Origin of the sequence: Pedobacter cryoconitis (genome assembly GCF_001590605.1) — a bacterium.
In the GTDB taxonomy this organism is placed as follows: domain Bacteria; phylum Bacteroidota; class Bacteroidia; order Sphingobacteriales; family Sphingobacteriaceae; genus Pedobacter; species Pedobacter cryoconitis_A.
Genome location: NZ_CP014504.1, coordinates 2,710,390 through 2,825,732 on the forward strand (window position 1 = coordinate 2,710,390; position 115,343 = coordinate 2,825,732).

At 39.3% G+C, this 115,343-nt stretch carries 99 protein-coding genes, 1 other RNA gene and 1 riboswitch (2 of these 101 only partly in view); of the genes, 37 read left to right on the forward strand and 63 right to left on the reverse strand.

The features are described from left to right. On the forward strand, positions 1-589 hold the 3' portion of the coding sequence (locus AY601_RS11195; protein ID WP_068400734.1) for a phospho-sugar mutase. Its footprint begins 1,145 nt before the window's first position; 589 of the gene's 1,734 nt are visible here — the last part of the coding sequence; its start codon lies off the left edge, out of view; it ends in the stop codon at positions 587-589. A gap of 51 nt (positions 590-640) precedes the next feature. On the opposite strand, the gene AY601_RS11200 is transcribed toward AY601_RS11195, so the two are convergent. Beyond that, entirely contained in the window at positions 641-1,654 is a 1,014-nt protein-coding gene (locus tag AY601_RS11200) for a LacI family DNA-binding transcriptional regulator (protein ID WP_068400738.1), read from the reverse strand. Between the two features lie 323 nt (positions 1,655-1,977). Between AY601_RS11200 and AY601_RS11205 the strand changes: the two genes are divergently transcribed. Continuing rightward, on the forward strand, positions 1,978-2,877 hold the full coding sequence (locus tag AY601_RS11205; RefSeq protein ID WP_068400742.1) for a DnaJ C-terminal domain-containing protein: 900 nt from the start codon (positions 1,978-1,980) through the stop codon (positions 2,875-2,877). Between the two features lie 19 nt (positions 2,878-2,896). Further along, entirely contained in the window at positions 2,897-3,190 is a 294-nt protein-coding gene (locus AY601_RS11210; RefSeq protein ID WP_068400746.1) for a chaperone modulator CbpM, read from the forward strand. Here the strand turns inward: AY601_RS11210 and AY601_RS11215 are convergent. The 8 genes from AY601_RS11215 to AY601_RS11250 all read right to left on the reverse strand — a co-directional run bounded on the left by AY601_RS11215 (position 3,187) and on the right by AY601_RS11250 (position 10,883). Continuing rightward, positions 3,187-4,164 (reverse strand): 2-hydroxyacid dehydrogenase, encoded by a 978-nt coding sequence (locus tag AY601_RS11215; protein WP_068400749.1) that lies wholly within the window; start codon positions 4,162-4,164, stop codon positions 3,187-3,189. The two genes, AY601_RS11210 and AY601_RS11215, sit on opposite strands and share 4 nt — an antisense overlap. Positions 4,165-4,169: 5 nt before the next feature. Beyond that, positions 4,170-5,894: a ubiquinone-dependent pyruvate dehydrogenase gene (poxB, locus tag AY601_RS11220; RefSeq protein WP_068400752.1), complete on the reverse strand. Its 1,725-nt coding sequence runs from the start codon at positions 5,892-5,894 to the stop codon at positions 4,170-4,172. Positions 5,895-5,947: 53 nt separating this feature from the next. Beyond that, on the reverse strand, positions 5,948-6,619 hold the full coding sequence (locus tag AY601_RS11225; protein ID WP_068400755.1) for a superoxide dismutase: 672 nt from the start codon (positions 6,617-6,619) through the stop codon (positions 5,948-5,950). 105 nt (positions 6,620-6,724) lie between these two features. Then, positions 6,725-8,302: a PepSY-associated TM helix domain-containing protein gene (locus AY601_RS11230; RefSeq protein ID WP_068400758.1), complete on the reverse strand. Its 1,578-nt coding sequence runs from the start codon at positions 8,300-8,302 to the stop codon at positions 6,725-6,727. A 1-nt stretch (position 8,303) separates the two neighbouring features. Beyond that, a complete protein-coding gene (locus tag AY601_RS11235) occupies positions 8,304-8,918 on the reverse strand; it encodes an SCO family protein (protein ID WP_068400761.1) in 615 nt (204 codons plus the stop codon). Next, a complete protein-coding gene (locus AY601_RS11240; RefSeq protein WP_068400764.1) occupies positions 8,918-9,352 on the reverse strand; it encodes a hypothetical protein in 435 nt (144 codons plus the stop codon). The genes AY601_RS11235 and AY601_RS11240 overlap by 1 nt, the downstream gene beginning before the upstream one ends. A gap of 148 nt (positions 9,353-9,500) precedes the next feature. After that, positions 9,501-9,875: a hypothetical protein gene (locus AY601_RS11245; RefSeq protein ID WP_068400767.1), complete on the reverse strand. Its 375-nt coding sequence runs from the start codon at positions 9,873-9,875 to the stop codon at positions 9,501-9,503. A 6-nt stretch (positions 9,876-9,881) separates the two neighbouring features. Then, a complete protein-coding gene (locus AY601_RS11250; protein ID WP_068400771.1) occupies positions 9,882-10,883 on the reverse strand; it encodes a beta-ketoacyl-ACP synthase III in 1,002 nt (333 codons plus the stop codon). 100 nt (positions 10,884-10,983) lie between these two features. Between AY601_RS11250 and AY601_RS11255 the strand changes: the two genes are divergently transcribed. The 6 genes from AY601_RS11255 to AY601_RS11280 all read left to right on the forward strand — a co-directional run bounded on the left by AY601_RS11255 (position 10,984) and on the right by AY601_RS11280 (position 15,286). Continuing rightward, complete coding sequence (locus AY601_RS11255) at positions 10,984-11,637, forward strand: SCO family protein (RefSeq protein WP_068400774.1); 654 nt, start codon at positions 10,984-10,986, stop codon at positions 11,635-11,637. Between the two features lie 2 nt (positions 11,638-11,639). After that, positions 11,640-12,059: a c-type cytochrome gene (locus AY601_RS11260; protein ID WP_068400778.1), complete on the forward strand. Its 420-nt coding sequence runs from the start codon at positions 11,640-11,642 to the stop codon at positions 12,057-12,059. 34 nt (positions 12,060-12,093) lie between these two features. Then, positions 12,094-12,483: RNase P RNA component class A (gene rnpB, locus AY601_RS11265), an RNA gene on the forward strand. Positions 12,484-12,549: 66 nt separating this feature from the next. Beyond that, positions 12,550-13,959, forward strand: coding sequence for a sigma-54-dependent transcriptional regulator (locus AY601_RS11270; protein WP_068400780.1), 1,410 nt, complete (start codon positions 12,550-12,552; stop codon positions 13,957-13,959). Between the two features lie 215 nt (positions 13,960-14,174). Next, a complete protein-coding gene (locus tag AY601_RS11275) occupies positions 14,175-14,393 on the forward strand; it encodes a hypothetical protein (RefSeq protein ID WP_068400783.1) in 219 nt (72 codons plus the stop codon). Positions 14,394-14,605: 212 nt separating this feature from the next. After that, complete coding sequence (locus tag AY601_RS11280) at positions 14,606-15,286, forward strand: hypothetical protein (protein ID WP_068400786.1); 681 nt, start codon at positions 14,606-14,608, stop codon at positions 15,284-15,286. A 64-nt stretch (positions 15,287-15,350) separates the two neighbouring features. Here AY601_RS11280 and AY601_RS11285 read toward each other — a convergent pair whose 3' ends face one another. Then, positions 15,351-16,847 (reverse strand): gluconokinase, encoded by a 1,497-nt coding sequence (locus tag AY601_RS11285; protein ID WP_068400789.1) that lies wholly within the window; start codon positions 16,845-16,847, stop codon positions 15,351-15,353. Between the two features lie 168 nt (positions 16,848-17,015). Continuing rightward, on the reverse strand, positions 17,016-18,248 hold the full coding sequence (locus AY601_RS11290; RefSeq protein WP_068400792.1) for an MFS transporter: 1,233 nt from the start codon (positions 18,246-18,248) through the stop codon (positions 17,016-17,018). 174 nt (positions 18,249-18,422) lie between these two features. Between AY601_RS11290 and AY601_RS11295 the strand changes: the two genes are divergently transcribed. From AY601_RS11295 to AY601_RS11305, 3 genes are all read left to right on the forward strand, one after another. After that, the gene (locus tag AY601_RS11295) at positions 18,423-20,165 is read left to right on the forward strand and encodes a diadenylate cyclase (protein ID WP_068400794.1); all 1,743 of its coding nucleotides are present in this window, start codon (positions 18,423-18,425) and stop codon (positions 20,163-20,165) included. Between the two features lie 74 nt (positions 20,166-20,239). Beyond that, positions 20,240-20,650, forward strand: a complete 411-nt coding sequence (locus AY601_RS11300) for a MerC domain-containing protein (protein WP_068400797.1) — start codon at positions 20,240-20,242, stop codon at positions 20,648-20,650. Positions 20,651-20,704: 54 nt separating this feature from the next. Then, positions 20,705-22,603, forward strand: coding sequence for a CocE/NonD family hydrolase (locus tag AY601_RS11305; protein WP_068400800.1), 1,899 nt, complete (start codon positions 20,705-20,707; stop codon positions 22,601-22,603). Here AY601_RS11305 and AY601_RS11310 read toward each other — a convergent pair. From AY601_RS11310 to AY601_RS11325, 4 genes are all read right to left on the reverse strand, one after another. Continuing rightward, positions 22,600-23,469 carry an aldose 1-epimerase family protein gene (locus AY601_RS11310; RefSeq protein ID WP_232324738.1) on the reverse strand — a complete coding sequence of 290 codons (870 nt, stop codon included), beginning with the start codon at positions 23,467-23,469 and terminating at the stop codon, positions 22,600-22,602. The genes AY601_RS11305 and AY601_RS11310 overlap by 4 nt on opposite strands. Before the next feature lie 36 nt (positions 23,470-23,505). Then, positions 23,506-23,868, reverse strand: a complete 363-nt coding sequence (locus tag AY601_RS11315) for a response regulator transcription factor (protein WP_068400803.1) — start codon at positions 23,866-23,868, stop codon at positions 23,506-23,508. An 81-nt stretch (positions 23,869-23,949) separates the two neighbouring features. Next, a complete protein-coding gene (locus AY601_RS11320; protein ID WP_068400806.1) occupies positions 23,950-26,550 on the reverse strand; it encodes an ABC transporter permease in 2,601 nt (866 codons plus the stop codon). Beyond that, positions 26,543-27,232 carry an ABC transporter ATP-binding protein gene (locus AY601_RS11325; RefSeq protein WP_068400809.1) on the reverse strand — a complete coding sequence of 230 codons (690 nt, stop codon included), beginning with the start codon at positions 27,230-27,232 and terminating at the stop codon, positions 26,543-26,545. The genes AY601_RS11320 and AY601_RS11325 overlap by 8 nt, the downstream gene beginning before the upstream one ends. A 94-nt stretch (positions 27,233-27,326) precedes the next feature. Between AY601_RS11325 and AY601_RS11330 the strand changes: the two genes are divergently transcribed. Beyond that, positions 27,327-28,031: an arylesterase gene (locus AY601_RS11330; RefSeq protein WP_068400812.1), complete on the forward strand. Its 705-nt coding sequence runs from the start codon at positions 27,327-27,329 to the stop codon at positions 28,029-28,031. 12 nt (positions 28,032-28,043) lie between these two features. After that, positions 28,044-29,408, forward strand: a complete 1,365-nt coding sequence (locus AY601_RS11335) for a serine hydrolase domain-containing protein (protein ID WP_068400816.1) — start codon at positions 28,044-28,046, stop codon at positions 29,406-29,408. 9 nt (positions 29,409-29,417) lie between these two features. Here AY601_RS11335 and AY601_RS11340 read toward each other — a convergent pair whose 3' ends face one another. Next, positions 29,418-30,422: a type IX secretion system membrane protein PorP/SprF gene (locus tag AY601_RS11340; RefSeq protein WP_068400819.1), complete on the reverse strand. Its 1,005-nt coding sequence runs from the start codon at positions 30,420-30,422 to the stop codon at positions 29,418-29,420. Further along, entirely contained in the window at positions 30,422-43,096 is a 12,675-nt protein-coding gene (locus AY601_RS11345; protein ID WP_157287865.1) for a DUF7507 domain-containing protein, read from the reverse strand. Before AY601_RS11345 ends, AY601_RS11340 begins: the two co-directional genes overlap by 1 nt. A 955-nt stretch (positions 43,097-44,051) precedes the next feature. Between AY601_RS11345 and AY601_RS11350 the strand changes: the two genes are divergently transcribed. Further along, entirely contained in the window at positions 44,052-44,249 is a 198-nt protein-coding gene (locus AY601_RS11350) for a hypothetical protein (RefSeq protein ID WP_068400825.1), read from the forward strand. A 109-nt stretch (positions 44,250-44,358) separates the two neighbouring features. On the opposite strand, the gene AY601_RS11355 is transcribed toward AY601_RS11350, so the two are convergent. Further along, positions 44,359-44,844 carry a YMGG-like glycine zipper-containing protein gene (locus AY601_RS11355; protein ID WP_068400829.1) on the reverse strand — a complete coding sequence of 162 codons (486 nt, stop codon included), beginning with the start codon at positions 44,842-44,844 and terminating at the stop codon, positions 44,359-44,361. A gap of 110 nt (positions 44,845-44,954) precedes the next feature. Beyond that, complete coding sequence (locus tag AY601_RS11360; RefSeq protein WP_068400832.1) at positions 44,955-45,212, reverse strand: hypothetical protein; 258 nt, start codon at positions 45,210-45,212, stop codon at positions 44,955-44,957. 144 nt (positions 45,213-45,356) lie between these two features. On the opposite strand from AY601_RS11360, the gene AY601_RS11365 reads away from it, so the two are divergent. The 4 genes from AY601_RS11365 (at position 45,357) to AY601_RS11380 (ending at position 49,671) form a co-directional block, all read left to right on the forward strand. Next, positions 45,357-45,563, forward strand: coding sequence for a cold-shock protein (locus tag AY601_RS11365; protein WP_037438206.1), 207 nt, complete (start codon positions 45,357-45,359; stop codon positions 45,561-45,563). Positions 45,564-45,667: 104 nt separating this feature from the next. After that, positions 45,668-46,495 carry an NAD(P)H-binding protein gene (locus AY601_RS11370; RefSeq protein ID WP_068400836.1) on the forward strand — a complete coding sequence of 276 codons (828 nt, stop codon included), beginning with the start codon at positions 45,668-45,670 and terminating at the stop codon, positions 46,493-46,495. Positions 46,496-46,729: 234 nt separating this feature from the next. Further along, a complete protein-coding gene (locus AY601_RS11375; RefSeq protein WP_068400838.1) occupies positions 46,730-48,115 on the forward strand; it encodes an MBL fold metallo-hydrolase in 1,386 nt (461 codons plus the stop codon). 221 nt (positions 48,116-48,336) lie between these two features. Further along, entirely contained in the window at positions 48,337-49,671 is a 1,335-nt protein-coding gene (locus AY601_RS11380) for an OmpA family protein (RefSeq protein WP_068400841.1), read from the forward strand. An 80-nt stretch (positions 49,672-49,751) separates the two neighbouring features. On the opposite strand, the gene AY601_RS11385 is transcribed toward AY601_RS11380, so the two are convergent. From AY601_RS11385 to AY601_RS11425, 9 genes are all read right to left on the reverse strand, one after another. After that, positions 49,752-50,102: a hypothetical protein gene (locus AY601_RS11385; protein WP_068400844.1), complete on the reverse strand. Its 351-nt coding sequence runs from the start codon at positions 50,100-50,102 to the stop codon at positions 49,752-49,754. Positions 50,103-50,109: 7 nt separating this feature from the next. After that, positions 50,110-51,210, reverse strand: a complete 1,101-nt coding sequence (locus AY601_RS11390) for an NADH:flavin oxidoreductase (protein WP_068400847.1) — start codon at positions 51,208-51,210, stop codon at positions 50,110-50,112. Between the two features lie 10 nt (positions 51,211-51,220). Then, positions 51,221-51,520, reverse strand: a complete 300-nt coding sequence (locus AY601_RS11395) for an ArsR/SmtB family transcription factor (RefSeq protein ID WP_068400850.1) — start codon at positions 51,518-51,520, stop codon at positions 51,221-51,223. Positions 51,521-51,683: 163 nt separating this feature from the next. Continuing rightward, a complete protein-coding gene (locus tag AY601_RS11400; protein WP_068407432.1) occupies positions 51,684-52,622 on the reverse strand; it encodes an L-histidine N(alpha)-methyltransferase in 939 nt (312 codons plus the stop codon). A gap of 4 nt (positions 52,623-52,626) precedes the next feature. Then, positions 52,627-53,775, reverse strand: coding sequence for an ergothioneine biosynthesis protein EgtB (gene egtB / locus AY601_RS11405; RefSeq protein ID WP_068400853.1), 1,149 nt, complete (start codon positions 53,773-53,775; stop codon positions 52,627-52,629). Between the two features lies 1 nt (position 53,776). Next, a complete protein-coding gene (locus tag AY601_RS11410; RefSeq protein ID WP_068400856.1) occupies positions 53,777-55,345 on the reverse strand; it encodes an ABC transporter permease/substrate-binding protein in 1,569 nt (522 codons plus the stop codon). 1 nt (position 55,346) lies between these two features. Beyond that, on the reverse strand, positions 55,347-56,234 hold the full coding sequence (locus AY601_RS11415) for an ABC transporter ATP-binding protein (protein ID WP_068400859.1): 888 nt from the start codon (positions 56,232-56,234) through the stop codon (positions 55,347-55,349). Next, positions 56,235-57,617, reverse strand: coding sequence for a dihydrolipoyl dehydrogenase (lpdA, locus tag AY601_RS11420; RefSeq protein ID WP_068400862.1), 1,383 nt, complete (start codon positions 57,615-57,617; stop codon positions 56,235-56,237). 14 nt (positions 57,618-57,631) lie between these two features. Beyond that, positions 57,632-58,801, reverse strand: a complete 1,170-nt coding sequence (locus tag AY601_RS11425; protein ID WP_068400865.1) for an aminotransferase class V-fold PLP-dependent enzyme — start codon at positions 58,799-58,801, stop codon at positions 57,632-57,634. Between the two features lie 156 nt (positions 58,802-58,957). On the opposite strand from AY601_RS11425, the gene AY601_RS11430 reads away from it, so the two are divergent. Further along, a complete protein-coding gene (locus AY601_RS11430; protein WP_068400868.1) occupies positions 58,958-60,247 on the forward strand; it encodes an acetyl-CoA hydrolase/transferase family protein in 1,290 nt (429 codons plus the stop codon). Between the two features lie 89 nt (positions 60,248-60,336). Here the strand turns inward: AY601_RS11430 and AY601_RS11435 are convergent, their stop codons facing one another. The 3 genes from AY601_RS11435 to AY601_RS11445 are packed head-to-tail and all read right to left on the reverse strand — an operon-like array spanning position 60,337 to position 63,405. Further along, the gene (locus AY601_RS11435) at positions 60,337-60,903 is read right to left on the reverse strand and encodes a helix-turn-helix domain-containing protein (RefSeq protein ID WP_068400871.1); all 567 of its coding nucleotides are present in this window, start codon (positions 60,901-60,903) and stop codon (positions 60,337-60,339) included. Position 60,904: 1 nt separating this feature from the next. Continuing rightward, positions 60,905-61,117, reverse strand: a complete 213-nt coding sequence (locus tag AY601_RS11440) for a heavy-metal-associated domain-containing protein (protein ID WP_068407435.1) — start codon at positions 61,115-61,117, stop codon at positions 60,905-60,907. A 53-nt stretch (positions 61,118-61,170) separates the two neighbouring features. Next, positions 61,171-63,405, reverse strand: coding sequence for a heavy metal translocating P-type ATPase (locus AY601_RS11445; protein ID WP_068400875.1), 2,235 nt, complete (start codon positions 63,403-63,405; stop codon positions 61,171-61,173). A gap of 314 nt (positions 63,406-63,719) precedes the next feature. On the opposite strand from AY601_RS11445, the gene AY601_RS11450 reads away from it, so the two are divergent. The 5 genes from AY601_RS11450 to AY601_RS11470 are packed head-to-tail and all read left to right on the forward strand — an operon-like array spanning position 63,720 to position 68,665. After that, a complete protein-coding gene (locus AY601_RS11450; protein WP_068400877.1) occupies positions 63,720-64,805 on the forward strand; it encodes a hypothetical protein in 1,086 nt (361 codons plus the stop codon). Between the two features lie 19 nt (positions 64,806-64,824). Further along, the gene (locus AY601_RS11455) at positions 64,825-65,397 is read left to right on the forward strand and encodes a DUF4833 domain-containing protein (protein WP_068400880.1); all 573 of its coding nucleotides are present in this window, start codon (positions 64,825-64,827) and stop codon (positions 65,395-65,397) included. A gap of 22 nt (positions 65,398-65,419) precedes the next feature. Then, positions 65,420-66,004 (forward strand): RNA polymerase sigma-70 factor, encoded by a 585-nt coding sequence (locus AY601_RS11460; protein ID WP_068400883.1) that lies wholly within the window; start codon positions 65,420-65,422, stop codon positions 66,002-66,004. Between the two features lies 1 nt (position 66,005). Then, a complete protein-coding gene (locus AY601_RS11465) occupies positions 66,006-66,974 on the forward strand; it encodes a FecR domain-containing protein (protein WP_068400886.1) in 969 nt (322 codons plus the stop codon). Next, positions 66,974-68,665, forward strand: a complete 1,692-nt coding sequence (locus AY601_RS11470; protein WP_068400890.1) for an STN and carboxypeptidase regulatory-like domain-containing protein — start codon at positions 66,974-66,976, stop codon at positions 68,663-68,665. Before AY601_RS11465 ends, AY601_RS11470 begins: the two co-directional genes overlap by 1 nt. Positions 68,666-68,724: 59 nt before the next feature. Here AY601_RS11470 and AY601_RS11475 read toward each other — a convergent pair whose 3' ends face one another. The 5 genes from AY601_RS11475 to AY601_RS11495 form a co-directional block, all read right to left on the reverse strand. Next, positions 68,725-70,059 (reverse strand): DUF5074 domain-containing protein, encoded by a 1,335-nt coding sequence (locus tag AY601_RS11475; protein WP_068400896.1) that lies wholly within the window; start codon positions 70,057-70,059, stop codon positions 68,725-68,727. Positions 70,060-70,074: 15 nt separating this feature from the next. Next, a complete protein-coding gene (locus AY601_RS11480) occupies positions 70,075-70,974 on the reverse strand; it encodes a hypothetical protein (RefSeq protein WP_068400900.1) in 900 nt (299 codons plus the stop codon). Positions 70,975-70,994: 20 nt separating this feature from the next. Beyond that, positions 70,995-72,131 (reverse strand): YncE family protein, encoded by a 1,137-nt coding sequence (locus AY601_RS11485; protein WP_068400903.1) that lies wholly within the window; start codon positions 72,129-72,131, stop codon positions 70,995-70,997. A 23-nt stretch (positions 72,132-72,154) separates the two neighbouring features. Beyond that, on the reverse strand, positions 72,155-74,194 hold the full coding sequence (locus AY601_RS11490) for a TonB-dependent receptor plug domain-containing protein (RefSeq protein WP_068400906.1): 2,040 nt from the start codon (positions 74,192-74,194) through the stop codon (positions 72,155-72,157). A 93-nt stretch (positions 74,195-74,287) separates the two neighbouring features. Further along, a riboswitch (cobalamin riboswitch) is annotated at positions 74,288-74,479 on the reverse strand. A gap of 41 nt (positions 74,480-74,520) precedes the next feature. Continuing rightward, positions 74,521-75,402 (reverse strand): polyphosphate kinase 2 family protein, encoded by an 882-nt coding sequence (locus tag AY601_RS11495; protein WP_068400909.1) that lies wholly within the window; start codon positions 75,400-75,402, stop codon positions 74,521-74,523. A gap of 257 nt (positions 75,403-75,659) precedes the next feature. Between AY601_RS11495 and AY601_RS11500 the strand changes: the two genes are divergently transcribed. After that, positions 75,660-78,122, forward strand: coding sequence for a penicillin-binding protein 1A (locus AY601_RS11500; RefSeq protein ID WP_068400912.1), 2,463 nt, complete (start codon positions 75,660-75,662; stop codon positions 78,120-78,122). 43 nt (positions 78,123-78,165) lie between these two features. On the opposite strand, the gene AY601_RS11505 is transcribed toward AY601_RS11500, so the two are convergent. Continuing rightward, the gene (locus AY601_RS11505) at positions 78,166-78,633 is read right to left on the reverse strand and encodes an ORF6N domain-containing protein (RefSeq protein ID WP_068400915.1); all 468 of its coding nucleotides are present in this window, start codon (positions 78,631-78,633) and stop codon (positions 78,166-78,168) included. Positions 78,634-78,813: 180 nt separating this feature from the next. Continuing rightward, the gene (locus AY601_RS11510; protein WP_068400917.1) at positions 78,814-79,164 is read right to left on the reverse strand and encodes a GIY-YIG nuclease family protein; all 351 of its coding nucleotides are present in this window, start codon (positions 79,162-79,164) and stop codon (positions 78,814-78,816) included. 134 nt (positions 79,165-79,298) lie between these two features. Between AY601_RS11510 and AY601_RS11515 the strand changes: the two genes are divergently transcribed. Continuing rightward, positions 79,299-80,075 (forward strand): XRE family transcriptional regulator, encoded by a 777-nt coding sequence (locus tag AY601_RS11515; RefSeq protein WP_068400920.1) that lies wholly within the window; start codon positions 79,299-79,301, stop codon positions 80,073-80,075. A gap of 55 nt (positions 80,076-80,130) precedes the next feature. Further along, entirely contained in the window at positions 80,131-80,541 is a 411-nt protein-coding gene (locus tag AY601_RS11520) for a hypothetical protein (protein ID WP_068400923.1), read from the forward strand. A 170-nt stretch (positions 80,542-80,711) separates the two neighbouring features. Here the strand turns inward: AY601_RS11520 and rplT are convergent, their stop codons facing one another. From rplT to AY601_RS11590, 14 genes are all read right to left on the reverse strand, one after another. Further along, positions 80,712-81,056, reverse strand: a complete 345-nt coding sequence (gene rplT / locus AY601_RS11525) for a 50S ribosomal protein L20 (RefSeq protein WP_068400926.1) — start codon at positions 81,054-81,056, stop codon at positions 80,712-80,714. A gap of 76 nt (positions 81,057-81,132) precedes the next feature. Then, entirely contained in the window at positions 81,133-81,333 is a 201-nt protein-coding gene (gene rpmI / locus AY601_RS11530) for a 50S ribosomal protein L35 (RefSeq protein WP_041887185.1), read from the reverse strand. Positions 81,334-81,359: 26 nt separating this feature from the next. Beyond that, positions 81,360-81,929 (reverse strand): translation initiation factor IF-3, encoded by a 570-nt coding sequence (gene infC / locus AY601_RS11535; RefSeq protein ID WP_051759761.1) that lies wholly within the window; start codon positions 81,927-81,929, stop codon positions 81,360-81,362. A 13-nt stretch (positions 81,930-81,942) separates the two neighbouring features. After that, positions 81,943-83,868 carry a threonine--tRNA ligase gene (gene thrS, locus AY601_RS11540; RefSeq protein ID WP_068400929.1) on the reverse strand — a complete coding sequence of 642 codons (1,926 nt, stop codon included), beginning with the start codon at positions 83,866-83,868 and terminating at the stop codon, positions 81,943-81,945. Between the two features lie 166 nt (positions 83,869-84,034). Beyond that, positions 84,035-84,970 carry a LysR family transcriptional regulator gene (locus AY601_RS11545; protein WP_068400932.1) on the reverse strand — a complete coding sequence of 312 codons (936 nt, stop codon included), beginning with the start codon at positions 84,968-84,970 and terminating at the stop codon, positions 84,035-84,037. Between the two features lie 268 nt (positions 84,971-85,238). Next, complete coding sequence (locus AY601_RS11550; RefSeq protein ID WP_068400936.1) at positions 85,239-85,787, reverse strand: GNAT family N-acetyltransferase; 549 nt, start codon at positions 85,785-85,787, stop codon at positions 85,239-85,241. Next, positions 85,774-86,469, reverse strand: coding sequence for a ribose-5-phosphate isomerase RpiA (gene rpiA, locus AY601_RS11555; protein ID WP_232324739.1), 696 nt, complete (start codon positions 86,467-86,469; stop codon positions 85,774-85,776). The genes AY601_RS11550 and rpiA overlap by 14 nt, the downstream gene beginning before the upstream one ends. Before the next feature lie 148 nt (positions 86,470-86,617). Next, complete coding sequence (locus AY601_RS11560) at positions 86,618-87,646, reverse strand: hemin-degrading factor (RefSeq protein WP_068400941.1); 1,029 nt, start codon at positions 87,644-87,646, stop codon at positions 86,618-86,620. An 11-nt stretch (positions 87,647-87,657) separates the two neighbouring features. Then, positions 87,658-88,440 carry a heme ABC transporter ATP-binding protein gene (locus AY601_RS11565; RefSeq protein ID WP_068400944.1) on the reverse strand — a complete coding sequence of 261 codons (783 nt, stop codon included), beginning with the start codon at positions 88,438-88,440 and terminating at the stop codon, positions 87,658-87,660. Between the two features lie 3 nt (positions 88,441-88,443). After that, positions 88,444-89,490 carry a FecCD family ABC transporter permease gene (locus AY601_RS11570; protein WP_068400947.1) on the reverse strand — a complete coding sequence of 349 codons (1,047 nt, stop codon included), beginning with the start codon at positions 89,488-89,490 and terminating at the stop codon, positions 88,444-88,446. After that, positions 89,487-90,335, reverse strand: a complete 849-nt coding sequence (locus AY601_RS11575; protein ID WP_084359218.1) for a heme/hemin ABC transporter substrate-binding protein — start codon at positions 90,333-90,335, stop codon at positions 89,487-89,489. Before AY601_RS11575 ends, AY601_RS11570 begins: the two co-directional genes overlap by 4 nt. A 94-nt stretch (positions 90,336-90,429) precedes the next feature. Next, entirely contained in the window at positions 90,430-91,482 is a 1,053-nt protein-coding gene (locus AY601_RS11580; protein WP_068400954.1) for an HmuY family protein, read from the reverse strand. A 23-nt stretch (positions 91,483-91,505) separates the two neighbouring features. Further along, positions 91,506-93,602, reverse strand: a complete 2,097-nt coding sequence (locus AY601_RS11585) for a TonB-dependent receptor plug domain-containing protein (protein WP_084359219.1) — start codon at positions 93,600-93,602, stop codon at positions 91,506-91,508. Between the two features lie 144 nt (positions 93,603-93,746). Next, positions 93,747-94,484 (reverse strand): LytR/AlgR family response regulator transcription factor, encoded by a 738-nt coding sequence (locus tag AY601_RS11590; RefSeq protein ID WP_068400957.1) that lies wholly within the window; start codon positions 94,482-94,484, stop codon positions 93,747-93,749. 275 nt (positions 94,485-94,759) lie between these two features. Here AY601_RS11590 and AY601_RS11595 point away from each other — a divergent pair, with 275 nt between their 5' ends. Further along, on the forward strand, positions 94,760-95,467 hold the full coding sequence (locus AY601_RS11595; RefSeq protein WP_198163673.1) for an HlyD family efflux transporter periplasmic adaptor subunit: 708 nt from the start codon (positions 94,760-94,762) through the stop codon (positions 95,465-95,467). Between the two features lie 2 nt (positions 95,468-95,469). Here AY601_RS11595 and AY601_RS11600 read toward each other — a convergent pair whose 3' ends face one another. The 5 genes from AY601_RS11600 to AY601_RS11620 all read right to left on the reverse strand — a co-directional run bounded on the left by AY601_RS11600 (position 95,470) and on the right by AY601_RS11620 (position 102,621). Continuing rightward, positions 95,470-96,114: a response regulator transcription factor gene (locus AY601_RS11600; RefSeq protein ID WP_068400964.1), complete on the reverse strand. Its 645-nt coding sequence runs from the start codon at positions 96,112-96,114 to the stop codon at positions 95,470-95,472. 50 nt (positions 96,115-96,164) lie between these two features. Beyond that, a complete protein-coding gene (locus tag AY601_RS11605) occupies positions 96,165-97,178 on the reverse strand; it encodes a chemotaxis protein CheB (protein WP_068400967.1) in 1,014 nt (337 codons plus the stop codon). A 20-nt stretch (positions 97,179-97,198) separates the two neighbouring features. Then, positions 97,199-98,824, reverse strand: a complete 1,626-nt coding sequence (locus AY601_RS11610; protein WP_068400971.1) for a PAS domain-containing sensor histidine kinase — start codon at positions 98,822-98,824, stop codon at positions 97,199-97,201. Further along, complete coding sequence (locus tag AY601_RS11615; protein ID WP_068400974.1) at positions 98,817-101,729, reverse strand: CheR family methyltransferase; 2,913 nt, start codon at positions 101,727-101,729, stop codon at positions 98,817-98,819. Before AY601_RS11615 ends, AY601_RS11610 begins: the two co-directional genes overlap by 8 nt. 205 nt (positions 101,730-101,934) lie before the next feature. Then, positions 101,935-102,621 carry a hypothetical protein gene (locus tag AY601_RS11620; RefSeq protein ID WP_068400977.1) on the reverse strand — a complete coding sequence of 229 codons (687 nt, stop codon included), beginning with the start codon at positions 102,619-102,621 and terminating at the stop codon, positions 101,935-101,937. 219 nt (positions 102,622-102,840) lie between these two features. Here AY601_RS11620 and AY601_RS11625 point away from each other — a divergent pair, with 219 nt between their 5' ends. Next, entirely contained in the window at positions 102,841-103,422 is a 582-nt protein-coding gene (locus AY601_RS11625; RefSeq protein ID WP_068400980.1) for a YceI family protein, read from the forward strand. A 95-nt stretch (positions 103,423-103,517) separates the two neighbouring features. On the opposite strand, the gene AY601_RS11630 is transcribed toward AY601_RS11625, so the two are convergent. After that, positions 103,518-105,560: a M13 family metallopeptidase gene (locus AY601_RS11630; RefSeq protein ID WP_068400984.1), complete on the reverse strand. Its 2,043-nt coding sequence runs from the start codon at positions 105,558-105,560 to the stop codon at positions 103,518-103,520. 171 nt (positions 105,561-105,731) lie between these two features. Here AY601_RS11630 and AY601_RS11635 point away from each other — a divergent pair, with 171 nt between their 5' ends. Then, positions 105,732-107,009 carry a nucleotide sugar dehydrogenase gene (locus tag AY601_RS11635; RefSeq protein ID WP_068400987.1) on the forward strand — a complete coding sequence of 426 codons (1,278 nt, stop codon included), beginning with the start codon at positions 105,732-105,734 and terminating at the stop codon, positions 107,007-107,009. Continuing rightward, positions 106,996-108,000, forward strand: a complete 1,005-nt coding sequence (locus tag AY601_RS11640; RefSeq protein WP_068400990.1) for an SDR family oxidoreductase — start codon at positions 106,996-106,998, stop codon at positions 107,998-108,000. The genes AY601_RS11635 and AY601_RS11640 overlap by 14 nt, the downstream gene beginning before the upstream one ends. Here the strand turns inward: AY601_RS11640 and AY601_RS11645 are convergent, their stop codons facing one another. Then, the gene (locus tag AY601_RS11645) at positions 108,001-108,726 is read right to left on the reverse strand and encodes a hypothetical protein (RefSeq protein WP_068400993.1); all 726 of its coding nucleotides are present in this window, start codon (positions 108,724-108,726) and stop codon (positions 108,001-108,003) included. It abuts the gene before it with no gap. 571 nt (positions 108,727-109,297) lie between these two features. Between AY601_RS11645 and AY601_RS11650 the strand changes: the two genes are divergently transcribed. Continuing rightward, positions 109,298-109,654, forward strand: a complete 357-nt coding sequence (locus tag AY601_RS11650; RefSeq protein WP_068400996.1) for a hypothetical protein — start codon at positions 109,298-109,300, stop codon at positions 109,652-109,654. A gap of 8 nt (positions 109,655-109,662) precedes the next feature. Here the strand turns inward: AY601_RS11650 and AY601_RS11655 are convergent, their stop codons facing one another. Continuing rightward, positions 109,663-110,178, reverse strand: coding sequence for a DUF892 family protein (locus tag AY601_RS11655; protein WP_068400999.1), 516 nt, complete (start codon positions 110,176-110,178; stop codon positions 109,663-109,665). Between the two features lie 129 nt (positions 110,179-110,307). Here AY601_RS11655 and AY601_RS11660 point away from each other — a divergent pair, with 129 nt between their 5' ends. After that, the gene (locus tag AY601_RS11660) at positions 110,308-110,559 is read left to right on the forward strand and encodes a hypothetical protein (protein WP_068401002.1); all 252 of its coding nucleotides are present in this window, start codon (positions 110,308-110,310) and stop codon (positions 110,557-110,559) included. 43 nt (positions 110,560-110,602) lie between these two features. Here the strand turns inward: AY601_RS11660 and AY601_RS11665 are convergent, their stop codons facing one another. Then, positions 110,603-111,292 carry an SOS response-associated peptidase gene (locus AY601_RS11665; protein ID WP_068401005.1) on the reverse strand — a complete coding sequence of 230 codons (690 nt, stop codon included), beginning with the start codon at positions 111,290-111,292 and terminating at the stop codon, positions 110,603-110,605. 17 nt (positions 111,293-111,309) lie between these two features. Between AY601_RS11665 and AY601_RS11670 the strand changes: the two genes are divergently transcribed. Continuing rightward, entirely contained in the window at positions 111,310-111,537 is a 228-nt protein-coding gene (locus AY601_RS11670) for a hypothetical protein (protein ID WP_068401008.1), read from the forward strand. Between the two features lie 7 nt (positions 111,538-111,544). Here AY601_RS11670 and AY601_RS11675 read toward each other — a convergent pair whose 3' ends face one another. Both AY601_RS11675 and AY601_RS11680 read right to left on the reverse strand, forming a co-directional pair. After that, positions 111,545-112,210 (reverse strand): HAD family hydrolase, encoded by a 666-nt coding sequence (locus AY601_RS11675; RefSeq protein WP_068401011.1) that lies wholly within the window; start codon positions 112,208-112,210, stop codon positions 111,545-111,547. An 8-nt stretch (positions 112,211-112,218) separates the two neighbouring features. After that, positions 112,219-113,544 (reverse strand): alpha/beta fold hydrolase, encoded by a 1,326-nt coding sequence (locus tag AY601_RS11680; RefSeq protein ID WP_068401014.1) that lies wholly within the window; start codon positions 113,542-113,544, stop codon positions 112,219-112,221. Between the two features lie 146 nt (positions 113,545-113,690). Between AY601_RS11680 and dapB the strand changes: the two genes are divergently transcribed. Together dapB and AY601_RS11690 are read left to right on the forward strand one after the other, a co-directional pair. After that, positions 113,691-114,512, forward strand: a complete 822-nt coding sequence (gene dapB / locus AY601_RS11685) for a 4-hydroxy-tetrahydrodipicolinate reductase (RefSeq protein WP_068401017.1) — start codon at positions 113,691-113,693, stop codon at positions 114,510-114,512. 188 nt (positions 114,513-114,700) lie between these two features. After that, positions 114,701-115,343, forward strand: partial view of an SPFH domain-containing protein gene (locus AY601_RS11690; protein WP_068401020.1) — the 5' portion only. Its footprint extends 212 nt past the window's final position; 643 of the gene's 855 nt are visible here — the first part of the coding sequence; the start codon lies at positions 114,701-114,703; its stop codon lies off the right edge, out of view.

Below are 115,343 nucleotides of genomic sequence, written 5' to 3' on the forward strand. Positions count from 1 at the left end.
TATTGGCCATCTGATCACCAGCCTGCAGGGTAAGAAAACCTTTATTGGCGGTGGTGAAGAAAGTTATGGCTACCTGATCGGTGAGCTGGTAAGAGATAAAGACGCGATTATTTCTTGTGCTTTCATTGCTGAGATGACTGCTTTCTATAAAGATAAAGGCAGTAGCTTATATGATGCAATGCTGGATATGTATGTAGAATATGGTTTGTATAAAGAGGAACTGGTTTCACTGACTAAAAAAGGAAAAACTGGTGCTGAAGAAATCAAGGCGATGATGGAGAAATTCAGAAATAACCCACCATTGGAACTTGGAGGTTCTAAAGTAAAAACTTTAAAAGACTATGAATTAGGTGTAGAAACTAATTTAGATACGAAAGAGAAAACGAAACTTGATTTCCCTGTGTCTGATGTACTGCAATTCATTACAGAAGATGGAAGTATTGTTTCTGCCCGTCCTTCAGGTACAGAGCCTAAAATAAAGTTCTATTGCAGCGTGAATGCGCCGCTTGCAGATAAAGCTCAGTTCAAAACGGTTGATGCAGCACTGGGTGCTAAAATAAAATCATTGATGGACGATTTACAAGCGTAAATATCCTTTTAAATAAAAAAAGCGGAAGATGATTCCGCTTTTTTTATTTATTTATCTTTCTATCAATCTGGATGATAACACCACGTTATTCAATTCCTTTTTCTCGAAAGAATCTACCGAAGCCAGCTCTTTTAAAACAAAGTTGATTACGTTTTCAGCAATTTCCTCTATCGGCTGATCTACCGCACTGATTGTTGGAGAATGCAGTTTAAAAATATCATGGTCATCATAAGCAATAACCTTAAATGAACCATTTAGTTTTTTATTCATCTCTCTGAAACTAAACAAGCCTCTTACCGCCAGATAATTTGTTGCAAAAAGTACAGCATCAATCTCTGGATTATCCGTAAAAAACTGAGTCAGTTCAGCAGTGGTCTCATCTGCAGTGTTATTAAAAGAAATAAGTTTGCAAAGTTTTGGATTTATCTCAATCTTATTGGCTTTCAGTGCCTGCTCATAACCTTTATAACGGTCCTTAATCTGTTCCACTTCAACATCAACAGTAACGAAAGCGATGTTTTTCATTCCTTTAACGATTAGGGAATCAGTAGCCATATAAGTTCCCTTAATATTGTCTACCAAAACACTGCTCACTTCCAATCCTGGTAAATGACGGTCAAATACGACTACCGGAGTACGGGCAGATAGCAACTCGCGAATATCTTCTTCCATACCCGCCATTGGTGCGATGATATAACCATCAACCTGCCTGGACTTAAACATCCTGATCAGGCCTTTTGCCTTGTCCAGATTATTTTCGGTGCTGGAATAGATAATCTTATAACCGTGTTTGTAAGCCTTATCCTCAATCAACCTTGCGATGGCAGCGAAAAACGGATTAGAAATATCTTCTACAATTAAACCAATTGTATTGGTATTTCCTGTACGCAGACTTCTCGCGACCTGGTTTGGCCGGAAGCCCACTTCCTTAATAATTGCCTCGACTTTTGTAATCATGTCCTGGCTAATACGCATTTTCTCTGCCTTACCATTTAATATGAAAGAGACAGTAGTAATAGATACGTTAGCCTTCTTTGCGATATCCTTTATAGAGAGGGGTTTCATTTTGTTTTTTTATTTAGAAAGCCAAGCTAGAAAAATAAAAACTATTAATGAAACAGTCTCAACTGTCTCCCCGATATTTTATTTCATCGCAACTAATTAAAACCTGATGCTCATGTTGTAAACCGTGTTTTTATCGTGATTAAATATGTTAAAATGGCAATTACTCACTCCAACTCCTCTGTATTGATTCACTTTGTTCAATACATAAGCCTTACTCGTAATAATCCCGTTATCATCTTGTGCATCGAACTAAATCTTATTCAAAATCAATTTAACGTTGTTAGCTATATAAAGCGTAAATTTGCACTACTGATATTTTTACTATGGCATACATTGATTATTACAAAGTCCTGGGTGTGGATAAAAAGGCAACTCAGGATGAGATAAAGAAAGCGTACAGGAAACTTGCACGTAAATATCATCCCGATTTAAATCCTAAAGACAAAGAAGCGAATAAGCTGTTTCAGCAGATCAATGAAGCGAATGAAGCCCTGAGTGATCCTGATAAACGCAAAAAATATGATGAGTACGGTGAAAACTGGAAACATGCAGATCAGGCCCAACAACAAGGTAACCCTTTTGGTGGAGGTGGCAGACGTGGTGGTTCAGGTGGATTTGGTGGCGGTTCAGACTTTGGCGGTGGCGATTTCTCAGATTTCTTTGAGTCGATGTTTGGAGGTGGCGGCAGACAGCAAAGAAATGCGGCAAAATTCAGAGGACAGGATTTACAGGCTTCTTTGCAAATTTCTTTCAGAGAAGCAGCAGAAACCCATAAACCTACGATTACAGTAAACGGCAAAAACTTAAGGATTTCTATTCCTGCTGGTATTGCTAATGGCCAGGTCATTAAACTGAAAGGTCAGGGCAGTCCGGGCGCAAACAGCGGACCTGCAGGAGACCTTTTTATTACGATAACAATTACTGACGACCCTATTTTCAAGAGATTAGGAGACGATCTTTACTTAACTAAGGAAATAGACCTGTATACTGCTTTACTGGGTGGAGAAGCTACGATTGACACCTTAAGTGGCAAAGTAAAGCTAAAAGTACCAGAGGGTACTCAAAATGGAACAAAAATAAGACTAAAAGGCAAAGGATTTCCTGTTTACAAGAAAGAAGGAGAATTTGGAAACCTTTTTATAACTTATACAGTTAATATACCAACAGACCTGACAGAGAGACAAAAAGAATTATTTAAAGAACTGCAGGAACTGTCGAAATAATGGAATAATTCAATATCCTATGGAAAACGAATTAATAACTATAAGAGATTACTGTGTTAATTATGCCATTGACCCTTCTTTTATTCAAGCACTGGAAGAGTCTGGATTAATCGTGCTCACCATAATTGACGGAAACAAATTCTTACATTTTGAACAATTAATGGAAATGGACCGTTATGTCCATTTCCATTATGATTTAGAAATCAACATCGAGGGTATCGATGCGATCATGAACCTGTTGCAAAAGGTGAAACATATGCAACATGAAATTGAGCACTTAAAAACTCATATCCATATCCACGAAGGGCATTAACCCTCCTTATAAACTTCAGGATTAACCAGAAAAGGAGGCTTCTCCCCTTTTGATACTGCAATAATGTTTTCCGCAGCTAACCTTGCCATGGCATTTCTTGTACCTTCAGTAGCCGAGCCAATATGAGGTAATACTGCTACATTAGGCATAAAAAGCAAACGGTTATCGGGATGCATCGGTTCTGGATTAGTTACATCCAATCCAGCTCCCCAAATCGTTTTACTTTCCAGTGCCTCCATTAAATCTGCCTCGTTATGAATCGATCCTCTTGCTGTATTGATAAAAATTGAACCCGGTTTCATTTGTTTAAAAGCTGTACGGTTAAACTTACCTTCGGTTTCCGCAGTTAATGCCGTATGTACAGTCAGCACGTCACTTTGTGCCAATAACTCTTCAAAAGAAACCAGTTCTGCATCGAGCAAATTTTCAGCCTCTTCATTTCTGCTGCGGTTATGGTAAATGATTTTCATGCCAAATGCTCCTGCACAACGTTTAGCCATTTCTGTCCCAATCTTTCCTAAACCGAAAACACCCAAAGTACAACCATTCAGTTCCTTTCCTAAATTAGCCGTTGGTTCAAAAAAGTCCCATTCCCCATTGATAATCTTACGGTTCATATAAAAAGCATTCCTTGCCGCTGCCATCATCAGCAGAAAAGCGGTATCGGCAGTTGCACCGCTTAAAACACCAGGAGTATTACCTACTGGTATTTTAAGCCGGGTTGCTGTTTCAATAGCTACATTATCATAGCCAACAGAATGCAATGCAATTACCTTTAAATGCGCACTTGCTTCCAGAAAGTCCCGGTCCAGCCGCTGCCCCGCACTCAGCAAAGCATCTGCCCACTGGCATTCTGCAATTAACTCCTCACGGGTCATATTCCTTTGCTGAGTCCATTGTTTGATTTTCAACCCTGCTGCTTCCAGCAAACGCAGACCTGATTCCGGAATTACTCTGGTTATAAATACATTCATAAGCGCTATTTACCTAAAAAATTTGAACTGATGGTATCCCACACTTCTTTTCCATCACCATTCAGTGTTTGTTTCAGCATATAAATCCCAAATCCTTTAGCCTGTTCAAAATCTATCTTAGGTGGCATTGACAGTTCTGCCTGATTCACTACAACATCCACTAATACTGGTCCCGGATGCGCTAATGCTGCAGCGATCGCTGCTTCTACTCCTTCAGCTTCTTCTACCCTGATTCCTCTGATCCCAATAGCTTGCGCCATTTTAGCGAAATCCGGGTTTTTAAGGTCTGTACCAAAAGGAGGCATACCGATTACCTTCATTTCCATCGCTACAAAACCAAGAGAACTGTTGTTATAAACGATGATTTTTACAGGCAGGTCATATTGATAGATTGTTAAAATATCTCCCATCAGCATGGCAAAACCACCGTCTCCAGATAGGGAAATCACTTGTCTTTCAGGAAATGCAACTTGCGCACCAATAGCCTGTGGCATCGCACTGGCCATTGATCCATGGTTAAAAGAACCAATCAGCTTTCTGCCTTTTTTCATATCTACATAACGCGCAGCCCATACTGTCGGTGTACCGACATCTGCTGTAAATATTGCATTATCAGCCGCTTGCTCACTCAGTATACGCGTTAAATATTCCGGATGAATAGCTTTACCTGAAACCATTTGTGCATGGCCCATCAGATTTTTCCTATTCTCTTGATAACGTTGCTGACATTTCTCTAAAAATGTAATATCCGTTACTTCTTCTACAAAAGGCAATAAAGATTTAATCGTTTCTTTGACATCTCCCGTTAAACCAAGATCCAGTTTGCACCTGCGTCCTAATCTTTCCGGCCTGATATCTATCTGTATAATTTTAGCTTTTGAAGGAAACCATTCTTTATAAGGAAAATCAGTACCCAGCATCAGCAGTAAGTCGCTTTCCTCTACGGCATGGTAGCCAGAAGAAATACCAATCAAACCGGTCATTCCTACATCGTAAGGATTATCGTACTGAACATGTTCTTTTCCTCTTAGCGCATGTACAATTGGTGACTTGATTTTACCTGCAAAAGCTAATAATTCATCATGTGCATCTCTGCAGCCCGCACCACATAATAAGGTGACTTTTTTAGCTTGATTGATAAATTGTGCCAGTTTTTGCAATTCTTCATCTGCAGGACGTATTGCCGGACGACTGACGAACAAAGGATGATCCAATTCCTCATTTTCCATTTTCTCCATGGCTACATCACCCGATAAACTGATGACCGCTACCCCATTCTGCCCAATTGCATGCTGCATTGCAATCTGTAAAACTCTTGGCATCTGCCTTGACGAAGCTATTGTTTCGCAATAATAACTGCATTCACGGAATAATGATTCAGGACGCGTCTCCTGAAAATAAGAAGTACCGACCTGCTCGCTTGGAATATGTGCCGCAATGGCCAGTACCGGTGCATTACTTTTATGCGCATCGTATAAACCATTGATCAGGTGCATATTTCCCGGACCGCAGCTTCCTGCACATACTGCTAATTTACCTGTTAACTGCGCTTCGGCGCCAGCAGCAAATGCCGCCGCTTCTTCATGCCGGTAATGAATCCATTCGATGTCTTTGGAATTGCGGATCTCATCTACAATTCCATTCAGAGAATCGCCGACTAAGCCATGCACACGCTTAACTCCTGCTTGAATAAGTATCTCTACTAATTTCGCTGCTACTGTTTTTGCCATTATATTTTTGATAAAATAAAAGCCGTCCTATTGGGACAGCTTTCATAGGGTGATTATTTTTTTACAACTTCGTTATATCTGCGCTCTACTTCGGGCCAGTTCACTACTGTCCACCATGCAGTAATGTAGTCTGCACGTTTATTTTGATATTTTAGGTAATAAGCATGCTCCCAAACATCCAATGCTAAAATTGGACGTCCTTTTTCAGCAACTGCATCCATTAATGGATTATCCTGGTTAGGAGTTGTGGTAATTTTCAACTTACCATTCTGCACAATCAACCAAGCCCAGCCTGAACCGAAACGTTTCGCAGCACTATCTGCAAAAGCGGCTTTAAATTTCTCCATAGTACCAAAATTTGCATCAATTTCCTTCAAAAACTCAGGAGATGCGGGTTTTGGTTTAGGAGCCATTATCTGCCAGAATAAGGAGTGGTTATAATGTCCGCCAGCATTGTTACGGATAGCAGCTGGGTAAGTAGAAGCAACAGCTAATATTTGCGCCAGTGTTTTACCTTCTGCTGCAGTACCTTTTATAGCAGCATTCAGATTGGTTACATAAGCCTGGTGATGTTTGGTGTAATGAATTTCCATGGTCTGCTTATCTATAGCAGGTTCCAATGCGTTGTAAGCGTAGGGTAATGGCGCAAGTTTAAATTGTGCGCTCAGGGTCTGTGTGCCTGCAAATAACAGAACAATAGGTAAAAAGCTCTTGAATAATTTCATCGTAATCAATAGGGTTATTTAAAAAAGCTGTTTAAACCAGGTAAATGATTACATAGGTTTAAACAGCTGTCTATTTAAAACGATTATTAAATTAATTTGTTTTCCCTATTTGGTTTTAATGAAGAGGATTAATCCTAAAACACTTACCACCAGGACACCAAATGCAGAAAAAGCAGTTAGAAAATCCCGGAAGTTTTTACCTGCAAAGTCTACCAGCAAAAATTTATGGAATACGGCAAAGCTCAAGCCTTCTCTTCTGTCTGAATCCTGAACTTTTGCAGCTAACCTGCCAGTAGCGGTTTCCAGATAATAAGTGAGGTGCTGTGGCGTACTTAAAGCTATTTTAACAACTGGTAAACGCTTATTGACAAAACCATAATCGTTATCAAATTTGGTCAGATAGTCTGAAGAGGAAATAATCAGCGGAGCCGATTCATCAGCTGCCGCATTGGCCATCATTTCACAACAAGCAGCTTCTCCATCAGCAGCTCCCTGAGCTACAAAATGTTTGACCAGACTATAACTATATTCCATAATCCCATCTGGCAAGAGTTGTCCGTTAGCAGCATCATAATAAGCAATGTCAGGTTTCGCCTTTTTAGCTTTCTCCCCAAACATGGTTTCAGCTTTTTCAACCTGCTGCTTTTTCCAGCTATCGTTTTCCTTTTTAACCAGATAAACCTGATAATAAGTTTTATCATTAAACCTGGCTAGTGAAATATTGCTGACTTGTTCCCAATTCAACGGCAAAGCAGTAGAAGGAATCACCAGATCACGCGCTTTTACTTCAGGCTCAAAAACATAATTAATCCGGTCATCAGGCGTAAATTTATGTGTTGCATGATAAAAACCTGAGCCCATAAAGGTCAGTGTAACCAGAGAAGTCAAGATACCGATGCTCCGGTGATATTTTCTCAGAAAACCTACCTTTTGCCCGGTAACCGGCTTTTTAAACTTCTTCCATAAAAAACCATAGATCAGCAGCCCGCTTAGAGTGGAAAAGATAACGATCGAAGCGAGTAAAAGAATCAGCACGTATCTCGCAGTATTATTCGTGATTTTAGCAATAAACTCATAGCTATGAAAATTACTGAATACCCATAAAAAAACCTTTCTGTTGGTATCATTGTAGTTAGCCAGTCTGCTTTGTGAAGTTTCCACGTAAACATCCATCTGATCTTTACGGTCGAAACTGACCTTCCATACCGGAAGCAGGCGGTTGATATACTTATACTCCTCAGTAAAATCAGTGATCTGCGTAACAGATGAAATCTTAGAAGTGCTATCGCCCAGAAAATACCGGCTCAGATATTCGGCATATAAACGTTCTCCATTCACCAGCTTTACCCCGTCGGCAGCAGAAAAATACTGGATCTGGTTCTTCCGGTCTTTCACCTGGTAAAAAGTCTTTCCTTGAAAATCGATTAACCTGAAATTCCGGAACAAATTGATTCCGTTTTTCTGTAAGACCTCATTAACAGACAGTTTAATCTGTTCGTTATGGATCGCTTTAGGTTTGATATATTCATGAGCAATCTGGAATTTGAACCAGTGGGCAATAATAGGATGACTTAAACCAGAGCATGTCCAGAAAATTACTGGAATGATGGTTATAATCCCAAGGATACGGTGCCAGGAATACATGTTCCTTTTCACTGTCCGGGTAAGATTTTCAGTACTCATCTTAGTGTTTATATTCTGCCAGCAGGATATCCATATCCTTCATTAGCTGTTCAACCTGTGCATCTACTGTTCCATCGTAAGCGCCTCTGATCCTTTTGTCCTTATCTACCAAAACAAGGTAACCCTGATGAATGAAACCACCCGGTGCAGCCTTATCCTGTCCTACAGAAACCAGATAATTACGTTCGGCCAAAGCATAAGTTTGCTCTTTCGTTCCCCATAAAAATTCCCATTGCGTACCTTTAATTCCTAGTTTAGTTGCATAAGCTTTCATTCTTGAAGGCGTATCATACTTTACATCAATCGTATGTGAAGCTAATTTCACCTCTGGATTGTTTAAGTACTTATGGTATACTTTCAATAGGTTGCGGTGCATGGTCGGGCAGATTGTAGGACAGGAAGTAAAGAAGAAATCAGCGACATAAATGGAGCCGTCAAAATCTTTATTGGTCACCACTGCACTATCCTGATTCAGAAACCTGAAAGCTGGAATAGTCCGGTAAGTGGTATCAGTTCCGGTTATATCCTGTTGCAAAAAAGGGAGCCTTTTAGCTTTATCTTTACATCCTGTTATAACTGCCAGCAGCAAAAACAGGTAAATTAATCTTCTTCCCATTATTTCTTGAATTGTTTCAGGTAAGCATCAGACGATTGAATTTCAGCTTTATACAAACTGTCGATTTTTCCGATTTTAATTCTTTCTGCTTTAAAATATTTAGTTGCATCTTCATTTGATTTCCCGGTTACATCTGGTTCAAATTTATGCATCCAGTCATTCATTAGTTCTTCAGCAACGTTTAACCTGTCCAGAGTAGCTTTCATCACTACTTTTTCTTTTAAAGTATCGGTAGAAGGAAACCTGGTTTTTAATGCTGGCATCTCTTTCAGCATAGAATCCAATCTCATCTGATTATTGACTAATAGACCATGATCTTCCATTACCACATCATGAAATTTCATGACTTCATCTCTTTCTGACTTATAATTTGGAGTTTGCGTACAGGCAACTGCTCCTGTAGCTAATACGAGTACGGCTAAAAATAATTTCATATTGTATTGTTTTAATGGTGATATATATACAATCCTGCAAAATCCGGAGCTGTAAAACAACCCTGATATGCTGCAAAAAACACATTACATCATTTGATTTCTGTTTATATATTTAAACAGATTTATAAAAAATTGAATTAAACGGGTATTAGCAGGCGAACTGCGGAGGATGGAAAATAGTGCTCAGACGAGCAACTGGTATTCCTGTCGTTAAGGGAATACGCAGGTTTATCGCAATAAAAGAATATTGTTTAAATACAAAAGGGATAGAAACTATAGCTTCCTGCAACTGGATTTTCTGGAACTGATGATCTTGCTTTTGCTCCTTCTCCTGCGCTTGTTTAAGCTTTTTCATCAGGTAACACTGCCCATTGCAATGCAATTGTGGCTTATCTTTATTCACGCAAAGCTCTTTCGCGATATACCCCTGGTTCATTTCGAAACCTGCAACGACAAAAAGTCCCGACAGGCTTACAGAAGCTGAACACAGTAAAAGTAATATAGCTATAAAGCGTGTGAACATGGATTGTTACCCCCTTAATTTACCCCATTTTAAATAAGTTGCACCCCAGGAGAATCCTGCGCCGAAAGCGGTGAGCAACAAGTTATCATTTTCTTTGAAATCGTTTTTAAATTCCCACATACACAATGGGATTGTTGCAGCAGTTGTATTACCGTAAAGCTGAATGTTAACCTTTACCTGGTCTTCTTTCAAGCCTAACTTATCTCCTACTGCCTGAATAATACGCAGGTTGGCCTGATGAGGAATCAACCAGTTGATATCTTTGATCTCCAGGTGATTTCTCTCCATGATCTCATTACAAGTCTGCGTCATGCCTTCAATTGCAGCTTTAAAAACTATCCTTCCATTTTGAGAAATGTAATTCTGTTTTTTATCAAGCGTATCCAGTGAAGATGGATTTAATGAACCACCGGCGGTAACAATCAAATGTTCTTTACCAAGACCATCGGTTTTGAATACATTATCTACCAAGCCTGTTTCTGCTTCGGTCTGCTCCAGCAAAACTGCGCCTGCACCATCACCAAAAAGAATACAGGTATTTCTGTCTTCATAATTTACTATAGAACTGTTTGCATCCGCACCAATAACAATTACATTCTTGTAGCGGTTACTCTCAATTAAGCTTGCACCCAGAGTCAGCGCGTAGAGAAAGCCACTACAGGCCGCATTGGAATCCACACCCCACGCATTTTTCAATCCTGCTTTTTCACAGACAATACTTGCGGTCGAAACCATAATATAGTCAGGAGTAGCCGTAGCTACAATTACGCATTCAATTTCATCCGGGTTAATGTGACTATCTTCCAACAGTCTTTTGACTGCCATGGTAGCTAAGTCGGAGGTTGCAAGTGAATCATCATTAAGGATTCTTCTCTCATGGATACCGGTTCTTGAAATAATCCAGTCACTATTTGTATCCACCATTTTCTCCAGATCATGATTGGTTAAAATGGTTTCCGGTACATATCCTCCCAAAGCTGTTATGGCAGCATTATATCTCTTTCTCATTAAGCATTACAATTCTTGGCGCAAAACTAATAAATATTTACAGCTGTGTTACACTTTATTTTTACAGTAGTGTACCTTTGCCGGATCAACAAATTATATTATGAGACATCAATACACACTTATCTGCGCTATTTTACTGACTGCCACAGTGTTTGCTTCTTCCTGCAAGAATGAAAGAAAACTTCCGATATATGGCTTAAGAGACACTAAAACAGTTAAAAACAGCGACGGAACGGCTGGTGTTGATACCATATACCAAACAATACCAGCATTTAAATTCCTGAATCAGGATAGTGTATATATTACAAACGACCATTTTAAAGATAAAATCTATATTGCAGATTTCTTTTTCACTTCTTGCACAAGTATCTGCCCTATTATGCATAGAAACTTGAAAATGATCTCAGAAAAGTTCAAAAATAATCCTGATGTCATGTTTTTATCACATACGATAGATTTTAAGTATGACACACCTTCAGTGCTTAAAAAGTATGCCCAAAAGCTTGGTGTAGATGGACCAAAATGGCAATTTGTATATGGTCCGAAAGACAGTGTATATACATTAGCAGAGAAAAGTTACCTGGTTGCTGTTAACGTAGACAGTACAAACAGAGACGGATACGTTCACCAGGGCTTTCTGGTCTTAATTGACAAAGACAGAAGGATCCGTGGCGCTTATGATGGAACAAATCCTGAACAGGTAGCACAATTAGAAAAAGATATTCCTGTTTTATTAGCGGAGGATAAAAAATAGAGATGAGGAAATTTATAGTAGTCAGTCTGGTTTTGCTTACGCTGATCAGCATGTTTTATTCTTGTCAGACAGCCGAAACTGTACAACAGGATGCGTATTATGTAAATGGAAGAGATCTTTATATTAAACATTGTCAGAATTGCCATGGTGCAAAAGGTGAAGGATTGGGTACTTTAACTCCCCCGCTTACTGATAGTGTTTTTATGAAAGCGAACAAAGAAAAACTTGCTTGTATTATTAAAAACGGAATTTCTACACCGGTTACGGTACATGGACAGGTTTACGAAGGCAAGATGCCGGAATTTAACCTGGCTAATATAGATATCGCACAATTAGTAGTTTACATCACCAATGGCTTCGGTCATCAACAAGGAATGTACAGTACTCAGCAGGTGGAAAATGAGCTAAAGAACTGCAAATAGCATTTTTTAAATCGGTTTCTGTACCTTTGCGCAAAATGCAAGCCGTTCTATCGCTGGAAGTAATGCTCAGGCATCTTAAAGAGGAAAGTCCGGGCAACACAGAGCATCTCGCTTCCTAACGGGAAGAGGTTTGGGATTGAAGACCTGAATTATGGAAAGTGCCGCAGAAAATATACCGCCGATGGCCTGCAAGGGCACAGGTAAGGTTGAAATCGTGAGGTAAGAGCTCACGAATTTTCCGGGTGACCGGAAGGGCTGGTAAACCCCGGGAGTTGAAAGACCAAATAGGCTGACGCATGTAGGGCTGCTCGTCCGATGTCAGTGGGTAGGTCGTTAGAGATAAATGGCGACGTTTATAGTAGATTAATGGTAGAAGCTTTGATTTATCAAGGTACAGAACCCGGCTTACAGGCTTGCATTTTTTTATTTTATCTGTATTATTTGATAATTAGTAAATATATTCGTATCCGATAAAAGACTAACAACCCCTATGGCTAAATTATTAATTATTGATGATGAACGTGCGATAAGAAGCACATTACGTGAGATCTTAGAGTACGAAAATTACGAGGTAGAGGATATTGATAATGGAGTTGACGGATTAGATCTGATCAAAAAAAAGAAATACGACCTGGTTTTATGTGATATAAAAATGAATAAAATGGATGGTATGGAGGTGCTTGAACAAGCATTGGCCCACAGTCCTGATTTACCATTTATTATGATCTCTGGCCACGGTACTGTAGAGACGGCCATTGAAGCAAGCAAAAAAGGCGCCTTTGACTTTATCTCTAAACCGCCTGATTTAAACCGTTTACTGATTACTGTCAGAAATGCATTGGACAGAGGTAACCTGGTTACTGAAACCAAAGTTTTAAAACGCAGAGTAAGTAAAACAAGAGATATTCTGGGTAGTTCAGAGAATATCAATAAAATCAAAGAAACCATTGAGCGTGTTGCCCCAACCGAAGCCCGTGTATTGATTACAGGTGCTAATGGTAGTGGTAAAGAATTAGTAGCCCGTTGGTTACATGAAAAATCACACCGCTCAGAGAATCCTTTAATTGAAGTGAACTGTGCTGCAATTCCATCTGAATTGATTGAGAGTGAACTTTTTGGTCATGAAAAGGGATCATTTACCTCGGCTGTTAAACAGCGTATTGGTAAATTCGAACTGGCAAACGGAGGTACTTTATTCCTGGATGAAATTGGGGATATGAGCCTTTCTGCACAAGCAAAAGTACTTCGCGCTTTACAAGAGCACAAAATCACACGTGTTGGTGGTGAAAAGGAATTAGAAGTTAATGTACGTGTGCTTGCTGCGACGAACAAAGACCTGATGAAAGAAATTGAAGATGGTAATTTCAGAATGGATTTATACCACCGTTTAAATGTCATCAACATTCATGTTCCTCATTTAACAGAGCGCCGCGAAGATATTCCTGAAATTGCCATGAGCTTTTTAGAAGATATCTGTAAAGATTACGGCATGCCAGTTAAAAAGATCAGTGAGGCCGGAATGGTTGCGTTGCAAAACTTACCCTGGACAGGAAACGTTCGTGAATTACACAATATGATTGAGCGTCTGATCATTCTAAGTGATAAAATAATCTCTGAACATGAGGTTACTGCATTTGCAAATCCAGGTGGTGGAACCAATATTGGTGCTGCTAACCATGGTTTTAGCGGTAACAGCAATGGTTCATCTTCAGGATCAACTAATTATGATAAATTCACAAATTTCCAGGATTATAAAGATCATGCTGAAAGAGAATTTATTAAGTTTAAACTGGAAAAAAACAATTGGAACGTTTCTAAAACTGCAGACGATATTGATATTCAACGCAGTCACCTTTACAGTAAGATTGAGAAATTCGGCTTAAAAAGAGTCACTGAATAATATTTTAATTCGCTGAAATAGCAAAAAGGGATTAGCAATGCTAATCCCTTTTTTATTGCATTCTAATTGCGTGGCAGAATTTATTTAGTCATGGTACGTTATTTGTATGTTCTGCCTCAAAGAAGCAAGAAATACGCCAGATTATAATTCGGCTGGATATACTAGCGAATCTGAAAAATGTTTTATAGCTTCATGTAAATTAAAAAAACCGCAATATGAAAAAGTTAATCGTTATGATGCTGTTGGCTGTAATGGCTTTTACAACCACGCAAACATTCGCTCAGACAAAAAAGGATGGGTCAAAAGATATGCGCTATAAAAAAAATAAACAGCCTTTGAAAAAAGATGGAACACCCGATAAGCGTTTTAAAACAAACAAAGAAGTAAAAAAAACTACAGTTAAGACGACAACACCTGTAAAAAAAGCAGCTTAAGCTTCCTGACTGAATCGTATAAAAAGAATGCCCTGGATAATTTTCAGGGCATTTTGCATATCTGAGCTGCCTATGACAACAATTAGTAAATAATTCACGTTATTTGAATCGAGATGAACCCCACATGATTAAAATAATTGTTAAGCTCGCAGAGCAATAATTATTTTAATCATCAAAGGCTCCATCTTAAAAAAAAACAATAGATAAAGAAGATGAAATTAATAAAATACATGAGTACCCTGGTGCTCTTCTCTTTACTTGCACTGGCCGCTTCAGCACAAGATGCTGTAGTGATTGACACTGGGAATTTTGTCCGGGGAACAATACAGGGGACTGATTTTCTGACTGTTGGTCTGAAAAAAGACGATGGAACAATGGCGCAGTATAGTGCTAAAGATATTAAGGAGTTTTTATGGAATGGGGAAACCTATGTCAGCAAACCTTTTATAGCAAATAAAAAGACTGGTTACCGTTTTTTTAAATTAGTAGAAGCTGGTAAACTGAACTTATATTCAATGGGGGGCAGCACAGGTGTTATTGAAAAGCCTAGAAGACGGGTGCGTTTCTCACCCTCTATCGGCCTGGGTATTGGAACCGGAGGCTATAGTGGTGTTGGGATTGGCGGTGGCGTAAGTTTTGGCGGTCGTGGAGATGACGATGACCGGCCAAGAAGAGAACGCCGGGCATTATATTATATAGAAAAGCCAGGTTCTGGTGATATGATGGAAATTACTCCGGATAACTCGGATACCAATACACAATACATTAAAAATATTTTAATAGAAAAAATGTCGGATGATCAGGATCTGACTGAGCGTATTAAAGGGATAGAATATTTTGATGTAAAATCTCTGACTTCTTTGGTTAAGAGTTATAACTCCGTACATCAATAAGACTCCTGATAAAAAGAAAAGCTGTTAAGCTGATCGTCAGCTTAACAGCTTTTCTTTTTTAAGGCTAATCGTTGTTCTGCAAATCATACATTTCGTGCATCACTCCTTTTAACTGCTCATATATCTTTTTATAAAAACCAAAACTGGTTTGATAATTCAAATGATTTTTTTCATCAGGCTCAATATAAGTGATATCCTGTTGATCGGGCAGAGGATAAGATTTTGACAGACCAAGCACTTTAAAAGCAAGATAGGCCGCCCCTACTGCCGAAGCATCTTCTACACTATAGCGTAAAAGCCTTTTACCTGTAATATCAGCCATAATTTGTAACCAAATGGCTGAAGTCACAAAACCTCCACTCACGTTTAACTGCTTTATTTCTTGCCCGGAAGCTGTTAATGCCAACAAAACATCGTTCAATGCGAAACAAATTCCTTCAATCACTGCACGGGTAAAATGAGCAGTCTGGTGATTCAGATGTACGCCGAAAAATGTACCACAGCTTTTAGAATCCCAGATCGGTGCACGTTCTCCTTGCAAATAGGGAAGAAAAATAAGTCCTTCAGCACCAGGTTTTACAGTCTCAATTTTATGGAGTATTTCATCGTAGTCACTTTCATTGAGTTCAGCTTTTTGAAGGACATTCTTCATATGCCACTTTAAAGCAATCCCACCATTATTTACAGGTCCTCCATTGATAAAAGTATCTTCATCCAAACGGTAACTGAAAGTCATTGCCTTTTCATTCAGTACGGCAGTATTACCTGCTACCCGCAGGGCACCACTTGTTCCTATAGTTAAAGCTGCAATTCCAGGTTTTACTGCCCCTGTACCTAAATTGGCCAGGCAACCATCTGTTGCTCCAATCACAAAAGGTGTATTTTTTTCCAAACCAGATAATGTTGCTGCAGCATCAAAATCTCTTCTTAAATAATGCGTGCTGACCAAATCAGAAAGCTGCTCCGGCTTAATTCCAGCAGCAGCCAATGCTTCCGGGTGCCAGATTAGTTGCTGAACATCCATTAACCCGGTACAGGAAGCGACAGCATGGTCTACTTCAAAACTGCGGAATAAACGATACCAGATATATTCTTTGATAGAAATGAACTTATGAACGTTTTTGAAAAACTCAGGCTGATTCTCCCTGATCCAGATGATTTTGCACAAAGGAGACATCGAATGAACTGGTGTACCTGTTGCTTTATATAAGGCTGCACCCAATGGAGTAGCTAATAAGGATGTGGCAACCGGTGTACTTCTGCTGTCTGCCCAGGTCATCATTGGTGCCAGTGCTTTACCCTTTTCATCTACAGCAATCAAACTGTGCATCGCACAACTTAAACTGATTGCCTGCGGACCAGACTTCAGCTTGGAAACCACAGTAGTTATACTTTGCTGAAAGGCTTGCCAGATCAGCTCAGGATCCTGCTCACTATAACCAGGTTGTGTAACCTCAGTTGGATAAAAATATTGACTGCTATCGAAAGCTTTGTGGTCAGCCCCTACGGCTACCGCTTTAGTACTTCCGGTTCCAATGTCTATTCCAAGGATATATTGCATGATGATCGATTAAGCTGCAATTTAAACTTTAACCTTTCTGCTGCAAAACTTTATTCCAAAAGATGGATTTGATATGTCATAATCAAAAAAGGTCTTGCTTTGATCTTTATGACCACAGCAAGACCAAATAAAAGACACCTTGATATCTTTATATATAGATAACAAGTATTAAAATTCTTCTACATAATCCAGATCCTTAGAGAAAGTCTCTTTCATCCTGCTTAAGGCATAAAATGCAACAGCAAAACTGATTATCGCAACGGTAATTCCAGAATGAATAATATTTCCGCCGAAAGCCCCTTTTAACAATTGAAAAAGTAAGGTCAATGGAACAACAGCGCCACGTACAAAGTTAGGGACAGTCGTAGTGACAGTTGCCCTGATATTCGTCCCAAACTGTTCGGTTGCAATAGTCATAAAGATGACCCAGTAACCAACAGTCAATCCTATACCACCACATAACCAGTAAAAATGCTGTAAACTAAGGTCATACAGCGTAAAATAGGCAGTAATACCAATAGTTGCCATCCCCAGAAAAATATAAACCACTTTAATCCTGCTCTTCATCCATTGGCTGATTAATCCACCAGCAATATCGCCAATCACAATCCCACCATAACACCACGCGACAGCTGCTCCTGCACTTACTTCTCCTTGCACACGCAGTACTTTACCGAATTCAGGAGATAATGTAATTAGGATCCCTACCACAAACCATAAAGGAATACCAATCAGGATACACCGGATATATTTAACAAACTGAACTTTATTTTTGAACAGGGCAAAGAAATCCCCCCGGTTACTCGCTTCTTTGGATTGACTGAACATACCCGATTCCGCTACCCCGATACGGAGTAAAAGCAGGAATAAACCTAATCCTCCTCCAATAAAAAAAGAAGTTCGCCAATCAAACATTTGTGCAATAAAATAAGCTACTACAGCACCACTAACTCCAACAGAGGCCACAATGGTAGTTGCATAACCTCTCTTTTCTTTAGGCATCAACTCAGCAACAAGCGTAATCCCGGCACCTAACTCCCCTGCAAGCCCAAGCCCTGCAATAAAGCGCCAGAACGCATAAGCATTGACAGAGTGTACCAGACCATTGGCGATATTAGCCAGAGAATAAAGAAATATAGAGCCAAAAAGCACTGATAAACGGCCTTTTTTATCCCCAAGCATCCCCCATAAAATTCCTCCGATCAGCATACCGATCATTTGGGTATTTAATAACATAATACCAGTATCGGTCAATTGTGTCCCGCTAAGTCCAAGAGACTTCAAACTCGGGATACGGACAATACTAAATAATAACAGGTCGTAAATATCAACAAAGTAGCCCAGAGAGGCTACTAAAATAGCTGCGCTTAAAGCAGCATTAGAGGCTTTGGTTGGTTGCATCAGGTAGCGTATTTTTTTGTAGAACTAATGTAGTAATTTATGCCTCACCTAATTAACTTTCTTTAACAATTGAGTTATAAAAAATCGAATATATTTGCTGGTAATCATTTATTATTCCATTTAAACTCAGATCTATTATAGCCAAAACTCTACTTTAAAAATACGACACTAAGTATGACAGGCGCGAATAACATGATTTGGGAACATCAGCAGCATTGCCAGATTTCATTGCAACTTGCAGCAGAAGAACTTTTTAATTCATTAGATGACAGGCTTTCTCCACGGATTTTCCTGATCGGTGTATTGCTTAAACCTGATATGCACCTTCCTTTTGTAAGGCTGGAATGTCCGGACGCCGAATATGAAATGAAAGATTTTGTGTCTTTAAAAGCACTGAGTATACAGCATAGTTTACTAGTTAAACAAGAGAACGAAGTGGAGAAACAGAGCCATACCGGTCCGCTTAATACTGCCTATACGACAGAGATGCAGCATATTTTAAGAACGCATGTAAATGGGAAAAACAATGCATATTTCTTTTCTGAGCCAGTTTACATCAATGGATATCTCGTTTATACGGTTCTGGAATTAAGCAGACAGCTACTGAGTACTTTTTATTACCTGACTAAAAATACACTTCCAAACGGCCAGCAAATTAGCCGCTCTTTCCTGGAGAGTATTATCAAAATATATCTGGATGCCGCAGCAGATGCGCTGAAATCAAAACCACAATCAGATTTTAATGTATTGGCCAAAAGCCGCGATGAACTCGTGAGTAAAGCTGGTCATGATTTTCTGACCACAATTTCTCTTGCCGGACAAAATTCCAGCGGGCTGCATGTGTTATTTGATGCCTGTAATACGATTTCCTCTTTAAAATATGAGGGTGAAGAAGGTTTTGGAAAAATGGTCATTGCAAAGCAAGAGCATCCTAATGTTAAAGTGACAATGTTGCTTGAAAACCCTATTCACATTAAAGATTTCCGCAGGATGAGAAAGTTTTTGGAACTGGCAGACAATAAACAAATGATGCTCTCAGATTCAGTCTGGATTTATGGTTTAGGCCAGTTAACAGGAAAATATAACTACCATGATGAGTCTTTGTTTATTGTTCATTTCACTAAACATTTTCACTGGGAAGTTTTACACCATGATCATATTATGATGTCTGTTTCGTTCAGAATGCCAGCATTGCATAACGAAAAAATCAATAAAGAAAAATTCTATTCCAGTTTGAAAAGAGTCTTCCAGGGAATTGATAAGTCAAGGTTAAATGCACTGTGGGAAGTCACAATGGAAGCAACCAAACAAAAACACGGAACTATTTTAGCTATTTCTTCAGAAGCAGATCAGGAAGCTATCCGGCTGAACAGCCAATGTTTTAAGATTAAACCGATGCGGATTAACAAGGATATCATTCACCAGATCACTTCTATTGATGGTGCAGTATTAATTGATATTGATTGTACTTGCCATGCAATAGGTGTCATTTTAGATGGTATAGCTACAGCAAATGGCGATTCTTCCAGAGGTGCGCGCTATAACTCTGCAGTCAGATATTATGAACATATGATCAATAAAGCACAAACCGTCTTGGTGGTGATCTCAGAAGATGGTCTGATTGATCTCATTCCTGACCTTAAAGCTCAGGTGAAACATTCAATTATTGTTGCGCACATCAGAGAATTGACTAAACTTAGTCAGTCTGATAAATATTTGAGAAGAAATTTCAATCGTTTGATGGAGTTTTTCCAGGAACATGATTTTTATTTATCTCCGAAAGAATGTGCAACAGTCAATAAATTACGCAGGACAATTGAAGTTAAATATAAAGATAGTGAGGACGGTGTAAGAATGATATGGAACAATTTAATACCCAATAGTGCAATGAATATTGGATATTACGTAAGGGAGTAAAAATGAAAATATGACTTGAGCCAGATCTAATGCAATAAAGTTGCTTCTATATTTGCAGTTCAATATTTTATGCTATGTCCCTTTCAAAAACTACACAACGTCTCGACCGGCTCGGAATGACTGCTTCTACTTTATGTGCGGTCCATTGTGCCTTAGTTCCCATATTTCTGACTACCCTTCCACTTTTAGGGCTTGAATTTTTAAGTAATGAGTGGGTGGAAATCTCTATGATCATCGTATCTGTAATACTGGGAACACTTTCTTTAAGTATGTCCTATCGGAAACAACACCATAAATTATTTCCTTTCCTTGTGCTATTCAGCGGCTTCGCATTGATCGCTACTGGTCATTTTTCTGGTATAGAAAGTCTCGAACCAATTTTAATTCCCTTAGGCGGGTTTACAGTGGCAGCAGCTCACCTGGTCAACTGGAGATTAAACAGGTCATGTACACATCATGAAATTAACGATTCAAGGCTCAAATGATAAAATTTGAAACGCTTTTTATAATTGTATAAACAATATGTCTATTTTGCCAGTATGAAATCTTTAGCTACGAAAACCTATATCTTATCAGCTGCAGTCTCTATGTTATCATTTGGGACAATGGCTCAAAGACCAGCTCAAAATCAGGATAATGCGATTTATATCACAACGCATTATACAAAGATTGAAAAGCTGGTACCAATGCGGGATGGTGTGAAGCTCTTTACGATCATTTATGTTCCAAAAGATAACTCAAAAGAATATCCTATACTTTACAACCGGACTCCTTATTCTGCAGGGCCATATGGAGCAGAGCTTTATAAAACGAGCTTAGGTCCATCAATGGTGTTTGCAAAAGATGGTTATATCTTCGTTTATCAGGATGTAAGAGGCAGATATATGTCTGAAGGGGAATTTGTAGCTAACCGCCCTTTTATTCCTGATAAAAAGACAAAGACAACAGTAGATGAAAGTTCTGACAGTTATGATACAATAGACTGGCTGGTTAAAAATGTAAAAGGAAACAATGGTAAAGTTGGGACCTGGGGGATTTCTGCTCCCGGTTTTTATACAACAATGACTACCATCGATGCACATCCTGCATTGAAAGCGGCTTCTCCTCAAGCTCCGGTAACAGATTGGTTTTTAGGAGATGACCGCCACCATAACGGTGCATTCTTTTTAATGGGCACGTTTTCATTTTTGGCCTATTACGGAACACCACGACCTGAGCCTACTCCAAATCATGCAGACAGATTTACCGCTTATGGTACACCAGATGCTTATGAGTTCTATAAAAATCTCGGGCCTTTAAAAAATGCAGATGAACGTTATTTTAAAGGAAAAAATCTGGTCTGGAATGAAATGATGGACAATGAGAACTATAATGATTTCTGGAAGTCGCGTACTCCGGTCCCACATCTCAAAAACATTAAACCAGCAGTGATGACAGTTGGCGGATGGTTTGATCAGGAAGATTTATACGGTCCTTTAAAGACATTTGCGGGTATAGAGCAGAACAAACCAGCCGCACCAAACTATTTAGTAATGGGCCCCTGGACACATGGAAGCTGGACAACGGGCAGCAATGCTTCACTTGGCAATGTTCGTTTTAATTCCGAAACCGGCCCTTATTACAGGGAACAGATTGAGCTTACTTTCTTTAACCACTATCTTAAAGGCACAGCAAACCCTGAACTACCAAAAGCCACCATCTTTGAAACAGGCTCTAATCAATGGAAAAAATATGCAGCATGGCCTCCAGCAGAAGCAAAAGAAGAGCGTCTTTACTTTCACGCTAGCGGAAAACTTTCTTTTGAAGCACCCTTAAAGGAAGCGAAAGAATATGATGAATTTATCAGTGATCCAGAAAATCCGGTTCCATATACCAATGAAATAAGAATTGACAGGGGTAGTGATTATATGTACGAAGATCAGCGTTTTGCGGCAAAAAGACCAGACGTATTGGTTTATCAGACTCCGATATTGGAAAATGATGTAGTGATTTCCGGACATCTTTTAGCCGACTTATTTGTTTCTACAACAGGTACAGATGCTGATTTCGTGGTAAAACTGATCGATGTATATCCTGGTGATGCACCTGATGACAGTCCGTTGCCGGGTACAAAAATGGGCGGTTTCCAGCAATTGGTTCGTGGTGAGGTAATGCGTTCTAAATTTAGAAATAGCTTTTCAGCACCAGAAGCAATGGTTCCCGGCGCAGTAACTGAAGTCAAATTCGATATGCAGGATGCGGCTCATTGCTTTAAGAAAGGTCATAAAATTATGGTGCAGGTTCAAAGCTCCTGGTTTCCTTTAGTAGACCGCAATCCGCAAACATTTGTGAATGTATATAAAGCAACGGAGACTGACTTCCAAAAAGCAACCCACCGTGTATATTTTAAAACCGGACAGGCATCAAGCCTGAAAGTTAGTGTGTTGAAGGCCGATTAAAAGACTTCAATTTCCCAGCTCCTTTTCCAGTCAAGCCCTGGCGATAAAGATTGTATCCCTTCTTTATCGCTAAGTTGCTGGTTATGATGGATGCCATCAGCAATTCCACACCAAGGTTCCAGGCACACAAAATCTGCATCCTTCGCTGACCAGATTCCAAAGAAAGGAAAATCTATGAAACGGAAATTAAGACCATGCTGATTTTTAGTGTTCTTTAATTGAATAGACTTACTGTTCAAATCTTTCATGACCAGTGCATCATTATAAAATAATTCATGCTGCAGGTTTAGCTTACGATCGCTGAGCTGTAAGATAGCAACCTGATCACCAATCAGGTTATCTTCAATCTGGTGAATATTCAACGATTCGTCCTGAGAAAATTCAAGATAATAATCTTCGTAAACCGTGTCTGCTGTTAATGGAACAGCAAAAGCCGGATGAGCACCTACAGAAAACAAAAGATCTTTTGTTCCTGGATTGTTCACTTCATAAGTACAGGAAACGGCCGGTCCGGAAATCCTGTATCTTAAACTGAATTTAAACTCAAAAGGATAAACCTCCGAAGTTTTCACTGTATTGGAAAGCGTAAATAAAGCTTCCTCCTCACTAATTTGCTGAGCCTCAAAGTCAAGGTCCCTTGCAAACCCATGACGGGGAAGCTGATAAGATTGATCACCAATACAATAGGTATTATTTTTAAGCGCCCCTACAATTGGAAAAAGTACCGGACTGAATTTGCCCCAAAAAGCAGGATCACCTTTCCATAAGTATTCCAGGTTATCTTTTTTGCTTTTGATACTTTGTAACTCCGCTCCTTTTGCCGAAATAGTTACTTTGATATTTTCGTTTTCCAGTAAAATCATCATTTTATAAATTTAGGCAAACAGGGGGCGTTTAATACCTTATTTAACCAATAGTCTTTCTATTCTTTTAACTACATAATCCAGGTCAAACGGTTTACTGATATAAGCATCGGCTTGTGCAGTAACACTTTTCTCCTTACTTTCAGGATTAGCTGACATCACAATCACAGGAATATGTTTAGTAAACATGTCAGTTTTTAAATCATCACAGATCTCAATTCCGTTTCCATCAGGCAACATCACATCGATGATAAACAAATCTGGCAATGCATCGTTCAATTTGCTTTTCAATTCCGCAAAAGTCGAGGATAATTGTAATTCATATCCTTCATCTTTTAATAAAAATTCAATAATATATCTGATATCCTGGTCGTCTTCTAAAACGTGTATTCTTTTCTTCATAATTTATTTTGGTGTGAATCTGAATTTTCCACACAATATGCAAACATTGTTCCGAATTTCCCGTTTTAAGAACATTTTCTCTTAACTATCTTTTCTTAAGACTTCTAAAGGTGGATGCTTCAATATTCCTCTGCTACTGCTCATTCCTGTGATCACTACAATCAAGGTCACTGCACTAAATAATAATACTATAGGTAAAGGCTCCGGTGTAAAAACTGCGTCGAAAATATAGGTTGCCAGCGCCCAGCTTCCTGCCAGGGCAATGACCATTCCTGCTGCGGCAGCAAGCACACCAAGAAATAGATATTCAATAGCTGTGATAGAAAGAATCTGTGTTCCTTTTGCACCAATAGTTCTTAAGAGTACAATTTCCCGAAGCCTTTGATTTTTACTGCTTCGTACAGCAGAGATCAATACAATCCAGCCTGTAATAATGCTGAATGAGGCCATGAAGCGAATTACAAAACTGATTTTACCTAATAAAGTGTCCAAAACTTGCAGTACCAGTCCGAGATCAATAACTGAAATATTTGGAAAACTCCGCACTACGGCAGCCTGGAATTTTGCAGAAGTTTGTGCATCAGGAATTTTAGTCATCAGCACATGGAATTTAGGGGCTTCTTCTAAAACACCAGCAGGAAATAGGACGCGAAAATTAGTTTGCACTTTCCCCCACTCCACTTTCCTGAGACTTCCGATAACTGTTGGAATCATCATTCCCTGAACATTAAAAAGCATCTTATCTCCTACTTTCACGCCAATTCTTTCTGCATAGCGTTCATCAAGTGAGATATAGACTATATCCTTCGGATAGTTAACGCTCCCAACCCACTTTCCTGCTGTGATTTTTTCTGCACTGGTTAGTTGTGTTTGAAAAGTAGCCCTGATCTCATTTTTAAAGGCAGACGACGAACTTTCCCGCTTTTGATTATCCCCATTTTCAGGTTCCTTCTTTTTCAAACTATCGGCCTCAGCCAATTGTGAAGCCGTTTTACCATTAATTTCTTCCAGGCGCATCGTTACGACTGCAACCTGGTTCATTAAAGGTAAATTATATTGCTTAGTGAGTGCATTTACACCCTCAACCTGATCGTCCTGAATATCGAAAAGAGCCATATTTGGCTGATCTTTCCCAGACGAGATCGTGACCTTATTAATGAGTATTCCCTGAACGAAATATAGCGTAGCAATCAATGTAGTCGATAAACCAATAGCTACAATGAGCATCAGCGTCAGGTTATTTGGCCGGTAAAGATTGGAGAATCCTTGTCTCCAGGTATAGGCTATACCTTTTGGTATCGTTTTTTTAACCAGCGCCAATAATAATACTGATAGTGCGTAAAATATCAATATAGTGACTAACAATGCACCTGAAAAGATAAGCGCCTGCAACCAGCTATTCATCTGGAGATAAGTAAACCCCAGTACAAATAAGAAAATGATTAGATAAACTATAATTTTCAGTGGATCTGCTTTGAGTTTAACCTGCTCAAAAGATAGTCTTATTGCATTAAGCGGAGATATCCGGCGAACCGATAAAAGAGAGGGTAAAGCAAAAAGTATCGCAATCACCACCCCCGTTATAATCCCCTGAAAAATCGCCCCCCAGGAAAGCTGCATGGTAAAATCTACCGGCAAAAAATCTTTCAGTACATAGGGTAATAAAAATTGCAGTCCGGAGCCAATTATTGCACCTGCCACAGCACCTGCAAACCCGATAAAAGTCAATTGAATGAGGTAAATAAAGAAAGCTTCCCAAGCACTTACTCCCAGGCAACGTAAAGTCGCAATCGCAGCCAGTTTCTCACTAATATATACGTGAATTGCACTTCCAACTCCAATACAACCTAATAATAAAGCGATAAACCCTGCCAGAGAAAGAAATTGACTCAGATCCTGAAAGGCACGTCCAGTACTTTGTTTTTTAGAAGCAATGGTCTCGTGGTCCATTCCCTCTTTATCTAAAACAGGCTTGATCTTTTTCAATAAAAGATGAATAGCCGCTGATTGATTGAATTTATAATAAAAAGAATAGTGAATCCGGCTGCCAAACTGCGCCAGTCCGGTCTGTTTCAGATATTTAAAAGGAATATAAACTATGGGTGAAATGGAAGCCATAATCCCTGATTGTCCTGGTGCCTGTTCTAAATAACCTGCAATCGCAAAGTTAACTTTACCAATTTGGACAGAGTCGCCGGGCTTCGCATTAAATTGCAACATTACAGTTTTGTCCACGAGTGCATTTCGTCCCTGGTCAAGTTGTTTAGCGGCTAATTTGGGTGCCGTTTCTATGGTTCCGTAAAAAGGATACTGACCTTGAAGCGCCTTAATTTGAACTAAACGGCTCCCCTGTCCTTTGATAAAATAAAGCATCGAAGGAAAGCTTTGTTCCTTTGCGCGCTGATCACCTAAAGTGTCCAGCATAGCCAATACTGGTTTGCTGATTTCTTTGCGGCTATCAATAATCAGATCTGCTCCGGTTAATGTTTTAGCTTGTTCATCAATATCCCGCTGCAAATTATCACTAAAAGAATAAACAGCTACCAAAGCTGCAATCCCTAAAATAATAGAAGAAGTAAAAAGAAATAGTCTGGACCGGTTTTTACGGCTATCCCGCCATGCCATCTTGAATAACCAGGAAACAGGGACATTTTTTCGGAAAACAGGTAGTTGATCAGGCATAAGTTTTTTGTTCGTCAGCTATGATTACTCCACTTTTCAACTTGATAATCCGATCAGTCCGCGATGCCAGTTCCAGATCATGGGTAACAATTACAAGGGTTGTTCCAGCTTCTTTATTTAAATCGAAAAGAAGACGAATTACCTTTTCACTGGTTTCTCCGTCCAGATTTCCCGTGGGTTCATCAGCAAATAAAATTGCAGGGGTATTAGAAAATGCTCTTGCTAAAGACACTCGTTGTTGTTCACCGCCAGAAAGTTGCACAGGATAATGATTCGCGCGATCTGTTAAACCCACTTTATCTAATAATTCCATTGCCCGTGGACGGATATTTTTTTCGCCTCTCAACTCAAGCGGTACCATGATATTTTCTATAGCAGTTAATGTAGGAAGCAATTGAAAGTTTTGAAAAATGAAGCCTACATAACGGTTACGGACTGCTGCTCTTTCGTCTTCTGAGAGCTGATCTAATACGACATGGTTTAATTCCACACTACCTGAAGTAGCCCGGTCTAACCCCGCACATAAACCTAAAAACGTAGTTTTTCCGCTACCTGAAGGTCCTGTAATTGATACAGTAGAGCCTCTCTGTATAGAGAAATTGATATGATCAAGTATAGTCAATGAGGAAGCTGCACTTTTATATTGTTTACTGACTTCTTTTATATTTAAGATGGTTTCCAAAGAAATAAGGTTAAATGATGATATTTATTGATATTTGACGCAACAGATGGTATTTTGTTACCGTTAACATATCAAAAACCAATCCTTTTATAAGATGAAGAGCATTAAGTTACGTTATAATTACATCGTTTTAATAATTGCAGCTGTGCTATTGTCCAGTTGTGGTGATATGGATAAAAAGACTGATCAGACAGCAACAACACCGGTAAAAGATTCTGTTGAAGTAGCGCATCCAAAAAAACAAGGTCCGGTTAAACATATTCTGTTTTTCGGAACTAGTTTAACGGCTGGTTTAGGTGTAAATCCAGAACAGGCTTTTCCTGCGCTGATCCAGCAGAAAATTGATTCTTTACATTTATCCTATAAAGTAATTAATGGTGGTTTGAGCGGAGAAACTTCTGCAGCAGGAAAAAGCCGTATCAACTGGTTACTGAAACAACCAATTGATATTTTTGTCCTGGAATTAGGTGCAAATGATGGTTTAAGAGGTGTTCCTGTAGAAGAAACAGCAGCAAACTTACAAGCTGTAGTAGATCAGGTAAAAAAGAAATATCCAAAAGCGAAGTTAATGCTAACCGGGATGCAGATGCCCCCAAGTATGGGCGAAAAATATACCAAAGCTTTTGCGGCGATCTTCCCTGCCCTTGCTAAAAAAAATAAGATGGAATTCCTGCCTTTCTTGCTGAAGAACGTTGGTGGTATTCCTCGTTTAAACCAAAAAGACGGAATTCATCCAACACCAGAAGGCCACAAAATAGTTGCAGAGAATGTATGGGCGAAACTAAAACCTGAGTTGTAATTCCCTTGCCATATGAATCCTGAACAAATGATCATCCAGCTGGCCGGATTTTATAACCATGATCAGTTTTCTGAAATCTATCTTTTGCATGCTGATGAATTTAAGCAGCATGTTGCTGAAAAGACGGTTATGGATTTTTACCATTACGATTTGAAACGAAGCCTTGGGGAAATTACTTCCTGGGAATTTATAAAGACTGAACAAGAGGTAGCTGAGTATCTTATAAATTTCAAATATGGGGAACTCTCTTTAAAGATAGCTTTAACAGCGGATGATTTGCTTGCTTTAGTAAATTGGGAACCAGTCCATCAGGAAGAGGAAATCTTAAATATCAGAGATCCACTGACCATTCTGTCTACTAATAGATTAACAACTCCACTGCAGTGCTTTATTGATCAGCAGGCTATTAAATATCTTCAGGACCCAAATAACAGGAGTCTGAGTATTGGTTTGATCCGGGGAACGCATACTGAAACGTTCTTTTATGGAGAGACACACCTGGATAATCATACTTTGCCAGACAGCCATTCTCTTTATGAGATTGGTTCAATTTCCAAAACTTTTACTGCTGTTATACTTACGTATGCGATCAATCAGGGCAAAATCAAATTAAATGATGATATCAGAAAATACTTATCAGGGGATTATCAAAATCTGCAATTTGAGGGAACACCTATAAGAATTATAGATCTTTGCAACCATACTTCAGGTTTACCGGGTCTTCCTGAGAATTTTGATTCGCATTCGGATTACAAAGAGAAAAATCCATATCTGAATTATTCGAAAGAAATGATTAATGAATATCTGAGCCGTTTTGTTGTGGAGGAACTTCCAGTAACAAGAGCCGAATATTCAAACCTTGGTTTTGCTATACTGGGGATGATATTGGAAGATCTTTATCAATTGCCACTAGAAAAATTGCTTCAGGAAGTGATTACTTTTCCACTAGGAATGAACAATACAACTTATGAAATTCCTTTAACAAATCACAATTTACTTACAGGTTATGACCATGAAAATGGTGAAGAGGCAGGTTATTGGGATTTAGCTGCTTTTAAAGCTGCTGGAGGATTAAAGTCTGACCTTGAAGATATGTTAGTTTATCTTCGCGCAAATATCAATGCGTACAGTAAAGATTTTTCGTTCCCCCATCATCAAACTGATATCCAGCCAGGCTATGGGAGGGGGCTCGCCTGGGTTACCCAATTCTTTAATGATGATACTATTATCTGGCATAATGGAGGGACCGGCGGTTTCAGAAGTTACTGTGGTTTTATAAAGGAAAAGCAAACTGGCCTTGTTGTGCTGAGTAATTCAAGCAAAGATGTGGACGATATGGCAATGGAAATATTACTATATAGCCTTCAGGATCAATAACAACCTGGTTTAGAATACTCTTGGGCAGATAGATGCTTTAGGTGCTTTTCCGAAAGCTATCCCTACAGTAATTTCATGTGTTCCAGATTGGTAACCATTGAGTTTAGAGAGTGCATAATCATAAGAATAACCTATTCTGAAGCGTTCATTCACATAAAACTGGGCAATTCCAATCAGTGCGGCCTGACTGGCCACATCAGTATTTTGATATTCTTTTTTAAAGGCTTTAACACTTGTGCGGTACCCTCCGCCAAGCCAGACTTTATCATTGAATATAGCCATGATATTAAAATCTGCATTGGTAGGACCTTTAAAATCTTCTCTGATCATCACGCTTGGCCTGAACCTCAAATCTGTAGAGGCATTGATCAATGCACCTGCCACAAAGTACATATGCCTGGTGCGGACAATGTTATCAGCAATATTTGTACTTCTTCTGTAATCATCAACAGATTTACTATTTGATAACAGGTTAAGGGCAGATATACCCGCATACCAATAGGGTGTAGTATAATATATACCTGCACGGAAATCCGGGGCAATTTTACTGGAACCTCCTGTTGGAACTGAGCCATCCCCTCCATCAACTGTAGTCAGCGCACTTCCATCTAAGCCGTATTGTGCTGCTCCTACCCCTAAACCGAAACTCAAGCGACGCGTATCTGCTCCATCAAGTTGTATCCGGAAGGCATAATTCAAGGTGATTGAATTGGAAGTTTGAGGGCCTAATTTATCGGAAGTGATTTGCACACCAACTCCATGTTTAGTGGTCTGCGGATCTAAAATCCCGTCAATAGAGATTTGTCCGGTTTTAGGTGCCCCTTGAATCCCTACCCATTGGTTACGCAACGCCATTTGAGCAAACCATTCTTCTTTGTATCCTGCGTATGCGGGATTTACACTCAGGGTATTGAATATATATTGGGAGAACTGAATATTTTGCTGCGCAGAAGCATGACCGGTTAATAAACCGATTGAGCAAATAAGCAGTAATATTTTATACAGTTTCTTCATTATCTTTTTATAAGTATCCAGCCATTTTTATTCACCTTACTTCCGGCTTTTTTCAAGGTGATGACATAATAGTAAGTTCCTTCTGTTAACCCGGAGCCATCCCATTCATCCAGGTAATTGTTATTTCTGTAAACTTCATTACCCCAGCGGTTGAACACCATCAGTTCAATGCCATCAAAACTTTCTCTTCCAATAATTTTGAAAGTATCATTTTTACCATCTCCGTTTGGAGTGATCGTATTTGGAATGAATAAGTCGATTGGAATAACAGTAATGGTTACAGTAGCTCTGTTACTTTTGTTTGGCGTCCCGGTTTTATAATCATAGATATAATAAGTGAATTCATCTTTCCCTGAATACCCCTTGTTTGGAGTATAAGTAACAGTTCCATCCGTATGCACGTCTAACCTTCCGTTTGATGGTTGTGTATTTTCTATACTTGCTTTATTCAGGCCATTTAGTGAGGCTATATCATTTCCTGCAATATGAATCACAATAGTCTGATTAATCTGAACTTCGGCTTTATCATCTAATGCCTGCGGTGCATCTACAATAATGTGAACGGTTGGCTCATCATTATTCGCTTGTGTGCCTGAAATATCAGAAACAGGATCACCAGATGGCGTATTTCCTTTAACAGTCGCAGTATTGACGACCCTTCCATCTCTTTTTTCTTCATCAGATATTTTATAAGTTGCGGTAACTGTGATCGATGCTCCTGCAGCAATTTCATTAGTTCCCAGGTTTATTTGTCCACCAATTTTGGTGTCCATCAGATTCAGGTTATAGAGTTTCACTCTTCCGTTATTCGTTATTTTGAAAGTGTAAATGATCGTAGAGAAGTCACTACGGATCACGCCTGTTTTAACCAGTACGATTGATCCGCTGGTTACAATATCAACTGTGGCAACCGCTATTAAAGGGGTTGATATTTCTGCTGTGGTCAAGCTTGCCGTGTTAATGATTTTACCCGATCTTGCATTTGGTTTCCCATTTTCATCGATGTCTGTTTGAGTAACACGGTAAGTTCCTGTATATACCCATGATTCATTAGCTTCCAGAATTCCATTTCCATTATCTCCGTAAACCGGGCCTCTTAATAAACCTCCTAAAAATGGATCTGTTACCTGAACATTAGTGTGGTTGGCTGTACCTGTATTTTTTACTGTGATAGTATATTGTATCTGGTCTCCTGTTGCTGAAACAACGTTTACATTTGCAGTTTTTGTAATAGTCAAACTGCTGCATACCGGTACATTAATAGTAACAGTAAAAGTTTTTCCAGGACAGCCTCCTGTAACTGAAGTTGGGGTAACGGTATAGATGATTTGCTGAGGGTTATGACTTGTATTAATTAAAGTTGCGCTGATGTTATTTCCTGAGCCATTATTCAATCCTCTAACGTTATTATTTGGGGCAACTGTCCATGTAAATGTTGCTGGAACTGAATTCCCTCCATTTGCAGTATTATTCACATTGTCTTGCAGATTGTACTGAATGCTGTTATTTGTGCAAGTCAAACTGCTAATGACGTCATTAAAGCCAATTGGATCAGGACTGATAATTATTGTTCCGCTAAGTTGCTGGGTTTGACATAAACCGGTAGTACTAACAATATAGTTGAATGTTCCTGATTGCGTTGGAACGCCGTTTATTTTAAGCTGATTGTTGTTGTATGACCACATTAATCCTGCTGGCAGGCCAGTTACTGTTGCATTTATCGCATTTGTAGTTTGATAGGTAATGGTTTGCAGATTATTACTATTTACACATAATGTTTGACTTGCGGTCTGAGATGAAGAGATTAATTGTAAGGTTGTATTTGGATTTACTTGAATTATACCACTAAGAGTTACTGATGCACAGCCTCCGGTAGTAGTTACAGTATAAGGAAAAGTTCCTGATATTGAAGGTGTACCTGTAATGATCAATTCTTTCGTATCAGGATTATAGGTTCCGTTTAGTCCTGCTGGAAGGGCTGATGTTGTTGCACCTGTAGCATTTGTTATTTTGTAAATTATCGGATTAACTGGCGTATTCAGACATAAGACTGGTTGATCACTTCCTGCTGGAGAAGTAAGTTCCATCATCGCATTTGGATATACCTTGAGCTGTGCTTGAAGTTCTTGAGTACCACAGTCTCCGGTAGCGGCTATTGTATAGAGGAATGTTCCTGATTGCGAAGGAATTCCGCTGATGGTCAATACGCCGTTTGCATAGTTTTGGATTAAGCCTGGTGGAAGGTTAGTTGCAATTGCGGTTCCATTGCTTACAGTGTAAGTAGCGTTTGAAATTGGTGTATTGATGCAGGTTGATTGGTTATTGCTGCCAGTGGTTAATACCAGTTCAACGTTTGGTTTGACTAAGATTTTCCCGGTTATGTTTGCTGATTTACAGTCTCCTGTTGCGGTGATTGTATAAGTGATCAGGCCGGCTGTGGATGGCGTTCCGGTGATGGTGAATTTGCCTGTTGCAGGATCGTAATTTGATGTCAGTCCTGCTGGTAAGCCTGTAATCGTAGCATTTTTACCATTAGTTGTTTGGTATTCGATTTGTACAATCGTTTTATTTACACACAATTCCTGACGGTCAGTGTTCACTGCTGAAGTTAAAGCAATCGTTACATCTGGTTTAACGATTAAATTACCTTCAACTACCGCAAGCTGGCAATCACCGGTAGCTGTGATTTTATAATTTAGTGTACCTACTGCAGTTGGTGCTCCGCTGATCGTGATCTTATTGCCAGCCTGAATCCAGTTTACTCCAGCTGGCAGGTTCATGACCGTAATGGCAGTTTCATTTGCTACCGTATAAACGATAGGCTCAATCGCTGTGTTGATACAAACTATCTGGTCTTTTGCTCCTGAAAGCAATACAAGAGAAACATCGGGTTTAACTGTTAAATCGCCTTCTGCAATAGCAGGCTGACAATCCCCTGTCGCTGTGATTTTATAATGTAATGCACCTGATACTGTTGGTGTACCACTGATCGTGATCTTTCCATTCTCACGCTTCCAGATTATTCCTGCCGGAAGGTTCTCAACTGTAGCCCCTGTTTCATTTGCCACCGTATAAACGACAGGCTCAATCGCCACATTAACACATACAATCTGGTCTTTAGCACCAGATAATAATGTTAATGAAACATCAGGTTTAACTGTTAAATCTCCTTCAGCAATAGCAGGCTGACAATCACCTGTCGCTGTGATTTTATAATGCAATGTACCTGAAACCGTTGGTGTACCACTGATTGTGATCTTGCCATTCTCACGCTTCCATATTATTCCTGCCGGAAGGTTCTCAACTGTAGCCCCTGTTTCATTTGTTACTGTATAAACGATAGGCTCAATTGCTGTGTTGATACAAATCGTCTGGTCTTTTGCTCCTGAAAGCAATACAAGAGAAACATCTGGTTTAACTGTTAAATCGCCTTCTGCAATAGCAGGCTGACAATCTCCTGTGGCAGTGATCTTATAATGTAATGCACCTGATAATGTTGGTGTACCGCTAATTATGATCTTGCCATTCTCACGCTTCCAGATTATTCCTGCCGAAAGGTTCTCAACTGTAGCCCCTGTTGCATTTGCTACTGTATAAATGATAGGCTCAATCGCTGTGTTGATACAGATCATCTGGTCTTTTGCTCCTGAAAGCAATACAAGAGAAACATCAGGTTTAACTGTTAAATCCCCTTCAGCAATAGCAGGCTGACATCCCCCTGTAGCTGTGATGTTATAATGTAATGTTCCAGATACCGTTGGTGTACCACTAATCGTAACCTTATTACCTGCCTGAATCCAGTTTACTCCAGCTGGAAGGTTCACAACCGTAATGGCAGTTTCATTTGCAACCGTATAAACGATAGGCTCAATCGCCACATTGATACACACGGCCTGGTCTTTAGCACCAGATAATAATGTTAATGAAACATCTGGTTTAACCGTTAAGTCCCCCTCAGCAATAGCAGGCTGACAATTCCCTGTAGCTGTGATTTTATAATGTAATGTTCCAGATACCGTTGGCGTACCATTAATCGTAACCTTATTACCTGCCTGAATCCAGTTTACTCCAGCTGGCAGGTTCACAACCGTAACGGCAGTTTCATTTGCAACCGTATAAACGATAGGTTCAATCGCCACATTGATACAGATCGTCTGGTCTTTAGCACCAGATAATAATGTTAATGAAACATCTGGTTTAACAGTTAAATCGCCTTCTGCAATAGCAGGCTGACAATCCCCTGTCGCTGTAATTTTATAATGTAATGTACCTGAAACCGTTGGTGTTCCACTGATTGTGATCTTCCCATTCTCACGCTTCCAGATTATTCCCGCAGGAAGGTTCTCAACTGTAGCACCTGTTTCGTTCGCAACCGTATAAACGATAGGCTCAATCGCTGTGTTGATACAAATCGTCTGATCTTTTGCTCCTGAAAATAACACAAGAGAAACATCCGGTTTAACTGTTAAATCTCCTTCAGCAATAGCTGACTGACAATCCCCTGTAGCTGTAATTTTATAATGTAATGCACCTGATACTGTTGGTGTACCGCTAATCGTGATCTTGCCATTCTCACGCTTCCAGATTATTCCTGCCGGAAGGTTCTCAACTGTAGCCCCTGTTGTTTCATTTGCTACAGTATAAATGATAGACTCAATCGCTGTGTTGATACAAATCGCCTGGTCTTTTGCTCCTGAAAGCAATACAAGAGAAACATTCGGTTTAACTGTTAAGTCCCCCTCAGCAATAGCAGGCTGACAATTCCCTGTCGCTGTGATCTTATAATGTAATGTTCCAGATACCGTTGGCGTACCGCTAATCGTGACCTTATTACCTGCCTGAATCCAGTTTACTCCAGCTGGAAGGTTCACAACCGTAACGACAGTTTCATTTGCTACAGTATAAACGATAGGCTCAATCGCTGTGTTGATACAGATCGTCTGGTCTTTTGCTCCTGAAAGTAACACAAGAGAAACATCTGGTTTAACAGTTAAGTCCCCCTCAGCAATAGCAGGCTGACAATTCCCAGTCGCTGTGATTTTATAATGTAATGTTCCAGATACCGTTGGCGTACCGCTAATCGTGACCTTATTACCTGCCTGAATCCAGTTTACTCCAGCTGGAAGGTTCACAACCGTAACGGCAGTTTCATTTGCAACCGTATAAACGATAGGCTCAATCGCTGTGTTGATACAAATCGTCTGATCTTTTGCTCCTGAAAGTAAAACAAGAGAAACATTCGGTTTAACCGTTAAGTCCCCCTCAGCAATAGCAGGCTGACAATTCCCAGTCGCTGTGATTTTATAATGTAATGTTCCAGATACCGTTGGCGTACCATTAATCGTAACCTTATTACCTGCCTGAATCCAGTTTACTCCAGCTGGAAGGTTCACAACCGTAACGGCAGTTTCATTTGTAACCGTATAAACGATAGGTTCAATCGCCACATTGATACACACGGCTTGGTCTTTAGCACCAGATAATAATGTTAATGAAACATCAGGTTTAACCGTTAAGTCCCCCTCAGCAATAGCAGGCTGACAATTCCCAGTCGCTGTGATTTTATAATGTAATGTTCCAGATACCGTTGGCGTACCGCTAATCGTCACCTTATTACCTGCCTGAATCCAGTTTACTCCAGCTGGAAGGTTCACAACCGTAACGGCAGTTTCATTTGCAACCGTATAAACGATAGGCTCAATCGCTGTGTTGATACAAATCGTCTGATCTTTTGCTCCTGAAAGTAAAACAAGAGAAACATTCGGTTTAACCGTTAAGTCCCCCTCAGCAATAGCAGGCTGACAATCCCCTGTCGCTGTGATCTTATAATGTAATGTACCTGAAACCGTTGGTGTACCACTAATCGTGACTTTATTACCTGCCTGAATCCAGTTTACTCCAGCTGGAAGGTTCACAACCGTAACGGCAGTTTCATTTGCTACCGTATAAACGATAGGCTCAATCGCTGTGTTGATACACACCGCCTGGTCTTTAGCACCAGATAATAATGTTAATGAAACATCTGGTTTAACCGTTAAGTCCCCCTCAGCAATAGCAGGCAGACAATTCCCTGTTGCTGTGATCTTATAATGTAATGTTCCAGATACCGTTGGCGTACCGCTAATCGTGACCTTATTACCTGCCTGAATCCAGTTTACTCCAGCTGGCAGGTTCACAACCGTAATGGCAGTTTCATTTGCAACCGTATAAACGATAGGCTCAATCGCCACATTGATACACACGGCCTGGTTTTTAGCACCAGATAATAATGTTAATGAAACATCCGGTTTAACAGTTAAATCCCCTTCAGCAATAGCAGGCTGACATCCCCCTGTAGCTGTGATTTTATAATGTAATGTTCCAGATACCGTTGGCGTACCGCTAATCGTAACCTTATTACCTGCCTGAATCCAGTTTACTCCAGCTGGCAGGTTCACAACCATAACGGCAGTTTCATTTGCAACCGTATAAACGATAGGTTCAATCGCCACATTAACACATACAATCTGGTCATTAGCACCAGATAATAATGTTAATGAAACATCAGGTTTAACAGTTAAATCGCCTTCTGCAATAGCAGGCTGACAATCCCCTGTCGCTGTAATTTTATAATGTAATGTACCTGGAACCGTTGGTGTTCCGCTGATTGTGATCTTTCCATTCTCACGCTTCCAGATTATTCCTGCCGGAAGGTTCTCAACTGTAGCACCTGTTTCGTTCGCAACCGTATAAACGATAGGCTCAATCGCTGTGTTGATACAAATCGTCTGATCTTTTGCTCCTGAAAGTAACACAAGAGAAACATCCGGTTTAACCGTTAAATCTCCTTCAGCAATAGCTGACTGACAATCCCCTGTCGCTGTGATCTTATAATGTAATGAACCTGTTGCAGTTGGTGTACCGCTAATCGTGATCTTGCCATTCTCACGCTTCCAGATTATTCCTGCCGAAAGGTTCTCAACTGTAGCCCCTGTTTCATTTGCAACCGTATAAACGATGGGCTCAATCGCTCTGTTGATACAAATCGTCTGATCTTTTGCTCCTGAAAGTAACACAAGAGAAACATCTGGTTTAACCGTTAAGTCCCCCTCAGCAATAGCAGGCAGACAATTCCCTGTTGCTGTGATCTTATAATGTAATGTTCCAGATACCGTTGGCGTACCGCTAATCGTGACCTTATTACTTGCCTGAATCCAGTTTACTCCAGCTGGAAGGTTCACAACCGTAACGGCAGTTTCATTTGCAACCGTATAAACGATAGGCTCAATCGCTGTGTTGATACACACGGCCTGGTTTTTAGCACCAGATAATAATGTTAATGAAACATCTGGTTTAACAGTTAAATCTCCTTCAGCAATAGCAGGCTGACAATTCCCTGTCGCTGTGATCTTATAATGTAATGTACCTGAAACCGTTGGCGTACCACTAATCGTAACCTTATTACCTGTCTGAATCCAGTTTACTCCAGCTGGCAGGCTCACAACCGTAACGGCAGTTTCATTTGCAACCGTATAAACGATAGGTTCAATTGCCACATTGATACAAATCGTCTGGTCTTTTGCTCCTGAAAGTAACACAAGAGAAACATCCGGTTTAACAGTTAAATCCCCTTCAGCAACAGCAGGCTGACATCCCCCTGTCGCTGTAATTTTATAATGTAATGTACCTGGAACCGTTGGTGTTCCGCTGATTGTGATCTTTCCATTCTCACGCTTCCAGATTATTCCTGCCGGAAGATTCTCAACTGTAGCACCTGTTTCATTTGCTACAGTATAAATGATAGGCTCAATCGCTGTGTTGATACAGATCGTCTGGTCTTTTGCTCCTGAAAGCAATACAAGAGAAACATCAGGTTTAACTGTTAAATCTCCCTCAGCAATAGCAGGCTGACAATTCCCTGTCGCTGTGATCTTATAATGTAATGAACCTGTTGCAGTTGGTCTACCGCTAATCGTGATCTTGCCATTCTCACGCTTCCAGATTATTCCTGCCGGAAGGTTCTCAACTGTAGCCCCTGTTTCATTTGCAACCGTATAAACGATGGGCTCAATCGCTGTGTTGATACAGATCGTCTGGTCTTTTGCTCCTGAAAGTAACACAAGAGAAACATCTGGTTTAACCGTTAAGTCCCCCTCAGCAATAGCAGGCAGACAATTCCCTGTTGCAGTGATCTTATAATGTAATGTACCTGAAACCGTTGGTGTACCACTAATCGTAACCTTATTACCTGCCTGAATCCAGTTTACTCCAGCTGGCAGGTTCACAACCGTAACGGCAGTTTCATTTGCAACCGTATAAACGATAGGTTCAATCACCACATTAATACATACAATCTGGTCTTTAGCACCAGATAATAATGTTAATGAAACATCAGGTTTAACCGTTAAGTCCCCCTCAGCAATAGCAGGCTGACAATTCCCAGTCGCTGTGATTTTATAATGTAATGTTCCAGATACCGTTGGCGTACCATTAATCGTAACCTTATTACCTGCCTGAATCCAGTTTACTCCAGCTGGCAGGTTCACAACCGTAACGGCAGTTTCATTTGCAACCGTATAAACGATAGGCTCAATCGCTGTGTTGATACACACGGCTTGGTCTTTAGCACCAGATAATAATGTTAATGAAACATCCGGTTTAACCGTTAAGTCCCCCTCAGCAATAGCAGGCTGACAATTCCCAGTCGCTGTGATTTTATAATGTAATGTTCCAGATACCGTTGGCGTACCGCTAATCGTCACCTTATTACCTGCCTGAATCCAGTTTACTCCAGCTGGAAGGTTCACAACCGTAACGGCAGTTTCATTTGCAACCGTATAAACGATAGGCTCAATCGCTGTGTTGATACAAATCGTCTGATCTTTTGCTCCTGAAAACAAAACAAGAGAAACATTCGGTTTAACCGTTAAGTCCCCCTCAGCAATAGCAGGCTGACAATTCCCTGTCGCTGTGATCTTATAATGTAATGTACCTGAAACCGTTGGTGTACCACTAATCGTGACTTTATTACCTGCATGAATCCAGTTTACTCCAGCTGGCAGGTTCACAACCGCAACGGCAGTTTCATTTGCTACCGTATAAACGATAGGTTCAATCGCCACATTGATACACACTGCCTGGTCTTTAGCACCAGATAATAATGTTAATGAAACATCCGGTTTAACAGTTAAATCCCCTTCAGCAATAGCTGGCTGACATCCCCCTGTAGCTGTGATTTTATAATGTAATGTTCCAGATACCGTTGGCGTACCACTAATCGTAACCTTATTACCTGCCTGAATCCAGTTTACTCCAGCTGGCAGGTTCACAACCGCAACGGCAGTTTCATTTGCAACCGTATAAACGATAGGCTCAATCGCTGTGTTGATACAAATCGTCTGATCTTTTGCTCCTGAAAACAAAACAAGAGAAACATTCGGTTTAACCGTTAAGTCCCCCTCAGCAATAGCAGGCTGACAATTCCCTGTCGCTGTGATCTTATAATGTAATGTACCTGAAACCGTTGGTGTACCACTAATCGTGACTTTATTACCTGCCTGAATCCAGTTTACTCCAGCTGGAAGGTTCACAACCGCAACGGCAGTTTCATTTGCTACCGTATAAACGATAGGCTCAATCGCCACATTGATACACACGGCCTGGTCTTTAGCACCAGATAATAATGTTAATGAAACATCCGGTTTAACAGTTAAATCCCCTTCAGCAATAGCAGGCTGACATCCCCCTGTAGCTGTGATTTTATAATGTAATGTTCCAGATACCGTTGGCGTACCACTAATCGTGACCTTATTACCTGTCTGAATCCAGTTTACTCCAGCTGGCAAGTTCACAACTGTAACGGCAGTTTCATTTGCAACCGTATAAACGATAGGCTCAATCGCTGTGTTGATACAAATCGTCTGGTCTTTTGCTCCTGAAAGCAACACAAGAGAAACATCTGGTTTAACTGTTAAATCTCCTTCAGCAATAGCAGGCTGACAATCCCCTGTCGCTGTGATCTTATAATGTAATGAACCTGTTGCAGTTGGTGTACCACTGATCGTGATCTTACCATTCTCACGCTTCCAGATTATTCCAGCTGGAAGGTTTTCAACTGTAGCACCCGTTTCATTCGCTACCGTATAAACGATTGGCGTGATTGCAACATTGATACACATTGTCTGGTCTTTCGCTCCTGAAAGCAATACAAGAGAAACATCCGGCTTCACATTGATTGTTCCTGTAATACTTGCCGGTTGACAATCTCCCGTCGCAGTGATCGTATAAGTAATCAAACCGGCTGTAGCTGGCGTGCCGCTGATCGTAAATTTACCAGTTACAGCATTGTAAACCCAAATCATTTCTGATGGTAAACCAACCACAGTAGCATTCTTACCATTAGTCACCTGATACTCAATCTGAGTAATTGAATTATTAATACAAACATTCTGCTGATCACTTTTCACTGCTGAAGTCAATGCGATTGTAGTATTCGGTAAAACATTGATCTCTCCTGAAATATTAGCTGTAGAACAACCACCAATTGTACTCACAGTAAAAGGAAATTTTCCTACTAAAGATGAAGTTCCGCTTATCGTTATTGTTTGTTTTACAGCATCATAAACAAACGTTATATCTGAATTAATTTTATTAAAACTTACAGTCGCTTCATCAGCGTCTTTAATCTGATAAACTATTGATTGCATAGGTATACCTACACATACATTTTGAATAGCAGAACCAGATAAAGGAGCCAATCCTACTGAAGCATTAGGTATAATAGTAAGTTTACTCCTTGATATAAGGTCATTGCTACAAGTTGAATTGGAAACCTTTACAATCTCATAAGTGAAGACCCCAGGTACATTAGTAGGATGATTTATTGTAGTACTATTATTAGAACCTGTTGTAGTAATAGTCTTAATCGCACTTTTAACTGTTCCGTCACTAATCGTATAATAGAAAGTATAAGGTCCTGTTCCATACTTTCCGCTGAATGTAACCGGAATATCAGGGCTATCCTGACATACATCTTGCTTTAAAGGTGAGATTGCTGCTGTAGGCAATTGGTTAACCGTTAGGTTTATGATATCAGAGATAACATTACATCCGCCTGGAGAACTAACCTGAACCCTATATTTATAGCCATTATAAGTAAATGGCACTCTGCTGATATTAAGCGTATTTGTCTTTGATCCTAATGATCCATCAGGATCTGCAACAACATTCCAGCCACCGCCAGTATTAACCTGCCATTGATAAGAAAGATCCGGCCCTGTTGCTGCTACGGTAGGTGTAAAACCAGAGTTTTCACAAATAGTGGAGCTTACCGGCTGTATCGTAATTATTGGTGAGTTAATATTAAATGTAGCCGTACCTACTGTTGATTTAGCTCCGTAAACATCCATAAAAGTAAACTTTATTGATGCAGAACTACCACTAAAACCGGGTTTAGGAGTATAAGTAAGCAGCCTGGTGTTCACATTATCAAATACAAAAGTACCTGCATCTGTTACTACTTGCCGATCAATCTCTGGAGTTAGCGGGTTAAGGTCTACATTATCCGGATTTGGTTCTCCTCCTGCATTTGGTTTTGTTGCCCCGGTCAATATATCCAAACTACCAGATGCACCCTGGCAAATATTCGTTAAAGGACTCGGAGCCTCAGGCTGGCTCAATACACTTTTATCGACCGTCAAAGTTAAACCTCTGATCTCATGATAATTCACATTATCTCCGGTTGAAGAAGCAATTCCATACTTCAAACCTTTCGCAGGAATAGGTGTAGTATAAGGATATTTAACAATTACCGGAGTAATCACACTACCATGTTTAACGCTCACACTAATTAATAATCCACCACCCGGCCTGGGTACCAAATTAATAAACACTTTGCGGTATTCCGGTTCTCCATCCTTTGCAGTTCGTGAACCTCCGGCAATATTAAATGGATCAGTTGCCAGTGTTGAAGTTTTAACTGTCGTAAGTAAAGGATAATTTGTAGGTATATAAGCAGACCCATCTCCCGCACCACGAAGAACTATGCTATTGGCAATCTGATCTTTATTGCCTTGTCTGCCCTCCCCATGATTTGAAAAGTTTCCAAATTCATCTAAACCAATACCTAAATATCCCTTGCTAACTCCTTTGTAATCTCTGCCATCCTTATTGAGTTGAGCATATCCCAGCGATCCGCCAAATCCACCAATATTAAAATCAGCATCGGTAACCGCCGCATCAAATAAGAAGAAACTAAGACCATCAGCACCATTAGTGCCACCTCCATAAGTAAAGTACTCAAACTCGATATTTAAACCATAAGTTCCGAGAAAAACATTATTAGAATAAACATAACCTTTTTGTTTAGTTTTATTATTTGTCAGCCGCAAATATCCTTCTCCCTGTGCATCTGTCACTGAGCCAGTAATTGGATAAAGCGCTGTAAGAAATGCAGTAGGCTCCCCTCCAAATTTTACATCCGGCTTATTGGTAGTTGAATTTCTAAAACTTTCATCGTAAGGAAACTGCGCATGCGAAGAAAAAGGATTTAGTGCAAATAGAATAAACAAACCTACACTCACTATGGTCAATAATCCTTCTCTTGCCGGAATCCCCCTGCGATTCATTTGCGTTGTTAACGGTTGAATCAGCGAAGTAAACTTTTTCAAGAGTTTAAAACGGAGAGATCTATTCATAGGAGGCGATAGCGTAGATAGTTGTCACAAATTGCCAATCACCAATTCAAAAATATATTTCAAAATTTAGAGTTCACAGGAGATAAACGCTGAAAGTTAAAATCCTAATCATCTAAGAATCAATATTTCACATTAGTTAATTATGCAATTTATACTCACAAAATAGGCACAATTAATACTATTATCCAAATTTTCACCCCACAAAAATCACCTTTTAATAATTTTTATGCCAAAAAATCAATTTAAAGGCATACACATAAAAATAAATACTCTTTTAAGGAATCATAATTGAAAATAATATAATTAAATCGTATTATAAGCCGATCAAAGGCTGATTAATAAATAATAGTTTTATACAAACAGAATCTTTAAATCAAAAAAAGTCACATTAAATAATTAACAACAAAACATTAAATGCGTAACAACTCCCCAATGTGGGCAATATAATTCACATACAATTATCAATATACAAACTATAAAAATTAACCTTGAAACGATAATTATAAACTAAATAATTATTAATTACCTAAAAACAACAATCAAAAGATTTAAAAGAATACGATTATCCTTATTATAACTGTACCCGGATTTCACATAAGTACATTAAAGAAATTTCATATAGAACTACTACTCCCCAATAGAATAATTCCCCATATTATACTAGTAAGATCAAAAGATTTTAATCAAACTGATCAATACATATTCAGCATCGGCTTTTGTAAATAAATTATTTTGTGTATATTTGCGTAGAACGGAGTATAAACTCAAACTCTCTTAATACTTATTTGCTAATCAATCCATTTGATTAGATTCAATTTCTCCTGGCTCCCCTACCGTTGTTGCCCGGGAATTTAAGTTTTATTCGGGCTAGATCGATCCAGTACTATATTGTTTATGGAACGCCTTAATAAGTAACAGAAGAGAAGAGTTATTTTTTAACTAAATACGGAAATTTATGGCTAAGTCTCAGGCGACCTTCATGAAGAAGCAACTAGAAAAAAACAGGCAGAAGAAAAAAGAAGATAAAGAGCAACGCAAAGAAGAACGCAAGCAAAATTCAACAGGTGGCGATTTGGAAAGTATGATGGCATACGTAAATGAATACGGTGAAATTGTATCTACACCTCCAGAAAAAGCACCTGAAAAGAAATAAATAAAAAAGCCTGATTTATTATATAATAAATCAGGCTTTTTTATTTTAATTACCCACCTTAAATTAGATTTAAGATGGGTAAATCAATGCTATATGACCAAACGGATACCTAATTCTTAGGTTGAACCCTGCCCGATTTTCTATCTTGTCCACGACCGATTAAATAACCGGCACCAGCACCTGCTACACCACCGATAATAGCACCTCTTCCTTTCTTTTTATCAATAAGTGCACCACCTAATCCACCTGCACCTGCACCAATAACAGTTCCTAAAGCTGCACTGCTCCAACCTTTCTTTTTAGTTGTTGTCGTTGTAGTTGTTTGATGATCTACAGAATGACTGCGCGGAGATGCCATGGTAGCAGCCGGAGCATTTTCAGCAGCTTTGGCAGAAGCTAGCATTAAAACCCGTTTCTCTTCCTGTATTTTGGCTGCCTGCTGTTTTTCAGCAGCATCTGCTCTTTTGAAGCTATCTAATCTCATGCTATCTTTAACAGCTTTGACCGTAGCTACTTTAATTTCTTCTTCCTTTTTGGCATTAGTACAAGCTGTAAAAGCAAGAGCTATACCTAATATTGCGAACGTATTTTTCATTTTGTGTTTTTTTAGTTGTCTGGATATTAAAGTCTATTAGCTATTTGCTAAAATGATGCCAAGATTAATATTCCTGTGACAATAACTGTTAAAACTTATTTGAACACGCCTTATTTATCCATCAAAGGGGAATAACCTGGAGATTCTCTTGTATCATGATTATCATCTTCTCCATCAGGATTATAAGAAATCCGGTCATTATCATTGTTATAATTAGCGCTTCCAGGATTCACAGAAGAACCATCCGCATCCAAACCTAAATTGTCTGCTTCCTGATACTTTTCAAAATCTTTGGCCTTATGCGCTGCTTTAACTTTATTTACCTCTTCAGTTTTAATTTTGTCTGCTTTTGATCCTGAATTTATCATAATCTTAATCTTTTATATTTCTAACAACAAAAACAATAAGGACTGGTTTTATTCAATTCATGTAAAATGAATACAATAAGCAATTAAGATTTTGGATATTAGTATTCAATTGATTATTTTCACAGCGAAATTTATAACATTAATATGCGTACAACAGGAAAAGTTAAATGGTTTAATTCTGCAAAAGGGTTTGGTTTTATAACTCCAGAAGATGGAGGAAAAGATATTTTCGTACATTTTTCTGCGATTGCAGGAGATTCATTCAGAGAATTGAATGAAGGTGACAATGTAGAATTCGAATTGAATGACGGTAAAAAAGGCCCTGAGGCTTCAAATGTAACTGTTCTTTAAGAAATTCGTTAAAATTTAAAAAGGGGTGATGCAATGCATCACCCCTTTTTTTATAAATCCCCTCTGGAGCAATACAAAACCTATAGAAACAAAAAACAGCACAAATGCATTCATCAAATAACAAAATCAGCATACTAGGCTGTGGTTGGTATGGACTCGGACTTGCCAAAGAATTAATAAAAAACGGCTATATCGTAAAAGGTTCAACCACTACCCCTGATAAATTAGCAGGTTTACAACAAACTGGAATCCTACCTTATCTTATAAATTTCACGGAAGAGGAAAATAGGGTTGATCGTGATTTTTTTGATTGTGATTTACTCATCATCAGTATTCCTCCAAAGAGAAATACAGCAGAACAACATACCTTTTTATCAAAGATTCAGAAAATATCAAAAGCCGCAGAGAAAGGCTGTATTAAGAATGTTATTTTTATCAGTGCAACCTCAGTATATGGGGATTATAACCAGGAAGTTAATGAACAAACTATTCCAAATCCTGAAACAGAATCCGGCAAAGCCATTTTAGCTGCCGAACAAACTTTAACAGCTAATCCTAATTTCATAACTACCATACTCAGATTTGGCGGGTTGATAGGCCCAGGCAGAGATCCAGGAAGATTCTTTGCTGGCAAATCAGCTATACCGAATGGAAACGCTCCTGTGAATCTGATTCATTTATCAGATTGTATTGGTATAACATTAAGCATTATAGAAAAACAAGCTTTTGGTTACCTATTTAATGCATGTGCTGAAGATCATCCAACCCGGTCCAGATTTTACACCGCCGCAGCAGCAAATTCAGGATTAGCATTACCGCAGTTTAAGGATGAACTACTTAACTGGAAATCGGTATATAGTATATATATAGGTGCAAAACTCAATTATGAATTTAAGGTTGGGCTAAATAGCTTTATTGGAACAAATATGTAACCTGACCTACAGTTCTCTAAATCAAACAATAAGGTATAATCAATGATAAAAACAAAAGACTCATTAAAAAATGAATTCCAAATCCTGCTGTTCTTTACCTTTTAAAATGATATCTTGCTGATCTTTTTATTCTTTTTAAGCTTAAAGGATCCGGGCTTTTGCAATTAAAATTGTTTATCTTCTATTATAGATGTTTTAAACAGGCCCTTAGATTGCGAAAAAATATATACAGACATGAAATTAACGATTTGGGGAGCAGCGAAACAAGTAACAGGCAGTATGCACCTGCTTCAATCACACAATTATAGTATACTCATAGATTGCGGACTTGATTATGAAAAAGAAACTTATCAAGAAGAAAATCAGTATTTCCCCTTTGATCCGGCTTCGATAGATGTCGTTATTTTAACACATGCGCACATTGACCATTCTGGAAATTTACCTACACTTTTAAGAATGGGCTTTAATGGTCAAATCTTATGCACACCACCAACGGCAGATTTAACTGAACTCCTGCTAATGGATTCCGTAAATATATTTTTAAGTAAACAGAACAAGAGAGCAAGAGGCAAAAGGGTAGCATCTGGTCCTAAACCTCTTTATCTGCACAAACATGTGATGGATACTGTAGACCGTTTTGTAACGGTTGCCTTCGATAAAGAATTCACTATAAAAGAAGGGATTACCCTTCGCTTTATTCCTGTAGGCCACTTGTTAGGTGCAGCAGCTGTTGTACTAAATATTTTGGAAGACGGGCAGGAAAAAAGAATTGCGTTTACCGGAGATATTGGCCGTAAAAACTATCCCGTATTAGTAGACCCGCAACCCATTCCGGAAGTTGACTATTTAGTATCTGAATCCACTTATGGTGGCAGGCTACATAGTAAAGACACTACAATCGAACAGAAACTGGTCGAAACAATCAATGAAACTTGTGTTAAATTTCCTGGACGTTTAATTATCCCGGCTTTTAGTATAGGCAGAACACAGGCACTGGTTTATTCACTCAATAAAATATTCAGTGAAGGCTTACTTCCACCTGTAAAAATATTTGTAGATAGCCCGCTGGCTGGTTTTGCGACAGATGTTTACCGCAAACACCATCATTTACTCAATGAAGAATCACAGGACTTTTATAAACGTAAAGGCGATGAGTTTGAATTCGAAGAACTTTCTTATGTACAAGATAAGAGAGAGAGTATTTCAATCTCTAATTACCACGAGCCCTGCATAATCATATCTTCGGCAGGAATGCTGGAAGGCGGGAGGATTCAGGATCATTTGTACCATAATATTCAAAATTACTATTGTACTATTTTGTTCATCGGCTATTGTGCTAAAGGAACTTTAGGAAACAGACTCTTAAGGGGCGACCCTATTGTCCGCTTACGTCACCGTGATTTAATGGTTTTTGCTACAATCAAACAAACAGACTTACTGAGCGGACATGGTGATCATGACGATTTGTTAAACACAGTGAAACAGCAAAGTCCCGAAAAACTCAAAAAAGTATTCCTTGTTCATGGTGAAAATAAAAGTCTGGACAGCCTTGCTGCTGCAATAGCCGACGCTGGATACACTGTAGCTATACCAGAAAAAGGTGAAGTATTTGAGCTATAATTTATCTAAAAGAATCTTTCTGTAGCAAATACTATACAGTTTATTGAACTTCAACAAAGAATAGTCAGTATTAACTTAGAAAACAAATTCCCGCATAATTTACTCATTATCAGTTTATTCTATATTTCTAATCTCAATTAAATCTCAATTGGCAGGATTATTACGCGTTGGCTAATTATTCAGTAGAGTACTGATGATTTAATATCTAACTATAAATAAAGATGAACTCAAGAATTACAAAATCAGCGTTGATACTATCCTTAGTAGGACTATCAACCTCGTTGTTCGCACAGGATGTAAATTCTGATACAACAAAACGCTTCGACAAAAAAGACTTCCGTACCTGGTCAATCGGGTTAAACGGTGGTATGTTAACGCATTACACTCCTTTCAATAATAGAGCTAATGGCGACTTTAGTACTCCACAAGAAAGCTGGGGTTACGGAGGTTACATTAAGAAACAAATTCTTCCAGGATTTGGTATTCAGGCTGACTTCCTTGCTGGTAAAGTAAAAGGTCTGAGAGCTAATAACCCAGACGGTACTACTCAAGCAGGTACTAGTTTTGAAACCCGTATTGACTGGTCTGCAGCTGTTAGTGGTAACTTTACTATTGCTAACATGAGCTTAAACCACAAACGTACTGTACTTTCACCTTACTTAACAGCTGGTGCTGGTTATATGTCTTCAAGTGCGAATACAAATGCAATTGGAACAGCTGCTGTACCTGCAGGAAACACAGGTTACGGTGAGCACTGGTTTATTCCAGTTGGAGCAGGTTTTAAAGTTGGATTATCAAAAGGTGTTAACCTTGATTTAGGTTACACAGTTAACTTCATGAAAACTAACAACTTTGACGGTGTACAAAGTGCAGCTAACGACAAATTCACTTATGCACACGCTGGTGTTGAGATCGCTCTTGGTAAAAGAGGAACTTCTCAATTACAAAACTTCAGTGCAGTTGCAGCAGTTCGTGAAGAAAGTGCAGCAGAAAGTGCTGAGTTAAGAAGAGCATTATCTACATCTGAGCAAAACAGACTGAGAGATCAGGAACAATATGCTAAAGATATGGGTGATGAAGATGGAGACGGTGTAGCTAACAAATTTGACAAGTGTCCTGGAACTCCAGCAAATACTACTGTTGATGGTGCTGGTTGTCCTTTAAAAACACCAAAACAAATTATTAAAGAAAAAGTAATCGTTACTGCTGAAGACCGTAGAGTTGTTGATGAAGCTATCAGAAACTTAGAGTTTGATTTAAGCAAAGCGACTATCCGTCCTACTTCTTACAACACTTTAAACAGAGTTGCAGCTTTATTAGTAGAGAAAAACTTTAGCTTGAAATTAGCTGGTCACACTGATAACACAGGTTCAATGGCTTTAAACTTACGTCTATCTAAAGACAGAGCTGAAGCGATCAAAACTTACTTAGTTTCACAAGGTGCTAATGCATCTCGTATTGAAGCAACAGGTTACGGTCCAAACCAACCAATTGCATCTAATAAAACTGCTGCTGGTCGTCAGAAAAACAGAAGAGTTGAATTCTCTTTATTTTAATCAGAACAGTTTAAATAAATAAAAAAAGCAGGTGTCTCCAATGGACACCTGCTTTTTTTCATACAGTAATTCTATAAATGTTAATCCGGATCGCGTTCCGGCCAATACTCCCCGGTTAATTCCAATTCTCCTGCCTTTTCATCCAGATGAATAGTTACAGTCATCTTTTCTTGTTGTAAGGTATCAATTGCACTACACGCACTAAACTCTTCTAATACATACCGAAGCTTTAATGTGGTAACCTCTGCATTATTAGAAATACTATCCGGAACAACTGTTATCCTGCTTACCTTTTCACGTGCATGATAAGCTTGAATCATATAAGCAACCTGATCTGCATGTGCTTGAATAGTTTGAAGGATCAAGGCAGAATCCACCTGAACCGGAACTTCCGGAACAGGTGAAATCTTTAATTTTATAGTGGATTGCATAGCTTATTTAAACCAGTTCAGCAAGCGCTGCAGCAGTAAACCCTTTTAACTCATCTTCCCGATGATCACGAATTTTTTGCACCCAGTTTGGATCAGCTAAAAGCGGTCTTCCAACAGCAACCAGGTCAAAATCACCTCTATCCAATCTTCTAACCAACTCTTCCAGAGAACTAGGTTGTGAAGACTCACCAGCAAAAGCATCAGTAAAAACGCCATTCAAACCTACCGACCCTACAGTAATTGTAGCAGCACCTGTAATTTTTTTAGCCCATCCTGCAAAGTTTAAGTCTGAACCTTCAAACTCAGGTTCCCAGAAACGACGTTGTGAGCAATGTAAAATATCAACACCAGCATCCACGATAGGATTTAACCAGCTATCCATTTCTGTCGGGTTAGTTGCAAGTTTGTAATTATAATCTTGTGGCTTCCATTGTGATAAACGAAGGATGACAGCGAAATCATTACCAACTTGTCTGCGTACTTCTTTAACTACTTCTACCGCAAAACGGCTTCTCTCAGCAATTGTTTTACCGCCATAATTATCGGTACGGTGGTTCAGCTGATCCCAGAAAAACTGGTCAATTAAATAACCATGTGCACCGTGTATTTCTACAGTATCGTAACCTAGTCTTTTAGCGTCAGCTGCCGCACGTCCGTAAGATAAAATCGCATCAGCAATATCACTTTCAGTCATTGCTTTACCTTTTTGCTGTCCAGGATTTACAAATCCTGATGGTCCTTCAAATTCTACCGAAGGCACCCAGCCAGATTTATGGTCAGCTTGTATACCCATATGCCAGATCTGAGGCCCCATATGACCACCTGCTGTATGCACATCTTTAATTACTTTGTCCCATCCTGCCAATGCTTTTTCTCCGTAAAAATGAGGGATGCTTGGATCGTTTGCCGAAGAAAGACGGTCAATCACCGTACCTTCAGACAAAATCAGTCCAACATCACCGGCTGCTCTTTTACGATAATAATCAGCTACATCTGCTGTTGGTATACCATTTGGTGAGAATGCCCGTGTCATTGGTGCCATCACCAATCTATTTTTCATATTTAATGTTTTCAGCTTAAAGGGCTGGAACAAACTTTCTGTATTCATAGCTATTTAATTATATTGAAGTTTCTATTAACTGTTTAAATTCAAGGCAAGCAGCCTCATTTCTTTTATAATAAGTCCATTGGCCTATCCGGGTCGATTCTATCAATCCACTTCTTTGCAGAATAGATAAATATTCTGAAATTGTAGATTGCGTCAGCTGCGCTTTACAATGTATCTGACCGACGCAAACACCAACCTCCTTCATATCCCGGTCTTGTGGTGGAAAATGTAATTCAGGCTCTTTCAGCCATTGCAAAATCATTAATCTTGTTTTGTTCGACAACGCTTTAAATACCTCTACCTGATCCATGCAACAAATGTATATCGGAAATTCCCGATATCCCTGTTAAATAATACAAAGTGACATAAGCCTGATTCTCAGACAAAAAATTGACAATAAAAAAGGCTTAACTACGCTATCATGAGTAATTAAGCCTTTGTAGCCTATTTGGAAAACTGATTTTATAACTAAATTATACGCACTGCCAAACAGTATCCACAAACCATTTTTTATGGTCAAAGAAATGTGTTACGGTTTTAAACCCTGATACTTTTGCGATGTTCTCAGTCTCCTGAACAGAATATTTTTGAGAAATCTCCATATAAATAACTTCATTTTCATGAAATTGAAAAGTTTGATCAGCAATATTCACTTTCTGGTTTTTCTTACTAACCAGATAACTTTTACAAGCACCAGTTATCGGATCATAGTTCGGATAATGTTGAAATTGAGACACCTTAAAATCACCTCCCAATTCATCATTTATGCGATGCAGCAGATTTAGGTTAAAATCACGCGTAAAACCTGCAGCATCATTATATGCTGCAAGAATAGTATGCGGATTCTTTTTCAGATCAAAACCGATTAATACCAAATCCCCTTCTTGCAGTGCAGCACGGATTTTACGACAAAACTCAATACCATTCTCTGGCGTTTCATTCCCAATATTTCCACCCAGCAGCATCACGACCTTCTTTCTGGAAGAGACACGATTCGCTTTTTCCAGCATATCGAAATATTCTCCATTTAAGCCCTGCACCTTAAGACCCTTGATTTTCTCTGGTAATGTCTGCTCTAAATGCGCAACCATTGTAGAAGAAATATCAATCGGCATATAAGTAAAGTCTACTTGTGTATCTACCAGCTCTTTGAGCAGATAACTCGACTTAGTGGCATCTCCTGCTCCCATTTCAACCAGATCGAAGGTGTTAAACCCATTTTTCAAAGTGATTGCCAAGTCTTTAAACCGCTCTCTGAAGATCTCCTTTTCACAGTTGGTGGGATAATATTCAGGACAATTCATAATCTCCTGAAAAAGTTTATCTCCTTTTCCGTCGTAAAAATACTTCGAATTTAAAGTTTTCTGTGGTTGACTAAGGTCATGTAGAACCTCTTTTAAAAATTGATTCATAGCATTATTTTGAAAGCCTGATACCACTGAACATCCAGCGCATATCAGGGTGAAAGAAGTTTCTATAGGTATTTCTGCTGTGATTTGCAGGGGTAGCAATTGATGCCCCACGCAATACTTTCTGATTCACCATAAATTTACCGTTGTATTCGCCCAATGCTCCGGCAGCTTTGGAGAAGCCAGGATATGGCAGGTAGGCACTCTCAGTCCATTCCCATAATTTACCCCATTCAAATAAAGAAGAAGCTACTTCCCATTCAAATTCTGTTGGCAAACGCATACCTTTCCATTGTGCATAAGCCGAGGCCTCATAGTAACTGATATTGGAAACAGGCGCGTCCATTTTTAAACTTTCCAGCCCGGATAAACTATAGCGGTGCCATTGTCCATCTATCTCATACCAATATAAGGGCGCATTGATTTGTTTTTCCTTTACCCAATCCCAGCCTTGCGCATGCCACAAACTAAAATCATGGTAGCCACCAGCTTTTATAAATTCCAGGTATTCTGCATTACTGACCAGACGCGTTGAAATGCTGAAGTTTTGAATATAAACTTTATGCCTGCCCTGCTCATTGTCAAAATGAAAAGCATCTCCCTGGTGTCCAACTTCATGAACACCTTCTTTGAAATCTACCCAGCCTTCTTTAGCAAGCGTTAACCCCTTTTCTATATTATCGGCAGCATAAGCCGGAAACAATGGATTATGTCCCAATATGTATTTAATATCATACCACAACAATTCCTGATGCTGCTGTTCATGATTCAGCCCCAATATCAGAAGTTCTTCTATCTCCTGATTGACTCCACATAAAAGGAATTTCTCCATGGCCTCATCTACATAAGCGCGGTAATGGAAAATTTCATCTACCGTTGGACGGCTCAGGTTACCTCTGTCTGTACGAATCACCCTGGCTCCTATACTTTCATAATAACTATTGAAAACATAGTTATAATCAGGATTGAACGGTTGATAAGCAACAGCATAAGGGATCAAAATAAAAGTCTCAAAAAACCAGGTGGTATGCCCAAGATGCCATTTAGGTGGACTAACTTCTTCTGCCGGCTGTACCACGTAGTCTTCTTTTTGCAGTTTATCACACACCATGACGCTATGCGACCTCACTGCGGAGTATTGCTCCAAAAGTGACATATTAATTTTGGTTTAGATGGTTGGTTAAGTTTGTTATACTTTTAATATGCAAACTTTGTGCCTGTTCTCTTCTCATCATCAGTGCATAGGCATTATTAAAGCCTATTGGCTTAAGCCACTTTAGGTTGAACTGATGTTTAAATTCATCACTGACATACTGATATACGCCATCTACATCTCCTGTCAGCTTATTTATAGTATTTGCGTCTGGTTTAAGCAGCACTAAAAAACCTGTTCCAGTATATTCAGGATAAAAATCGATCTGATTATTAGTCAGTGCATCAAAACATATTTTTGTTCCTCCCAGACCTGTCTTAGTAACAACTTCTAAATCGGTATTCCCTTTGATCAGTATTTTGTAGATCTGGGCCAGGATATATTGCTCACCAAATATTTTTGATCCTATTCTGATTGTCCCTTTTCCGGCAGCTCTGGCTGGCTTATATAGATGATGTGCTTTGGTAAAATCCAATGCTACCTTTTCAGGACTTTCTTTGAGTTGATCAACTTTATAATTCATCGCAATCATCGTTGAATCATTAATAAAGCCCGACAACTGATTCAAAACCCCTTCAAGCTCAGGATATTGATCCAGCACTTCCTGCCGCACTACCGGAGCAGCATAATAAGGAGGAAAGATATGCCGGTCATCTTCTAAAATAACCAGATCATAAGCCTTTAGCCTTCCATCGGTACTATAGCCACTAATTACATCTAATTTTTTCTCAAAAGCAGCTTTATACATTACAGCATCACTGATCACTACAGTTTCAATTCCCAATTTATAGATTCTTTTCAGTCCTAAATACCCATCCTCTCTCCCCATAAATTCAGGAGTAAAGCCACCTAACATCTTTCCCCCAATCTGAGTTGGTAATAAATAGAAAGAACTCAGTGTAATCAAAGCAAAAGGAAGAACAAGGTAAGAGACACGAATACTTTTCAGATTCAGTTTTTGAACGAGTGACAATAAAAAATCAAGTATAATAGCTAATAAAGCAGCGGGAATAGCCCCTGCAAGGATCATATTAGAATTATTTAAAGCGATACCGCCGAAGATAAACTCTCCTAAACCACCCGCAGCAATATAAGCCGCTAAAGTCGCAACCCCTACATTAATTACTGTAGCCGTCCGGATACCCGCCATGAGCACAGGAAAGGCTAATGGCAGTTCAACTTTCATCAGGATCTGCCATTTACTCATTCCCATTCCTTTAGCCGCCTCAACAACCGCAGGGTTTACTTCCATAATACCAGTGTAGGTATTTCTGATAATCGGCAGCAGCGCATAAAGAAATAGTGCAAGAATAGCTGGTTTCGGGCCAATGCCTAAAAAAGGGATCAGCACACCCAGCAAGGCAATACTTGGAATAGTTTGTAAGATACCAGCTACTCCTAATACAATACCAGATAGTTTTTGCTTCCTGGTGATCAGGATGCCTACTGGAACAGCAATCAGGATTGCAATCAGGAGTGAAATCAAAGTAAGCCCTATATGCGCCCAGGTCTGACTCCATAATTTATCAGACTGCTGTCCGACAAATTCCCAGAAATTTTGTGCCTGCTCCATATTATTGTTTTTTATAAGCTGAAAAAGCACGCATCAAATCTTCCATACCAATAGCATCCTCTTTGCTGTCTGTTTGAAGCAATTCCTCCATTCTTTCCCAAACTGTAATCTTTTCGTTTGAATAGCCAGGCAATAGTTCAGCGATCAAAACAGATTTCAGTTCCAGCTGTAAACGTTGCTCTTTAAAGAAATCAGCTACAAATTCATTTGCAGGATGAAAAAGCAAATCTTCAGGAGTTCCGATTTGTCTGATTTCACCTTTATCCATCAAACAAATCCGGTCGCCCATTTCAAAAGCTTCCTGTACATCATGCGTGACCATAACCACTGTCTTTTTAACCAGTTCATCCAAAGCTTTAAACTCTTTACGAATACTAATTCTTGTTAGATTATCTAATGCGCCAAAAGGCTCATCCATTAATAATACCGGTGGATTAACCATTAATGACCGGGCCAGACCTACCCTTTGTTGCTGTCCGCCGCTCAAAGCTGCCGGATATTTATCCGCTAAAACGGGATCAAGATTTAATTTTTGAAATAGTTCATCTGCTCTTTTACGGATATCCTCATTTTTCCATTTCAGCAATCTGGGTACAATAGCGATATTTTCAGCGACTGTATAATGCGGAAAAAGGCCATGATTTTGCAATACATACCCTATTCCACGCCTGAGCTCTTCTGGCTGCCGGGTACTGATATCAACCCCATCCAGAAAAATAGTTCCTGAATCAGGGGCAATCAGCCTGTTGATCATGCGCAGCGTGGTTGTTTTACCGCAGCCGCTTGTGCCTAATAAAATCAGGTTCTCCCCTTCTTTTACCTCAAAGCTGATATCATTAACAGCAATTGAATGGCCAAATTTCCTGATCAGATTTTCTGCTTTAATCATTTAAGCGATTGACATAAATAGGTTATTGAGGGATTCAGCGTATAGTGGATGTGCAAAAATGGCAAATCTTATTTCTTCATAAGTGATCTTTCCCATCATCGCCATTTGCAAAACAGACATAATCTCTCCTCCTTGTTCACCTATGATTGTTGCGCCGAGAATCTGTTTAGTTTTTTTATCAACTACAGCCTTCATGAAACCTCTGGTTTCAGCATTTTCAATCGCCCTGGCTACATTTCGCATTGGAATTTTAGCAACCAGATAATCGATTCCCTGCGCTGCAGCTTGCGTTTCTGTCAGACCAATACGGCCCAGTTGAGGATCAGTAAACATACAATAGGGTATCATACGGTCTTTAATACTCATTTTGGTTCCTTCCAAAAGATTTTTGGTGACTACAATATAATCATTATATGAAATATGTGTAAAGGCGGGACCACCTTTTACGTCTCCCAATGCGTATATATTTGGCGCTTTAGTTTCCAGGAACTCGTTCACTTTAACAAATCCATGCGGATCGCATTCTATAGTGGTATTTTCCAGTCCTAAAGCCGTTGTCTGAGGGTTTCTGCCCGATGCAAGCAATACATGGCTACAGGCAATAGTCTTTTTTTCGCCTTTTAAGTCCAGGGTAACCTTAATTTTATCATCAGCGATGGTTTCAAACTTAACAACTTTAGCTTCTGTTAAAATGTCCATGCCTTCCTCTTTGAAGAGCTCGCTCATGACTTCACAAACATCGTTATCTTCTTTTGGCATTAGCTGCACCCCTTGCTCCATTATTGTAATTTTGGAACCAAAACGCTTAAACATCTGACCAAATTCCAGCCCGATATAACCACCTCCAACGATAAGCAAATGTTCGGGAACTTCTTTAAGTTCAAGAATAGTAGTTGAAGTGAGGTATTTAATAGCTTTAACACCTTCTATATCCGGGATCCGGGGACTCGCACCAGTGTTAATAAAGATATGTTTAGCCGTATAATTCTCGAAATTACCGTCTCTTTCATTCACATATACCGTATGGTCATCCTGAAACTTAGCTTCCCCATAAATTAAAGTCAGGTTCTTCGTCTTTTCGACTCCTTTAATTGAACCTTCACGGAATTGAGTTACAATAGCTGATTTACGGGCCATAATTGCTTTGAAATTGATTTCATAAGCAGCTATATCAATCCCCAGGTCTTTGCTCCTGCCAGCCTGATAAGCTAGTCTGGCAGAGGCAACCATAGCTTTAGTTGGCGTACACCCATCATTGATACAGGTACCGCCAACCATTCTTTTCTCTATCAATGCAGTTTTCCAGCCTGCATCTGCTAATTTCTTAGCCAGGGGCACGCCAGCCTGACCTGCACCGATTACTATTGCGTCAAATTCCTTCATTAAACGAATAACAATTAAAAATCCAAAATGGCGACAACTTTTTCCAATTCTTCTGCAGTATTGAAATAATGAGGCGAAAGACGGATCGCACTTTCAATATTTTTCTTCGGAAAATCAATCATTGCAGATCCTGCAAATGCTATAGAAAAATAAACATCATGCGTACGCAGGTGCGCTGCAATTTCCTCAGTCGTATGATGATCCATCGTAAAAGTGAGGATATTACTGACCTTTGATCCCCAATCCTGCAAATTCAGCCCTTTCACTGTTTTTAGCTGATTCCTGAAATGAGACATCAAATCTGTATTGTATTTTTCAATATTTGCCATTCCTAACTGATTGGCATATTTCACAGCCTCTTTAAGTCCTAATCTGCCAGCAAGTGAAGACTCCCAGAATTCAAAGCGTTTAGCAGTAGGCTGTAAGGTATAATGATCAACCGAACTCCAGTCCCCGCCAATCATATCAATAACCAACGGAGCTAAACCAGCTTCAAGCGCACGGTCAGCTACAAAAAGAAACCCGGTACCACGTGGTCCGCGCAGGAATTTTCTTCCAGTAGCTGCCAGGAAATCACATCCTATTTCTTTTACATCCACCACAAGTTGCCCTACAGACTGGCAAGCATCAACCAGGTACCAGCAATTATATTTCCGGCAAATTGCTCCAACTTCTGCTGCTGCCTGTACCAGGCCCGAACTGGTTGGAATATGCGTAAGCGCAACTAATTTTGGCTGATGTTGCTTAACTAATTCTTCAAATGCGACTAAATCAAGGTCTCCATTTGCCAGGTTACCTGCTCTGATAATCTCAATTCCAAACCGCTTCTTCAGGGAAAGAAAGGATATTTGATTGGAAATATAATCATCATCTGTAGTTAAAATAACGTCTCCGGCTTTAAATTCAATGGACGAAATGGCCTTTGCATAGGCATCTGTAGCACTGTTCTGAAACGATATATTCTCAGGAGCGCAGTTGAGCAGTTTAGCTGTTTCTATGTAGAATTCATCTACCCCCTGCTGGTTTGCATAGGCAAGCGCATATCCGCCAATCTGTGCTTCTTCAGTAAGGATGTTTATCACTTGATCAAATACAGCGTCAGATACTAATGAAGAGCCTGCGCTGTTCAGGAAAATTTTATCTGTACAACCTCTGGTTTCTTTTCTGATTGTGTTTAAATCCATTCTTTTATGAAATTGATTGATAGCTGTTAACAATATTTTATATCGGTAAAAGGTAATAAAAAACCTTTAAACCTAACCTACATCATTCCGGATTTTGACCAGGATCACACATTATTCCAGCTTATTTGTTCTAATTGCAGTTTAATAGAACAGCTTATGAGCCAACCAAAATATACTAGTGCAGCAGATGCTGTGAAATACATCCAATCCGGACAGCGCGTCTTCCTTCACGGCAGTGCAGCAACACCGGTATTACTGATTAAAGCCCTTCAGCAGCGGCATGCTGAGCTTAAAAATGTAGAATTGGTTAGTATTTCAACCTTGGGTGATGTAGATTTCAACAATCCTGAATGGCGTGGAAGCTTCTTTTTCAATTCCTTATTTACCTCAGCGAATACCCGTTCTGTTGTGAATAGTGCCAACGGCGACTATGTTCCTGTCTTTTTAAGTCAGATCCCGAAGCTCTTTAAAGAAGGTTTTTTACCACTTGATGTGGCTATGGTACAAGTTTCGCCACCCGACGTACACGGTTATTGTTCGTTAGGAACTTCTGTAGACATTGCAAGGGCTGCTGTAGATACAGCGAAACATGTGATTGCTCAGGTTAACCCGAATATGCCGCGTACACACGGTGACGGTTATTTGCACAGCAGTAAAATAGACACCTTTGTATGGCATGAATCCTTGTTACCAGAGGTTGATTATTCAGCTAAAGTAAGCAGCGCTATGGTTACAATTGGTCAGCATATTGCCTCTTTAGTAGAAGATGGCGCGACCCTTCAACTTGGAATAGGTGGTATCCCTGACCAGGTTTTAAAGAATTTAGGCAACCATAAAAACCTGGGTTTGCATACAGAAATGTTGTCGGACGGTGTGATTCCGCTTATCCAAAATGGGGTCATCAACAACAGCATGAACAAGATTAACCGGGGTAAATCGATTACCTCATTTATGATAGGAACGCGTAAACTTTACGATTTTGTGAACGATAATCCGAGTATCAGGGTAATGGATATTTCCTATGCAAATGACACGAGCGTGATCCGTCAAAACCCAAAAGTTACCGCTATAAACTCTGCCATTGAACTTGATTTAACAGGTCAGATCTGCGCTGATTCGATGGGGACTTTTCAGTATTCAGGCATCGGCGGACAGATGGATTTTATCCATGGTGCGTCTCTGTCTCCAGGAGGAAAACCGATCATTGCCCTACCATCAATTACTTCAAAAGGGATTTCCAGAATTGTACCATTTTTAAAAGAAGGAGCAGGTGTAGTAACCACCCGCGGACATGTACATTGGGTGGTTACTGAGTACGGAAAAGTAAATCTTTTCGGGAAAAGTTTAAAGCAGCGTGCCCGGGCATTAATTGAGCTTGCACACCCGGATCACCGTGAAAACCTGGAAAGAAAATGCTTCGAAAGGTTCGAAACTTCTTTCGATTAGCAATAAACAAATAAAATAATACACTAATAACCAGACAACAACTCAAATCAACTAATCTAAAGATTAATGATAAACCAAAAATCCATCGCTTAGTTGATTTGATCTAAAGGTTTCCGGTTACCGCTTGGCTGAGCCTTATATTTACTCGGTGTAACCCCGGTTACAGCTTTGAATTGTGTAGACAAATGAGCGCTGCTACTGTAGCCCATCTGGTAAGCAATCTCATTGAGATTGAGCTCACCATACTCCAGCAATTCCTTAACTCTTGTCACCTTTTGCTGAATAATATATTTTTCAATTGTGATCCCTTCCACATCAGAAAACAGCCTGCTGAGGTAAACATATTCCTTATTTAATTTCTCTGCAATTACGCTCATCAGACTCTGCTTCAATTTAAATAGATCCGAGTAATGTACCAGCTCAATCACCTGCGTCTTTACCTGCTCCACGAGCTGATCTTTATCTTTGTCAATCAACTCAAAGCCCAATACCTGGAAAGCCGCTGAGATGTCCTGTAGTTTCGCCGGATCTGGCTCCGGCGAAACAGTCACTCTTCCCAATGAAATCTCATCCACACAGAAGCCAAGATTTTCCAGCTGCTGTCTGACGATCAGAATACACCGGTCGCAGACCATATTTTTAATGTGCAGCTGCATATCAGATTAACTCCCCCTGGAAGCCGGCTTTTTTTAAAGTCTCTTCTATTTCTTTCTGCAAGTGCTCAGCCTCACCAGTTACGGTCAGAACTTTATCAGCTACATCGGTATCCACCTTCCACTGCTCAAGACCATCTATTGCATTTAAATGAGGAGTTACCGTAGCAATACATCCACCGCATTTAATATTCGTTTTAAATTTCAGCGTTTCCATAATATTCATTTTTAATAATGTCCGTTCATTAATCAGGACAGCGTGTTTTAAAATTAGTTTAATTTAGTCAATTTCAACCTGAGGCTGTTTCCTACTACAGAAACTGAGCTTAAGGCCATAGCTGCCCCTGCGATCATCGGATTCAGCAGGAAACCGTTTAACGGATATAATATCCCCGCAGCCAAAGGAATCCCAATCAGGTTGTATATAAACGCCCAGAATAAATTCTGGCGTATTGTTCTTACTGTAGCTTTTGAGAGCTTCAGGGCCTTAGAAACCTGCCTTAAATCAGAAGAGATTAAAGTCAGCTTCGCTACATCAATGGCGATATCAGATCCCCTGCCCATTGCAATCGAAAGATCTGCCTGAGCCAGCGCCTGGCTATCATTAATTCCATCGCCTATCATCGCAACGATTTTGCCCTCCTGTTGCAGACTTTTGACAAAATCTGCTTTTTCTGACGGAAGTACGTCTGCCTTATAGTTTAATATACCGGCCTGTTTCGCAATCGCAGCCGCTGTAAAGGCATTATCTCCCGTCAGCATATAAACTGTTATCCCTTGCGCCTGCAGCTCTTCTACGGCCTGCTTTGAGCCCGTCTTAATTTGATCGGAAATTGCAATCACTGCAATCACTTTTTTAATACTGGTAAAAAAGATCACCGTCTTAGCTTCCTGCTGAAACTGATGAACGGTCTCTTTTATTTTTCCGGGCAATTCTCCATGGGCTTCAGTTAAAATCTTATGGCTTCCTGCAAAATAGGTTTCCCCCTTAAAAACAGCCTCTACTCCTTTTCCCGTCAAACTTTTAAAATCAGTAATCGAAGCGCCTTTAACACCTGTCCCTTTGATATAACTCACTACAGCTTCGGCCAGCGGATGTTCAGACTGCTGCTCCACTGCCAGGAAAACACTTAACATTTTACCCTGATCTGAAACCTCATTATCAACCCATTCAATGCCTGTAACTAAAGGCTTACCTTCAGTAATTGTACCAGTTTTATCTAAAATGACTGTATCGACTTTATAGCCCGATTCCAGTGCTTCTGCGTCTTTAATCAGTATCCCATGCTCAGCTCCCTTACCAATCCCGACCATAATTGCCGTCGGCGTAGCCAGTCCTAAAGCACAGGGACAAGCGATCACCAATACCGTAACCATAGCCATCAATCCCTGGCTCAATTTATATTCCCCACCAAACAGCAACCATACTCCTAAAGTACAAACCGCGATAAAAAGAACTATCGGCACAAATATACCAGCGATCTTATCCACTAATTTCTGAACTGGCGCTTTTGATCCCTGCGCATCCTGAACCAACTTAATGATCTGTGCTAATAAAGTTTCCGCACCAACTTTCTCCGCACGGAATTTAAAACTTCCTTTCTGATTGATCGTCCCTGCAAAAACCTGCGCACCCGCCTCCTTCAATACCGCTACAGGCTCTCCGCTGATCATACTTTCATCCACATACGAATGACCTTCATCCAGCACACCATCCACCGGAATTTTATCTCCAGGCTTTACCAATAACCGGTCGCCTGCCTTAACTGCCGACACCGCTATTTCCTGCTCCCCATCTTCAGTAACCAGCATCACCGTTTTTGGCTGTAACCCAATCAGCTTTTTAATTGCAGAAGAAGTGTTTGATTTTGCATTCTCTTCCAATAGCTTACCCAACATGATAAAAACAATCACTACAGCTGCCGCCTCATAATACACATGAGGATGAATCCCTTTAGCATGCCAGAAGTCGGCAAAGAAGGTATTAAACACACTAAAAAGGTAAGAAATACCCGTACTCAATGCAACCAGGCTATCCATATTTGCCCGGCCATGCTGTGCCTGTTTATAAGCATTGATAAAAAAATTCTTTCCAAACACAAACAAAACCGGAGTCGTTAAAGCGAGCATATAATAATTCGCATACGGGATATCCATTAAAAACATTCCGATAATCACTACCGGTAATGTCAGTAATCCAGCCAGAATAGTCTTTCTTTTCAAAGCACTGTAATTCTGCTGTTGCACCTCTTCCTGCTTTTCCTTACCATTCAGCGCATCCAGGATTAAATCGTACCCCACTGACTGTACTGCTGCCTGAAACTGTTCTGGCATAATTTTATCCGGCTCATAACTGACCTTTACCTGTTGTGTCGCATAATTTACCTCGGCACTTTGAACACCATCCTGAGCCTCAATCATAGACTGTACACTGGAAGCACAACCCGCACAGGTCATACCTATTACGGGGAGAGAAATGGTTTGTATGTTCTTTAAATCTGACATCGTTCTTATTTATGGTACAAAGATAGGTCCTACCCTACCCAAAGACTTACATCATTTTGTTATAAAATTTCATAATTCGGCATCCCCTGGCTTTGCCAATGATCTGTATATTCACATGAATAGCCCTTTCGCTGCTCAACACACACGACAACATCGTTACCTCCTGCTCAGTAAAACAAAAAGGCATGTAACGTATGCCTCCCCAATCAGAATTTGAGGTCACAAATTGTGACCTCAAGTTATTAATTAAAAAAAATCAAGTCCACGTAAGGGTAAACCTTAACCATGTTGTCTCTTCCTTAAACAACGACAAAATGAATATAAAACTTTACACACTCAACCTGCTAAAAACCATTACCCTAACCCTTTTAACAACTACACTATATGCGCAAACCAAACCATCAAGAACTCATATCGGATTGATTTATCCCTTAAGTAGTAATGGCAAACACGCCCCATTAGATAGCAACACCTTTTCTCTGAACCTCATTGCGGGCGTTTCCGCAGCAGAAGACGGCTTTACACTTGCCGGGGTAACCAACGTCATCCACCACAGCGCTAAAGGTGTCCAGATTGCAGGTTTCTCTAACCATATTGGCCAAAAAGCACAAGGCGTAAGAGTAGCCGGATTTATGAATCTCTCCGGAGAAAGCGAAGGTGCATCAGTTGCTGGTTTCCTCAACAAAGCAGACGACATGAAAAGCGCACAAGTAGCCGGCTTTATGAACCTTGCAAAAAAATCAGACGGATTCCAAGTTGCTGGGTTCGCAAACATTGCCCATGACATTAATGGGACGCAAATTGCAGGTTTTATGAATAAAGCGAAAAACACCTCTTCACAAATTGCAGGGTTCATGAACATTGCGAAAAAAGTCAAAGGCGTACAAGTAGCCGCCTTCCTGAACATAGCCGACAGCTCCGACTACCCAATCGGTTTCATTAACCTCATTAAAAACGGTGAAAAAAGTATCGCTGTAACTGTCGATGACAACCTCACCACCCTGATATCCTTCAGATCAGGAGGAAGAATACTTTACGGAATCCTTGGAATAGGCTATAATTTCAGAAACAAAAAAGAAATATATGCAGCCGAAGCGGGCATGGGCGCACACGTTTACACCTCTCAGGCCTTTCGCTTAAACCTGGAACTCACAGGCCTTACCCTGCAAAACTTCAAAGCTGGAGAATACTTTAAATCTTCCCTCAGAATTCTTCCTGCATTTAAAATCACTCCTCACCTGGAAATCTTTGGGGGGCCAACCTTCAACTATGTCAATACCAATACAGAAGAAGGAAGAAAATTAACAGAGAAATTTATCTCCAAATGGGAAAGTAAAAATGGCAACAGAATACAGGGAATCTATGCAGGCTATACCGCCGGTGTACAATACGTATTCTAAATATAACAAATTTCAACATATGGCCTCACTCCGCAAAGCCCTTAAAACTACTCAATTCCTATTACTGGTTCTGCTGGCGATGGTCAATCCCTTAAGTGCACAGCCAGCCGATGAAAAAAAGCATCCCCGAATAGAGAATCTATTATTCTTCGTCCAGAAAAACCCGGATGCCAATACGGTAATCTACGAATTGAACCTTAACAAAGACGGTACAATTTGCACACAGGCTCCGGTTAAAGTTTCCTGGATCAAATATGCTGAAGACGGAAAACGAGAAGAACTCAGCAACATAGAAAAGAAATACGTTTATGGTGTGCAAAGCCAAGACCTGGGAAATGATGAATATAAAATCCATTTAATGGCCTACACTAAATTACCTTTATACCTGAAGCGCTCTCAAACCGATAACAAGTACAAAATCTATATCAAAGATGAAGACACCCACTATTTACTAAAAAGAGCATTTATCAAACTCGACAGCTGCTCCTTCTGGTATCCAAAAGTACAATACATTGATTTGGTTGCCGTAGATACAGCAAATGGAAGGGAGATTTTACGAAGAATTAATATCAGATCAGAAGCAGAATTCTAATATATTTACAGAGACATAAAACGTGGATTTAACCTACCCTGTGAGCTATACCGCACCTATAATTTACGACGACGCAGCTTTTGAACAGCTGTTTAAAGCACACTACAAGGCATTACATGTCTATGTGAACACCATGATCCGTGATGAGGAAATGGCAGAAGAAATAGTACAGAACAGATTTATGAAATTCTGGGAAAAACGGGAACTGCTGGATATACAAACTTCTGTTAAAGCCTATTTATACAAATGCGTTCACAATGACACTTTGAATTTTCTGAAGCATGAAAAAGTAAAAATCCGCCATCAGAATTTCACGATGCATTCCACTGTCGAAAGTGAACCCGCCTCACACCGGGTAGAATTAAATGAACTAGCATCCAGGATACAAGGAGCTATGGAAGATTTACCCGAACAATGCCGGCTTATATTTCACATGAGCAGGTTTGAAGAGTTAAAATACAGAGAAATCGCAGACCAGCTGGGGCTCTCTATTAAAACCGTAGAAACCCAGATGGGCAAAGCATTAAGGATATTGCGTTTAAAACTGGTCGATTTTTTAGTTCTCCTTTTACTGGGAGTATTGTTTTACAAGGATTTTTTGAATTAAGATGAGCGATAGAGATGAACTTTTAATAAAACATTTATTAGACGAAGCTAGTACAGAAGAAAACACTGAAGTACTGCAATGGATAGCTGAAGATCCGGCTAATCAAGAATATTACAACCAATTTAAAAAGATTTGGGATACAAGTAAAGTACTGGAACCAAAAAGCACCATAGACGAAGAACAGGCCTGGAAGAATTTTAAAGCTAAAGTAGCCCCTCCAAATCAACAGGAAGCTAAAGTTGTTCCATTGCGTTATAAATATGGATGGCTTAAAATTGCAGCTATATTTCTCATAGCCGCAGGTCTGTGGAGTACCTACCGCATTTTTAGCGGTGCAGATTATATTTCGGTTGGTGCCGGAAAAGAAGTCTTGGTCAAAACACTTCCCGACGGATCAACCATCACGATGAATAGAAACTCTTTACTAAGTTTTGCCAGTAATTTCACCGATCACCGGGCAATTCGGATGCAAAAAGGAGAAATATTCTTCAAGGTGACACCAAATAAAGAGAAACCATTTATTATCGACGTAGAGAAAGTAAAAATAAAAGTGGTCGGCACTTCTTTCAATGTGAAATATCTGAACGAACAAACAGAAGTTATCGTAGAAACAGGAATCGTTAAGGTGAGCATCAGCGGTGCTGATGTTGAACTGCACAAAGGAGAGAAAGTGATTGTTAAAAACGGCACTACTGAATTGAAAAAAGAGATTAATACCGATCAGCTTTACACTTTCTACCGGAACAAAACGCTAATCCTGAACAATACGCCGCTGTCAAAAGTTATAGAAACATTAAATGACGCTTACCAGGTAAATATTGTTATTGAAGATCCGCAAATCAAAAACCTGCTATTGACCACTACTTTTCCAGAAGATTCACTAGACCATATTTTACAGACTATCTGTGAAACCTTTAATATTAAACAAGTACACAGCGAGGGCAAAATCCTGTTGGTAAACAAATCATAATGAACAGGAAATTACTTTTACTGTGCTTCTTATCGGTCATCACCTGTAAAATCTATGCACAGCAGGACGCTGAAAACTTATCCAGACGCGTCACCATCAAGGTGAAAAATCAAAAAATTGCCGAAGTACTCACTCAAATCAGTACTTCCGGCAATTTTTACTTTTCCTACCAGGGTAACTTATTCAACACCGATAGCCTTGTTAACCTTTCCGTCCAAAATACCCCGGTAAGAACCATTCTTGACCAGTTATTCAGAGGCAAAATAGATTATAAAGAAAACGGACAGCACATAATTCTGCGTTCAGCAAATTTCCATCTCACCATAGAACCTGACAATATCACTACTGCCGAACGTTTATACCTGATTAGTGGATATGTGATCGACACTAAAACAGGTGCCAAAGTTAAACAGGCCAGTGTCTACGAAAAAAGATTGCTTCAATCTACCTTAACCAATGACGATGGATATTTTAAACTCCGTTTCAAGGGTGATTACAATGAAGTGATCCTCACGGCAAGTAAAGAGGCCTACCGTGATACTACGCTGATCTTTCTCTCTAATATTACGATCAAACCCCAGGGTTATGAAGACACGTCTTCGGCACGTAAAAGCAGAGTCAGCAACCTGGTAGAAAACATGGGAATCGGAAGATTCTTCGTGTCTTCCAAACAAAGGTTCCAAAGTTTGAACCTCTCAGGTTTTCTGGCGAACAGTCCGTTTCAAGCCTCTCTTACGCCTGGCTTAAGTTCACATGGAATGATGAGTTCACAAGTCATCAATAAAGCCTCCTTCAATATTTTAGGAGGCTATTCAGCAGGACTGGATGGTATTGAAATGGCAGGTTTATTCAATATGGATAAAACAGATGTAAGTATGATACAAATTGCAGGTCTGTTTAATATTGTCGGCGGGTCTGTAAAAGGCGTACAAATGGCAGGAGCCGTAAACTCAGTTATCGGAAACGTTGATGCGATGCAAGTAGCAGGTCTGGTCAATTATGTCAGAGGAAATACTTCTGGTCTTCAAATGGCCGGTTTATCTAACCATACCCGCAAAGATTTTAATGGACTACAAATGGCCGGCGCAGGGAACATTAGTAACGGGACTTTGAAAGGTGTACAGATTGCCGGATTATTTAATTATGCCAAAACCGTGAAAGGCGTACAGTTTGGATTGGTAAATGTTGCTGACACCTCTTCAGGTTATAGCATCGGTTTGATCAACATCGTTAAAAAGAATGGCTATCACAAAATCAGTTTGTCCGGTAATGAACTCATTAATGCAAATTTAAGCCTTAAAACGGGAACTAAAAAACTCTATACAATCCTGATGGCCGGTAGAAATCTCTCAGATACTGCGAAAATTTCTTCTTTCGGTTTTGGGTTCGGACATGAAATACAGCTGAACCCAAAATTAGCCATTGGAGTTGAATATCTCTCTCAATTTATTTCTACAGGTAAATGGTCTGAGACTTCCAATCTTAATAAGCTACAGCTACACTTACAATATAAAATAGCGAATGGACTAGCTATTTTTGGTGGCCCCTCCTATTCTATTTATGGCACAGATTACCCACAAGGTTCTGGTGTAAAAGGCTTTAAACAGCAAGTACCGCCCAGTTATGCGCATGCATTCAATAACACAACCAGTGGCTGGTTAGGATGGAATATAGGAATTACCTTATTTTAAAAAACCCCCTTTACCATTATAGTAAAAGGGGTTACAACACACACACAAGATCTTATGAGCTATTGATGGGATACAATTACCGAAGGGAAATAATAACCACTATAAGAAACTGTCTTTTTAATTGCAGCCGTTATTGGATCATAGAAATATAAGTTGTTTACACTAAAGTTTTCTCCGAAACCTGATTGTACAGTATTGACCAATAACTGATCCAACTTTGCATTATAGCTTAACCCAGCACCATAAAGTATCTTACCTGTAGGCAACATCAAAAACGGAGCTTGCAGAGAAGCATCATTTCCAGGGATATATTTATAGAGCTTTGTACCACCACTAAAAGATTCATTTTTAGCAATAAAAACTGCGTTCTCTTTGGTAGAAGCCGTAATAGATCCAGGATGCCATGCACCCCATGAGCCAAAAACTGTAAAAGGAACTGTAATCGATTCAACATCAAGTGAAGCATTGATTTTAAACAGCTTAGTACCACCTGCAGCCCAGATATTCCCATCTATAGTGCGGGTAAAGCCCACAGAAACACCAGGAATCTTCTTCACTACTTTATTATCGGCTGCATTCAGGATCACTATGCCATCTGTTGAAGAAAGCACAAAAATATAACCACCTTGTTTGATCATATCGCCAACCTGACCGCCTATGCCGTCAATAGTACGGCCAATAGCCAATGTATTTAAATCAACCGGGAATACTCCCTTACCTGAGCTCAGCAGTCCTTTAGTTTCATTAATACCCACAAATGAACGCCAGTCATTACCACCCTGACTCGGTATACGGGCCAGTTCTTTCATATTGTATTCATTCGTAACCACCATAGGGCCTCCTACTTTAGAAACCAGGTAAAACTTGTTTTTAAAAACAACACCAGATTGCAAGGTAGAAGATACAGGGTTCAGATCTTTGGCCGGATTTTCTTTCACAAAGATGCTGTCTTCCATTTTATTGGTATTGTAACGGTAAAAACTTACTGTCCCTGTTCCATGCCCAAACCAGCCTTCATTTAAGATATAAAAACCATTTTCATATTTATCCCAAACATGGATCTGGTAATCAACAGTGATTTCACCACCAGCAGTAGCAGCTTTAAAGCTTATTTTAAAGTCTCCTTTATTCACCGCTTTAAAAGTATATACAGAATCAGATCCGGTACGTGCACCATTCACCGTCCAGCTGTAAATAGCATTTTTAGTATTGGCAAGCTTAGGATGCAATAACAATGTATCATTAACTGTAAGAGAATCCTTCCCATTATTCTTTAAAGATTCTGTAGTCTGCGGCTGTAGTAAAAGCGCTTTTTCATTATCTTTTTTACAAGAAGAAATAGTCAGGATGGATAGACTGGCAAACAAATAGGGTATTGATTTTTTAAAATTCATTGGTTTTAATAATTGTTAATTTAAATCTGCAGCGCCTCTTACCTCGGTAGAAATTTCGCCTAACATCGTATTGCCTTTTTCATTCTGTCCGGTATATACCTTTACGAAGTCGATTTTTGCTAAAGTAACAGGCTGACCAGCACTATTTACAGCCCATGAAAGATCAAATGAATTGTATTGGTTAGTTTCAAAATTGTCCCCGGTTGACCAGCTGTCTGTATAGCCATAGCTGAATGCGCGGTTCACATAAATATCTCCCTGCATACCCCAGGTAGACTTTAGCTTTGTTCCAGTAAAGGTTGTACTGGTTTGATTTGGCGCAAATAATGGGTAATAGTTATGTCTATGGAACTGATTAACTTGTACTTGTCCTGATCCGCCCTGGTTATCCGTCCAGTTTACATTCGCTGTAGCATTAGGATTGGTATAAGTAATCTGGTAATTTTTAATCGTACCCACAGCATTGTATTCACTACCCGCAAGCTCATACCATGCATCATCTGGTAAACCATTGCCATTTACATCCTGGCTAACCATCACTATTCCAGGCTCTGACCATTGCAACACTGGGCCTAATGGATTACCATAAATAGCCAGATCATAGCCTTGTTTGTTGAGAATAGAGTGGTCAAATCCGAAAACGATATAACCGCCATAGCCACCAAGGGAGATCATACCAGTCTGGCTTACATCACCAATGATACGCTGTGCACCAGCTAAACTACCCAGACTTTCATTAATAAACTGTCCTGGAGCAGGTAAATATTCAAATACTCTGGAGATGAATTTACTATTGACAGCAGTAGTTTCTTTTCCTGTTGTTAATGCATGAGTTTCGTTTACATCTTTTTTACATCCCGCAAATACAGCAGCACCTATCAGTGCGATTAAAAGGGGTTTTAAATTTGTGTTCATAGTTATATCTGGTTGATTGGTTAATAAACAAAAGCAAAATGTGCAGGAATATCACCTGTGGTTACTTGAAATTTCTTTATACCCGCAGAATTAAAGCAATATAAAGTACCAGGAGAAACATAATCCTTTGCGTCAGTCACAAATACATCCTTGGTAATCGGGTTAACCGCAATTCCATAAGGAATTGTTATTTCTTTATTTGTACCATCGGTAATGAAACTCTTGCTCAATGGAGTCTCTGTTTTCACATCAATCATTCCATAGGTAATTTTATTATCACCCGTTTCATAATTATATTCAGTACTATAGTAGTAAGCAAGATCATCATCTATTACAATTTCACTTACTCCTATATCAAATGATTTTTTCACCTTTTCAGTTTGGGTATCAATAACGAAAAGTTTAGAAGGTATATTCATGTAATCCCCTCTTGAACTCACATACAAATCACCATATTTATCTGCCTTCAGGCGATGAAGATTAATAGCCACATCAATTTTATTCGTTACCTGAAAGCTATTCAGATCAATCACAGAAACCGTTCTTTCATAATTTGTAGCACTGTAACCACCAGAATTGGCTACAAATAATTTACCTCTCACTACAGCCAGTTCTTCTGGCTGACGACCAACTTCAACACGTCTTTTTTCGGTAAGTGTTGCCGTATCGATCTCAATAACAACACCATTGCCAGCTGTAGGATCACCTAAAGTACCTAAATAGGCACTTGCATAACCCTTGCCTTTATAGAAAGTGATGTATCTGCAATTGGTGAAAGGAATCTGACCGATTTTTTTACCGGTTTTAGCATTTAAAACCTCTATTTTATTAGAGAGATTCACAACTACGTATACTTTAGAACCATATACACCTATATCATTCCCCACATCACCCAAGCCTTTAACGATTTCAGGATTGGCCTGGTTATAGATATTCCGGCTATAATAACCAGAAGAAAAATCTAAATAATCCAAGGAGGCTTTATTCATATTCATATTGCCTTCATTGAGTAAATAAAGGCCTTTTACAGGACCAGATGGTGTTGGTTCCAGTATTTCGACTTGTTCAGGAGCTGGCTGAGGGTCCTTCCTGCAAGAAAACAGGGATGCTGATACCATAATGGCCAGTGATAAACGATAAAGGAGCTGTTTTTTCATGTTTGATTATTTAAGGTTATATTTTAATAAGAGTAAGCTATGGTGAAACGATACGAACGGCCAGGCATCGGGAAATTGGCAATCACATCGTAATATTGATTCAGGAAGTTGTTTACTTCAGCAGAAAGACGAAAGCGATCGTGCTTCAACACTTTGGTATAATGAAAGGCAATATCATGCGTATACCAGGCAGGTACATAATTATATACATTATTGGCTCCCTGATTAAACCGCTGACCAACATAGATATAACTATAATTCATGGCCAGATTTTTCCAGTCAGCGCCCAAAATAAAGGAGCCGCTGTTTACTGGTGTATATACAATCTGATTTCTATAATTCAGGTTCTTATCAGTTACGTTTAGCGCCTGTTGATAGGTATAAGTTAACCCGGTAGTCAAGGAAAGATCCGTGGCGATATTCCATGCGGTCTGTACATTCACATCCAGCCCTTTGATTTCTACTCTGCCCAGGTTTTGCATGCTCCAGCGAAACAAGTTTGCACTGGGTACAGCAACAATTTTGTTTTTTACCTTATTGTAATAAGCATCAGTCTGAATTGATATTTGCTGTAATTTCTGTCCTTTAAAAGTCTTGATATAGGTCAGTCCCAGATCATATTGTTTGGTATATTCTGGTTTGAGCAATGTATTGCCAATAGAGGTATAATACAAATCGTTAAAAGTAGGCATCCGGAAAATACTCTTGTAAAAACTACGTATACGGAATTCCTTCAGGCTGTCAAATGGCTGCCACGAAACCATTACCGTAGGTGTGAGCTCATTTTTGTTTCCCGCAGAAAAAAACTGCTTTACTTTATCATTTACATAAGTGCTGAGTAAATTTGCCTGCACATCAATTCTTTCAAAATGAATTTGGGTAGCTAATGCTGTCAGGAAGGTATTCCTTGTGGGATAAGCAAAGTAGTCCAGATTTGCATCTAAAGTGTTATACTGATAATCACCCGATAAAACTACATCCCAGAATGAATTGATTTTATACCGGTTGGTCAATGATAAATAGAGTTCCCGTTGTTTGAATCTGTTATCCAGGAATCCATTGTCTTTCACAAAATCCGGATCCAGATAGCGCACATAATCCCTGGCGTATTTTGCTGAGGCCATCAGGTTATATCTACCCGCCTCTTTTTTATAACTGGATTGAACAAAAAAGTTCTCATTCCATAAACGCTGAGTGAAGTCATACCTGTTACTGACAATTGCACCAGGCAAACCCTGATGATCTTTATAGTAATACACTTTGGCTGCCCAAACACTACTATCTTGCAATTTGCCATTCAATCCTGCCTCTGCACGCATCGTTTCGATGTCTGCATTCTTTCTTACAAATGTGCTGTCATACACTCCGTTGGTATACCTGAACTTATAGCGTCCATTCGCATTTTTATATTCCGTACTCAAAGAAGCAGAAATGGCATCGCTGATTTTATGCTGCCATAACACGCTTGGATTAATCAGCCCAAATGAGCCTCCTTTAACAGCAGCTTTAACGTGATCGGTCTGCCCATTTTCAAATTCAGGTTGTTTGGCATTCAGGTATAGAGAACTTCCAGAGGCGAAACCTCTTGCGGATTGGAAAATAGTACTCTTCTGTCCATTATAAAGTTCTATTTCTTCGATATTGTCTAAGGAGAACTTGCCCAGATCGACTTGTCCATTTTGCGCATTCCCTAATTGTACACCATCATAAAATACGGCGGTGTGGTTAGTGCCCATACTTCTGACGTTAATCGTCTTTAAGCCCCCTATCCCTCCGTAATCTTTCAATTGTACACCAGAGAAAAACCGGATCGCATCTGCAACCGATAAACTATTTAATCTTTCGAGATCTTTGCCAGACAGGATTTGTAATGGGGAAGCGGAAAGCTGACGTTTGCCAAGTTTTATAGCACGAATAGAAACTTCTTTCAGCTCATTCGCCTTCTTTACGGAGTCGGTTTGTGCTGAAGAATTATAAGGCACAAAAATCCCAAGCCATAGTATAGCAGAAAAGCCGAAAAAAGAATTACAAATGCCATCAAAGGCAAATTTTCTTTTAGTCATTTTGTTGTGAGGGTTACCCACAGCAAACAGCAGATTAAGGAAATGATTACGTCAATAAAAGCACTCACCCCTAGCTTCAATCCCCGAAAGCTATGAAATTATAAGGCTAGAGGCAGGTCTTCTGACTTACTCCCGGAGATTCATGCCTTCCCCGTGTTTTTAACATGAGTGGCTGGATATGGATTCCGTTAAGGAGCTTACAGCTGCGGGACAGTTATGGATTTACACCATATTCCCTTTTAATCCTGACCAGCGAGATCAGGAACCAAAAGCGACGCAAAGTTATTAAAATAAGCGATATAGCATGACATGCTATTTAATTTTTTTTACTCCTCTCCCATTAAATTTTTCTTGTACCCTTCTAATTTTTCCATTTCCTCAGTGGGCAGTACAGGATATTTGAGTTTCATTCCTTTGAAAGTTTCTTCCAGGATCTGGCTAATGGTCAAACGGGCAAACCATTTTTTATCAGCTGGAATAATATACCAGGGTGCATTTTTAGTCGATGTTTCTGTAATCGCATCTTCGTAAGCTACCATATAATCTTTCCATAACGCTCTTTCAGCAATATCTGCGGAGGAGAACTTCCAGTTTTTTGCAGGATCATTTATTCGGTCCAGAAAACGCACTTTTTGTTCATCCTGCGAAACATAAAGAAAGAACTTAAGGATGATCGTTCCATTCTCAGTCAGTTGTTTCTCGAAATTACGAATACTTTCATAGCGCGCTTTCCAAAAGTTCTTATCTACTTTTTTAACGTCCTCATACCCCGGAATTCTTTCATTTAATATATATTCAGGGTGAACCTTACAAACAAGTACATTCTCGTAATGTGACCGGTTATGAATACCAATTCTACCTCTTTGAGGCAGCGCAAGATAGTGTCTCCATAAAAAGTCATGCGCATATTCATTGGAATTGGGTGTTTTAAAACTAAACACCTGGCAACCCTGAGGATTTAAGCCAGACATCACATGCGAAATTGCGCTATCCTTTCCTGCAGCATCCATCGCCTGAAAAATAATCAGTACTGAATGTGAATTTTCAGCATACAATGTTTCCTGATGATTGCTTAATTTTTCCTTAATAGAGGCGAGCGTTGCCTTACCAACTTTCTTACCGAGATCTCCATTATAATGGGTACTGTAGTCTTTTAACTTTATCTTTTGACCTGCGGGCGCTAAAAAGCGGTTGGTTTCTTTACTCATTGATCGTATCATTTAAATCGCATCTGAACAGACGGGATTTCAATTTACCAAAAATCAAGCCATATCAAATACTACCCGTACCTATTTCTTGTTTATAAAATTCTGAATTTGGTTTAAATTGTCTTTCTTTGCCTTCTAAATTGAGCTATATTTCCAGTATATATACTTAAGAATCCAACGATTTCGTTTAAAGGGTTTGATTTGGATATAGGCTCAGCAAAGCTTACACTGTTTTACTAATTTTTTGACCATACTATATGTTTAAAGAGATCCATAATAAATACCTGCGTTACTTCTCCGTATTTATTTTCTGTATCATCATTTTCTTCTGTGCACTTCAACTGAATTTTCTGTGGCTGTTCGGCTACTCTCCTTCCTATAAGGATATTAAACTACCTACGCAAAGTGTGGGTTCGGAACTTTACACTTCAGACGGGAAGTTAATAGGGCGATACTACAAAGAGAACCGTACCCCTGTTATTTTCAAACAGATTTCACCAAGTGTAATCAATGCATTGGTCGCAACAGAAGATGTCCGTTTCTACAAACATATGGGAATTGATTTCAGGTCATTATTATCAAGCGGTCTTTCAACAGCCACAGGCGATAAAAGAGGTGCAAGTACGATCACCCAACAGCTGGCAAAAAACATGTACCGCACAAGGTATAACAAGTCACAAGGCTTTATCAAGCATATTCCTGTCATCAGAACTATCGTTTCCAAGTTAAAAGAATGGATGACAGCTGTAAAACTGGAAGGCAATTATTCTAAAAATGAGATTATTACCATGTACCTGAATACAGTTTCATTCGGGAACAATGCTTACGGGATTAAAACAGCAGCGAGAGTTTATTTTGATAAACAAACTGATTCGCTGAGCGTACCTGAATCTGCTATGTTAGTGGGCATGCTGAAAGGCACGACTACTTATAACCCGATCAGAAATCCTGAAAGGGCTCTGGAAAGAAGAAACGTTTCCTTATCCCAAATGAATAAGTACGGCTATATTACTGCTGCTGAACTTACGCAATATAAAAATACACCAGTAAAACTTAAACAAGGCAGAGAAGATGAAGGCAGTGATGGCGATTCCTACCTGAGGGCCGCAGTAGCTAAATACCTGGAAGCCTGGTGTAATAAAAACGGATATGACCTTTACGAAGATGGCCTTAAAATATATACCACCATTGACTCTAAACTTCAAAAATATGCGGAGGAAGCTGTAGCAGAACAAATGAAAGTTGTTCAGCGCAGGTTTTACAGCGTCTGGGGAAAAGAAGACCCATGGCAGGATTCTGAAAAGAAGAAAGTAGATTATCCTGGCCGTGCAATGAAGAATCTTCCGATTTATGCCATGCTGGAGAAAAAATACCCAAACAATCCTGATTCAGTAACCTCTTATTTCAACAAGAAGAAAAAGATGAAAATATTCACCTACAAAGGTGACCGTGACACACTTTTCTCTACATTGGATTCTATCCGTTACTACGGCAAAATTATGAATACCGGGATGATGACTTTAGATCCTTTCAATGGTAAGATCAAAGTATGGGTAGGTGGTTTAGATCATAAGTTCTTTAAATATGACCACGTAAACCAATCTAAACGTCAGGCGGGTTCAACTTTCAAACCATTCGCTTACCTTGCTGCTTTTGAAAGCGGCATGAGCCCTTGTGATACTTTCATTGACAAGCCAGTTAAAATCAAATACGAAGAAAAAGGTAAAACCGAATATTGGGAACCTAGAAATGCCAGCTGGGATAACAGTTACCGTGAAACTTCACTGCGTGCGGCAATGGGTCGTTCAATTAATACGATTACTGCGCAGGTAACAGAAAAAGTAGGCTGGGAAAATGTAGTTAAATGGGCGCATGAGTGCGGTATTGACAGTCATCTGGAATCTGTGCCTTCTGTAAGTTTAGGCCCTAATGATGTTTCTGTATTTGAAATGGTGAGAGCTTATGGAACATTCCTGAATAAAGGAGTAAGAACAGACCCAATTTTAGTAGAAAGAATTACGGATCAGGATGGTAATTCACTGGAAGATTTCGTCGCTAAAACTAAAAGGGTAATTTCTGAAGAAATTGCCTGGCTAATGCTTTATATGTTCAGAGGCGGGATGGATGAACCAGGAGGAACGTCAAGAGCATTATGGGAATGGGACCTTTGGAAAGAAAATAACCAGATTGGTGGTAAAACAGGAACTTCTTCAGACTATGTAGATGCCTGGTATATGGGCATTACCAAAGACCTGGTAACAGGTGTGTGGGTAGGTTGTGATGAACGTTCAGCTCACTTTAAGAATGGTGAAACTGGTGAAGGATCACGTACCGCTCTACCTATTTTCGCTAAGTTTATGGAAAAGGTCTACCATGATAAGAGTACAGGTTACACTTACGGGCCATTCCCAAAAGCAACTGTACCCATTACAAGAAACTATAACTGCCCTACCCCGGTTTACGCAGTAGATACAGCTAAAACAGATAGCGTAGTTACAGATTCATTACACGTTGCTGTACCTGCAGAAGGAGAGAAACCTGCAGAAAAGCCCGATGAAGTAAAAAGCGAAACTCCTGAAGCTCCAGTAAAACAGCTGACACCAGCAACAGTACCACTGACCAGAAAAGAGCAACGCGAGCTCAGAAGAAAGAAACGTCAGGAAGAAAAGGATAAGAAAAAAGAAGAGGAAAAGAAAAAGGACGAAGAGAAAAAGAAATAACCCAAACAGGCCAGTAGGACATTCTCTCTCCTCACTGGCCTGTTTAAGTATCAGGCTCAGACTCAGCAGACCTCAGCAAACTATTTACACGGAGATGATTGGAACAATTTAAAAATTCAGGAAAGTCAGGTACTATTTGTCTGATCAGCGTGAAAATCCGAATGATCCTGATGTTTACCGCTATCGCCCGTTTACTATTAAGCAACCCGGCCAGCATCCCAAGCCCTTGCTCAGTAAAAGCAAGTGGAGTGAATCCAATTTGCGGTTTCAAGTTAAGCTCACTGTCCTGCCTTATCAGGCAAAGTTCATCTTCCTCACTCACCCTGAACATAAAATCCGCTGGAAAACGAGTTACATTCCGGCCAACAACCGCTCTTATTTTATGATTCCCCAGTCGTAATTGATAAAGCCTCGCTAAATCAAGATCAATCATCACTTTCTGTCCTCTGAGTACATAAATATGGTTCATGATCATTTCATCAGTGACCACATCCTCTTTTTTATACTGCATATTAATTACCAGATTTGTTTCACAAATATATCCCAACCCACACCCTAGCACCCCACAGCCCAACCCACACCCCCACTCCTAAAAACAAGTGCAGTGACTCCTAAAAACAAGTGCAGTGACTCCTAAAAACAAGTGCAGTGACCCCTAAAAACAAGTGCAGTGAACTCTGTTCATCTCTGTCTAAGACATTATAGTCAATGGTATTTTCACCTGCGTGGATAATGGTCTGCTCATCGTGATATGTTCAAAGTCAAGACCAATAGTCAGATCGATCCAGTCCGGGTTACAGGCACGGACCAAACGCTCCTTCTGCATCCTGGTGAATCTGCTGATCACTTTGAAACGGTTCAGCGCTTGTGATTCAGTTTTAAGTTCTTCAAAATAAACCAGGCGTGTAAGCTGCTGGCCACTGTCAAAGAACAGACTTGGCATTTTTTTATAAAAATCAAGCGTCTTAATTAAATCAGCGCTCATTCCAACATGTAAACTGGTACGGTTTCTATCGGTCACGATGTAGACAAATTTTCTCATTGCTTGTAGTTTAAATTATCACCACTAATTAAATTAGCATATATATTTGCAGAGCGAATAAATATTACTAACTTTATTGGTACAATAATACTAACAATTTTAGTAAAAACAAATTATTTTTAATCTTTTATTTTATGTCGAATATTTCCATAAACCTCAAATACTTAAGAAAGAAAAAAGGCCACACACAACAGCAATTTGCTGATTTGATGGGAATTAAAAGATCTTTGGTTGGCGCTTACGAAGAAGACCGTGCAGAACCAAAATATGATTTGCTAAAAAAAATAGCAGAACATTATGAATTGACCATGGATGAGTTTATTAACGAAATCATCAACGACAACTGGAAACCTAAATTAAAAAGCCAGGGATCAAATTTAAGGATACTGAGCATTTCTGTAGATCAGAGCGATAATGAGAACATCGAAATGGTTCCTGTAAAAGCAAGTGCAGGTTACCTGAATGGCTTCTCCGATCCTGAATATATCAAAGACCTTCCAAAATTTCAGCTGCCCCTGCCCGCTTTAAAGCAAGGCACTTTCAGAGCTTTTGAAATTGTTGGAGATTCTATGCTGCCTATTCAGCCGGGCAGTATCATTATTGGCGAATATATGGATAACTGGAATGATGTAAAAACCGGGGAAACGTATGTAATCGTTAGTAAAAATGAAGGCGTTGTCTATAAACGTGCAGGAAACCGCTTCAAAGAGAACAAGGAATTGAAACTGGTTTCAGATAACAAGCTGTACGACCCTTACAATGTTCCTGCTGAAGATATCCTGGAGATCTGGAAAGCAAAGGCTTATATCAGCTCTACGCTACCTGATGCAACCCCTGAGCCAACGATGGAGACCCTGACTAATATGATGTCCCAGATGCAAAAGTCGATCTCACAAATGAATAAAAACTAAATCGCTTTTAAACCCTTTCCCTGTTTTTCACTCTATGCTTTAAAACCACATACAAATGAAAAGAATCGTTTTAACATTAGCCATAGCATTCGCTGGATTAACTGCAAGTTATGCGCAAAGCACAGGAAAACAGAAAATGACCCCGGAACAAAGAGCAGAGAAAAGCACTGCTAAACTGGAAAAAGAATTGCACCTGACTGCCGATCAGAAACAAAAGGTTTATGCAGTAGAACTTGACAAGTACAAGCAAACTGAAGCATGGCATAAAGAAACAAGTGCAGACAGAAAAGCGAAGAGAGATCAGCATATGGCTTCTAAAAAAGAAACTGATACAAAGATTGACCAGGTGTTAACTGCTGATCAGAAGAAAAAACTGGATGATTTGCGCACAGCGAAGAAAGCCAGAATGCAAGACAAGAAGGACCATCACAAAGGACCTAAACCTGCGGATAAAGTACAAGAATAAAGTAGAAGAATAAGATATAGGATCACACCTGTATAAGCCTCCGGAAAGCAATCTGCTATCTGGGGGCTTTTTTTTGGAATAAACAGTGGATAATATATAATACTGGAAAATTAAAGGCAAAAAAAAGGGGTAGCAAATTGCTACCCCTTTTTCGTTGATGTTATATATTTCTATTTAACTGTATCAATTACTGCTTTGAAAGCTTCTGGATGATTCATAGCTAAGTCAGCTAAAACCTTACGGTTTAAACCAATATTTTTAGCCGCTAATTTACCAATGAATTGAGAGTAAGAAATTCCATATTGACGCGCACCAGCGTTAATACGTTGAATCCACAAACCGCGGAATTCTCTTTTCTTAACTTTACGGTCACGGTATGCATATTGCAAACCTTTCTCAACCGTATTTTTTGCTACAGTGAATACTTTACTTCTTGATCCCCAATAGCCTTTGGCCATATTAAGGACTTTTTTCCGTCTTCTTCTCGAAGCTACTGCGTTTACCGAACGTGGCATAGTGTTGTTGTTTTTTGATAAACGGTGTTGCGTATTTCAGCAAACTTACTACCGGGTACCTGGTTTAAAATTCTAATTATTTACCGATAGCAAGCATACGCTTAACGTTGCCCATATCAGCAGCTGACACCATTGAGGTGTGACCCAAATTACGCTTACGTTTAGTAGACATTTTTGTTAAAATGTGACTTTTGTATGCGTTTTTTCTTGCGATTTTACCGGTTCCAGTAAGCGAAAAACGCTTTTTAGCACTGGAATTGGTTTTCATTTTTGGCATAACCTGTTCTTATTTATGTAATTTATTTATTTTTTTGCAACTTTTGGAGCAAGGGTAAGGAACATACGTTTACCTTCTAACTTAGGTAAAAGTTCAACCTTTCCTATATCTTCCAAAGCTTGTGCGAACTTAAGCAATAAGATCTCTCCCTGCTCTTTGTAAACGATCGCTCTACCTTTGAAATGCACATATGCTCTAACTTTCTCTCCATTCTCAAGGAAACTAACTGCATGTTTCAGTTTGAACTGAAAATCATGATCATTGGTGTTAGGTCCGAAACGGATCTCCTTAATAATAGTTTGTTTAGCATTCGCCTTAATCTCTTTCTGCTTTTTCTTTTGTTCGTAAACAAACTTGCTGTAATCGATTATTCTACAAACCGGTGGAACTGCGTTTGGTGATATTTCTACCAGATCCAACTCCAGTTCATCGGCAAGGGCTAAAGCTTTTGCCAAAGGATAAATCCCCGGTTCAACATTATCGCCAGCTAATCTAACCTCCTGGGCTCTGATAAACTGATTAATATTATGTTCTGCTTCTTTTTTCTTAAAAGGAGGACGTGGTCCCCTATTAAATCCTGGTCTGCCTAATGCCAAATTTATATACTGTTTAAACTGTTATTTCTTTAATTAATAATTCGCTGAACGCCTGGATAGTCATTTCTCCTAAATCTCCTTCTCCGTGCTTCCTTACTGATAATTTTCCTTCTGCCATTTCCTTTTCCCCGATAATCAGCATATAAGGAGTTTTTTTCACCTCAGCGTCCCTGATTTTCCTTCCGATTTTCTCATCGCGAAAGTCAATCAAACCGCGAATATCGGAATTATTTAGTTCATCTGAAACTTTTTTGGCATATTCTTCATACTTTTCTGAAATAGGAAGGATTATAAATTGCTCAGGGGAAAGCCATAATGGGAAATTTCCTGCACAATGTTCAATCAGAACTGCTATAAAACGTTCCAGAGAACCGAATGGGGCACGATGGATCATTACCGGTCTGTGTTTCAGGTTGTCGCTGCCAGTGTATTCCAGTTCAAATCTTTCCGGTAAATTATAATCTACCTGGATTGTTCCCAACTGCCATTTTCTGCCTAAAGCATCTTTTACCATGAAATCCAGTTTCGGCCCGTAAAATGCCGCCTCACCATATTCGATTACTGTATTCAAACCTTTCTCTGCCGAAGCTTCGATAATTGCATCTTCAGCAAGTTTCCAGTTTTCATCAGTACCAATATATTTCGACTTATTTTCCGGATCTCTTAAGGAAATCTGCGCAGTGTAATTTTCAAATCCTAAAGATTTAAATACATACAATACCAGATCAATTACCTTCATGAATTCGTCTTTCACCTGGTCTGGACGACAGAATAAGTGTGCATCATCCTGAGTAAACCCACGAACCCTGGTTAAGCCATGTAACTCACCACTTTGCTCGTAACGGTAAACAGTACCGAATTCTGCCAAACGCAATGGAAGGTCTTTATAAGAACGTGGTTTAACTTTATATATTTCACAGTGATGCGGGCAGTTCATTGGTTTTAACATGAACTCCTCCCCTTCCTGAGGTGTTTTTATCCCCTGAAAAGAATCAGCTCCATACTTATCCCAGTGACCTGAAGTTACATACAGGTTTTTATGACCAATATGCGGAGTGATTACTTGCTCGTATCCTGCTTTTCCTTGTGCCTTGGTTAAGAAATTCACTAAACGTTCGCGCAAAGCAGCTCCCTTAGGCAACCACAATGGCAAGCCCATTCCTACTTTCTCAGAGAAAGCAAATAATTCAAGCTCTTTTCCTAATTTCCTGTGGTCGCGTCTTTTAGCTTCCTCGATCATCAACAGATATTCTGTTAATTCACTTGCTTTAGGGAAAGTAACGCCATAAATACGGGTTAACTGTTTTTTAGTTTCATCACCTCTCCAGTACGCACCAGCAACGTTTGTTAACTTTACAGCTTTGATAAACCCTGTATTCGGAAGATGCGGGCCACGGCATAAATCAGTAAATTCACCTTGTTTATAAAAAGTGATTTTACCGTCTTCCAGTCCCTGTATAAGGTCTAATTTATACTCATCTCCTTTTTCAGTGAAATAGGCAACTGCATCTGCTTTGGAAACATTTTCCCTTACAAAAACTTCTTTTTGTTTGGCCAGTTCCATGAATTTGGTTTCTATCGCTTTAAAGTGATCTGAAGAAAATTCCTGATCTCCGAAATCAACATCATAATAGAAGCCTGTTTCAATAGCAGGGCCAATACCGAATTTAGTACCTGGATATAGCGCTTCTAATGCTTCGGCCATAATGTGGGCAGAAGAGTGCCAGAAGGTAGCTTTACCAGCGGTATCATTCCAGGTTAATAATTTAACTGCTGCATCTTTTTCAATAGGCCTGGAAGAATCCCAGACTTCGCCGTTAACTTCGGCCGCTAAAACGTTACGGGCAAGACCTTCAGATATCGATAGCGCAATCTGGTGGGCACTGGTTCCCTTTTCATATGGACGTACTGAGCCATCCGGAAGTGTAATGTTAATCATCTACAACTATGATTTATATGTGAATTTAATGAATTAATGGTGTCGAATCACTTACAAGGTGATTTCTTGGAGACAAAGGTATGTTTTTATGCTGCAATTCGGGAAATAAATTCAAAAATGGGGCAAATGTCCCTGTTCATTTCCCGTATTTAATTGCTAATTAGTTTTAAGAAGCAATCAATCTGCTTGTTTCATTTTCAAGTGGTACCATCTCCTGCTCAAAAATATCCTGGATCGTTTTAATTTCCGCAGCATAAATTGTTTTTTTACGCATAGCGAAATGAAGGATATTTTCCATGACTTTACTTCCCTCCCAAACTAATTTAACGCTGCCATTCAATATTTCGTGGCGGCATAAAAAGTCTGGCACCACCGCGAATCCTTCCATTCCTTTAATACAGCGCACAATAGAGCTCATATTAGGGACAATATAATTAGGTTTAAAATCCAGTCTCTTATTAAAATTGAAATGCCAGAATCTCATCAGGTGCTCCATATCTCCAGAAGTCCCATACCAGATCTGATGTTTCAACCACTCCTGCATCCCTTTCAAATTTCCATCTTTATGCATCAGGTCAAAATCTGTCATGTCATTTTCTGATCCCCCTACCAGCACAATCCGCTCTTTTGAAAATGGCTTATAGGCGATATTCTTCATGCTATTATCCATATGCGGGGTAATCACCATGTCGAGGATTCCGTTATCCAGATCGTTCAGCATTTGCGGATAATCCCCGAATTTTACAATCACATTAAAGGATAAACTTGATAAATAAGGTTCAAGCATCAGCTGAAAGGTTTCGAAACACATTCCTAAACTTAAGGTCGGTTTTTCTTTTTCAGTACTTCGGTGGAAGTGTTTTTCGGCCTCTTCTAATTTCAGTAAAGCTTCCAGCACAAAGTTGTACATCACCTTACCTCTTTCGGTTGGAACCATCTTTCTGGATGTCCGGTCAAAAAGTTTATAGCCCACATAAGCCTCTAAAGAGCTAAGGTGCAAACTTACGCCCGGTTGAGAAACGAAAAGTGCTTCTGCGGCTCCGGTCAAAGTGCCGGTTTCATAAATAGCTTTAAATGTGCGGTACCATTCCAGATTGACCATAAGTATCATGAATATGATACAAATATACGATTTATATCATAATAATAACAGTACTAACGTAGCGTTTGTAGCCGGGTTCTATAGGGGTTGTGGCTAGGTTGTGGTACACATTGAACTAGGGTTGAAGTAGGGTTGAACTACCCTTGAAGTACCTCAGGCTACTTCAACCCTAGTTCAGTACTACTTCAATGTATACCACAACCCCTACAGTACTATACCAGATCTGCTCCATAACAAGACCGTAAAATCAGCTTAAAAGAGAAATCGTTTATCGATTAATCCGTGAATAAATAACCGCATCCAGAAACTTGCCTTCATAAAAACAATTTTCTTTGAAATGCCCTTCTTTCACAAATTTGTGTTTGATCAATAACTGCTCAGAAGCAAAGTTATCCGGATCAATTACGGCTTCAAGAGAATGAAATTTAAGCACATTAAAAGCATAGTCGATTACTGTGTTAAATGCTTCACTGATAATTCCTTTCCGGTGATAATCCGGATGAAGAATATACCCGGTTTCTGTCCGGTAGTTCTCTGGCTGCATTCTGATCAGGCAAATCATACCTAACAATTTAGGATCATCCTTAAATGAAATTCCCCAGTTGATACCGACATTATCTTCAATAGCTTTATTAACGACATTGATATGTTCCAATGCATCTTCTTTAGTCTTTGCAAGCGGACGGGGAATATATTTCATTGTCTGCGCATCAGATCTGATCGCAAATACTTCATCAACGTCGGCAGGGGTAATCTTTCTGAGTACTAAACGCTCCGATTCCAATACTGGAAAGGGATTAAAGTTAATTTCCAGCATATATAATAGTTTCAGTTCCTTTTCCCATGATCACCTTTGAGGTGAGCTGCACAAATAAGCCATGTGCTAAAATCCCTTCTATCCTGTTCAAGCTTGCTGATAAAGCAGCAGGATCACTGATCAGTCCAAAATCTGCATCTACAATAATATTATGATTATCTGTGATAAATGGTGCGTTATCTTTCATCCGGACTTCTCCTTTACCGTTTAATTTACCAAGTTGTTGTAACACATAAGTAAGTGCTATTGGCACCACTTCAATGGGAACTTTAAATTTCCCCAGCTGCGTAACCAGTTTACCAGAATCCGCAATAATAATTTCATTTTTAGTGAGGGAAGCCACAATCTTCTCTCTGAATAATGCGCCACCACCACCTTTAACTAAATTCAACTGTGTATCAAATTCATCTGCCCCATCTATTGTGATATCAATTGATTTAACCTGATCCATCGGCAGCAATTCAATTCCTAAGGACAAGGCAAGTGAAGCCGTATGCTCAGAAGTCGGTACGCCTTTGATTTTCAGCCCGTTTTTCACTAAAGCAGCTATTTCCTGAATGGCAAAAAAAGCGGTAGAGCCAGTACCTAGCCCAACGATATCATTTTGCTGAATAAATTTAACGGCCTCTCTGGCTGCGATCTGTTTTTCAAGATCTTTTTTATCAATTGATTGCTTGTCCAAAATATAAGGATTAATAAGGTTTCATCTGCTATTGGAGTGACATTAGCTGCTGCTAAAACTAGGAAAAAAAACAGAAGGCCGCAAATCAGAAAAGCCCGGCCATAACGGCCAGGCTTCCTGGTATAAACTTAATTAATAGCAACAAAAACTAAGAAATGACAGCTACTTCATTCACCATCAGTCTCCAATGTTCGTTCTCAGGAATACCTGGCTTACGTTTACCGAAAAACTGGACGATGAGCTCACCAGCCTGATCAAATACCTCAATGCTGGTTACGATACCATCTGAAGTAGGTTTTTTAACTAACCAGACTTTATCAATTGCGTCTTCACGCAAGTGCATATTAAAATCAGGATCTAAAACATTAAACCATGGGCCAGTTTGTAATAGGTTTTTAACCAGACCTGTATGGATCTGGATACAGCCTGCACTTCCTGTAAACACCATGATTTCCAAATCATTCTCAGCAGCTTTTTCCAGCATTGCTTTTAAAGATTCTCTGGTAATCATTACTGCATGGCCTTCAGGAGCTAAACGTAAGCCTTGTGTTCTGGTGACACCGAATTTCCTTAACATGCCATGAAAATCATGCGTATCTTGTAATCCAAGCCAGGTTTCTTTAAAGGCTGTCACATCAATTTCTGAATCAGGTTTTTCTACGGCTACCTTTTTATCTGTAGTGATCAAAAGAGCTTCCTGCTGATCAGGGGCAGTAAATGCTGCCACTAAGGCATCATATGCTTGTACGTCGCTTGTCTCTACCAGGTAAATCTTATGAATTGCTGCTCCGTCTTTACCAAAAAACTGCAAACTTTTTCTGCCATTCTCATCCACCGCAAAAGCAGATGACCATTGCATCATAAATAACCTTAAATCAATATCAGGATTTACCACAAGGCCCATGGGGCCAGAAAAAGTAACATTTTTATAAATTCCTTTACGTTCATGAACGCAATAGTCGTTCCGGGTCAAAGCCATTACTTTACCTAATGACTCTACTGCTTTCAGAATTTCCTGGAAAGCATTGGTCAGCCGGGTAACTGCTCCTCCGATTGAAGTAGCGAGCAATTCAGCTTCAGTAGTTGCTAATTCTTTAGCGGCATCTCTTATACGTACTTTAGGATTTTCTGCTTTGAAAGCTTCCCATTGACTTTTTAATGCTATTACTTTTTCCATTGTTATTAATTTTAGGTTTGTATAGTTGCTGGAATAACCAGCGGACAATTATATCCCTCGCATGCCATTAACTTAACGTTAATACTAAAGGTTTCATGTATATTTTCGCAATTAATGACTTCCAGCGGCGTCCCTATAGCTACTTTCCGGCCATTCTTCAGCATTAATATCTGATCTGCAAAACGGGAAGCAAAATTGATATCATGCAGGATACAAATGACACAATAACCACGATCTGCCAGCTTGCGGGCAAGCTCCATCACCTGCTGCTGATAGAGCAGATCAAGACCATTGGTCGGCTCATCTAAAAATAGACAAGCATCCGGGCAATCATAAATTTGTGCCAAAACACGGGAAAACTGAACCCTTTGCTGCTCGCCTCCTGAAAGGGTATTGTAATCTCTGGCCGAAAGATGGGTAATGCCGGTTTCTTCCATGACCTGTTTTACGATTTCGTAATCTTTAGGCCCCGGCTGATGTTCAAAATGAGGGTACCTTCCCATCATCACCAATTCGTTCACAATAAAAGAAATAGAGATGGTATTTTGCTGAGAGAGTACTGCACGTTGCTTTGCCAGCTGAGGCAAAGTATACTTTTTCAAGGATATCCCGCCTAGTTTGACATCACCAAAATCCGGTGAAATTTCTCTGCACAATAGTTTCATCAATGTACTCTTTCCTGCTCCGTTAGCGCCCAGAATGGCTAATAATTCTCCAGATTTCACTTCAAAACTCAGCGCTTTTACTAATTCTTTCTTCCCAATCTGATAAGTGATATTTTCTACCTGGATCATAGCTTAAAGTTTATTTTTATTGCGTTCAGTCACGATGATATACATAAACACCGGTGTTCCGATTAATGCGGTTAAAATACCGATAGGGAGTTCTGCCGGAGCAACAATAGTCCTGGCAACCATATCTGCAGCAGTCAGTAAAGCTGCCCCCAGAAGCGCTGATCCAGGAACAACCAGCCGGTTATCCGCAGTAAATGTCATCCTCAGGATATGCGGAATGATTAACCCGATAAATCCGATTACTCCTGCAACTGCAACGGACGCACCAACAGCCATCGTCGCCAGTATAATGATGATTCTTTTCATGTTCACCACGTTAATTCCCATATGTAATGCTTGCGCATCGCCCAGGGTCATCGCATTGAGTGACTTGGCTAAAAAAGGAAGGAGCACTATTGGTATACTAATAAATGGTAAAAGTCCGCTTACCGTTTCCCAGCTTGCCCCGCCCAGACTTCCCAAACTCCAGAAAGTAATTACCGGTAATTGTTCATTTGTAGCCATATAAGTTAACAAGCCTACGAATCCAAGAGCCAGTGAATTAATGGCAATACCGGACAACAACAACGTTGTGATCTCAGTTTTGCCATGCCTCGAAGACATCCGGTAAACGATAAATGTGGTTACACAAGCACCCATAAAAGCAGCCAGAGAAATGGCATAAAAACCAATCATCCCACCTATTTTGGTAAAGAAACTGACTTCTAGTACAATGACCAGTACGGCACATAAGGTAGCACCTGCCGATATCCCTATTAATCCGGGTTCTGCCAGTGGGTTCCTGAATAAACCTTGTATTGCTGCACCCGATATACCAAGTCCCGCACCTATTAAAACCCCTAAAACCACCCTTGGCAATCTTATATTCATTAATACTGCTGCCTGTTGTGGTTTAAAATTCATCGTCTCCGAAATCCCGGTTTTATAGGCGATGATGGATAAAAACTCAGGGACAGTAATCGCTACTGCCCCTACACAAGAAGAGATAATCACGACCACCAATAATAAAATGAGCAGCAGTAACAGAATTAATTTTATTTTTTTACTCAATTGATTTTAGTAGCTAGTTCTTGAATTGCAATTCCTAAACGTGGGCCAAAGCTGCCTAACAGTTCACCGTCCATGCTGATAATTTTCTTGTTTTTACCTGCATTCGTTTCTTTAATTCCCTGAATTTTTGAAACCCCTTCTGCCCCGCCTAAACTTTTCAAACCTGAATCAAAAAGCAAAATCACATCTGGATTAGCTTTCACTAAAGCTTCAGCAGTTAAAGGTTTGTAATCAGCAAATTCGGTTACCGCATTCTGACCACCTGCCAAAACAATTGCTTTCTCTACTTGCGTACCTGTACCACCAACCATCATAGTCCCGGTACCCCTTGCATAAATGAATAACACTTTAGGCTTGCTGACCGCTGGTTTAACTTTTGCCAGGTCCTGGTCTAATATTTTGATCAGTGAATCTCCTTTAGTCTTCACATGCAGACTATCGGTCAGGGTGTGGATCAGCTCTTTTGTTCCTTTGACAGAAAACTCCTGATCAACTAATAAAAGCTTCACACCAGCAGTTTTAAATTGCGCTTCCAATGCTGGGCTAAAATCTTTTTTAATACCGATCACCAAGCCTGGTTGTAAGGCTAAAATCCCTTCTGCATTAATGTTACGGTTATGCCCTACCTTTGGTTTTGCTTTCAAACCTTCCGGATAATTACTGGTAATATCTGTACCTACAATATTCTTTTCTAAACCTGCACCAGCCAATACTTCGCTGATTGACCCGCTTAGGGAAACGATTTTAATACTGTCAGCAAGACCTGCTGCAGCTTCTTGTTTGTTTGCATTGCAGGCTCCCAAACTAATGGCTGCCAACGCGACTGCTAATAATGTAATTTTCATAATTTTTATTTGAAGAATGATTTGGTCCTTTAATTAACTAAAGGCGGCTTTCATATCCATGAAAGCCTGCCTTCGCAACCTAAACTAACCAAGTTTATGCCTTTTTTACCAGTTTGTATTCGATTACTGGTTTACCGCGAACTCCTGCGTCCTTTTCATGGAAGCTCACAAATTTCAATTTATAGATATTTCCTGCACCATCTTTAACCAGGTAGAAACGATCTGTTTTTACACCTATTGGCGTACCCGAAGTAATTCTCCAGTTACCAGCGATAACTTCTCTTTTACCTGCAAATACTTTTCCTGTTAAGTTTGCTTCTGCGAAATCTGCAAAAGTAACTTTGCTATCTGCTACGCTCACTTCTGCTGCAGTTACCCCGCCAACAAAGTTGATCAGGACAAAATCAGAGAAAGTATAAGGTATAGTTGCATTTGCTTTATAAGTTGCCAATGTCCACTGGATATCCCAGTTTGCTTTTGCGGGCTCTACCTCAACTGCTCCTGTTTTGAAGGACACATATTTAAAGTTGAAAGCTCCGTCCTTCGCAACGTTCAGCGTCTTGAATGTTTTATCAGTGATTTTGGCGTATTGTAAAGTATAACCAGCACCTGCACGGATTACGCGGATTTTTTGCCACCCCGTAGTACCACCACGATTTACGATATAAACTTTATTGTCTGCATCGGTCGCTGAAATAGTTTTAATTACCGTACCAGCTAAATAGGTTGCAGCATCCCCATCAACTGGATCGATATAATTAAAACCACCCGCACCCTGACCCAGGTTTAAATCCCCTGAGATTGCTAATGCTGTCGTATCTGCTTCAGTAACCAGGTTTAAATCTGTTTTAGCTAATGCAATGGCAGTTGCACCTACAGTATGGTTCAGGATTACTTTAAAATCATCACCTGAATAAAATCCAAGATCCCATGAAGTACGGGCTACGGATGTTTGTTTATCTGTACTAAAATCTACAAAAACACTGTTTCCGGCAGCTGTACCCGGTTCAGAGCCGACCAGTCCGTTTAAGGTAAGTGTACTTCCTGAAGAAGCAGGGGTAACAATAATTGGGTCACTATCTTTTTTGCAGGCTGTAAAAACAGTTGCCAGGCAAAGTAAAGTGAGGAGTGGAGTAAATTTTTTCATGTTGTGGGTTGTTAATAAATTATTTAATTTTTTGTCCAGTTAAAGCTTAGTCCGACTACATAAGAGCGGCCGTAACTCGTAGGGATAGACTGCCCTCCTGTACCATGCGCACCTCCAGTGCCTAAAGAAGAATTACTGAGTGTGGTTAGGTTAAACAGGTTATTTACACCTGCATTCAGCGCGAATGCTTTAAATAGTTTTTTTGTGATCATCAGGTCTGCAATAGTAGAAGAGCCGATTTTTGTCAATCTTATGCCCTCTCCGTTATCACCTGTAAAAGATTCATATTGTCTCCTTGTCCCATTAAACTTGGCTGATAAATTAACCGTTGCACCATATTGAGGCAAGCTGTAAGTGAGATTGGTATTGATTTCTGGTGACCAGACAAACTCTGGTGATTCTCCATAGGTTTTTGCGTCCGTACTGTATTGATTATAAGTACCTATCATACCCAGGCCTAAGGATGCCTGGAAATGTTTCCATGCAAGAGTGTTCTCCAATGTACCACCTGTAGTCTTATATTTTGCCAGGTTCACCAGCTCAGAAAGTGTAGGATCAACTGCTGAAGTCACATAGTCAATTCTATTTTTAATGTAGTTATAATAGCCACTCAGCACTGTTTTCACGGTAAATCCCTCTTGTTCAACCGTTGCCAGAGAAAGAGAAGCATTCAAGCTGTTTGATTGCTCAGCTTTCAAATTTAAATTCCCTAAAATAGTATGATTCGCATCTATGAAGTCGAAATAGAGCTCGCGAAGTGCCGGGGCACGGAAACCGGTAGCATAGCCCAAGCGCAGATCAAGTTTATCGGTTAAAACTATTTTAGTATTCAGTGATGGAATAACTGGTGGCGCGTCATAAACAGAGTTTTTAATAAATCTAAGTCCCGGACGGAGCGTTACCCCGTGGATCAGATTGAGTTCTGAAGAGACAAAAAATGCATAATCATTAATAGTCGGTTCTCCTTTAATCCTGGCTCCCTCTGCATGATCGGTATTGATTTCTATACCTGGTTGAAATGAAACCTGACCGGACATTTTATAGACCAGTGTAGTCCGGAACGCACCTGAACTTAATTTAGCGACATCCTGCTGGCCTTGCCCGGTAGTGAGCTGGTCTGTGCCGGTCGCATAATCATGTTCTGTCGTTTTTGTAGCACGATTCAAAGTATTATAAGCAACAGAGCCACTAAGCGTTAATTGATCGTTGAAACGATAATCACTCTGTAATTGATGGATATAACGTTGAACAGTAAATACCTGGTTAATTGCTTTATTTGCATTTACAATATAGCCACCTTTACTATCGATGCTTTCGTCCAGATAGTTTAGCCTGTACCAGATATTGAAATTGTTATTGCTGTAGCCTAATCTCCCATTAGCCATCCATTTTAATTTTGGCTTCCAGCGGTTGCGGTCTAAAGCAACCTCGTTGGTGGTAGTGAGCGGCCCAGGTACATTAAATCCGTTGAAATCGTCGCGGGTAAGCCCGGCAAGCATACTCCATCCTTTGTTTTGCCATTCTCCACCCACATGCTGCAGATGAGATCCTGATTTACCAAAAGGGGAATATTCGTTTCCAGCAGTTTCTTCTTGTATTCTTGCATTAATATTCAATATTTCTTTGCCCGGTTTTTTAGTAATCACATTGATTACCCCTACCAAAGCATCAGAGCCATAGGAAACTGAAAGCGGGCCCTCAACAATTTCAATACGTTCTACGGTGTTGATATCAATTTGGTTTAAGCTTTCACGTTCGTCATTTCTATCAATCACAGGCACGCCATCCAGCAGGATTTTTATGTTGCGGCCACTCATTCCCATCATTTGTACATCACTGACGCCTAAGGCCGGGTCACTGGTAAATCTGAATCCAAGTTCAGTATTTAAAACTTGCTGAATACTTGTTGCGGCTTTCAGACGTATCCGTTCTGCATTAATGATACGGGTTCTGTAAACAGAATTTTTCAATGATTGTGGCTGATACTCACCCGTAACCACTACTTCTTTCAGGTTATTGGTAGTCGTGTCTTTTTTCTGCTGACTAACAACAGTTTTGTTCTGCGCATAAGAAGTTGCGGTGGATATAAATACTGTAACAAGGAGGTAACCAATTCTCATTCAAAAACCTATTTAGAATTATTTTAAATAACATTGCAAGTATAAGGAGTTATTTAGACTAATTACAAATTAAAATGAAAATAGTATGCAATCAACTGATAATGAACTCAGTAGAGATACAGCGATACATAAAAATTAGTAAATTTATTTAATAGTCTTTAATACGCTTAAACCCACGTATTTAAAGAAAGAATCTTTATAGGTATTTCCTAGTTGCAGAATAGTTTTATTCTTTAAAACCACCATATTTCCTTCTATATGGCTAATCTTTTTATGATTCACGACAAAGGATTTATGGATACGCAGAAAGCTCGACTCCGGTAGTTGAGAAAGGACATTTTTTAAAGGGACGTAGGCAATATAATTTTCATTTTCCAGGTTAAAAACCACTTGATTATCATTTGATTCTACGTAATAGATATCATCAAATTCTATTTTGATCAGCCTTCCTTTAACCCCATGTTTAATGTAAATGTGAGAGACCGCAGATGGCACATTTTGAGCTGATGGTTTTCCACTTAACATCGGCACAAAACTGATCACTTTATGAATAGCCTGCATAAACCTTTTATGGGATACCGGCTTTAATAAATAGTCTACCGCATTATGGCTGAAAGCGTCAAAAGCATAATCTCTGTATCCGCTTACAAAAACAACTTTAGTTGACGTCGTAATCAGCTGGCAGAAATCCATTCCATCCAGCGTAGGCATATTAATATCCAGAAAAACCAGATCTGGTGCCAGTCTGTTTACTTCAATCAGCCCTTTTTCAGGATTACTGTTAAATCCAACCAATTCAAGATAGGGAACTTCACTAATATACTCTCTTAAAGTACTGATCACATGGTACTCATCATCAACAATATAACAGGTAATATTCATTGGTTAATTTAAATTAATCTTAAGCTGATATCCGGTGCAATGAAATTACTATATATCCGTCTGATTAAATAATTCATTTGATATTTTTTTAACCCTCTTAAAAATTACGTTTACCTCCCAAATACTTGCTTTAACCCAAATTATTTTAGTATACCAAACTATATCAATAATTTGATTAAAATAAAACTTTTCTACCTATGAAAAGGATAAGTCAGGGAGGTCTAGCTCCCTGGCTTGTTTTATATTCTGGCCGGCCTAACCGAAATAGCAATTTGATGAAACTTAAAGAGACAGACGGCGCTAATGCTGGTCAACCATGGAAATGGTTTTTAAACCGGGACGTGTTGGTAACATGCCTGTCACTGCTCTTAATTATCCTGGCTGCGCTTATGATCCCGTATAAGGACAGTATATCTTTCAATGCACAGTTTCATACACAGCACAAAATTGTCCCTGTAATCAGTCCTTTTAATGGTATTATCAAAAAAGACATCTTTGATACTAACGATGCTATCGGGCCAAATACTTTTCTGTTTACCATTTATGATTTATCTGCACAAAAAGAAACATCAGTGTATGCAACGGATGCTGGCTACTATCTGCCCAATAAGATTGAATTCAAAAGCAAAACCTACGTGAGTAAAGACGATACCTTATTTTATATCATGCCAGATATTAAGAGCAAGGGAGAGGTGTACTGTACTGCAGCTGCCGATAAATTTAACGTTTCCAGGATGGAAACTGGTCACAAAGTAACCATTAGTGTTGCACGGAATGAGGAAGTTTTCAGTATCTCCGGAAAAGTTTCATTCATTTCAGCGCTTCCGGACCATTCAGGGAAATATCCTTTTCAGATCAGTCTTGAAGATAAAGACGTTCAGCATCTTTCAGAAAAAGGTGTGTTCTATTTTGGTCAGCAGGGAAAAGTCCAGATTAATTTTGACGCACAAAAACTAGGTTACAAATTGCTGAGATTTTTATAAATTTATTGAATAATTCCGCTTAAAACTGCATATCTGATCAGAGCGGCAGTATTTTTTGCCCCTGTTTTTTCGATCAGGCTTTGCCTGTGCCCTTCTATAGTACGTTTGCTGATAAACAGTTTGGTAGACATTTCATTATTTGTTAACCCTTCGGCAATCAGCGCCAGGATCTCAATTTCCCGCATAGAATACTCCACATTGTCATTGATCCGGTTCAGTGGTCCGGTCGTAATTGATTTATTCAATAAACGCATGGCTAGTTCAGCACATAAATACTGTCCCCCGGCATTCACATGTTTCAAGGAAAATATAAGTTCATCAGCACTTACACTTTTAAGCAGATAACCAGATGCACCTTCAGAAAAGGCCTGAGAAACATATTTATCATTATCCAGCATAGAAAGCATCACGATCTGTGTAGCCGGACTTTTTAGTTTCAGTTCCTTAATCAATGCTATTCCGTCCATCTCTGGCATATTAATATCGGCCAGTACAATGTCTACTTTAATTCCACTGCCGATGATCTCCAATACTTCCAAACCATTCGTAGCTTCTCCGGCAATACTGATTTCTTTGTCAGCTTCCAGCAGCATACGAATCCCGTTGCGTACAATATTATGATCTTCTGCTAATATTAAGCTTAACATAAATGCTCTTTAATTCCTTATAGTCCAAAAATTCTCTTCCATATCGCATCTTATTCTTCTTTTCCTGGCAATTCACCCAAATCCATCAACATTTTCCGGAGTCTGTCGATGTGCAGCTGCATTGCTTCTGCCCTTTCATTTCTTGTGGTATCAACAGGTAAACTCTGAGCTGTGGGTTTCGGCCTGTTCATATTCAGTAACAGGTTTTTTCGCTCTTCCATCATTCTTATTGCTACCCAGAGAGAGTCTTCGATGCCTTTTAATTGTTGATCTTCAAAAATACGCTCTGTGAATGCATGCCCCGTGTAACAGCGGTAACGCGGTATCGCATCATTGGTTATTTTGACCATTGTACCACCACATTCTGGACAAGTAAGATGGCTGAAGTCACCTAATTTAGTCAAATCTTTCATACTTGTAGTCATTCTTCTGGCAATCTCTGCTTCCAGTTTCACGTCTGCAGGAACTTCTGCTGCTATGCAGGAAGTATGAGAAAATCTATCGGTTAAAATATGTCCTATCTCATTCAGCACTACTTTGTAATCGACTTCCATAGCGTTTAATACGCTGTTAGGCATATCAGGAAATTCTGCTTCTTCAGGATCCTGGACAATACACAATCCCCCGCTCCTTTTGATTGCATACATTCCAGAAACCCCGTCATCCAGCAGTCCTGTTAAAATAATCCCTGTTACACAACTACCATAGGCTGCCGCAGCAGATCTGAAAAGTACATCTATAGCTGGCCGCCAGTGATTTTCAAATGCACCTTTAGTCACAAGGATCCTGTCCTTGATTACTAAAAGGTGATGATCTGCTTTGGCCAGATAAATTGTTCTGTTTTCTATTTCCTGCTGATCTTCAGCTACCTTGCATTTTAAAAGTGTATGTTTCTGAATCCCCTTTAAAATTATTTCTGAATTTGAATTACCTGACAAATGGATCACGATAAATACTGCTGCATCCAGATCCTGTTTAAAGCTTGCTACCAATTTTGCAATAGCGGAAAAGCCACCTGCCGAAGTACCGATCGTAATAATGTTCTTTATTGCTTCTGCTTCCATATGCTGTGATTTGAGGTCAATTACACCGAAAGCTCAGCTGTGTTTTCAAATGTAATAGTCACTACCATACCTTGTTTAGTGTTATGAAATTTAACCTGCCCGTTTAACAGGTATACTCTGTTTTTAATTCCGCTTAAGCCTGATCCGATAGGACCAGCCTGTGCTGTATGAGGATTAAACCCTATGCCATTGTCTGCAACGCGGATAGAAACCTGGTTATGGTGTAAACGGACCTTGATTTCTGCTTTAGTCGCTTTTGCATGTTTGATACAGTTATTGATCAGCTCTTGTATCATTCTGAAAATATACAGCTGCACATCTGTACGTAAAAAATCTGCTGTGCTGTCGATATAAGTTTCTATATGAAAATGGTCTGTACTGGTACGCTGTGCCATTTCTTTAATCCCTGCAACAAAGCCAAAATCTTTCAGCACAGTTGGCGTGAGTTCATAAGAAATTTGTCTCGTTTCTTTAATAACCTGATCCAGTAATGCGTTCACATTCTTAAACTCACCTTTCAGGTAATTTGTCCTTTCCACACTTTCCAGGTTGAGCTTAATTCCATAAAGCAGTTGACAAACGCTATCATGCAGCGCTCTGCTGATTAGATTACGTTCTTTTTCCTGTGCAATTAATGTAGCAGAGAGAATCAACTTTTGCTGATCATTTTTCAACGATTCAGCTTCGCGTTCTAATCTTTTCCTTTCGGTGATATCGGTCAGTATTCCGGCAAAATAAATGAATTCTTCCTGCATTTTAATTTCATGTCCCTTTGCAGCAATATATTTGAAGTCATCTGCTCCGCTAGCTATCCTGAATTCCAGATCGATATCTTTCGCTCCTTGTATAGCACTCTGAAGATGGTTGCTTAGATGCTGCTGGTCATCGGGATGAACTAAAGCAATCAATCCTGAAATAGTTCCGTTAAAATCACAGCTTTTGATCCCCATTATCTTAAAACTATGGGGATCCAGAAAAACGGAACATGTTTCGCCACATATAGTCCAGGTTCCCGTTGCAGAAGCTTTGAGCGTCATTTCAAGCCGTTCCTTTGTCTCTTTTAAGACTTGTTGTGCATTACGGCTTTCTGTTACATCAATAACGGTAATATAATATTTAACATCTGTTACGACGATACTGGAGATCGCCCTTCCTTCCATACGGGTAAAAATCACCTGACCATCGGCCAATTTCAACTTGATTTCTGCGGTTTGCTTGGTATCATTGTATTGCATCCTGTGCAAAAAATTATAAAAATCTTCCCAGGACTGTGGAGAAATGAAGCTTTGAAATCTTTGATAAAGAATGGTTTGTCTGGTTATGTTCAGCAGATCTATACCATTCTGGTTTGCTTCTTCAACTACTCCCAGATAATCAAGGATAAAATAGCCAACCGGTGCCAGGTCAAATAAGCCTACAAATTTAGCCCTCTCCTGATCCAGTGTCAGATAGGAAGTTTTCAATTCGTCATTTTGCATTTCCAGCTCCAGCTGGTATACCTGAAGTTCATTGAGCAGAATGTTAACGTCATCAATTGTCAGGCTTATTTTTGAAGAAAAATTCTCATTTTTATACTTCAGTTTTTCTGATAAACGCCAGATTAATGATGTATTATTTTGTGTTGCTGAACTTTGACTTTTATCCACTGTTTTGATTTCTAAAAGTTATCAATGATACTAAACCTATCCCTTCTTCAACTTTATTTACAGGTTGGGTTTTCACGAAAATGTCTTTAAGACCAGTCCCCTGAAAGGTATGCTGTATAAATAAATCTGCAGGACCCGTTTGCAGGAGTAAACCGTCGAGCTTATTAGTTTTCCATTTGTTGTGAACAATCTCCATGAAAGATTGTTCTGTAATTTCTTCCTCTTTTAAATTAAATTGCTTTAAAAATAAATCATTCACAACCAGTACTTTCCTGTCTTTATCCAGTACCACGGCTGCCTCAGGAATAATATTGACCATTCCTTTTGCATATTCCATTAACGATAACAACCTGTTCTCCATTGCTTTTACAGGCGTAATTTTGGTAAAAGTAACCACCGCACCACTAATAAAATTATCCATAGTCCGGTAAGGCATAATCCGGAGATTATACCATTCATCTTTTTTGGTTGTCACTTCCAGTTCTTTACCTGCAAGCTTTTCAATCACCTCTTTAATAGAATCTTCCAAAGAAGGATAATCAAAGTTGGAAACAATATGCGTAATGGATCTGCCTACATCACCTGGTATTACATTAAACAATTTAGTGACCTGTGGTGTAAAACGAACGATATTAAGCTGATTGTCTAAAAATATCGTCCCGATTTCAGTATTATCCAGCAGGTTTTTCATATCATTATTCAGCTGGGTCAATTCCTCTGCTTTATTCTGATATTGAAGGTTAATCGTCATCAATTCTTCGTTCAGGGACTGCATTTCTTCTTTTGTAGTCAATGCTTCTTCATTGGTACTTTGAAGTTCCTCATTCGTACTCTGCAATTCCTCGTTGGCAGATTTCAGTTCTTCCATAGAAGATTCCATCTGTTCAATGGTACTGTGTAATTGCTGCTTGGTATAAATCAATTCTTTTTCCAGCTCTTCGACCTCTCCTTCTCTGGAAGAACTGATCAGATTTCCTTTTGAAGTTTTTCTTTTCTTAATTATCCCCAGATCAAAGAAAGTAACCAGCAACAGATCCTGCAAAGGTACTTCTGTCATATAATCAATCTTAAAGCCAACCAGGTAAATCTGGTCACCATCTTTAATTTTAATATCAGAAACCTCTATTTTACTTTTTTGCTCCCAGGCCTGATGAAGGGCATTGCCTAAAGCATATTTAAGTTCTTCTCTAGCCAGTCTGTGAATATTAAATACAGCTTCTCCTGAGTTTATCTGCATAAACTTCGCCGTTTTGCCATTGATATACAGGATATCGCCCCGTTCGTTGAGCAATAGAGAAGTCGGCGTAAAACTTTCCAGTAGTATTTTATGAAAAGTTTCTACCAAAGGATTTTTCAAGTTCTTGGTCGGAAGATGCATTTTTATATTTTTATTGTGCTGGCTGGCCACATGAAAAGGAAAATCAAGCATATTTCCTAACGATGCTCCTTCTTTACGCTGAAAGATTTTCCACTTGGTATCCAGGTTAGTAAAGCTATTCTGAAATGTCCCTACAGATTCTGCTGGCCCCAGAAATAATAATCCAGTAGGATTCAAAGAGTAATGAAAAACAGGAATAATCTTTTTCTGCAATTCTGAGGTTAGATAAATCATCACATTACGACAGCATAATAGATCGAGGCGGGTAAATGGTGCATCTTTAATCAGGTTATGTTGTGCAAAGACAATCATTTCACGCACTTCTTTTTTGACAATATAACCTTCGTTCACTTTGATAAAAAAGCGTTCCAGTCTTTCTGGAGATACCTCTGAAGAAATGTTAGAGAAATAATTTCCGGAGCGGGCATGGTCAATAGCATTTGGATCAAGATCTGTCGCAAAGATTTGCAGTCTGGGTCTTCTGTCTGATTTAACTTCTTCCAGGAATTCGATAAGCAATATCGCAATAGAGTATGCTTCTTCTCCTGTAGAACAGCCCGCCACCCAAACACGGATGGGATCATTTTCTTCTTTAGTAATCAGGTGGGGGTATAGTTTTTCCTTCAGCACATCAAATGCTTGCTGATCTCTGAAAAACTTAGTCACTCCAATCAACAGTTCATTGAATAACAAGGCTATTTCATTGGGTGTTTCTCTCAGGTAATTGATATATTCAACATAGTCATGTAATTGATTGATCGCTACTCTCCTTTCAATTCTTCTGACAATGGTATTCTTTTTATATAAGGTAAAGTCATGCCCGGTATGCGACCTTAACAGCATTAATATCTTTTGCAGATGCGTTTGGTTTGTATTGCTCAGGTAAGCTTCTTCAACAGCTTCTGATTCCAATAATACAGGATGATTAAGATATTGTATCAATTTGACTGGCATATCCTCAGCTGAGAGGATGTAATCCACCATATTTGATTTGATAGCAGCATTGGGCATACTTGGATATTCTGCTGTCACAGGATCCTGGACCATAGCCATTCCCAGCTTTTCCTTGATCATTCTAACTCCCGTTTCTCCATCTGCACCCATCCCCGAAAAGATAATAGCAACTGCATTGCCCCACTGGTCTTCTGCCAGGCTTTGCAAAAAATAATCTATTGACATATGGGCTCCTTTGTAACGGGAAGCTTCCATTAACAACAAGCGTCCGTTATGTATACCCATATCTTTTCGTGGCGGGATCACATAAATATGGTCAGGTTCAACCTGCATACCATCCGTTGCTTCAGTAATAGCCATCGAGGATACAGGCTGCAGCATGGCCGCAACATTCACATGGTAAGAATTATCAAGATGCATAACGATTACAAATGCCATCCCGCTTTTGACTGGCATATGTAAAAAGAACTTTTCGAAGGCATGAAAAGATCCAGCTGACCCTCCCATTCCTATAATAGGAAAAGCAGTTTTATTTTGTTCATTTTTTGGAGATCTGGATGCTTGTAGCGTCATTATTTCAATTCATAAATCTTATAAAGTTAAAATAAAGTTGGTAGTTTCTGGTTACAGAAATATTTTAAAAGATAAAAATATTAAACATTTTACACGAAACAGAGCGCTAAATCGTTATTAACCTGATTATTGACATCCAGAATAAATGCTGCTTAAAAAAGCTGGAGACTGTTCCCTAAGAAAAACTACCACAGGCAGCTGTTGCCTAAGAAAAACTGAACAGCTGTCTGTTGTAGTTTTTATTTTGATAATATTCGTACTGACTTCTCTTCCCTGCTGAAGCATCTCTGATCAAATGGGACATTGCAGTATAAGTATCATCCCATGATAGGATTTGAGCAGTATCTTCTAAAGAACCGGTAGAAGGGAATGGATAAACTGAGGGATGAAAAACCTTTTTACTGGCTGGAATAGTATAACTTTGTGTAAAGATAAGATCTGCTTTTTCAACCAGTTTCTTTTCCAGGATACTCATCTCTTCGGGACAACGTCTGAACATGGAAACCTCATCCATGCAGTCATATACGATAATTCCTGGTTTATATTTCTTAGTAAATGTCAAAGCAGAAGCCGCATAATACCAGAAGGTCCAATCTTCAAGTTTAGCATTTTCCAGAAATGCATCCATTAACTGCCCCAGAGATTTGGTAATCTGACTGGAAGTAAGTCCTGCTCTTAAATGCGGGACCATTTTCCATAAAGTTTCTGATCTGGTCCCAAAAGAGAGATAAGGATCCTCTTTTGCATCAAAAACAGGGTTTTCAACGTAATAAATATTAGTATGTTCAGCAAATCTCAATAACAATTGCTGAGGCCGCTGTAACAAAAAGTCCCAGCGAAGATGTGAAAAGCAAAGTAAATTTTTAGGAGCCATATCTACAAATGATTTCATACTATTTAGAGAGCGCGGTTAATTCACCTCAAATTTAAGAGGTTTATTTAATCAGCCACCAGTATAAACATCCGAAAACCTGTAGTCAACTACCTATTTTTAGACCGTAAGATTTTTTAATCCCTTCCTGCTTTTATTAGTCCTGAAGATTTTCTTACCATACATCAATACAACAACAGTTTAATTATACCATATTTGTCGTATAAAAAAATTACAGACATGAAAAAATTAGTTGTATTATTATTAGCGGCATCAGCTGCATTATTTGCTTTTAAACCTGTCGGGCCTAGTACCTGGACTGCAGATAAATCGCATTCTAAATTAGGATTCGTTATCACTCACTTAATGATCACTGACGTTGAAGGTTCATTTAAAAACTTTGAATCAACAATCACTACTTCAAAAGATGATTTCTCTGATGCAGTTATAACTTTAAGCGCTGATATCAATTCAGTAAATACAGAAGATGAAAAAAGAGACGGACATTTGAAAAGTGCTGATTTCTTTGACGCTGAAAAATTCCCTAAATTAACTTTCAAAAGTACTTCAGTTAAAAAATTAGCTGGCAACAAATTCAAAGTAAGCGGTTTATTATCATTACATGGTGTAACTAAACCAGTTACTTTAGATGCAACTTTAAGAGGTGTAACTACTAACCCAATGTCTAAAAAAGCTACTGCTGGTTTCAAAGTAACAGGAACTATCAAAAGAGCTGATTTTGCTTTAGGTTCAAAATATCCAAATGCAATGTTAAGTGATGAGATTACACTTAATGCAAATACTGAATTCGTTAAAAACTAATCAGCTCATTTGATTAGCCTTTAAGGTAAAAACTAAAAAGCCGCTGCTTCCTAAAAGGAGGCAGCGGCTTTTTAGTTTTTCAGAATTATACTTGTTTACCAGATTTTAACTCTTTTATCTGGTGCAAGATATAAGGAGTCTCCAGGTTTCACATTAAATGCAGTATAAAATTCCGGGATATTCCTGACAATCCCATTCACACGGAATCTTGCCGGAGAGTGTGGATCTGTACCTACTTGTTTTCTTAAAGCTTGTTCTCTTGATTTGTTTAACCAAACCTGTCCCCAACCAATAAAAACACGCTGATCGCCGTTAAAACCATCCAGAACCGGAGCAGTTTTACCATTCAAACTAGCATGATAAGCTTTAAGGGCAATAGTTAATCCACCAAGGTCTCCGATATTCTCTCCCAAAGTGAATTCGCCATTTACATTCAGATCACTCAATACTTTAAAACCGCTGTATTGTGCAACTAAAGCATTGGTTCTTTTTTTAAATTCACTTAAATCATTCTTTGTCCACCAATCACGCATCACACCATCTCCGTCAAAAGTACTGCCCTGATCGTCAAATCCGTGACCAATTTCGTGACCGATAACAGCACCGATACCACCATAGTTGACAGCATCTTCTGCGTTCATATCAAAAAATGGCGGTTGCAGGATAGCAGCAGGGAATACGATTTCATTCAATGGCGGGTTATAATACGCATTGACCGTTTGAGGAGTCATGCCCCACTCTGTACGGTCAACAGGAGTTCCCAGCTTTTTCATCATACGGTTGTATTCAAAAGCTGTAGAACGGGTCAGGTTGCCATAAAGATCATTTTTAACAATTTTCAGGGTGGAATAATCCCTCCATTTATCAGGATAACCGATTTTAGGCGTAAACTTACTGATCTTTTTCAGGGCTTCAGTTTTAGTTTCAGGACTCATCCAATCCAGTTCTTTGATACTGGTTTCATAAGCTTTAAGCAGATTACCTACTAAAACCAGCATACGTGCTTTAGCTTCCGGAGAGAAATGTTTTTCTACATATAACTTCCCAACCATCTCCCCTAACGAGCCGTTAACAATTCCAACACCTCTGCGCCATTGCGGACGTTGTTTTGGTATACCATTTAACGTAGTGCCATTGAAATTGAAATTCTCTTCATCAAGTGCAGTATTCAAAGCACCAGCAGCACCTTTAACCAGGCTCCACTTCAGGTAAGTTTTCCAAATGGCAAGCGGCGTATCTTTAATGATCGCATTCAGGTCTTTGGTGTAAGCTACCTGGGCAACGACAATACTGTCCGGATTTTTCACACCTGCTTCAGTGAGCATACCTTTCCAATCATAATCCGGCATTAAGGTGTTCAACTTACTCACTGCATATTTATTGTATAAACCAGCCATATTCCTGGTTTCTTCTTTCTTCATTTGTTTAGAAGCCATCAAAGTTTCCAAAGCCATAATTTCTGATGCTTTTGGTTTAGCTTCAGTAACTCCTGCAAGGGTCAGCATCTTTTCAATATGCGCCACATATTTAGTTCTGATCTCTTTAGACTTCGCATTATCTGTGAAGTAATATTCTCTGTCAGGAAGGCCCAAACCACCTTGCCAGGTTAGCAACATGTAGTTTTTAGGGTTTTTAAAATCTTCAGTAACGGCGACACTGAATGGTGCCATATTCCCTATTTTATTCGCATAAGCAAAATAAGCTGCCAGTTCTTTTTGGTTTTTAATACCGTCGATCTTTTTGAAATCAGCAGCGAGAGGCTTTACGCCAATTGCATCTCTTGCAGTCATATTCATATAAGAACCATAAAGGTCCCCTATTTTCTGTTCTTCAGAACCGTCTGCAAATTTCCCGGATGCTGCCTTTTCTATAATTTCTTTGACATCTTCCTGAGCTTTATCGTTGATCAGGGAGCTTACACTTGCAGAAGGTTTATCTGCTGGAATTTCTGTTTTTTTAATCCAGGTCCCGTTCACATATTCCATAAAATTATTTCCCGGAACAACTTGTTTATCCATGTTTTCAAGGATAATTCCTGACTTAGGATCTCCTGTGGAATGAAAAGATTGGAATGCTGCCAAAACCAGCAGGGAGCCTGCGATGATGGGTACACCCAAAGAGAGTTTTAAATTATTCATCTGTTATCAGTTAGTTTAACCAAATCTACTAAGAAACCATTTCTAAATTTGCATCTAATTATAATTCTTTATGATCTGAGCGCTTGCAGCTTTATTAATGCTTAAGATTCAGTTTTATTTCAATAAATTGCGCCCTGTTTGTTGAAAAACAAGCAGAATAGAAGATTATAGATGACAAGGATTGACAAAGACACAACTATAGCCGTTATTGGCCTGGGCTACGTTGGTTTACCGCTGGCAGTAGCGTTTGCCCGGTATTTCAAGGTGACAGGCTTCGATACTAAACAAAAACGCATAGCAGAACTCCATACCGGTTACGATAGCACGCTGGAAATCACTGAAGCGCAATTATCAGATGTCAAGTCTGATTTATTATTCAGCAATGATGCCAATGCTTTACAGCAGGCCCGTATTTATATCATTACTGTACCTACTCCTATTGATAAGTTTAATCATCCTGATTTATCTGCTTTGTATAAGGCAAGTGAAACAGTTGGTCAGTTTTTAAAAAAGGGAGATATAGTAATTTATGAGTCAACGGTTTATCCCGGCGTTACCGAAGATGAATGTGCGCCGGTACTGGAACGTGTTTCGGGACTTAAATTCAACGTTGATTTCCATTGCGGATACTCTCCCGAAAGAATTAACCCTGGAGATAAGGAACATACGCTGACCCAGATTTTAAAAATCACTTCTGGTTCTACACCAGAAGCTGCAGATCAGGTAGACGAATTGTACCGCACCATTATTACAGCCGGTACTTACAGGGCCCCTAGTATTAAAGTTGCAGAAGCGGCCAAAGTAATCGAAAATGCACAGCGGGATATTAATATTGCCTTTGTCAATGAGCTGGCCAAGATATTTAACCTGATTGGTTTAAATACGCTGGATATATTGGAAGCTGCGGGTACTAAATGGAATTTCCTTAATTTCAAACCAGGTCTTGTAGGTGGGCATTGTATTGGTGTTGACCCCTATTATCTTGCTCAAAAGGCACAGGAAGCTGGTTATCATCCAGAAATCATCCTGGCCGGCAGACGCTTGAATGACGGTATGGGACAATATATTGCGGACGAAGTGATCAAACTGATGGTGCGCAAAAAAATACAGGTTACAGGCAGCGAAGTCTTGATTTTAGGCTTTACTTTCAAAGAAAACTGCCCGGATGTACGCAATACAAGGGTAATAGATATTGTAACGCGTTTAAAGGAGTACCATGTAAACGTTTGTATTCTTGATCCCTGGGCCGATCCTGCACATGTTTACCAGGAATATGGCATTACTTGTCAGAATGAGGCCATCAAGGATCGCCAGTTTGATGCTATAATTGGTGCTGTTGCGCATACTGAGTTCGAGGAGCTTGATGTACAGCAGCTTTGTAAAGAAAATACAGTAATATATGATATAAAAGGAATGTTACCTGCTGAACTCACTCATGGAAGACTCTAATTATCAACTTTATACTACCCCTTATCATCACCAGGATCTGAGTAAATCTTCTTTCCTGATTACTGGAGGAGCGGGCTTTATTGGTTCAAATCTGGTCAAGTACCTCTTAAAATATGGTGCCGGCCAAGTACGTGTGCTGGATAATTTATCTACTGGCTTCAGAAAGAATCTGGAAGAGTTTGAATCCAATCCTGCTTTTGAATTTATCAATGGTGATATCCGTGATCCTGCTACCTGTATGTCGGCTTGCAAGGGAATTGATTATGTAACCCACCAGGCAGCATTAGGTTCTGTACCGCGTTCTATTAAAGATCCGCTAACAACCAGCCAGGTCAACATAGAAGGCTTTTTAAACCTGCTGATGGCTGTCAAAGAACAACAGGTAAAGAGAATGGTCTATGCTGCTTCTTCTTCTACCTATGGCGACAGTAAGGAATTACCCAAAACAGAAGAACGCATTGGTGCTCCGCTTTCTCCTTATGCAGTCACTAAATTAGTCAATGAGCTGTATGCAGATGTTTTCAGAAAGACTTATGGAACTGATAGTGTCGGTTTAAGATATTTTAACGTTTTCGGCCCCAATCAAGATCCCGGAGGTGCTTATGCAGCAGTTATTCCGCTCTTGATGAAAGCGGTGCTGACTGGTGCTGCGCCTGTGATTAATGGTGATGGCAGCCAGACCAGAGATTTCACTTTTATTGAAAATGTAGTCCAGGCAAATATTAAAGCCTTGTTATTTACTGGTAATGTTCCGCATACCATTTATAATGTAGCTTACAGTGAACGTATTTCGCTAAATGAGCTCTGGGCATTGATAAAGAAACTCCATGGCACTGACCCCGGACAGACTTATGGTCCATCCAGGGCGGGGGATATTCATGATTCACTGGCAAACATAAACAGGATCAAAGAAGACCTGGGTTATGCTCCTTTATATAATGTACAAAAAGGTTTGGAGTATACTCTGAACTGGATGCGAAATAAATCATAGTTAATCTTCATAGCGGTCTGCAATTTTCCTGGTAATAATCTTCTCTACTGATCTCCAGTAAAATCTGGCCATCATGTCTTCTACTCTGCGCATCACTTCGGGAAACTCATAGCCACTGATGATGTAATTATCCTTCGCAAATAGTTTGAATAAGAGTCTTTGTTTACGCTCATTGAGCTTCCTTAGTGTTACATTGGGCATATATTCTCTATGCATCGCATAATTCTCTGCAAGATCGGTTGTGATTAAACCGGTTTCAGGATCCTTATACAAAAGAATTTCCCTCGAATTTGTGATTGCAGAAAAGCAAAACCGGCTGTACAGATTGGGATGTAATCTATCGTTATGCTTATTTAAAAACCTGGTAACTTCCAGAACCAGTTCAAAGTTTCCATCAGGAAAATTCTCTACAAATTCTTCTTTGAAACAGATAAACAGGTTTTCAGCTAACCGCTCACTATTAAATACAGCTACACAAATTGATAATGCTGCAGTATAGGAAGCATTCTGTCCAAGTTCCCCCCATTCAAAGCTACAATCATAAAATGGACGCAGCGCTGTTGCAGTTTCCGGAAATACTTCTAAATGATTTACCCATAGCCTCCGGATAGTTTTAACGGGTACTGATAGTTGATTGGAAACGGTGACTGTTCCTTTAATATGAAAAACTTTTTCTGGTAGATCGATGTCCCATTTCACTGTTTTAGATCCTGTATTTTTATTCATAAGCGCGTTTTAATTCAGAAATAAAAGAGAAAAGAAAAGGTATGGCGGCCAAGCTCTACGCGTTGAACCAGGAGAATTTGCCGGCCGCACATCCCATTTTCTTCATCAAGGTAATTGGTGTTTATACGGAGCTGCGGTGCAAATAGACGAATTCTGAAAAAAAGAACAGGGTCGGCTACTTGCCCGTCTAATGTAACAGAGGTTCTGGTAAACCTATATATTTTTTACAAAATATACCCTACAATAAACTTAAGCAAGCAACCGACCCCATATTTATAGGTTCAGGCTGCTTGACTTATCTCGTAGGGTATTGTATGAAATTTACCAGATTTCTGTTACGAGGCTCGTCAAGCAGTCCTTCATTTTCAATTGAAGAACTGCAAAATTATAAATTTGTATCAATCTATATTCTATTGCATAGTAATAATTTAAATAAGTAAACAAATTTGTAGACTAATTACTCAAATAAAAGTATAATTCTACATTATAAATACTAATATCAACATAATTGTAGAATTATACTAATAAAATGTAGAATATTCTTAAACATTATTGGTTTACCTTGTTTTTAGTGAAAAAAGAGGATATTAAGAACCATAAGGGTGAGCTTTTAGATGCCATTGTCCGTACCTCGGGAATGACTATAACGGCTGTAGCTAAGGCAGCAGGATATGATAGAACTAGTTATTATAACCATATTCTGGAAGCTAAATTACCTTATAAAATAATCTCAAAATACGGAAAAGCACTTAGACATGACTTTTCTGGTGAATATCCTGAAGAGAAGGCAGCTCAGACAAGCAATTCTACAGAAGTCATCAGTTATGAAGAAATGGAAAAGGAAAGAAATTATTGGCGCGATAAGTATTACACTTTAGCAGATAAAGTTCTTGATAAATTTACAAAAGATAACTTCAGTGAGCTATAGTAAATCGATTAGCCTGATTCACTTTGTGCTGCAGGATTAATAAACTCAACTGCAATTTTCGTTAAATAAGCATCAGCAGCTTTCTCCTCAGCAAGACAATCTTTCAATAGCATTTTAGCTTTTGGATAATCCAGCTCTGCCAGTAAAGAGATTAAACTTCCATAACTAGCTATTTTGTAATGCGCAATCAGTTGAACGGCGTAAATTATTGCCGCATCTCTCAATGCAGTGCCGGTTTCTACTGTTTTTACTATAGAAGCTGCCTTTTCACTTAGAATTTCAATAATATCGCAATTCCCCTTCCCCACTTGCTGGTTCATGCTATCAAAAATGATATCCAGGCGTTGTACGCGCAAACTGGCCTCTTCTGACTGTGCGATTAATGCGCGTTGCAGTTCTTCAGTAAATGCGGCTATAGATAGTGCGGCGGCACAATTAATTAGTTTTTTTTCGGCTATATATAGATCTTGCAAACACTGAATAAAGAAATCTTGCAAGCCTTGCGCTCTGAGTTGATCTACCATAAGGCAATGATTTAATTTCTTTTAGGAACGGATCCTACAAGGATTAACGGTATTAAAACAAGCAGAACTCAGAAAAGTTTACGTAAATCACTTTTAGTTCCATAGCTTTGGAGAGATTTAAAATTCATTATGGCAGTATTACATAGAAAAGAAGAGAAAATAGAAGTTGTGCTCAGTAAGCTTCCAAAAGATTATACAGATGAACAATTTGTGGAAACTTTCATCCAGCTTTATTCAAAAGACTGGGGAAAGATCAAAGCAAATTACATCAAACAGTCACAGGATAAAGAGCCTGGAACAATTATTACTATGCCTAAGCCAGAGTTGTACTTAAAAAGTGTTTTAACAGTTTACCTGGAAAACAGAGACAAGAAAGGTTAGAAAATATAGGGTAGAAGTATAAGTGCCTTCATTTATACTTCTATCAATTGATTGCCTGTATGAGTTCAGGCCGGTTATTAATCACCCCTTTAATCACCGTTGCATTTACAGCTTTGTCTACTCTGTAGCAATCCATCAATTCATCCGGATAAGCTTTGCAAAGATTCAACAGATCGGGAGTTCCCAAATCTTTACTTAGCCAAAGCGCTTCTTCTTCCCTGCTGAGTATAACCGGCATTCTAAATTTAGGCGCATGGACTTTTCCCACGGTTTCATTAGCCTGCGTAGTCATAATGGTAAAGGAACGGTAGACTTCTCCTGAAAACTGATCTTTCCACTGGCTCCAAAGTCCGGCAAAAGCAAATAAATCCCTATCCTTCAACACAAAACGATAAGGCAAAGTTTCTCCGGTTTTTTTGTCCCATTCATAAAAGCCATCTGCCAGCACTAAACAAGTTTTGCGATGTGTAATCAGTGGTGCAAACGTTTTTTTACCCATGATTTCTTCGGAACGTGCATTCAGCGTAGAAAAATCAAGTTTGGTACTTTGGGCCCAGTAAGGGACCAGTCCAAAATGCATCAGTTGTGCGGTATCAGGCTCATCAGCAGTAATTACCAATCCTTTTTGCGTAGGTGCAAGGTTATAGTTGGGTTTGTAACCGGCAGGAAATTTGACTTGATAACGGATTAATAAGTCCTTTTGGGCTTTAGTAAGCGTATAGCGTGCACACATTTTTATATCTTTGCGTAATGAGTTATAAAGTAACCAAATTTGAAGTTAATTTTGAGGGTAAACCTGTTCCGGTTGCTGTACATTCAGTGACCGATGGCGAGGAAACAAACCACATAGTTTCTATAGATGACCATGAGAATTTCGAAATCAAAATGACTAAAGAAAACAAATGGAAGGCTGATAATGGCACAGGAATCAATGAAGATCTTCTTGATTTAATTACCGCGCATTATCAGGCTCCTTAATTGCGTATCAGATCAGTTCATTTGCTTTGATATAGGCTGTAGCCGCTCTGAAGTCTTTAAATATCCGGTCAGCACTGGCAAGCTTCACATGACTTTCTTCTTCACCCTGAATGGCAAAACAAGTTAAATCAGCATTCTTAGCTGCTAATAACCCGTTCACCGTATCCTCAAATACCAGGCATTCATTTTTAGGAAATCCAATTCCCTGAACAGCAAGATTATAAGATTCCGGATCCGGCTTGCTTTTAGTCACATCGCTCCTGGTCACTAGTAGTTTGAAATATTTTCCAAGTCCGTTTTTCTTAAACAATTCGTCTACATCAGGTCTTTTACTCGCTGTAACGAGGGCCATGGCCATACCTTTTGTTAAAAAGAAGTCCATTGTTTCGGCTACATATGGCATCAATTCAATGGTACTCGTCCTTAAGCGCTCATTAGTCAGCTCTTCTTTCCTGGTAATCAACACCTCCAGAGGCGATGCTATTTCATATAACTCTTTTAACCTTTTAGCATTTCCCGGCAAAGGGATACCGGCAAAGTTCAGAAGGAAATCTGAGTATTCGAGCTGAACATCAGATTCTGCTAATATCTCATTCCATACCCGGTAATGAAAATGTTCTGAATCTACAAGTGTACCGTCTAAATCAAAAAGCAGTGCTTTAAATTTCGTCATCAATAAGGTTATTTTTTACTGTTCAGTTTTATCCAGGCTACAAGGTCGTTGATCAATGTTTCAGACACGCTGGATGCCGTTGCATATTGACTGATATCGCCTTTTTCTACCTGAGAACTTAGTAAATGGTTCAAATCAGGATATAATTTCAAGGTTACGTTCTTCTTTTTATTCAGTGCAGCGTCCCATAAATCATAGTCACGGGTTGAAACCTGAAAATCGTTACCTCCTTGTACAACCAGCATACGTTGTTTGTTTATTTTTTTTGCAACCTCTACCTGATTGTATTTATTCAGATCGATCCAGTAAGATACTGGCAAACCTAAAATCGCAGAGTCAGCTTTCATATTACCCAAAGCAACCAGCCTGGTTCTTTCCAGCTCTTTATTGATAGCAGCAAACTTAGCTTTGGTAGCCTGTGTAGTATCCTTAGTTGCATTGAATACATCTTTTTCCTGTTCAATGATTACATCAGTAAAACTTCTGGCTGGAGCAGCTGCCAGGATTAATCCACTTAATTCTGGTGCCAGGCCAGCTATTCTTGGGGCCAGCATTCCCCCAAGGCTATGCCCCATCAGGTAAATTTGTTTTTTATCAATATCAGGAATTGTAGCAGCCAGGGCTACTGCCGCCACTGCATCATCAATCACTTCTTCCTTTACCGTGAATGCTTTTCCAAATTCACCGCTATAAATTCTTGTTCTTTTGACATAACGTATGCTGGCTATTCCTTTTGCAGCAAAACCAGCAGCCAGATCTTTGAAAGGTTTGTTTGGGCCTACTGTTTCATCCATATCGCCAGGCCCGGAACCATGTACCAGGACTACAATTGGAAAATTCTTTGTATTTTTTGGTGTAGTTAATATTCCAACCAGGCTATGCCCTGGAGTCTTTACATAAATTTCTTTTTCTGCATATAAGGTGGTATCTGCATAAGCAGGATTCAGATATTTTGCTTCTGATTTATTGGGTGCAGGAGTAAAACCGATCATATTTCCAGCTTTATTGTAGATCAGCCTGAATCCTTGCGTAGCATTCGCAAATTTTCCGTCCACAATAACAATAAAAAAGTCGCCATTAACTTTACTTTCAACACCGTTTGCAGATTCAAATTTCCCTAGTTTCTCGTTAAAAACACCCCAAAGTTTCTGTAAATCTTCGACAGAAACTTTTGCGGATACGCTTGGATCAAAATATGCCTGTGCTTCGGTAAATTTCTTTTGATTCATCAGGTCAAAAAAGTCGGTAGAGCGGTTAAACAGTTTAATAATATCTTGCGAAAATGACAAGGTAGAGAACAGCATTGCAAAGATTAGTAGCGTAATTTTCTTCATGTAATTGATATGGCTTTAAAATCAAAGCTAACATATTTTTGACTTAAATATCACGCTCTTCATGAAAAAATCAAGTACCTTGGAGTAAGTGCATTTTTCTTATTACTTAACTGAATTATGCATATTTATGATTTGAACTTAGAAATATGACAACGAAGAAAAAAATACGTGTATGTGTTGCAGGAGCAACTGGCTGGGCCGGTTCAGAACTTTGTAAGGGGATTGTTTTAACAGCCGATCTGGAATTAGTTTCAGCAGTATCGCGTAAAAGTGCAGGTAAAGATTTGAACGAATTGCTGAACTTATCCAACAAGCAGAAGATTCCTGTTTTCGGAACAATAGAAGAGGCTTTGGCTATTCCCTGCGATGTTTTAGTAGAGTATACAAAGCCTGATATTGCAAAGCATCAGGTAATTACAGCCATTCAGCATGGAGTTAACGTTGTAGTCGGGGCATCAGGGCTTTCTGATGCAGACTATGAGGAGATCGGTGCGGTAGCTGATGAAAATAAACAAGCTGTACTTGCTGTTGGGAATTTTGCAATTAGTGTGGTATTGTTAAACAAGTTTGCAGAAATGGCTGCGAAGTACATGCCGAACTGGGAAATTATTGATTATGCAAGTGACGCCAAGGTAGATTCCCCAAGCGGAAGTACGCTGGAACTTGCAAACAAGTTAGCTAAGGTTAGCGCATCCAACAAGACTATTCCGATTGAAGATACAAAAGGAATTAAGGAAACCCGGGGTGCAGACATCAATGGAATGCAGGTACATTCGGTGAGGTTACCTGGTTATGTAATTGCGCTGGAAACTATTTTTGGAATGGAGGATGAAAAACTGATCCTTAAGCATGAGGCTGGAAATAGTGCAAAACCTTATGTTCAGGGAGCCTTATTAGCCATCAGGAAAGTTGATACTTTTACGGGTTTGAAAAGAGGTTTGGACAATGTAATGGACTTTAATTCATAACTATTCCCTTTACTCCTGCCCGATATTTAAGAATTCAACAGTTGGTTCTATCAGGAATTGGCTAAACGTGCAGGTGAAGAGAAAGTTCTGGCTAAAGAAGATATAATAGCAATTAAAATATTTGGAATTATGCTTAAATAATACTTAGATTTATGATATCAATTTAATATCATTTAAATACTATATTTATGAAAGTAGAAAAGATCGTTACGCCCTTTAATGGTTATCTGGTTATCTTCCTTTTAATTGCTACTGCGGGTTTATTAGCTTATGCCATAAGTGACCAGCAAATTATCCTGATTATAGCCTGTATTCCTATATTTATTATTTTGGCTAAGGGGTTAATTATTGTCAGCCCAAATAGTTCAAAAGTGTTGCTGCTTTTTGGGAAGTATAAAGGGAGCATTAAACATAATGGGATGTTCTGGATCAATCCATTATATACCAGGTTTAGTTATTCCCTGCGTGCGAGAAACTTTGAAAGTGAAAAAATCAAGGTGAATGATAAAATGGGAAACCCGATTCTGATTAGTGTAATCTTGGTCTGGAGAGTGAAAGATACTTTTAAAGTAGCTTTTGAGGTAGACAATTATACTACATTTATCAAAATACAAACAGATTCAGCAGTAAGGAAACTGGCGGGTTCTTTTCCATATGATCATTTCGAAGACGAAACGGCTACGATTACTTTAAGTACAAACTTTGATGATGTAAATATTTCGCTGGAAAAAGAGTTGGCAGAAAGACTTGACATTGCGGGTATAGAGGTTATAGAATCAAGAATCGGATATCTGGCTTATGCCCCTGAGATTGCACATTCTATGCTGAGAA

Excerpts from the sequence above, each read along its gene's own strand:
- AY601_RS11240 (WP_068400764.1), bottom strand. The coding sequence starts at position 9,352 with ATGAAATTATTTTTAGCCGTACTCGTATTAGCTACAGGAGCAGTTGCC.
- AY601_RS11665 (WP_068401005.1), bottom strand. The coding sequence starts at position 111,292 with ATGTGTGCACGCTATACGCTTACTAAAGCCCAAAAGGACTTATTAATC.
- AY601_RS11390 (WP_068400847.1), bottom strand. The coding sequence starts at position 51,210 with ATGAATACAGAAAGTTTGTTCCAGCCCTTTAAGCTGAAAACATTAAAT.
- AY601_RS11615 (WP_068400974.1), bottom strand. The coding sequence starts at position 101,729 with ATGACGCTACAAGCATCCAGATCTCCAAAAAATGAACAAAATAAAACT.
- AY601_RS11465 (WP_068400886.1), top strand. The coding sequence starts at position 66,006 with ATGAGCGATAGAGATGAACTTTTAATAAAACATTTATTAGACGAAGCT.
- AY601_RS11270 (WP_068400780.1), top strand. The coding sequence starts at position 12,550 with ATGGCTAAATTATTAATTATTGATGATGAACGTGCGATAAGAAGCACA.
- AY601_RS11675 (WP_068401011.1), bottom strand. The coding sequence starts at position 112,210 with ATGACGAAATTTAAAGCACTGCTTTTTGATTTAGACGGTACACTTGTA.
- AY601_RS11295 (WP_068400794.1), top strand. The coding sequence starts at position 18,423 with ATGACAGGCGCGAATAACATGATTTGGGAACATCAGCAGCATTGCCAG.
- AY601_RS11505 (WP_068400915.1), bottom strand. The coding sequence starts at position 78,633 with ATGCAGTATAAAAAAGAGGATGTGGTCACTGATGAAATGATCATGAAC.
- AY601_RS11225 (WP_068400755.1), bottom strand. The coding sequence starts at position 6,619 with ATGAAATTATTCAAGAGCTTTTTACCTATTGTTCTGTTATTTGCAGGC.
- AY601_RS11585 (WP_084359219.1), bottom strand. The coding sequence starts at position 93,602 with ATGAGAATTGGTTACCTCCTTGTTACAGTATTTATATCCACCGCAACT.
- AY601_RS11485 (WP_068400903.1), bottom strand. The coding sequence starts at position 72,131 with ATGAAAAAACAGCTCCTTTATCGTTTATCACTGGCCATTATGGTATCA.
- AY601_RS11415 (WP_068400859.1), bottom strand. The coding sequence starts at position 56,234 with ATGATTAAAGCAGAAAATCTGATCAGGAAATTTGGCCATTCAATTGCT.
- AY601_RS11245 (WP_068400767.1), bottom strand. The coding sequence starts at position 9,875 with ATGTTCACACGCTTTATAGCTATATTACTTTTACTGTGTTCAGCTTCT.
- AY601_RS11680 (WP_068401014.1), bottom strand. The coding sequence starts at position 113,544 with ATGAAGAAAATTACGCTACTAATCTTTGCAATGCTGTTCTCTACCTTG.
- AY601_RS11380 (WP_068400841.1), top strand. The coding sequence starts at position 48,337 with ATGAACTCAAGAATTACAAAATCAGCGTTGATACTATCCTTAGTAGGA.
- AY601_RS11205 (WP_068400742.1), top strand. The coding sequence starts at position 1,978 with ATGGCATACATTGATTATTACAAAGTCCTGGGTGTGGATAAAAAGGCA.
- AY601_RS11200 (WP_068400738.1), bottom strand. The coding sequence starts at position 1,654 with ATGAAACCCCTCTCTATAAAGGATATCGCAAAGAAGGCTAACGTATCT.
- AY601_RS11475 (WP_068400896.1), bottom strand. The coding sequence starts at position 70,059 with ATGAATTTTAAAAAATCAATACCCTATTTGTTTGCCAGTCTATCCATC.
- AY601_RS11605 (WP_068400967.1), bottom strand. The coding sequence starts at position 97,178 with ATGGAAGCAGAAGCAATAAAGAACATTATTACGATCGGTACTTCGGCA.
- AY601_RS11275 (WP_068400783.1), top strand. The coding sequence starts at position 14,175 with ATGAAAAAGTTAATCGTTATGATGCTGTTGGCTGTAATGGCTTTTACA.
- AY601_RS11235 (WP_068400761.1), bottom strand. The coding sequence starts at position 8,918 with ATGGGAAGAAGATTAATTTACCTGTTTTTGCTGCTGGCAGTTATAACA.
- lpdA (WP_068400862.1), bottom strand. The coding sequence starts at position 57,617 with ATGAAGGAATTTGACGCAATAGTAATCGGTGCAGGTCAGGCTGGCGTG.
- AY601_RS11590 (WP_068400957.1), bottom strand. The coding sequence starts at position 94,484 with ATGAATATTACCTGTTATATTGTTGATGATGAGTACCATGTGATCAGT.
- AY601_RS11660 (WP_068401002.1), top strand. The coding sequence starts at position 110,308 with ATGGCAGTATTACATAGAAAAGAAGAGAAAATAGAAGTTGTGCTCAGT.
- AY601_RS11230 (WP_068400758.1), bottom strand. The coding sequence starts at position 8,302 with ATGAGTACTGAAAATCTTACCCGGACAGTGAAAAGGAACATGTATTCC.
- AY601_RS11655 (WP_068400999.1), bottom strand. The coding sequence starts at position 110,178 with ATGGTAGATCAACTCAGAGCGCAAGGCTTGCAAGATTTCTTTATTCAG.
- AY601_RS11495 (WP_068400909.1), bottom strand. The coding sequence starts at position 75,402 with ATGAGTAAAGAAACCAACCGCTTTTTAGCGCCCGCAGGTCAAAAGATA.
- AY601_RS11550 (WP_068400936.1), bottom strand. The coding sequence starts at position 85,787 with ATGCTGGAAATTAACTTTAATCCCTTTCCAGTATTGGAATCGGAGCGT.
- AY601_RS11435 (WP_068400871.1), bottom strand. The coding sequence starts at position 60,903 with ATGCAGCTGCACATTAAAAATATGGTCTGCGACCGGTGTATTCTGATC.
- AY601_RS11250 (WP_068400771.1), bottom strand. The coding sequence starts at position 10,883 with ATGAGAAAGAGATATAATGCTGCCATAACAGCTTTGGGAGGATATGTA.
- AY601_RS11635 (WP_068400987.1), top strand. The coding sequence starts at position 105,732 with ATGACAAGGATTGACAAAGACACAACTATAGCCGTTATTGGCCTGGGC.
- AY601_RS11640 (WP_068400990.1), top strand. The coding sequence starts at position 106,996 with ATGGAAGACTCTAATTATCAACTTTATACTACCCCTTATCATCACCAG.
- AY601_RS11470 (WP_068400890.1), top strand. The coding sequence starts at position 66,974 with ATGAACAGGAAATTACTTTTACTGTGCTTCTTATCGGTCATCACCTGT.
- AY601_RS11440 (WP_068407435.1), bottom strand. The coding sequence starts at position 61,117 with ATGGAAACGCTGAAATTTAAAACGAATATTAAATGCGGTGGATGTATT.
- AY601_RS11430 (WP_068400868.1), top strand. The coding sequence starts at position 58,958 with ATGAGCCAACCAAAATATACTAGTGCAGCAGATGCTGTGAAATACATC.
- AY601_RS11365 (WP_037438206.1), top strand. The coding sequence starts at position 45,357 with ATGCGTACAACAGGAAAAGTTAAATGGTTTAATTCTGCAAAAGGGTTT.
- AY601_RS11580 (WP_068400954.1), bottom strand. The coding sequence starts at position 91,482 with ATGAAAAAATTTACTCCACTCCTCACTTTACTTTGCCTGGCAACTGTT.
- AY601_RS11450 (WP_068400877.1), top strand. The coding sequence starts at position 63,720 with ATGAATATAAAACTTTACACACTCAACCTGCTAAAAACCATTACCCTA.
- AY601_RS11410 (WP_068400856.1), bottom strand. The coding sequence starts at position 55,345 with ATGGAGCAGGCACAAAATTTCTGGGAATTTGTCGGACAGCAGTCTGAT.
- AY601_RS11320 (WP_068400806.1), bottom strand. The coding sequence starts at position 26,550 with ATGCCTGATCAACTACCTGTTTTCCGAAAAAATGTCCCTGTTTCCTGG.
- AY601_RS11335 (WP_068400816.1), top strand. The coding sequence starts at position 28,044 with ATGAATCCTGAACAAATGATCATCCAGCTGGCCGGATTTTATAACCAT.
- AY601_RS11345 (WP_157287865.1), bottom strand. The coding sequence starts at position 43,096 with ATGAATAGATCTCTCCGTTTTAAACTCTTGAAAAAGTTTACTTCGCTG.
- AY601_RS11315 (WP_068400803.1), bottom strand. The coding sequence starts at position 23,868 with ATGAAGAAAAGAATACACGTTTTAGAAGACGACCAGGATATCAGATAT.
- egtB (WP_068400853.1), bottom strand. The coding sequence starts at position 53,775 with ATGTCACTTTTGGAGCAATACTCCGCAGTGAGGTCGCATAGCGTCATG.
- thrS (WP_068400929.1), bottom strand. The coding sequence starts at position 83,868 with ATGATTAACATTACACTTCCGGATGGCTCAGTACGTCCATATGAAAAG.
- AY601_RS11630 (WP_068400984.1), bottom strand. The coding sequence starts at position 105,560 with ATGAATAATTTAAAACTCTCTTTGGGTGTACCCATCATCGCAGGCTCC.
- AY601_RS11480 (WP_068400900.1), bottom strand. The coding sequence starts at position 70,974 with ATGAACACAAATTTAAAACCCCTTTTAATCGCACTGATAGGTGCTGCT.
- AY601_RS11595 (WP_198163673.1), top strand. The coding sequence starts at position 94,760 with ATGAAACTTAAAGAGACAGACGGCGCTAATGCTGGTCAACCATGGAAA.
- AY601_RS11625 (WP_068400980.1), top strand. The coding sequence starts at position 102,841 with ATGAAAAAATTAGTTGTATTATTATTAGCGGCATCAGCTGCATTATTT.
- AY601_RS11370 (WP_068400836.1), top strand. The coding sequence starts at position 45,668 with ATGCATTCATCAAATAACAAAATCAGCATACTAGGCTGTGGTTGGTAT.
- AY601_RS11400 (WP_068407432.1), bottom strand. The coding sequence starts at position 52,622 with ATGAATCAATTTTTAAAAGAGGTTCTACATGACCTTAGTCAACCACAG.
- rpmI (WP_041887185.1), bottom strand. The coding sequence starts at position 81,333 with ATGCCAAAAATGAAAACCAATTCCAGTGCTAAAAAGCGTTTTTCGCTT.
- AY601_RS11395 (WP_068400850.1), bottom strand. The coding sequence starts at position 51,520 with ATGGATCAGGTAGAGGTATTTAAAGCGTTGTCGAACAAAACAAGATTA.
- poxB (WP_068400752.1), bottom strand. The coding sequence starts at position 5,894 with ATGGCAAAAACAGTAGCAGCGAAATTAGTAGAGATACTTATTCAAGCA.
- AY601_RS11375 (WP_068400838.1), top strand. The coding sequence starts at position 46,730 with ATGAAATTAACGATTTGGGGAGCAGCGAAACAAGTAACAGGCAGTATG.
- AY601_RS11500 (WP_068400912.1), top strand. The coding sequence starts at position 75,660 with ATGTTTAAAGAGATCCATAATAAATACCTGCGTTACTTCTCCGTATTT.
- AY601_RS11290 (WP_068400792.1), bottom strand. The coding sequence starts at position 18,248 with ATGCAACCAACCAAAGCCTCTAATGCTGCTTTAAGCGCAGCTATTTTA.
- AY601_RS11215 (WP_068400749.1), bottom strand. The coding sequence starts at position 4,164 with ATGAATGTATTTATAACCAGAGTAATTCCGGAATCAGGTCTGCGTTTG.
- AY601_RS11300 (WP_068400797.1), top strand. The coding sequence starts at position 20,240 with ATGTCCCTTTCAAAAACTACACAACGTCTCGACCGGCTCGGAATGACT.
- AY601_RS11355 (WP_068400829.1), bottom strand. The coding sequence starts at position 44,844 with ATGAAAAATACGTTCGCAATATTAGGTATAGCTCTTGCTTTTACAGCT.
- AY601_RS11520 (WP_068400923.1), top strand. The coding sequence starts at position 80,131 with ATGAAAAGAATCGTTTTAACATTAGCCATAGCATTCGCTGGATTAACT.
- AY601_RS11670 (WP_068401008.1), top strand. The coding sequence starts at position 111,310 with ATGAGTTATAAAGTAACCAAATTTGAAGTTAATTTTGAGGGTAAACCT.
- AY601_RS11490 (WP_068400906.1), bottom strand. The coding sequence starts at position 74,194 with ATGACTAAAAGAAAATTTGCCTTTGATGGCATTTGTAATTCTTTTTTC.
- AY601_RS11330 (WP_068400812.1), top strand. The coding sequence starts at position 27,327 with ATGAAGAGCATTAAGTTACGTTATAATTACATCGTTTTAATAATTGCA.
- AY601_RS11385 (WP_068400844.1), bottom strand. The coding sequence starts at position 50,102 with ATGCAATCCACTATAAAATTAAAGATTTCACCTGTTCCGGAAGTTCCG.
- AY601_RS11255 (WP_068400774.1), top strand. The coding sequence starts at position 10,984 with ATGAGACATCAATACACACTTATCTGCGCTATTTTACTGACTGCCACA.
- AY601_RS11565 (WP_068400944.1), bottom strand. The coding sequence starts at position 88,440 with ATGATCCAGGTAGAAAATATCACTTATCAGATTGGGAAGAAAGAATTA.
- AY601_RS11560 (WP_068400941.1), bottom strand. The coding sequence starts at position 87,646 with ATGGAAAAAGTAATAGCATTAAAAAGTCAATGGGAAGCTTTCAAAGCA.
- AY601_RS11305 (WP_068400800.1), top strand. The coding sequence starts at position 20,705 with ATGAAATCTTTAGCTACGAAAACCTATATCTTATCAGCTGCAGTCTCT.
- AY601_RS11455 (WP_068400880.1), top strand. The coding sequence starts at position 64,825 with ATGGCCTCACTCCGCAAAGCCCTTAAAACTACTCAATTCCTATTACTG.
- AY601_RS11575 (WP_084359218.1), bottom strand. The coding sequence starts at position 90,335 with ATGAAAATTACATTATTAGCAGTCGCGTTGGCAGCCATTAGTTTGGGA.
- AY601_RS11645 (WP_068400993.1), bottom strand. The coding sequence starts at position 108,726 with ATGAATAAAAATACAGGATCTAAAACAGTGAAATGGGACATCGATCTA.
- AY601_RS11425 (WP_068400865.1), bottom strand. The coding sequence starts at position 58,801 with ATGGATTTAAACACAATCAGAAAAGAAACCAGAGGTTGTACAGATAAA.
- AY601_RS11545 (WP_068400932.1), bottom strand. The coding sequence starts at position 84,970 with ATGGTCAATCTGGAATGGTACCGCACATTTAAAGCTATTTATGAAACC.
- AY601_RS11350 (WP_068400825.1), top strand. The coding sequence starts at position 44,052 with ATGGCTAAGTCTCAGGCGACCTTCATGAAGAAGCAACTAGAAAAAAAC.
- AY601_RS11280 (WP_068400786.1), top strand. The coding sequence starts at position 14,606 with ATGAAATTAATAAAATACATGAGTACCCTGGTGCTCTTCTCTTTACTT.
- dapB (WP_068401017.1), top strand. The coding sequence starts at position 113,691 with ATGACAACGAAGAAAAAAATACGTGTATGTGTTGCAGGAGCAACTGGC.
- AY601_RS11210 (WP_068400746.1), top strand. The coding sequence starts at position 2,897 with ATGGAAAACGAATTAATAACTATAAGAGATTACTGTGTTAATTATGCC.
- AY601_RS11600 (WP_068400964.1), bottom strand. The coding sequence starts at position 96,114 with ATGTTAAGCTTAATATTAGCAGAAGATCATAATATTGTACGCAACGGG.
- AY601_RS11310 (WP_232324738.1), bottom strand. The coding sequence starts at position 23,469 with ATGATGATTTTACTGGAAAACGAAAATATCAAAGTAACTATTTCGGCA.
- AY601_RS11515 (WP_068400920.1), top strand. The coding sequence starts at position 79,299 with ATGTCGAATATTTCCATAAACCTCAAATACTTAAGAAAGAAAAAAGGC.
- AY601_RS11285 (WP_068400789.1), bottom strand. The coding sequence starts at position 16,847 with ATGCAATATATCCTTGGAATAGACATTGGAACCGGAAGTACTAAAGCG.
- AY601_RS11510 (WP_068400917.1), bottom strand. The coding sequence starts at position 79,164 with ATGAGAAAATTTGTCTACATCGTGACCGATAGAAACCGTACCAGTTTA.
- rplT (WP_068400926.1), bottom strand. The coding sequence starts at position 81,056 with ATGCCACGTTCGGTAAACGCAGTAGCTTCGAGAAGAAGACGGAAAAAA.
- AY601_RS11260 (WP_068400778.1), top strand. The coding sequence starts at position 11,640 with ATGAGGAAATTTATAGTAGTCAGTCTGGTTTTGCTTACGCTGATCAGC.
- AY601_RS11445 (WP_068400875.1), bottom strand. The coding sequence starts at position 63,405 with ATGTCAGATTTAAAGAACATACAAACCATTTCTCTCCCCGTAATAGGT.
- AY601_RS11360 (WP_068400832.1), bottom strand. The coding sequence starts at position 45,212 with ATGATAAATTCAGGATCAAAAGCAGACAAAATTAAAACTGAAGAGGTA.
- AY601_RS11620 (WP_068400977.1), bottom strand. The coding sequence starts at position 102,621 with ATGAAATCATTTGTAGATATGGCTCCTAAAAATTTACTTTGCTTTTCA.
- AY601_RS11340 (WP_068400819.1), bottom strand. The coding sequence starts at position 30,422 with ATGAAGAAACTGTATAAAATATTACTGCTTATTTGCTCAATCGGTTTA.